The organism is Pseudomonas sp. PSB11 (assembly GCF_014596605.1).
Lineage (GTDB): Bacteria > Pseudomonadota > Gammaproteobacteria > Pseudomonadales > Pseudomonadaceae > Aquipseudomonas > Aquipseudomonas umsongensis.
This window is the reverse complement of the sequence record NZ_NOIO01000002.1, coordinates 56,225-170,049: the sequence shown is the minus strand read 5'-3', so window position 1 is coordinate 170,049 and position 113,825 is coordinate 56,225. Positions and strand designations below refer to the sequence as shown.

At 60.6% G+C, this 113,825-nt stretch carries 104 protein-coding genes and 1 pseudogene (1 of these 105 cut by a window edge); 61 read left to right on the top strand and 44 right to left on the bottom strand.

Annotated features, from left to right (window positions below; all coding sequences use genetic code 11):
• The 3 genes in view from CGA21_RS03780 to pchA are tightly spaced (at most 53 nt apart) and all read right to left on the bottom strand, a layout consistent with a single transcriptional unit that may run on beyond the window.
• Nucleotides 1-185, bottom strand: partial view of a hypothetical protein gene (locus CGA21_RS03780; RefSeq protein WP_188263565.1) — the 5' end (the start) only. Its footprint begins 508 nt before the window's first position; the window shows 185 of its 693 coding nt (coding positions 1-185); the start codon lies at nt 183-185; the stop codon falls past the left edge of the window.
• A gap of 10 nt (nt 186-195) precedes the next feature.
• On the bottom strand, nt 196-531 hold the full coding sequence (locus CGA21_RS03775) for a c-type cytochrome (protein WP_110753944.1): 336 nt from the start codon (nt 529-531) through the stop codon (nt 196-198).
• A gap of 53 nt (nt 532-584) precedes the next feature.
• Nucleotides 585-2,069, bottom strand: coding sequence for a 4-hydroxybenzaldehyde dehydrogenase (gene pchA, locus CGA21_RS03770; RefSeq protein ID WP_110753822.1), 1,485 nt, complete (start codon nt 2,067-2,069; stop codon nt 585-587).
• Nucleotides 2,070-2,414: 345 nt separating this feature from the next.
• On the opposite strand from pchA, the gene CGA21_RS03765 reads away from it, so the two are divergent.
• Nucleotides 2,415-4,262, top strand: coding sequence for a sigma-54-dependent Fis family transcriptional regulator (locus CGA21_RS03765; RefSeq protein WP_110753820.1), 1,848 nt, complete (start codon nt 2,415-2,417; stop codon nt 4,260-4,262).
• Nucleotides 4,263-4,325: 63 nt separating this feature from the next.
• On the opposite strand, the gene CGA21_RS03760 is transcribed toward CGA21_RS03765, so the two are convergent.
• Together CGA21_RS03760 and CGA21_RS03755 are read right to left on the bottom strand one after the other, a co-directional pair.
• A complete protein-coding gene (locus CGA21_RS03760) occupies nt 4,326-5,261 on the bottom strand; it encodes a transporter (protein WP_110753818.1) in 936 nt (311 codons plus the stop codon).
• 202 nt (nt 5,262-5,463) lie between these two features.
• On the bottom strand, nt 5,464-6,348 hold the full coding sequence (locus CGA21_RS03755) for a helix-turn-helix domain-containing protein (RefSeq protein WP_110753816.1): 885 nt from the start codon (nt 6,346-6,348) through the stop codon (nt 5,464-5,466).
• A gap of 202 nt (nt 6,349-6,550) precedes the next feature.
• Between CGA21_RS03755 and pobA the strand changes: the two genes are divergently transcribed.
• Together pobA and CGA21_RS03745 are read left to right on the top strand one after the other, a co-directional pair.
• Nucleotides 6,551-7,738, top strand: coding sequence for a 4-hydroxybenzoate 3-monooxygenase (gene pobA, locus CGA21_RS03750; protein ID WP_110753814.1), 1,188 nt, complete (start codon nt 6,551-6,553; stop codon nt 7,736-7,738).
• Nucleotides 7,739-7,863: 125 nt separating this feature from the next.
• Nucleotides 7,864-9,141 (top strand): OprD family porin, encoded by a 1,278-nt coding sequence (locus CGA21_RS03745; RefSeq protein ID WP_110753812.1) that lies wholly within the window; start codon nt 7,864-7,866, stop codon nt 9,139-9,141.
• A gap of 74 nt (nt 9,142-9,215) precedes the next feature.
• Here the strand turns inward: CGA21_RS03745 and CGA21_RS03740 are convergent, their stop codons facing one another.
• Nucleotides 9,216-10,226: a helix-turn-helix transcriptional regulator gene (locus CGA21_RS03740; protein WP_223193985.1), complete on the bottom strand. Its 1,011-nt coding sequence runs from the start codon at nt 10,224-10,226 to the stop codon at nt 9,216-9,218.
• Between the two features lie 281 nt (nt 10,227-10,507).
• On the opposite strand from CGA21_RS03740, the gene CGA21_RS03735 reads away from it, so the two are divergent.
• Nucleotides 10,508-12,187, top strand: coding sequence for an arylsulfatase (locus CGA21_RS03735; RefSeq protein ID WP_188263564.1), 1,680 nt, complete (start codon nt 10,508-10,510; stop codon nt 12,185-12,187).
• 326 nt (nt 12,188-12,513) lie between these two features.
• Here the strand turns inward: CGA21_RS03735 and CGA21_RS03730 are convergent, their stop codons facing one another.
• On the bottom strand, nt 12,514-12,717 hold the full coding sequence (locus CGA21_RS03730) for a hypothetical protein (protein ID WP_188263682.1): 204 nt from the start codon (nt 12,715-12,717) through the stop codon (nt 12,514-12,516).
• A gap of 150 nt (nt 12,718-12,867) precedes the next feature.
• Between CGA21_RS03730 and CGA21_RS03725 the strand changes: the two genes are divergently transcribed.
• A complete protein-coding gene (locus CGA21_RS03725) occupies nt 12,868-13,047 on the top strand; it encodes a hypothetical protein (protein WP_179053635.1) in 180 nt (59 codons plus the stop codon).
• A 69-nt stretch (nt 13,048-13,116) separates the two neighbouring features.
• Here the strand turns inward: CGA21_RS03725 and CGA21_RS03720 are convergent, their stop codons facing one another.
• The gene (locus CGA21_RS03720) at nt 13,117-13,386 is read right to left on the bottom strand and encodes a hypothetical protein (protein WP_188263563.1); all 270 of its coding nucleotides are present in this window, start codon (nt 13,384-13,386) and stop codon (nt 13,117-13,119) included.
• Nucleotides 13,387-13,478: 92 nt separating this feature from the next.
• Complete coding sequence (locus CGA21_RS03715; protein ID WP_188263562.1) at nt 13,479-14,213, bottom strand: metallophosphoesterase; 735 nt, start codon at nt 14,211-14,213, stop codon at nt 13,479-13,481.
• A gap of 165 nt (nt 14,214-14,378) precedes the next feature.
• On the opposite strand from CGA21_RS03715, the gene CGA21_RS03710 reads away from it, so the two are divergent.
• From CGA21_RS03710 to CGA21_RS29815, 5 genes are all read left to right on the top strand, one after another.
• Complete coding sequence (locus CGA21_RS03710) at nt 14,379-14,849, top strand: anti-virulence regulator CigR family protein (RefSeq protein ID WP_188263561.1); 471 nt, start codon at nt 14,379-14,381, stop codon at nt 14,847-14,849.
• Between the two features lie 93 nt (nt 14,850-14,942).
• Nucleotides 14,943-15,449, top strand: coding sequence for a hypothetical protein (locus CGA21_RS29820; protein ID WP_223193984.1), 507 nt, complete (start codon nt 14,943-14,945; stop codon nt 15,447-15,449).
• 218 nt (nt 15,450-15,667) lie between these two features.
• On the top strand, nt 15,668-16,342 hold the full coding sequence (locus CGA21_RS03700) for an NADPH-dependent F420 reductase (protein WP_110753796.1): 675 nt from the start codon (nt 15,668-15,670) through the stop codon (nt 16,340-16,342).
• Nucleotides 16,343-16,354: 12 nt separating this feature from the next.
• Complete coding sequence (locus tag CGA21_RS03695; RefSeq protein WP_110753794.1) at nt 16,355-16,837, top strand: DUF6130 family protein; 483 nt, start codon at nt 16,355-16,357, stop codon at nt 16,835-16,837.
• Nucleotides 16,838-17,140: 303 nt separating this feature from the next.
• The gene (locus CGA21_RS29815; protein ID WP_110753792.1) at nt 17,141-17,368 is read left to right on the top strand and encodes a hypothetical protein; all 228 of its coding nucleotides are present in this window, start codon (nt 17,141-17,143) and stop codon (nt 17,366-17,368) included.
• A gap of 37 nt (nt 17,369-17,405) precedes the next feature.
• On the opposite strand, the gene CGA21_RS03685 is transcribed toward CGA21_RS29815, so the two are convergent.
• Both CGA21_RS03685 and CGA21_RS03680 read right to left on the bottom strand, forming a co-directional pair.
• Nucleotides 17,406-17,678 carry a hypothetical protein gene (locus tag CGA21_RS03685; RefSeq protein ID WP_110753790.1) on the bottom strand — a complete coding sequence of 91 codons (273 nt, stop codon included), beginning with the start codon at nt 17,676-17,678 and terminating at the stop codon, nt 17,406-17,408.
• Between the two features lie 115 nt (nt 17,679-17,793).
• Nucleotides 17,794-18,702, bottom strand: coding sequence for a MurR/RpiR family transcriptional regulator (locus tag CGA21_RS03680; protein ID WP_110753788.1), 909 nt, complete (start codon nt 18,700-18,702; stop codon nt 17,794-17,796).
• A 453-nt stretch (nt 18,703-19,155) separates the two neighbouring features.
• On the opposite strand from CGA21_RS03680, the gene CGA21_RS03675 reads away from it, so the two are divergent.
• Nucleotides 19,156-19,881: a sulfite exporter TauE/SafE family protein gene (locus tag CGA21_RS03675; RefSeq protein WP_188263558.1), complete on the top strand. Its 726-nt coding sequence runs from the start codon at nt 19,156-19,158 to the stop codon at nt 19,879-19,881.
• A gap of 129 nt (nt 19,882-20,010) precedes the next feature.
• On the opposite strand, the gene CGA21_RS03670 is transcribed toward CGA21_RS03675, so the two are convergent.
• From CGA21_RS03670 to CGA21_RS03630, 9 genes are all read right to left on the bottom strand, one after another.
• Nucleotides 20,011-20,775, bottom strand: a complete 765-nt coding sequence (locus CGA21_RS03670) for an ABC transporter ATP-binding protein (protein WP_110753784.1) — start codon at nt 20,773-20,775, stop codon at nt 20,011-20,013.
• Nucleotides 20,776-20,793: 18 nt separating this feature from the next.
• Nucleotides 20,794-21,906: a succinylglutamate desuccinylase/aspartoacylase family protein gene (locus tag CGA21_RS03665; protein WP_188263557.1), complete on the bottom strand. Its 1,113-nt coding sequence runs from the start codon at nt 21,904-21,906 to the stop codon at nt 20,794-20,796.
• A gap of 8 nt (nt 21,907-21,914) precedes the next feature.
• Nucleotides 21,915-22,613, bottom strand: a complete 699-nt coding sequence (locus tag CGA21_RS03660) for an ABC transporter permease (protein ID WP_110753780.1) — start codon at nt 22,611-22,613, stop codon at nt 21,915-21,917.
• A gap of 14 nt (nt 22,614-22,627) precedes the next feature.
• On the bottom strand, nt 22,628-23,317 hold the full coding sequence (locus CGA21_RS03655; RefSeq protein ID WP_110753778.1) for an ABC transporter permease: 690 nt from the start codon (nt 23,315-23,317) through the stop codon (nt 22,628-22,630).
• A gap of 89 nt (nt 23,318-23,406) precedes the next feature.
• A complete protein-coding gene (locus tag CGA21_RS03650; protein WP_188263556.1) occupies nt 23,407-24,183 on the bottom strand; it encodes an ABC transporter substrate-binding protein in 777 nt (258 codons plus the stop codon).
• A 359-nt stretch (nt 24,184-24,542) separates the two neighbouring features.
• Nucleotides 24,543-24,971, bottom strand: a complete 429-nt coding sequence (locus tag CGA21_RS03645) for a hypothetical protein (RefSeq protein WP_188263555.1) — start codon at nt 24,969-24,971, stop codon at nt 24,543-24,545.
• 138 nt (nt 24,972-25,109) lie between these two features.
• On the bottom strand, nt 25,110-25,523 hold the full coding sequence (locus CGA21_RS03640) for a VOC family protein (protein WP_188263554.1): 414 nt from the start codon (nt 25,521-25,523) through the stop codon (nt 25,110-25,112).
• 91 nt (nt 25,524-25,614) lie between these two features.
• Complete coding sequence (locus CGA21_RS03635; protein WP_188263553.1) at nt 25,615-26,274, bottom strand: TetR/AcrR family transcriptional regulator; 660 nt, start codon at nt 26,272-26,274, stop codon at nt 25,615-25,617.
• On the bottom strand, nt 26,261-27,112 hold the full coding sequence (locus CGA21_RS03630; protein ID WP_188263552.1) for a 3-hydroxybutyryl-CoA dehydrogenase: 852 nt from the start codon (nt 27,110-27,112) through the stop codon (nt 26,261-26,263). Before CGA21_RS03630 ends, CGA21_RS03635 begins: the two co-directional genes overlap by 14 nt.
• A 165-nt stretch (nt 27,113-27,277) precedes the next feature.
• Here CGA21_RS03630 and CGA21_RS03625 point away from each other — a divergent pair, with 165 nt between their 5' ends.
• The 3 genes from CGA21_RS03625 (at nt 27,278) to CGA21_RS03615 (ending at nt 31,464) form a co-directional block, all read left to right on the top strand.
• Nucleotides 27,278-28,285: an AraC family transcriptional regulator gene (locus CGA21_RS03625; protein ID WP_188263551.1), complete on the top strand. Its 1,008-nt coding sequence runs from the start codon at nt 27,278-27,280 to the stop codon at nt 28,283-28,285.
• Nucleotides 28,286-28,394: 109 nt separating this feature from the next.
• Nucleotides 28,395-29,522 carry a hypothetical protein gene (locus CGA21_RS03620; RefSeq protein WP_188263550.1) on the top strand — a complete coding sequence of 376 codons (1,128 nt, stop codon included), beginning with the start codon at nt 28,395-28,397 and terminating at the stop codon, nt 29,520-29,522.
• Nucleotides 29,523-29,649: 127 nt separating this feature from the next.
• Nucleotides 29,650-31,464: an ABC transporter ATP-binding protein gene (locus CGA21_RS03615; RefSeq protein ID WP_188263549.1), complete on the top strand. Its 1,815-nt coding sequence runs from the start codon at nt 29,650-29,652 to the stop codon at nt 31,462-31,464.
• A gap of 3 nt (nt 31,465-31,467) precedes the next feature.
• On the opposite strand, the gene CGA21_RS03610 is transcribed toward CGA21_RS03615, so the two are convergent.
• The 3 genes from CGA21_RS03610 to CGA21_RS03600 all read right to left on the bottom strand — a co-directional run bounded on the left by CGA21_RS03610 (nt 31,468) and on the right by CGA21_RS03600 (nt 34,915).
• A complete protein-coding gene (locus tag CGA21_RS03610) occupies nt 31,468-32,421 on the bottom strand; it encodes an alpha/beta hydrolase (RefSeq protein WP_188263548.1) in 954 nt (317 codons plus the stop codon).
• Nucleotides 32,422-32,594: 173 nt separating this feature from the next.
• Nucleotides 32,595-33,596, bottom strand: a complete 1,002-nt coding sequence (locus tag CGA21_RS03605; protein ID WP_188263547.1) for an NAD(P)H-quinone oxidoreductase — start codon at nt 33,594-33,596, stop codon at nt 32,595-32,597.
• 104 nt (nt 33,597-33,700) lie between these two features.
• Nucleotides 33,701-34,915: a YbfB/YjiJ family MFS transporter gene (locus tag CGA21_RS03600; RefSeq protein ID WP_188263546.1), complete on the bottom strand. Its 1,215-nt coding sequence runs from the start codon at nt 34,913-34,915 to the stop codon at nt 33,701-33,703.
• Between the two features lie 113 nt (nt 34,916-35,028).
• On the opposite strand from CGA21_RS03600, the gene CGA21_RS03595 reads away from it, so the two are divergent.
• Nucleotides 35,029-35,901: a LysR family transcriptional regulator gene (locus CGA21_RS03595; RefSeq protein WP_188263545.1), complete on the top strand. Its 873-nt coding sequence runs from the start codon at nt 35,029-35,031 to the stop codon at nt 35,899-35,901.
• 115 nt (nt 35,902-36,016) lie between these two features.
• Here CGA21_RS03595 and CGA21_RS03590 read toward each other — a convergent pair whose 3' ends face one another.
• Nucleotides 36,017-36,739, bottom strand: coding sequence for a pirin family protein (locus CGA21_RS03590; protein ID WP_188263544.1), 723 nt, complete (start codon nt 36,737-36,739; stop codon nt 36,017-36,019).
• 182 nt (nt 36,740-36,921) lie between these two features.
• Here CGA21_RS03590 and CGA21_RS03585 point away from each other — a divergent pair, with 182 nt between their 5' ends.
• Nucleotides 36,922-37,872 carry a GlxA family transcriptional regulator gene (locus CGA21_RS03585; RefSeq protein ID WP_188263543.1) on the top strand — a complete coding sequence of 317 codons (951 nt, stop codon included), beginning with the start codon at nt 36,922-36,924 and terminating at the stop codon, nt 37,870-37,872.
• Nucleotides 37,873-38,032: 160 nt separating this feature from the next.
• Nucleotides 38,033-39,526: an ATP-binding protein gene (locus CGA21_RS03580; protein ID WP_188263542.1), complete on the top strand. Its 1,494-nt coding sequence runs from the start codon at nt 38,033-38,035 to the stop codon at nt 39,524-39,526.
• On the opposite strand, the gene CGA21_RS03575 is transcribed toward CGA21_RS03580, so the two are convergent.
• Complete coding sequence (locus tag CGA21_RS03575) at nt 39,491-42,295, bottom strand: ATP-binding protein (protein ID WP_188263541.1); 2,805 nt, start codon at nt 42,293-42,295, stop codon at nt 39,491-39,493. The two genes, CGA21_RS03580 and CGA21_RS03575, sit on opposite strands and share 36 nt — an antisense overlap.
• A gap of 289 nt (nt 42,296-42,584) precedes the next feature.
• Here CGA21_RS03575 and CGA21_RS03570 point away from each other — a divergent pair, with 289 nt between their 5' ends.
• Together CGA21_RS03570 and CGA21_RS03565 are read left to right on the top strand one after the other, a co-directional pair.
• Nucleotides 42,585-43,160 carry a flavodoxin family protein gene (locus CGA21_RS03570; RefSeq protein ID WP_110753740.1) on the top strand — a complete coding sequence of 192 codons (576 nt, stop codon included), beginning with the start codon at nt 42,585-42,587 and terminating at the stop codon, nt 43,158-43,160.
• A 32-nt stretch (nt 43,161-43,192) separates the two neighbouring features.
• Nucleotides 43,193-44,017 carry an alpha/beta fold hydrolase gene (locus CGA21_RS03565; RefSeq protein WP_110753738.1) on the top strand — a complete coding sequence of 275 codons (825 nt, stop codon included), beginning with the start codon at nt 43,193-43,195 and terminating at the stop codon, nt 44,015-44,017.
• On the opposite strand, the gene CGA21_RS03560 is transcribed toward CGA21_RS03565, so the two are convergent.
• A complete protein-coding gene (locus tag CGA21_RS03560; protein WP_110753736.1) occupies nt 44,007-44,489 on the bottom strand; it encodes a helix-turn-helix domain-containing protein in 483 nt (160 codons plus the stop codon). The two genes, CGA21_RS03565 and CGA21_RS03560, sit on opposite strands and share 11 nt — an antisense overlap.
• A gap of 157 nt (nt 44,490-44,646) precedes the next feature.
• On the opposite strand from CGA21_RS03560, the gene CGA21_RS03555 reads away from it, so the two are divergent.
• From CGA21_RS03555 to CGA21_RS03535, 5 genes are all read left to right on the top strand, one after another.
• Nucleotides 44,647-45,567, top strand: coding sequence for a LysR family transcriptional regulator (locus CGA21_RS03555; protein WP_020800188.1), 921 nt, complete (start codon nt 44,647-44,649; stop codon nt 45,565-45,567).
• Between the two features lie 796 nt (nt 45,568-46,363).
• A complete protein-coding gene (locus tag CGA21_RS03550) occupies nt 46,364-46,966 on the top strand; it encodes an antibiotic biosynthesis monooxygenase (protein WP_110753730.1) in 603 nt (200 codons plus the stop codon).
• A complete protein-coding gene (locus tag CGA21_RS03545; RefSeq protein ID WP_110753728.1) occupies nt 46,963-48,801 on the top strand; it encodes an amidohydrolase in 1,839 nt (612 codons plus the stop codon). The genes CGA21_RS03550 and CGA21_RS03545 overlap by 4 nt, the downstream gene beginning before the upstream one ends.
• A 70-nt stretch (nt 48,802-48,871) precedes the next feature.
• Complete coding sequence (ycaC, locus tag CGA21_RS03540; protein ID WP_020796367.1) at nt 48,872-49,498, top strand: isochorismate family cysteine hydrolase YcaC; 627 nt, start codon at nt 48,872-48,874, stop codon at nt 49,496-49,498.
• A gap of 186 nt (nt 49,499-49,684) precedes the next feature.
• Nucleotides 49,685-50,569, top strand: coding sequence for a LysR family transcriptional regulator (locus CGA21_RS03535; protein ID WP_110753724.1), 885 nt, complete (start codon nt 49,685-49,687; stop codon nt 50,567-50,569).
• 109 nt (nt 50,570-50,678) lie between these two features.
• Here the strand turns inward: CGA21_RS03535 and CGA21_RS03530 are convergent, their stop codons facing one another.
• The 3 genes from CGA21_RS03530 to gspG all read right to left on the bottom strand — a co-directional run bounded on the left by CGA21_RS03530 (nt 50,679) and on the right by gspG (nt 53,157).
• A complete protein-coding gene (locus CGA21_RS03530) occupies nt 50,679-51,347 on the bottom strand; it encodes a hypothetical protein (RefSeq protein ID WP_188263540.1) in 669 nt (222 codons plus the stop codon).
• Between the two features lie 172 nt (nt 51,348-51,519).
• Complete coding sequence (locus CGA21_RS03525; protein WP_188263539.1) at nt 51,520-52,707, bottom strand: type II secretion system F family protein; 1,188 nt, start codon at nt 52,705-52,707, stop codon at nt 51,520-51,522.
• Nucleotides 52,708-52,722: 15 nt separating this feature from the next.
• Nucleotides 52,723-53,157 (bottom strand): type II secretion system major pseudopilin GspG, encoded by a 435-nt coding sequence (gene gspG / locus CGA21_RS03520; RefSeq protein ID WP_110753143.1) that lies wholly within the window; start codon nt 53,155-53,157, stop codon nt 52,723-52,725.
• A 206-nt stretch (nt 53,158-53,363) separates the two neighbouring features.
• On the opposite strand from gspG, the gene CGA21_RS03515 reads away from it, so the two are divergent.
• From CGA21_RS03515 to CGA21_RS03410, 22 genes are all read left to right on the top strand, one after another.
• Nucleotides 53,364-53,972, top strand: a complete 609-nt coding sequence (locus CGA21_RS03515) for a lytic transglycosylase domain-containing protein (protein WP_188263538.1) — start codon at nt 53,364-53,366, stop codon at nt 53,970-53,972.
• Nucleotides 53,973-54,175: 203 nt separating this feature from the next.
• Nucleotides 54,176-59,998: a manganese-oxidizing multicopper oxidase MnxG gene (gene mnxG / locus CGA21_RS03510; protein ID WP_188263537.1), complete on the top strand. Its 5,823-nt coding sequence runs from the start codon at nt 54,176-54,178 to the stop codon at nt 59,996-59,998.
• Between the two features lie 155 nt (nt 59,999-60,153).
• Nucleotides 60,154-62,106, top strand: a complete 1,953-nt coding sequence (locus CGA21_RS03505; RefSeq protein ID WP_188263536.1) for a YncE family protein — start codon at nt 60,154-60,156, stop codon at nt 62,104-62,106.
• 13 nt (nt 62,107-62,119) lie between these two features.
• Nucleotides 62,120-62,776, top strand: a complete 657-nt coding sequence (locus tag CGA21_RS03500; RefSeq protein WP_110753137.1) for an SCO family protein — start codon at nt 62,120-62,122, stop codon at nt 62,774-62,776.
• Entirely contained in the window at nt 62,773-63,405 is a 633-nt protein-coding gene (locus CGA21_RS03495; RefSeq protein WP_110753135.1) for an SCO family protein, read from the top strand. The genes CGA21_RS03500 and CGA21_RS03495 overlap by 4 nt, the downstream gene beginning before the upstream one ends.
• Nucleotides 63,406-63,414: 9 nt before the next feature.
• The gene (locus CGA21_RS03490; protein ID WP_110753133.1) at nt 63,415-64,965 is read left to right on the top strand and encodes an ABC transporter substrate-binding protein; all 1,551 of its coding nucleotides are present in this window, start codon (nt 63,415-63,417) and stop codon (nt 64,963-64,965) included.
• Between the two features lie 14 nt (nt 64,966-64,979).
• On the top strand, nt 64,980-65,933 hold the full coding sequence (locus tag CGA21_RS03485; RefSeq protein ID WP_110753131.1) for a peptidylprolyl isomerase: 954 nt from the start codon (nt 64,980-64,982) through the stop codon (nt 65,931-65,933).
• 221 nt (nt 65,934-66,154) lie between these two features.
• Nucleotides 66,155-66,688, top strand: a complete 534-nt coding sequence (locus CGA21_RS03480; protein ID WP_083348791.1) for a response regulator — start codon at nt 66,155-66,157, stop codon at nt 66,686-66,688.
• Nucleotides 66,689-66,772: 84 nt separating this feature from the next.
• Nucleotides 66,773-68,479, top strand: a complete 1,707-nt coding sequence (locus tag CGA21_RS03475; protein WP_110753129.1) for a GspE/PulE family protein — start codon at nt 66,773-66,775, stop codon at nt 68,477-68,479.
• Nucleotides 68,460-69,263 (top strand): hypothetical protein, encoded by an 804-nt coding sequence (locus CGA21_RS03470; RefSeq protein ID WP_110753127.1) that lies wholly within the window; start codon nt 68,460-68,462, stop codon nt 69,261-69,263. Before CGA21_RS03475 ends, CGA21_RS03470 begins: the two co-directional genes overlap by 20 nt.
• A 1-nt stretch (nt 69,264) precedes the next feature.
• A complete protein-coding gene (locus CGA21_RS03465; protein ID WP_110753125.1) occupies nt 69,265-69,810 on the top strand; it encodes a pilus assembly protein in 546 nt (181 codons plus the stop codon).
• Nucleotides 69,797-70,345 carry a GspMb/PilO family protein gene (locus CGA21_RS03460; RefSeq protein WP_188263535.1) on the top strand — a complete coding sequence of 183 codons (549 nt, stop codon included), beginning with the start codon at nt 69,797-69,799 and terminating at the stop codon, nt 70,343-70,345. The genes CGA21_RS03465 and CGA21_RS03460 overlap by 14 nt, the downstream gene beginning before the upstream one ends.
• On the top strand, nt 70,345-70,863 hold the full coding sequence (locus CGA21_RS03455; RefSeq protein WP_110753123.1) for a hypothetical protein: 519 nt from the start codon (nt 70,345-70,347) through the stop codon (nt 70,861-70,863). The genes CGA21_RS03460 and CGA21_RS03455 overlap by 1 nt, the downstream gene beginning before the upstream one ends.
• Nucleotides 70,860-72,692 carry a type II secretion system protein GspD gene (locus CGA21_RS03450; protein WP_188263534.1) on the top strand — a complete coding sequence of 611 codons (1,833 nt, stop codon included), beginning with the start codon at nt 70,860-70,862 and terminating at the stop codon, nt 72,690-72,692. The genes CGA21_RS03455 and CGA21_RS03450 overlap by 4 nt, the downstream gene beginning before the upstream one ends.
• Before the next feature lie 2 nt (nt 72,693-72,694).
• Nucleotides 72,695-73,168, top strand: a complete 474-nt coding sequence (locus tag CGA21_RS03445; protein WP_188263533.1) for a type II secretion system protein — start codon at nt 72,695-72,697, stop codon at nt 73,166-73,168.
• Between the two features lie 4 nt (nt 73,169-73,172).
• Nucleotides 73,173-73,547 (top strand): type II secretion system protein, encoded by a 375-nt coding sequence (locus tag CGA21_RS03440; RefSeq protein WP_020796389.1) that lies wholly within the window; start codon nt 73,173-73,175, stop codon nt 73,545-73,547.
• On the top strand, nt 73,522-74,061 hold the full coding sequence (locus CGA21_RS03435; protein WP_188263532.1) for a type II secretion system protein: 540 nt from the start codon (nt 73,522-73,524) through the stop codon (nt 74,059-74,061). Before CGA21_RS03440 ends, CGA21_RS03435 begins: the two co-directional genes overlap by 26 nt.
• Nucleotides 74,058-74,447, top strand: coding sequence for a curli production assembly/transport protein CsgE (gene csgE, locus CGA21_RS03430; protein ID WP_083348793.1), 390 nt, complete (start codon nt 74,058-74,060; stop codon nt 74,445-74,447). Before CGA21_RS03435 ends, csgE begins: the two co-directional genes overlap by 4 nt.
• Entirely contained in the window at nt 74,444-74,863 is a 420-nt protein-coding gene (locus tag CGA21_RS03425; protein ID WP_083348794.1) for a curli assembly protein CsgF, read from the top strand. Before csgE ends, CGA21_RS03425 begins: the two co-directional genes overlap by 4 nt.
• Before the next feature lie 30 nt (nt 74,864-74,893).
• The gene (locus CGA21_RS03420; protein ID WP_110753118.1) at nt 74,894-75,766 is read left to right on the top strand and encodes a CsgG/HfaB family protein; all 873 of its coding nucleotides are present in this window, start codon (nt 74,894-74,896) and stop codon (nt 75,764-75,766) included.
• Nucleotides 75,767-76,178: 412 nt separating this feature from the next.
• The gene (locus tag CGA21_RS03415; protein ID WP_110753116.1) at nt 76,179-77,255 is read left to right on the top strand and encodes an RHS repeat-associated core domain-containing protein; all 1,077 of its coding nucleotides are present in this window, start codon (nt 76,179-76,181) and stop codon (nt 77,253-77,255) included.
• 192 nt (nt 77,256-77,447) lie between these two features.
• A complete protein-coding gene (locus CGA21_RS03410) occupies nt 77,448-78,503 on the top strand; it encodes an RHS repeat-associated core domain-containing protein (RefSeq protein WP_188263531.1) in 1,056 nt (351 codons plus the stop codon).
• Nucleotides 78,504-78,592: 89 nt separating this feature from the next.
• Here the strand turns inward: CGA21_RS03410 and CGA21_RS03405 are convergent, their stop codons facing one another.
• The 4 genes from CGA21_RS03405 to CGA21_RS03390 are packed head-to-tail and all read right to left on the bottom strand — an operon-like array spanning nt 78,593 to nt 84,225.
• The gene (locus CGA21_RS03405) at nt 78,593-80,047 is read right to left on the bottom strand and encodes a curlin (protein ID WP_188263530.1); all 1,455 of its coding nucleotides are present in this window, start codon (nt 80,045-80,047) and stop codon (nt 78,593-78,595) included.
• Nucleotides 80,048-80,074: 27 nt separating this feature from the next.
• Nucleotides 80,075-80,536, bottom strand: a complete 462-nt coding sequence (locus CGA21_RS03400) for a curlin (protein WP_110753110.1) — start codon at nt 80,534-80,536, stop codon at nt 80,075-80,077.
• A 60-nt stretch (nt 80,537-80,596) separates the two neighbouring features.
• On the bottom strand, nt 80,597-82,843 hold the full coding sequence (locus CGA21_RS03395; RefSeq protein WP_188263529.1) for an Ig-like domain-containing protein: 2,247 nt from the start codon (nt 82,841-82,843) through the stop codon (nt 80,597-80,599).
• 35 nt (nt 82,844-82,878) lie between these two features.
• Nucleotides 82,879-84,225: a hypothetical protein gene (locus CGA21_RS03390; protein ID WP_179055304.1), complete on the bottom strand. Its 1,347-nt coding sequence runs from the start codon at nt 84,223-84,225 to the stop codon at nt 82,879-82,881.
• A gap of 290 nt (nt 84,226-84,515) precedes the next feature.
• Here CGA21_RS03390 and CGA21_RS03385 point away from each other — a divergent pair, with 290 nt between their 5' ends.
• The 5 genes from CGA21_RS03385 to CGA21_RS03365 all read left to right on the top strand — a co-directional run bounded on the left by CGA21_RS03385 (nt 84,516) and on the right by CGA21_RS03365 (nt 93,070).
• On the top strand, nt 84,516-85,964 hold the full coding sequence (locus CGA21_RS03385) for a sensor histidine kinase (protein ID WP_188263528.1): 1,449 nt from the start codon (nt 84,516-84,518) through the stop codon (nt 85,962-85,964).
• A gap of 186 nt (nt 85,965-86,150) precedes the next feature.
• Nucleotides 86,151-88,958 (top strand): multicopper oxidase domain-containing protein, encoded by a 2,808-nt coding sequence (locus tag CGA21_RS03380; RefSeq protein WP_188263527.1) that lies wholly within the window; start codon nt 86,151-86,153, stop codon nt 88,956-88,958.
• A 17-nt stretch (nt 88,959-88,975) separates the two neighbouring features.
• Nucleotides 88,976-90,076 (top strand): SCO family protein, encoded by a 1,101-nt coding sequence (locus CGA21_RS03375; RefSeq protein WP_223193983.1) that lies wholly within the window; start codon nt 88,976-88,978, stop codon nt 90,074-90,076.
• 101 nt (nt 90,077-90,177) lie between these two features.
• Nucleotides 90,178-91,671: a sensor histidine kinase gene (locus CGA21_RS03370; protein WP_188263525.1), complete on the top strand. Its 1,494-nt coding sequence runs from the start codon at nt 90,178-90,180 to the stop codon at nt 91,669-91,671.
• Nucleotides 91,640-93,070, top strand: coding sequence for a sigma-54-dependent transcriptional regulator (locus CGA21_RS03365; protein WP_110753096.1), 1,431 nt, complete (start codon nt 91,640-91,642; stop codon nt 93,068-93,070). The genes CGA21_RS03370 and CGA21_RS03365 overlap by 32 nt, the downstream gene beginning before the upstream one ends.
• 27 nt (nt 93,071-93,097) lie before the next feature.
• Here the strand turns inward: CGA21_RS03365 and CGA21_RS03360 are convergent, their stop codons facing one another.
• Nucleotides 93,098-93,478: a hypothetical protein gene (locus CGA21_RS03360; protein WP_110753094.1), complete on the bottom strand. Its 381-nt coding sequence runs from the start codon at nt 93,476-93,478 to the stop codon at nt 93,098-93,100.
• A gap of 178 nt (nt 93,479-93,656) precedes the next feature.
• Between CGA21_RS03360 and CGA21_RS03355 the strand changes: the two genes are divergently transcribed.
• The gene (locus tag CGA21_RS03355) at nt 93,657-94,463 is read left to right on the top strand and encodes a class I SAM-dependent methyltransferase (protein ID WP_188263524.1); all 807 of its coding nucleotides are present in this window, start codon (nt 93,657-93,659) and stop codon (nt 94,461-94,463) included.
• Nucleotides 94,464-94,478: 15 nt separating this feature from the next.
• On the opposite strand, the pseudogene CGA21_RS29810 reads toward CGA21_RS03355, so the two are convergent.
• Nucleotides 94,479-94,670: pseudogene (locus CGA21_RS29810) on the bottom strand (RidA family protein); the annotation flags it as partial.
• Between the two features lie 181 nt (nt 94,671-94,851).
• Here CGA21_RS29810 and CGA21_RS03350 point away from each other — a divergent pair.
• The gene (locus tag CGA21_RS03350) at nt 94,852-95,538 is read left to right on the top strand and encodes a hydrolase (protein ID WP_223193982.1); all 687 of its coding nucleotides are present in this window, start codon (nt 94,852-94,854) and stop codon (nt 95,536-95,538) included.
• Between the two features lie 101 nt (nt 95,539-95,639).
• On the opposite strand, the gene CGA21_RS03345 is transcribed toward CGA21_RS03350, so the two are convergent.
• The gene (locus CGA21_RS03345; RefSeq protein ID WP_188263523.1) at nt 95,640-96,533 is read right to left on the bottom strand and encodes a LysR family transcriptional regulator; all 894 of its coding nucleotides are present in this window, start codon (nt 96,531-96,533) and stop codon (nt 95,640-95,642) included.
• 127 nt (nt 96,534-96,660) lie between these two features.
• On the opposite strand from CGA21_RS03345, the gene CGA21_RS03340 reads away from it, so the two are divergent.
• Nucleotides 96,661-97,857 carry an MFS transporter gene (locus CGA21_RS03340; RefSeq protein ID WP_188263522.1) on the top strand — a complete coding sequence of 399 codons (1,197 nt, stop codon included), beginning with the start codon at nt 96,661-96,663 and terminating at the stop codon, nt 97,855-97,857.
• 147 nt (nt 97,858-98,004) lie between these two features.
• Here CGA21_RS03340 and CGA21_RS03335 read toward each other — a convergent pair whose 3' ends face one another.
• From CGA21_RS03335 to CGA21_RS03315, 5 genes are all read right to left on the bottom strand, one after another.
• Nucleotides 98,005-98,736 carry an anti-sigma factor domain-containing protein gene (locus tag CGA21_RS03335; protein WP_188263521.1) on the bottom strand — a complete coding sequence of 244 codons (732 nt, stop codon included), beginning with the start codon at nt 98,734-98,736 and terminating at the stop codon, nt 98,005-98,007.
• Nucleotides 98,733-99,299 (bottom strand): sigma-70 family RNA polymerase sigma factor, encoded by a 567-nt coding sequence (locus CGA21_RS03330; RefSeq protein ID WP_411157055.1) that lies wholly within the window; start codon nt 99,297-99,299, stop codon nt 98,733-98,735. The genes CGA21_RS03335 and CGA21_RS03330 overlap by 4 nt, the downstream gene beginning before the upstream one ends.
• A gap of 106 nt (nt 99,300-99,405) precedes the next feature.
• Nucleotides 99,406-99,948: a DUF3455 domain-containing protein gene (locus CGA21_RS03325; protein ID WP_033043628.1), complete on the bottom strand. Its 543-nt coding sequence runs from the start codon at nt 99,946-99,948 to the stop codon at nt 99,406-99,408.
• Between the two features lie 194 nt (nt 99,949-100,142).
• A complete protein-coding gene (locus tag CGA21_RS03320; protein WP_188263520.1) occupies nt 100,143-100,544 on the bottom strand; it encodes a GFA family protein in 402 nt (133 codons plus the stop codon).
• Nucleotides 100,545-101,044: 500 nt separating this feature from the next.
• Nucleotides 101,045-101,443 carry a hypothetical protein gene (locus tag CGA21_RS03315; RefSeq protein WP_188263519.1) on the bottom strand — a complete coding sequence of 133 codons (399 nt, stop codon included), beginning with the start codon at nt 101,441-101,443 and terminating at the stop codon, nt 101,045-101,047.
• Nucleotides 101,444-101,655: 212 nt separating this feature from the next.
• On the opposite strand from CGA21_RS03315, the gene CGA21_RS03310 reads away from it, so the two are divergent.
• The 6 genes from CGA21_RS03310 to CGA21_RS03285 all read left to right on the top strand — a co-directional run bounded on the left by CGA21_RS03310 (nt 101,656) and on the right by CGA21_RS03285 (nt 107,965).
• Nucleotides 101,656-102,324, top strand: a complete 669-nt coding sequence (locus tag CGA21_RS03310) for an ABC transporter ATP-binding protein (RefSeq protein ID WP_188263518.1) — start codon at nt 101,656-101,658, stop codon at nt 102,322-102,324.
• 1 nt (nt 102,325) lies between these two features.
• Nucleotides 102,326-104,797 carry an ABC transporter permease gene (locus CGA21_RS03305; RefSeq protein WP_188263517.1) on the top strand — a complete coding sequence of 824 codons (2,472 nt, stop codon included), beginning with the start codon at nt 102,326-102,328 and terminating at the stop codon, nt 104,795-104,797.
• Entirely contained in the window at nt 104,787-105,866 is a 1,080-nt protein-coding gene (locus CGA21_RS03300; protein ID WP_188263516.1) for a lipocalin-like domain-containing protein, read from the top strand. The genes CGA21_RS03305 and CGA21_RS03300 overlap by 11 nt, the downstream gene beginning before the upstream one ends.
• Before the next feature lie 108 nt (nt 105,867-105,974).
• Nucleotides 105,975-106,217, top strand: a complete 243-nt coding sequence (locus CGA21_RS03295; RefSeq protein ID WP_110753071.1) for a hypothetical protein — start codon at nt 105,975-105,977, stop codon at nt 106,215-106,217.
• Nucleotides 106,218-106,350: 133 nt separating this feature from the next.
• On the top strand, nt 106,351-106,932 hold the full coding sequence (locus CGA21_RS03290; RefSeq protein WP_188263515.1) for a hypothetical protein: 582 nt from the start codon (nt 106,351-106,353) through the stop codon (nt 106,930-106,932).
• 355 nt (nt 106,933-107,287) lie between these two features.
• Nucleotides 107,288-107,965, top strand: coding sequence for a type 1 glutamine amidotransferase domain-containing protein (locus CGA21_RS03285; RefSeq protein WP_110753069.1), 678 nt, complete (start codon nt 107,288-107,290; stop codon nt 107,963-107,965).
• Nucleotides 107,966-108,073: 108 nt separating this feature from the next.
• Here CGA21_RS03285 and CGA21_RS03280 read toward each other — a convergent pair whose 3' ends face one another.
• From CGA21_RS03280 to CGA21_RS03270, 3 genes are all read right to left on the bottom strand, one after another.
• On the bottom strand, nt 108,074-109,453 hold the full coding sequence (locus CGA21_RS03280) for a VOC family protein (RefSeq protein ID WP_188263514.1): 1,380 nt from the start codon (nt 109,451-109,453) through the stop codon (nt 108,074-108,076).
• Nucleotides 109,454-109,564: 111 nt separating this feature from the next.
• Nucleotides 109,565-110,521 (bottom strand): alpha/beta fold hydrolase, encoded by a 957-nt coding sequence (locus tag CGA21_RS03275; RefSeq protein ID WP_188263513.1) that lies wholly within the window; start codon nt 110,519-110,521, stop codon nt 109,565-109,567.
• 21 nt (nt 110,522-110,542) lie between these two features.
• Entirely contained in the window at nt 110,543-111,994 is a 1,452-nt protein-coding gene (locus CGA21_RS03270; RefSeq protein ID WP_188263512.1) for a flavin-containing monooxygenase, read from the bottom strand.
• Between the two features lie 191 nt (nt 111,995-112,185).
• On the opposite strand from CGA21_RS03270, the gene CGA21_RS03265 reads away from it, so the two are divergent.
• Nucleotides 112,186-113,259 (top strand): diguanylate cyclase, encoded by a 1,074-nt coding sequence (locus CGA21_RS03265; RefSeq protein WP_188263511.1) that lies wholly within the window; start codon nt 112,186-112,188, stop codon nt 113,257-113,259.
• Nucleotides 113,260-113,825: the final 566 nt, after the last annotated feature.

Sequence of the window (113,825 nt, the reverse complement as noted above, 5' to 3'; positions counted from 1 at the left end):
TTGATGCCCTGGAGGAAGACCGACTCGGCCACCTCATTGTTGACAAGGACCAGGGTCGGCAAGACAGGCTGGGCTTGAGCGCCCAGAACACTGCCGGCCATGCTCAGGCCGGAGCTGGTCACGGCCATGCCGGCCAGGCTGCTCAATGCCAAGCCCTTCAGTACCGTGCGACGTTCGACGTTCATGGCAGGCTCCTCAAGGCTTGGCCGCCGGGGCAGGCGTTTTGGAAATGTACTCGGCGACCTGTTGCAGCGAGTTATCGTCGATGAACGAGGCAGGGAAGGCCGGCATGGCACGAAATCCATTGCGCACAATGGCGGTGATGTACTGCGCTGGCAGCTGGCGGCCGGTGATTTGCGGGCCGACCTGTTTTTCGTGGCAGTGGCCGCACACCTTGGCATAGACGTTTTCCCCGCCTTTCCAGACGCCGTCGCCATCGGCGGCGGCGTGACCAGCCAGCACGATCAAGGGCAGGGCAAGGCAGGCAGACAGGGTCCGTTTCACAGCTGAGCTGTTGAGGAGTGAAGACATTTCGTACTCCATTTTCTTATTGGCAGGTGGGTTCATGGGAGGCTTCATGCAGCTCAGAACGGATACGCCCTTGGCGCATGTTGCAAGGTGATCCAGTGGTCAGTGGTGAACTCGTCGATCGCCCAGTCGCCGTTGAAGCGACCGAGACCGGAGTTCTTCTCACCGCCGAACGGCGCATTGGGTTCGTCATTGACCGGGATGTCGTTGACGTGGGTCATACCGGCGTGGATGCGTCGGGCGAACTGCACGCCGCGCTCCAGGCTGGAGGTGAATACGGCGCTGGAGAGTCCGTATTCGCTGCTGTTGGCCAGTTCCAGGGCATGCTCGGCGTCCCGGGCAGACTGAATGCCGACCAGAGGGCCAAAGATTTCTTCATGGGCGATGTCCATGTCGGCGGTGACGTTGCCGAACACGTGCGGCGGCAGGACGTTGCCGTCGGCTTCACCGCCGACCAGCAGCGTGGCGCCTTCGGCTTGGGCCGTGGCGATCTTCTCTTGCAGGCCCGCCAGTTGCTTGCTGTTGATCACCGGGCCTATCACCGTTTCAGCTTTGTTCGGGTCGCCGTAGGGCAGCGCCTTGACTCGCTCGACGAATCGCCGGGTGAAGGTTTCCAGCAGCGGCTGTTCGACGATGATGCGGTTGATCGCCATGCAGATTTGCCCCTGGTGGAGGAATTTGCCCACCACGGCGGCACTGACGGCCTGTTCGACGTCGGCATCGGCCAGGACCACGAACGGACTGTTTCCACCCAGTTCCAGGGCAACGTGTTTCAGATGCTCACCGCCGCTGGCGATGCGGCCGATGTTGCGGCCGACCTGGGTCGAGCCGGTGAAGGAGATGAACGCCGGGACTGGGTGCTCGACAAAGGCGTCGCCGATTTCCGCGCCGGAGCCGACGACGACACTGAGCACGCCAGATGGCAAGCCGGCTTCCTCGAAGATGCGCGCCAGCAACAGGCCGCCGGTGACGGGGGTGTCGCTGGCCGGCTTGACCACTACGGCGTTGCCCAGCGCCAGGGCCGGTGCGAGGGAACGTGCGGTCAGGTGCAAGGGGAAATTCCACGGGCTGATCACACCGATCACACCCAGGGGAGTTCGGTAGACGCGGCTTTCCTTGCCGGGGATGTTGGAGGCAAGAATGCGCCCATGCACGCGGCTGGGCAGGCTGGCTGACTCCAGGGTGATGGCGCGCGCGGCGCCCCATTCGATCTGCGCCTTGATGCGCGTACTGCCGGACTCGCGGATGATCCAGTCGATGATTTCTTCACGACGCTCGTCGAAGATTTTCACCGCGTTGAGCAGCACCTGGCCCCGTTCGGCCGGCCCTTTGGTGGCCCAATCGAGCTGAGTGACGCGCGCCTTGCGGTAGGCGGCATCGAGGTCTTCGCGATTGGCCTGGGTGATCTGCAGCAAGCGTGTCTGAGTGAAAGGGTCGAACACGTCCAACGTTCGACCGGCGCTGCCGGCGCGCCATTGTCCGGCGAGTGGCTGCAATTCAAGGTTGTGGTAGGCAGGGCGAACGAAAGGGGTAGTGGTCATGACGAGGTCACCTCTTTTTTTATTTATGTGCAGAGGTGCCTGTTAACATTTATCGTGCCATGTCTGTTTGTTGGGTGATTTTCTTTAATAAACAATGGGTTAAGTTGTATTGTGGTCGCGCTGAATCCTGCCTCTGGCGCCGACTGGAAGGCCGTTGTGCGCAAATTTATGCAGAGAAAATCGCACGCTGTTGAAAGCTCGACGCCTAAGTGGGCGTCACCAGAAACTGTGCGGTTATCGAGCAGACGGACGACAAGGAGTCGTGGAGTCGATCGCTAGCGGATTGACCCCGCTGGAGGGCTGGGCATACTCACAGGTTACCTACCTGCCTCTTGTTGACTGCCCATGACTCGTACTACGCACACCAAGACTGGTCGCTCTGCCGGTGAGGATTTTCTCAAGCAGATGCTTGGCCGGCAGAAGCGCCTGATCGTCGACCGCGCCAGCCAGTTCGGCAGCAGCGGCTTTCCCACCGCTGAGCAGTTGGCGGAAACGGTGGCCTTCGCTCCTCAAGATGGCAGCGTGTGGTTGTGTGGCCAGCGCATGATGCTGCTGCAAGGTTCTGCGTTCGGGGCCATCCGCCGCGAGCTGATCGAGGCGCTGGGGTTCGACAAGGCACGTGGCCTGCTTACGCGTATCGGCTGGCAAGCCGGCGCGCGTGACGCTGCCCAGGTCAGCGAGCAATGGCCGGACGGTGATGACACCAGCCTGTACAGCGCCGGTCCACGGCTGCACATGCTCGAAGGCATGGTCAATGTCGAGGTGGTGCGCTTCGAAATCGACTCGGGCGTTGGTCACTTCTATTCCGAGTTCCTCTGGCACAACTCACTCGAAGACGACGAGCACATTGCAGCCTATGGCCTGGGCGGCGAACCGGCCTGTTGGATGGAGATCGGTTATGCCAGCGGTTACGCCTCGTCGTTGCTCGGCCGCCTGGTCGTCTTTCGCGAGCAGGAGTGCCGCTCGATGGGTCATCCGGCCTGCCGTATCGTTGGCAAACCGGCCGATCAGTGGGACGACATCGATGCCGACCTGGCCTATCTGGACCCGAGCGACTTCCTCAGTCGCAGCACATACGCCTCGGGCACCGAAACCACCGTTGCCGAACTGGAGGAGCCAGCCGATGGCAAACCGCTGGTGGGCATTTCGGCGGCGTTCGTGGTTGCCACTCAATTGCTGCAACGCGTCGCGCCGACCCAGGCGACGGTGTTGTTGACCGGAGAATCAGGGGTCGGCAAAGAGTTGTTCGCCCGCTCGCTGTACCAATCCAGTTCGAGGCAGCACAAGCCGCTGGTGGCGCTCAACTGCGCGACCTTGCCGGAAAACCTGGTGGAGGCCGAACTGTTCGGGGTCGAGCGTGGTGCCTTTACCGGTGCTGAGCGTTCGCGTCCCGGTCGTTTCGAACGGGCCCATGGCGGGACGCTGTTCCTCGACGAAATAGCGACGTTGAGCTTCAGTGCGCAGAGCAAGATTTTGCGTGCCTTGCAGGAAGGTGAAATCGAGCGCGTCGGTGGCACGGCGCCGATCCGGGTGGATGTACGGGTCATCGCCGCGACTAACCTGGACCTGCGTCGCGAGGTTGAGGCGGGACGTTTTCGTGAAGACTTGTTCTATCGACTGAATGTGTTCCCTATTCATCTGCCACCGTTGCGCGAGCGCCGCGAAGATATCCCGCTGCTGATGAGCTACTTCCTGCGTCATTTCAGCCAGCGCCACGGACGTCGGCTGGCGGGCTTCAGCACCAGACTGGTCAACGCACTGCTGACTTACCGGTTTCCCGGCAATATTCGTGAACTGCAGAACCTGATCGAGCGTGGCGTGATATCCGCCGGTGATGGCGAGGTCATTGACATCGTGCATCTGGCCGAGATTGGCGCGCCGTTGATGGCAATGGCCATCGGCCTGACGCCAGAGGGGCGCTTGTCGGCTGGCGAACGCCGTGATGAGGGGGCCGGCAAGGCAGGGTCACCCCTCGAAGAGGGCGGTACCACAGACGCACTACGCGAGCCGGTATTGGAAGGTCTGCAGGCCTTCGTTTCCGGAAGCCAACGGGTGCTCAATACACCCTTGGCGGAAATCGAACTGCACCTGGTACGCCTGGCCATGGAACGCTCCGGTGGCAACATCACCGCGGCGGCGCAGATGCTTGGCATGAGTCGCGCCCAGGTCAGCTATCGCCTCAAGGGAAGCTAGTACCGGGCTGAACCCAATGCCCCGGGGCTCGATGCTCACGGGGCATTTTTGTGGGCGACAGTCTCAGAGCGGGACAGTGAACTTCAGCCAATAGGCCTGGCCATCGGTACGGTTGCGTACGCCGGATTCATCCTGCCATTTGGCGCTGAGGAACCAGCCGTCCCGGCTGGCGTATTGCACGGCCGGGCCGATGGAGAAGGAGCTGCCGCGGTTGCCATCGGCGGCATCGACCTGGGCGGCGGCGGCGCAGTGGGAAGCGCTGCACTGGTCATCGCTCACCTGCTTGTAAGCGTGGCCACCGACGCCGAGGACCCAGCCATTGCCCAAACCCCAGCCAAGGGTGTAGTCGGCGTGCAGCTCGCGGCCGGACTGATAGTGGGTGTCCTGGTTTTCGAAGTTGTAATCGTACATCAGGCGCACATCGGCGTTGAGACCCTCGGGGTCCATGTAGGTCATGGCATACACCGCTTGTGCGGTGTAATAGTTGGTGCCGAGGTTGATCAGGTCGTTCTTGTCATATTCGCTGGCGGTGGGCAGAACGAAGTCGATACCCACCGCGGTGTGGAACTTGTCACTGTGGTGGAACCCGACCACCGGGCCGAGGTGAGCGTCGCCGATGCCGCGCTTGTGGTCGTGCGGGCCGTTCTTGATGTTCAGCCGCATGTCATTGAGCGGTAGCAAGGCGTGGAAACCCAGGCTGCCACCCAGGACCTGCTGTTCGGTGACCCAGATGAACCGAGGCACAATGGTGGTGACGCGCAGGTCGATGTCAGCCACCTTGTCGCCCGCGTTGTCGCGAAGGGTATCGGCCAGGTAGTCGCCGACGAAAACCTGACCGTAGGTGCCAGGCGGCGGCAGGATACCCATGCCGTAGATTTCAATGCCCAGCGGCCAGGACGACACACCGCCTTCGGTAGCCTGGGCCAGTGAGGCGCTGCCGGCCAACAACAGGGCTGCGCTGAGCGAAAGGGGCGTGCAACGGGGGAGTCTGTGATGCATGGGAGGACAACCTTATTGTTATGAGTGGTGAACCGCAGTTGTTGCCTGCGCAAGGTTGTCCCTACTCAACTATTGTGCCAGCTTGGATTTTATTATTATTCCTTTTAAATCAATAAGATGGATTGTCGTTGCTAATGGTTGCCGCGACCTGTGACGCTTCTTGTTAAGAAAATTCGACTGAGTGCGCAAAGTTCGTGACGGTTCACGCGCCGCTTTGCTCGATGCCGTGGCGGAAGGTATTCGGTGTCTGGCCAGCGAGACGGCGAAAGAAGCGTGAAAAATAGGTCGGGTCACTGAAGCCCAGGCTGTCGGACAACTGGTTGATGCTCATGTTGGTGTACGTCAGATTACGCTTGGCTTCCAGCAGCAGGCGCTGGTGAATGATCTGCAGCGCGGTTTGCCCGGCCAGTTCGCGGCACAGGGTGTTCAGGTGCACGCTGGAGACACCGATGCGCTGGGCGAACACCTCCACCGACAGATGCTCGCGGTAATGCTGCTCTACCAACTTGATAAAGCGGCTGAGCAAGTGCTGGTCGCGTTCGCCACGATTGCTCGGCGGCGTGCTGAGTTGACTGTGGCGGCTGGTCCAGACCATCAGCACACTGACCAATGAGTGCATCAGCACATCGCGCGCCGGTGCGCTGCTTTCGTATTCTTCAAGCAGGGCGGCAAACAGGGTGTTGATGTAACGACGATCTCGCCCAACCGGGTAGCACCCGCAAGACGCCAGGACGGTCAACGGCGCGCCCAGTTGCGACTCCAGTTTGGCCACCAGTGGCGCGCCGAGGGTGAGCACATAACCCTCGATTTTTTCCGAGAACTGAAAACCATGCACGGTCAGCGGGGGAATCACCTGGATGGCCGCTTCCAGTACGTCACTGCGCTTGCCCTCGATCTCGACCACGGCCTGGCCGCGTTGCACATAGAGCAACTGGAACAGGTCGGCATGGCGGTGCGGCTTGATCTCCCAATGGTGCAGGCTGCTGCGTTTGGGTATGGATTCACAGTGCAGCAAGTCCGGGGTGGACCACGCCTTGTTTTCACCATACAGCTTGAACACCGGGATGTTATTGACACTGTTTTTCATCGTGTTCGGCACCCTTGAGGACGGAAATGCACAGTGTGTGTGGTCGTTCGATAATCGAACCAAATTTGTAAAAGTGCAATTTTATCCCGAAAAATCACCTTTTATTGCATGTTTCATCAGTAAAAATGCAGGAGGTAAACAAAAAAAATAATCCGACCGCCCTTTGCAAGCGGTTGGTGATCGCCTATCAGAGATTAAAATAATGAAAACTCAGGTTGCTATTATCGGTGCTGGTCCTTCCGGACTCCTGCTCGGCCAATTACTGCATAACGCCGGTATCGACAACGTCATCGTCGAACGCCAGACACCGGACTATGTCCTCAGCCGAATTCGTGCCGGGGTGCTGGAGCAAGGCACCGTCGACCTGCTGCGCGAAGCGGGTGTATCCGAACGCATGGATGCCGAAGGCCTGGTCCACGAGGGCGTCGAGTTGCTGGTGGCCGGCAAGCGTATTCATGTCGACCTCAAGACATTGACCGGTGGCAAGACTGTCATGGTCTACGGGCAGACCGAAGTCACGCGCGATCTGATGGAGGCCCGTAGCGCCCTGGGTGCCCCGATCATCTATTCGGTCGAAAACGTGCAGCCCCACGACATGAAGGGCGACAGCCCCTACGTCACCTACGAGAAAGATGGCCAAACCCACCGAATCGACTGCGACTACATCGCCGGTTGCGACGGCTTCCACGGGGTCGCCCGCAAGAGCATTCCTGCCGAGGTGCTTACCCACTACGAGCGCGTATATCCCTTCGGCTGGCTGGGACTGCTGTCCGACACGCCACCGGTCAACCACGAGTTGATCTACGCCCACCACGACCGGGGTTTCGTGTTGTGCAGTCAACGCTCGCTGACCCGCAGCCGTTACTACCTGCAAGTGCCGTTAACCGACAAGGTCGAAGAATGGTCCGATGAGCGTTTCTGGGGTGAACTCAAGGCACGTCTGCCACACGAAGTGGCGGACAAGCTGGTGACCGGCCCTTCGCTGGAGAAAAGCATCGCGCCGCTGCGCAGCTACGTGGTCGAGCCGATGCAGTACGGCAAGTTGTTCCTGCTCGGCGACGCCGCCCACATCGTGCCGCCAACCGGTGCCAAGGGCTTGAATCTGGCCGCCTCGGACGTGTCCTACCTGTATCGCATCCTGGTCAAGGTGTACCGGGAGGGGCGTACCGACCTGCTGGAAAAATACTCCGAGCTGGCACTGCGTCGTGTCTGGAAGGGAGAGCGTTTCAGCTGGTTCATGACCAACCTGCTGCACGACTTCGGCGAGCACAAGGACGCGTGGGACCAGAAGATGCAGCAGGCCGACCGCGAGTATTTCTTCAACTCCCACGCAGGGTTGGTCAACATTGCCGAAAACTACGTGGGGCTGCCCTACGAAGCTATCGAGTAGAACACCTGCAATACCTGCGCTGCGCAGCTAGTCGTCACGCGCAGACGATAACGGCCTGTGGGCTGACTGCGGATACTGAACCTCTACAACAACAATAAAAATGTGTAGAGGTGTCCATGAATCCTATGCACGCGGCTGTGCCGCGGTCCGCTTACTCTGCTGCAAAAAACCTGAAGGCCATGGGGCTGATTGGCGTGATGATGCCGTTGGCTGCGCAAGCTGACTTTGTCGAAGACAGCCAGATGAACCTGGGATTGCGCAACTTTTACGTCGACCGCGACTTCAAGGGCGATAACCCGAGAACCTCGCGCGATGGCAGTTGGAGCCAGGGCTTTGACCTGCGCTTTACCTCCGGTTACACCCAGGGTCCGCTGGCGTTCGGTCTCGATGCGGCCGCGCAATACGCCTATCGCCTTGACGGTGGCGGCGGTCGTGGTCCGGACAGTGTCTTGCCCTATAGCCAAAGCAGCCGGGAGCAGGCCAAGGATTACGGCCGGGCGGCACTGACCGGCAAAGTTCGCTTTTCGAAGACCGAGCTGAAAGTCGGTGAACATCGGCCGACGTTGCCGGTGGCCTTCCAGGACGACTCACGGCAGTTGGTGACGACCTTCCATGGTGTACTGGTCAAGTCCAACGAGATAGATAACCTGACCCTGACTGGCGGGCGATTCACCGAGATCAGCAGCCGTGAATCCTCCAACAGGGAAAAGATGTACCTGTTCACCAAACCAGGCGGGCCGCGCTACACCAGCGACGGACTGGACTTTGCCGGTGCCACCTACGCCTTCGGTCCCAACCTTTCGGCCAGCTACTTTTACGGGCAGTTGGAGGACATTTACCGGCAACATTACCTGGGCCTGACGCTCAACTCGGACCTGGGTGGCGGCTATCGCCTGAAGACCGATTTGCGCTACTTCAACAACAAGGAAGCGGGTCAGGCCCTGTACGGCGAAATCGACAACCACTCCTATGGCGCCATGATTACCTTGAAGAAGGGAGGGCATGGTGTTGGCGTGGGTTATCAACGCATGTTGGGTGACAGCACGTTCCCGACCCTGAATGGCTTCGCTCCGCAGCCTTATCTGGTGAACTGGTCGGCCGTGGCCTTCATCAAACCCAACGAGAGTTCCTGGCAGGCGCGATACGACTATGATTTCGCGGCCATGGGCGTGCCCGGCTTGACCTTGACCACCCGTTACCTGCGCGGCACGGGCATCGATCGCGGTGGGGACCTCAGCGACAGCGCTGAAAGCGAGCGGGATCTGTTTCTGGCGTATGTGATCCAGAGTGGGCCCTTGAAGAATGTGGGCATGGAATGGCGGAACATCAACGCCCAGTTCAAGCATGGCAATGACTATGATGAAAACCGAGTGATGACCACCTATACCTGGAAATTCTGGTAGGTCATGGTGGCGGTCGCTCTGCCTGGAGCGACCTGGCCGACATGACTACGTATGGACGCAATCGACGAAAAACCTCAAGCCGGCCTGGCCAGTGTCTGCGATGGCAACTCACCAAAGGCCTGCTTGTAGGCCGCGGTGAAGTGGCTGGGTTGCGCAAAACCCCAGTGAAACGCCAGCGCTGATAACTGCAGGTCTCCCGGTTGGTGCCTCAGCAGTATTTTGCGAATCGCCTGTAGCCGGCAACTCTGGATATAGCGTTGCGGGCTGGTGCCCAGGCCATTGCGAAACGCCTGTTCCAGGCTGCGTCGGCTGGTACCGCTGATGGCTACCAGCTGCGTGATGTCCAGTGGCTGGTCGAGATGGGCATGAATAAAATCGACCACCCGTTTCACGGTGCCCGGCAAGAGGCGACGTTGTGGCTCCGTATGCAAGCTGGGGATCAGTTGCAGCAGGTTCTCGCAAAACAGGTGCTGCACATGAGACTGGCTGGTTGGGTTTGCCAGCAGCCCCGAGGCGTTGCCGGTTTCGCTGTCCACCAGGCGCAGCAAGCTGCCAAGGCTCTGCAGGGCGCGATGGTTGCTATCGAACAACAGTGTCCGGGTTGGGAGACGCAGCTCGTGGGTCTGATGGTGGCGCTCCAGGTGATCGAGCAGTAATGCAGCATCCAGGGCAATGACGATCGCCTTGGCCCCTTCATGCCAGATGACATCCACCTCATGCCCAGGACTGAATACCAGAAGCTCTCCGCCATTGGCTTGCAGGCCATCGGGTCGACTGCTGATCGTGCCTTGCAAGGGTAAAATCCCATGCCAGCTGTTCAAGGGGCTGGAGCTCACGCGCACCTCACCGCCCCATTGCGCCCCGAACAACTTCATCTGCGGCAAGGTCTGCAAGGTGAAAGCAATGTCCAGGGTTCCTTGTCTTCCGAGGCTGATCCGACGTTCTTCAAGATGGTTGTTGAGCAGCGCCTCGGCATCTTCGATATTGCGCGAGCGCAGTATCGGCTCCGCTGCAAACGGAATATTCCTGGCAGGGCAGGCCTCGCTCCTTGAAGGAGGCGGGCCGCTGATAGAGGGCGTATTCATCAGCGTAACCTTTATTCTTGTTTGTCCGGGTTGCCCCGTCTGGTTAATGAGTGCTGTATCAACGGTGCTGTTGTTGCGGTACATGGACAACAGGCTCGACAGCGGGTGTCCCGTGCCCCCGCCAATGCAGGGATGATGAACGACGGCTGACCGGTTCCCTAGCTGTCGGGGCAAATAACGGCGCGGCTGGATAAGCGCTTGCGCAACCGCGTTAGCGGCCCGCGTCAGGCCCTCTGCATACTGCTGGCTCAACCAATAATAACAACTGAGGAACCGCCCGTATGAGCTGGATGACCCATCTGATGCTTGTCCTGATGGTTGCCGTTTGCAGCCCCGCAGCCATGGCCGCAGACGAGCGCCCGAACTTCCTGATAATTGTCGCCGATGACCTGGGTTACAGCGACCTGGGCAGTTTCGGCGGTGAAATCAGCACCCCGAGCCTCGACTCGCTTGCCCGGGACGGTGTGCGCCTGGGCAACTTCCATACGGCCCCCACCTGTTCGCCGACTCGGTCGATGATGCTCTCCGGTGCCGACAGCCACGTGGCTGGCCTGGGCAACATGGGCGAGCTGATTCAGCCGTTCCAGCAAGGCAGGCCTGGCTACGAAGGTTACTTGAACGAACGCATGGTCACGGTCGGGCAAGTGCTTCAGGACGCGGGCTACAACACTTATACCACCGGTAAGTGGCACCTGGGTCGCACCGAAGAAACCAGCCCGAAGGCACGTGGTTTTGACCGCTCCTTCATTCTGGTACAAGGCGGCGCCAGTCATTTCGATGACCAGCACGCCATCATCGCGAAAGACCCGAAAGCGATTTATCGCGAAGACGGCAAACAGGTGGAAGTGCCCAAGGGGTTCTATTCCAGTGAGTTCTACACCAATCGGCTGATTGACTACATCGAAGCCGACAAAGCCAGCAACAAGCCGTTCATGGCCGTCTTGTCCTATACCGCCCCGCATTGGCCGCTGCATGCTCCGGATGACTGGCTGGATAAATACAAGGGCCGATACGACGCAGGCTATGAACCGATCCGCCAGGCACGCCTGGAGCGCCAGAAACAGCTGGGTATCGTCGCGGCGGATACGACGGCCAACACACCCATGGCCAAGGGGCTTCCAGACTGGAGCCAGTTGAGCGATGAGCAGCGAAAACGTGAGGCGCGCAACATGGAGATCTATGCGGCGATGGTGTCCAACATGGACTATCACATCGGTCGACTGCTCCAGTACCTGGAGAAAACCGGCAAGCTGGATAACACCTTCATTGTGTTTATCTCCGACAACGGTGCCGACGGCAACAGCCCGCTTGACCTGCCAGGCAACAAGGAGTGGTTCGCCAGCGAGTTCGATAACAGCCTGAAGAATCTCGGTCACAAAGGCTCGTATGCCGACTATGGCGCACAGTGGGCCCAAGTCAGTTCCACTCCGTACCCACTGTTCAAGGGCTTCACCAACGAGGGCGGAATTCGTGCGCCGGCGATCATCAGCGCGAAAATGCTGAAAAAGACCCACCTGCAAGGCACCGTCAATAAAGACATGGTCCATGTGATGGACCTGATGCCGACCTTGCTGGACCTCGCCGGCGTACCGCCACTGGGCAGAACATTCCACGGCCGCCCGGTGCAAACCATCAGTGGCAAGAGCATGCGCCCGTTGCTGGAAGGTCAAGCGATGGCCCAACGTCAGATTGGCTGGGAATTGTTCGGCCGCAAGGCGCTGCGCAAGGGCGATTGGAAAATCACCCTGGTCAACCCACCTTACGGCACCGCCAACTGGCAGCTGTACAACCTCAAGGCCGACCCTACCGAAAGCCGCGACCTGTCCCAGGCCGAGCCGGTAAAAATGAAGGAAATGTTGGTTGCGTGGGAGCAGTACGCGAAGGAAAACAACGTGCTCGATGGTAAGTTCGACCTCAAGTATGGGTTCGAGACGTGCCTCTATGAATATTGTTTCAAGTGAGAGGGTGCCCTGAAACCCGCTATGTGAGCGGCGACAACGTGAAACTGAACAATGGCAATACCGGCAAGTAGGGGGAGAAAATCAAAAGCCAGAGCGAGGCGGCTTGACAGTCGACCTGATTGCAGGTCTGTCCGGGATCTGATCGTTCCGACGCTCTGCGTGGGAATGCCGCCGGGAACGATCATCTCACCGCAAAAGAAAAAGCCCGACACTGGGTCGGGCTTTCCAATCATGTGGCCAAATCCCTTTGGCTGACTGCAGTGTGCTTGCCAAGTGTTACGAAGGCGTGACGGGAGTGTGGCCATCACGTGAAGCCCGGCGTTCTCTCAATGGAGCGTCTTGCGACTCTCTCCAATCCTGATTCGGTCGAGCGCCCGGTTTAAGGCGTCCAGGGCATCGAGAAGGGCTTTGGCCTCAGTTTCCCGGCCATCTCCCCATAGTCGTTCAGCCATTTTGTTCAGGGCCTGGATAGATCGTTCAATATCCGCAGCGGTGGCTGGAGGGGTGTTTGTCTGCTGCTTCTTTGACATGCTCAATATTTCTGAAGTGATGGAATGACAATGCGCAATCATCCTGACAAAAACAAGTGAGCAATGGTTGGCGATCATCGAACGCGCCGTTACAGGCGCTGCAGCAGTTACAGTACCCTATGCGCAGTTCAGCCAATGCAGGAAATGTAGATGAGCGATGAGATTGATATTCCAGAACCCGAGCACGACCATCTGCTCGATCATGAATTCCACGATGAAGAAGCATGGGTTGAACAAGATGCCCAAGGCATTCTTGACGATGAGGATGATGAAGACGAAGAGGATGATGACCTTGACTATCTGGATCAGATAGATCAAGAAGACGACTGATCATGGCGGGTAAATTCGAGAAAAAAGAAAGCCCGCACTGAGCGGGCAACTGGAATGAACCTGACTGATTCAGGCACCTGATTCAGGGTCGCTCGCGGGTAAGCCGCGAGCCTCCATGTCATTTTCGTCCTGAGCGCTTGTGCCTGCTTGCGGATGCTCGCTCGACACCGAGTTATTGACCGCCACATCTGTCACATCGTCATCGACAGGCGCTTCATCGTTCGGCGGCAGCGGCACCTGCGGCTGATCTTTGCGGGGATCGTGGCCGGTTTCGTTGTCCGTTGTTCGCGTTACGTCCTGCTGTGACATGTTGCCCAGTGCATTTTCGTCAATGTCCATGCTGGCTCTCCGTTCTGAGGCGCGGGATGTCCGTGCTTTTACATGAGAGACAGCGGCGCATCGCGAGTGCCGGGCTTTGGACGAACGGCGCGTCAGGCCCAGTCGAAACCGGGTTCCGGGTCGATTGGCGGGATGCACTGCAAGGTGGTGAGATCCAGCAGTGTGAAATAACCGTCCAGCCAGCCCGCGGTGTCGATGTGGTACACATTGCCCAGCACCACAGGCTGCCTGAGTGGCGTATGCCCGACCACCAGGGCGCGAAGTCCATGGACGGCGCGGGTATCGCCGGCCTGAATCCGGGTTCGTGACCACATGCAGCGCAGCAGTACGGCTCGCAGCTGCTTGTCACTTTCAGGCAATTGCAGTTCGGCGCGAAGTTGGTCCCATGACGACACTGGGCAATCGGCGTGAATAATCCCGACCAATCCGTCTGGCGTCTCGATCTCGATAGCAATCGGTAGTTCGGCGAATTGCAGCGCGAACGCTTGCTGCTCAGGTGGCGATAAACCGGTGAACCAGGACCCGCCGTTGCAGATCCAGCTGAAGACGTCGCAGGTGTCGAAGTGCACCACGAAATCGTCATGGTTGCCGCGCACGGGGTGAAACCATGGCTTGGCAAGCCAGTCCAGTGCGTCCCGGCATTCAGGTCCACGATCAATCAAATCTCCGACGCTGAACAGCCGGTCGACAACAGGATCGAAACCAGCCGCATCCAGCGTGGCTTGCAATCGGCTGAAGTGCCCGTGAATGTCACCTGCCGCGAAATCCCGACCCGCAGTGTTTGCAGCAAAGCGCTGGATGCGCGGCACCTCGATGGTTGTGGTCATGGGGTACTCCGGTACGGCAGAACGTGTTGCGTTGTTGCTGGTCGATCACCGCTTAAGCATGCGCCAGGGTTGTGGGCCGTGTCACAACCGTTTGCTTGAAATTTGGCATGGCTTCGCCGCGAAGCGTATACATTCCAGGGGTACTTCCTTTCTGAGAGAACGGATATGTTCAGATATCGCTCGTTTGTTGCCGCTATTGCCTGTGTTGCATTGGTTTGTGCCTCGACGCTGGCATTGGCCGATCCTGGTAATGGCAAGGGGCAAGGAAACACAAAGGGCAATTCGCAAAACAGCCAGGAGCATGGCAACCAGGGCAACCAGGGCAACAAGGGAAAGCATTCAGGGGGCGGTGATTGGGATAATGGCCCAAGCATCAACCGGGCAAACATTCTTGGCATTGTGGACGGGTATCGGGACTACTGGGCCCCTGGACCTGCGTTACCACCCGGCATTCAAAAGAACCTCGCCCGCGGTAAACCGCTTCCGCCGGGGATTGCCAAAAAGCTCGATGGCCGGCTGACCGGCAGGCTGCCACATTATGACGGGTATGAATGGCAGCAGGCGGGCACTGACTTGATACTGGTGGCGATCGCTACCGGTCTGATCTATGAAGTGCTTAACGGCGCTTTTGATTGATTCCTGCTGGCGCCTCCGTCCGTCGCGGGACTTGAACTGTCAGGGGGATTACGCGTCGTAAGGTACGCGTAATCAACCCTCACGGAAGCAATCATGCTTTTAAAAAACAAGAGTCTCGTTGCTGTAATGTCATGCGCCCTGATGCTTGCAGCCGCCCCGTTACTCCCCGTTGATCTGTCCATCATGAACGCCGCCTATGCGAAAGAAGGTGGTGGTGGTGGTGGTGGTGGTGGTGGTGGTGGTGGTGGTGGTGGCCACGGCGGCGGAAATGGCGGCGGAAACGGCGGTGGCCATGGCGGTGGTAATGGCGGCGGTAACGGTGCCGGCCACAGTGGTTCGGGTCACGCTGGCAGTAACGGGCACGGCGAGGGTTTGAGCAGTGATCATGCTGGCAAGGCCGTTCGCGACCATGGCGTCAGTGGCAATCACTACGGCAGTGATCGTAATAGTGACAATGGCCACGGCACCACGACTTCAGGCATCGCACACTCCAAAGATACGCGCGGCTTGGACAAGGCCAGGGCCATTTCGGAATCGACGCCGGGTGATCACAACTCGAAAGGTTTGAGTAAAGCCGGCGCACCAAAAAAATCCCACTGAGCAGAAATTGCCAGGCAAGCGACTTTCTAGCGGCCAGGCTTCTAAAAAAATCCCGGAGACGTCTGTTTCCGGGATTTTTTTTGCGATGCAGATCGTTAAGGGTTTTACCGAGCGCTCTCGAGGATCAGCAATAACAATAAGCAGCTAGTCTTCACCTTGGTGTTGCAGGCTCTTTCCGTGTGGAGAGGAGACTGCTTTCCAACGCAGGAGCACAGCGTATGTCCAGAATTCTCTTTTTGATGTTCGCCGGCATGGTCATGTGCGTCAGCCCGGCTATGGCGGATCCCCTGAAGATCGGCGTCATCGGCTCCGGTAACGTTGGCGGTACGCTGGGTACGCTCTGGGTAAAGGCCGGGCACTCGGTCATGTTTTCCTCGCGCCACCCCGAGGAGCTGACGGATCTGGTCAATAGCGCTGGCCCCAACGCTCAGGCGGGCTCGGTGAGCGATGCCGCCACATGGGGCGATGTGATCGTGTTGAGTGTTCCCTATGGCGCGATGCCAGAGCTGTCCGAACAGGTCCAGGGCAAGTTGGACGGCAAGGTAGTGTTGAGCACCAGCAACCCGTTCGGCGGCCGTGACGCAGAGGTCGGGCGCAAGGCGCTGGAGATGGGAGTCGCCTCCGCGGACCAGCAATATCTGCCCGGAATACGCCTGGTGCGGGCGTTCAATGCCATAGGCTACGCTTCAATGAAAGACCAGTCGGGCAAAGACAAGGCGATTCCCGTGTTCGCCGACGACGCCGAGGCACGGGACATGGGTGCCCGGTTGGTGCGCGACGCTGGTTTTTTACCGGTTATTTTCCCGCTGGCGCGAGCCAATGAAGGGTTGCCGGGCGGCCCGCTCAGCGGCCTTTGGAACGAAGCCGAACTCAAGCGCAAAGTCGGTCTTTAGGAGAAATCCACCATGGCTTCCGCAAATCTGTTGGCCATCGCCTGGAGTGTGTTGTCTTGCACGGCAGCGCTCGGTCAAGGGGCGGCCGACACCGATCACCCACCGGCAATCCTGCCATTGGAATCCGAGACGACGCCAAGGCTCATTGCTTATCCGCCGCTTCCTGAGCCGCTCGCCCGCGGCGTCGTCATTATCCAGTATCGAACAGAGCACGCCAGGATCATGCCGGTATTCGGTAAGGCGGCTGCCGATGTATCTCCACGACTGGGCCACCTTCACGTGACTGTCGACGACTGGAAAGGTACGTGGGCGCACACCAGTGAAGACCCGATCATCCTGGTCGGACTGACCCCCGGCGCCCACAAGGTTCTGCTTGAAGTGGCCGACCCGACGCACAAGATCCTCACCCGTACGACAGTGAGCTTTACAGTGCCGCAGAAGGAGCCAATGGCTGGCTCTCACGCAGACGATGGTCACGCAGTAAAACAGCAGTGAAGCTCGAGCCCGGTCATGGCCGCCTCACGCCCTGAGCCTGTCCGTCATTGCATTCAAATAGCCATCGTCATCGTTGACGACCATCGTCGGAACGCCGCCCGGAGCATGCTCGCTCCTGCAGGGGGCACCGCGCTTTAGCCTTGCCGCCAGGGACGCTCCGCGCTCCGCTGTCGACGCCTTCCCGCCAGTTGTATTTGCCAACGGAATCATTGAGTTACTGAATGGTCATAGTTTGGGGTTCAACGCCGTGCGGAATTTTCCCTGGCCAGAACCCTCTCACCCTCCGACCTTCAGGATGCTCAAATGAATCGCGCAGTAATGATGACCCTGGCCCTTTCCAGCCTGCTCTTGCTGGGAGGCTGCGGACCTCACTGGGAAGATGGAGAAAGGTATGGTCGCTACCACGATCATGATCATCGCCGTGGATATGACCGCGATGACGATGACCGAGGGTATGACCATCGATACGATCGTCGCGACGATGATCGCGACAACCGTCGTTATCGCGATCGTGACGACCGGGACGACTGATACATCCAGCGTCTTTTGAAAAAAGGGGCAGGGGTTGTCAGCTTCCCGACTCACTGCCCCTCTCAGTGCCCCCGTCATCCTGCGACTCCGCGTCTTTTTTCATGGAGTGCGCGTCGGAGCCGGCATTTGATCCCGCTGCCTCCTCGCCCTTTTTATCGGCTTTTTCTTCGTTGGATTCAGGCTGGTTCAGTCCGGGAAGCGCTGAAGGTGGGATCGTTGCATCCTCAGTTGTTTTCTCGGCGGCTTGGACCCATAGCGGCGAGGCCGACAGAAAGCCCGACAGCATGAGGGCGGCAATGGTGGTGTTCATCGTTTGAGTCTTCCGTGCAAGGGGATGTACGGCATTTGAAGCACGGCTCACAGGAAGGTGCGCAGTGGCGGACGGGCGGCAGATCCGAAGTGTTGCAACGGGCGCCCGGGAACCCTCACTTTTTCGGCGATTTGTTGCTTGTGGGGATGTGCAGGTAAGACATCACGCTTTCGGTCAGTTCGGTCGCCAGCTTGACGGCTTCCTTGTTGCGAGCCATTACGCCAGCCACCAGTCCTTCGATCAGGGCGAGCACGGCAATGTTGGAACTGGTCAACACCGGATGGTCAGCCGGGGCAAACAGCACGTGTTCGGCAATGGCGGTGAGGGGGGAGGCGGGTGAGTCGGTGATCGCCAATACCGAGGCGCCGCGCGCGTTGGCAAAACGTGCAAGTTGCAGCGTATCGAGGGAGTAGCGCGGCAGGGAGATCGCGAGCAGTACGTCCTCATCAGTGATGGCAGCCAGCCGGTAAGCGGCGTTTTCGTTGCCGCCCTCCATGCTGATGGCGGTTGCGTCCGCGCAGAAGGGCATCAGGGTCGAGGCGGCGAGACCGGCGAAGTAGACGCTGTTGCCAAACCCGAGGATGTAGATTTTCCGCGCCTCGATCAGACGAGTGACAAACGCCTCGAAGGTCTCGGCATGGTTGTTGGTCGCCGCCGTGGCGAGATTGCTGCTGGCGCTGTGGATTTGCTCATGCAGGCCAAATGCACCACCCGGTCGATGCGCCAGTTCGTTGCGCAACTTATCGACCGGCGACACCATCTGCTGCAACGTCGCGACCAGCTCGGCTTTCATGCCGGTGTAACCACCCAGGTTCAGCGCCTTGGCCAGTCGATTGACCGCTGCTGGCGAGGTGGATGTCTCTTGAGCCATTTCTTCGATGGTCAACGTCGCGGCCCTGAGCGGGTGACGCAGGACAAAGTCCGCCACTTTGCGCAGTGACGGCGGCAGGTCGGAAACGATTTCCGCCAGTTTGCGCATCACTGGCGCGGCATAGACCGTGGTGTCTTTCGAAGGGCTTGGCATATCCGGTTCAACATGTCCTGAGGGTTAGGGCGCATACAAGACTGTAGGAGCGAGGCTTGCCCGCGAAGAACGATGACGCGAAGTTTCTGAAACACCGCGGCGTTCGCTTCGCGGGCAGCCTCGCTCCTACAGGGTTCTGCCAGCGAGTGTATCCGAAGCCGACCCTCGGTGTGCGCGGAAGGCTTATTTCAAGCTCTCGCGCCTGAAGTTGCTGCAGTACTCAGGCTTCACTACGACCATGCAACAAAGTAGGCGAAAACTCCTACAAAATATAAAGAAAGATCTCTCAAGTCATCCACATACAAAAATTAATCGAAGCCTGGCACGGTGGCTTGGTTTATCGAATCCGCAATCACCCTGAGAAAAAAATTAACTTACTAAGTTAGTGAAGTTCTCGGTGTGTTAGAGCGGCGTTGAAACAGCACGAAAACCAACACCCGCAGTGAAAGACAAATGACAGAATACTTACTCGTTTTGTTTGTCGGGGTCATTTCAGGCGTCGTCAGTGGTGTAATCGGGACGGGGGCATCGATCATGCTTCTGCCTGCGCTCGCCTTTTGTTTCGGCCCCAAGCAGGCAGTGCCGATCATGGCGGTGGCAGCAATCGTCGGTAATATTTCAAGAGTTATTCTTTGGCGAAAGGATATTCACTGGAACGCGTTTTTAGCCTATTCGATGACAGGGGTACCTGCAGCGGCTCTTGGTGCACACACACTCTGGAGCCTGAAAGCAACCTGGATTGATATAGCCCTCGGGACATTCTTTCTGCTCATGATTCCCTATCGCCACTGGGCAAAATCAAGAAATTTCACTCTTTCGCTTTGGCAGCTCTCAATCACAGGGGCTTTTATCGGCTACCTCACGGGTATTGTTCTTTCTACCGGCCCGCTGACCATTCCAATTTTTTCTGCATACGGGTTATTGAAAGGCCCATTGCTCTCAACCGAAGCAGCCGCCTCGTTTGTTATTTACTTGAGCAAGACAATCACTTTCAAAGCGATTGGAGGCCTTCCCCTGACCGTCGTATTGAAAGGCCTGCTGATCGGGCTCTCGCTCGCCGCAGGTATGTCGATTGGCAAATTCATCACGCTGAAAATCTCCATGACGACATTTCAAAGGCTCCTGGATATTTTAATGCTGCTTTCGGGGTTTTCTTTATTAGCAGGAGGATTGACCTGAGGGAGATGAGCTCGTTGTTTCAGGCGGTTCCGTGAAGAACTTTTTGGGTGGGCAACATCCCGGCCGGAGCGTTCCGAAGCCGACCCTCGGTGTGCAGCGACGGGCCAAGAGTCGGTGTGCGCCGAAGGCTTATTTCAAGCTGCCAGCCAGGAACTGCTGGAGGCGTTCGGACTGCGGGTTGACCAGCACCTCGCGCGGGTCGCCACGTTCCTCGACCTGGCCCTTGTGCAGGAATACCAACTGGTTCGACACCTCGCGGGCAAAGCCCATTTCGTGGGTCACGACCACCATGGTCCGGCCTTCCAGCGCCAGGTCCTGCATGACCTTCAACACTTCGCCGACCAGTTCGGGGTCGAGTGCCGACGTGGGCTCGTCGAACAGCATGACCTCCGGTTCCATCGCCAATGCCCGGGCAATCGCCACGCGCTGTTGCTCACCTCCGGACATATGCGCCGGCCAGGCGTCCATGCGGTGTGCCACGCCGACCTTGTCCAGGTAGTGCTCGGCCTTTTCCCGCGCCTGTTTCTTGTCGATGCCCAGTACATGCACCGGTGCTTCCATGACGTTTTCGAGGGCACTCATGTGCGACCAGAGATTGAAGTGCTGAAACACCATCGATAACCGCGAACGCATGCGTTGCAGCTGCCTGGGTTCGGCAGCCTTGAGCCCGCCGAGCTTGTTGCTCACCAGCTTGAGCTGTTCGCCATTGAGCACGATGTCGCCGGCGTTGGGTTGTTCCAGCAGGTTGATGCAACGCAGGAAGGTGCTTTTGCCCGAGCCGCTCGAGCCGATGATGCTGATGACGTCACCGGCTTTCGCCTCCAGGGACACGCCCTTGAGTACTTCATGGGTGCCGTAGCTTTTGTGCAGGTCCTTTATTTCCAGCTTGTACATGGTTCTGACTCTCTGTTATCAGTCGCTGAGCAAGCGGCCTTGGCGAATGGGGGTACTGCCGGCAATTTTCGCCAGCCACAGGCCGGGCTGGGCAAAGCGCAGGCGTTCGCGGGCGTAAAGAATGCCGTCGGTGCTGGCACGCACCACGCTGTGCTGGTCGGTGAGTGGATCAATCACTTCGAACAGCGGATCGCCGACCTTGACCCGGGCCCCCAGCGGTTGCAGATAACTCACCACCCCCGGGTGTGGCGCGTAGGCGTACTGCGCACCGGCGAACGGTGTCGCTTCACACCTGCCCGGGGGCGACGCAGGCCAGTCACCGCTGATCAGGCCTTGCTCGGCGAGATAGCCGAGAATGGCTTGCGCGCTGTCGGCACACGTTTCGCGTTCGGTGTCAGCCATGCCGCGCAACTCGATAGTGGTGGCTACACATGCCAGGGCAATATTGGCTTCAGGGAAGCGCTTGGCCAGTTGCAGCCAGGGAAGTGCGCAGGCTTCATCGAAGGCGCTGCCGCCCGCAGCCTCGGCCAGCAGGGCAACGCCGGCGTCCAGGCGGGCGGCCAACGAGCGCAGGCGTGGCCAGTTTTGCGGCATGGCATACAACAGCATGATCGACTCGAAGTCGCAGTGCAGGTCCAGCACCACATCGGCGTCGCAGGCATGCTGCAGCAACAGGCGACGCAAACCGTCGAGCTCCGAGGTCGCTGCCGGCAGGTTGGCGAGGGCATCGCCCATGGCGCGGCGGATCAGGGCGACATTGGCATCGGCATCGTCGCCCAATTGACCTTCCAGTCGCTGCGCCACGTCCTCGCCGAGTTCCGGGAAGTCGCGATTGAAATTCTTCCCGCTGGAGAACTCGAAGCGACCTTGGTGCGTGGCCTGGAACATCTGGGCGATACCGATCGGATTGGCCATTGGCACCAATTCGATCACCCCGTTCAGGTGACCTTCCTCTTCCAGCGCCTGAAGGCGGCGCTTGAGTTCGATGGCGACGCGCATCCCCGGCAACTCATCGGCGTGCAGGGAAGCCTGGATGTAGGCCTTGCGCGCGCCGCTGCCAAAACGGAACAGCGAGAGCTTTCGTTCTGTGCCCGAGGCACTCCACGGCAACAGGTATTGAATGTGTTGCATGAGACTCCTTAGTGCTTGCGCGGTGCCAGGTAGGCCAGCCAGTGGCGCTCGGCCAGCTTGAACAGACGAACCAGGATGAAGGTCAGGGCCAGATAGATCAGGCCCGCGGTAATGAACGCCTCGAACGGCAGATAGAACCGTGAACTGACCGTTCGCGCGGCTCCCGTGATATCGACCAGCGTGACGATCGACGCGAGGCTGGTGGTTTGCAGCATCATCAGCACTTCGTTGCTGTACTGCGGCAGCGCCCGGCGCAGGGCCGACGGCAGGAGAATCCGCCGGTACAGGGTCAGGCGCGACATGCCCATGGCTTTGGCGGCTTCGATCTCGCCGTAGGCGGTGGCCTTCAGGCTGCCGGCCAACAGTTCGGCGCTATAGGCACTGGTATTGATCGCAAAGGCCAGGCAGGCGCAAAAAGTTGCACTGGACAGGTACGGCCAGAGCGCGCTTTGGCGTACCGCTTCGAACTGCGCCAACCCGTAATAGATCAGGAACAGTTGCACCAGCATCGGCGTGCCGCGAATCGCGTAGGTGTAGAGCCAGGCCGGGAAGTTGAGCAGCGGCGAACGGGATACCCGCAGCAACGCAATGGGAATCGCCAGCACCAGGCCAATGGCCAGGGAAATCAGCAGGACTTTGAGGGTCACCAGCGCGCCATTGAAATACAGCGGCAGGTTTTCCCAGATCAGGTTGTAGTCGAGAATCATGGCGGTGCTCCCCGTTACAGTTCGGCGGCTTTGACGCCGACCGAGTAGTGTTTTTCCAGATAGCGCAGCCCCAGCAACGACACGCTGGTCAGCATCAGGTAGAGCGCGGCGACGGTGAGGAAAAACGTGAACGGCTCATGGGTGGCGTCCGCTGCGTTCTTGGCCTTGAACATCATGTCCTGCAAGCCGATCACCGAGATCAGCGCGGTGGATTTGGTCAGCACCAGCCAGTTGTTGGTGAAGCCGGGAATGGCGAAGCGAATCATCTGCGGCACCAGGATCCGCCAGAACACCTGCAGGCCGCTCATGCCATAGGCCGCGCCGGCCTCGCCCTGGCCCTTGGGGATTGCCATGAAGGCGCCACGAAAGGTTTCCGAGAGATAGGCACCAAAGATGAAACCCATGGTGCAGACGCCCGCGATAAACGGATTGATGTCGATGTAGCGGGTGTAGCCCAGCGCGAGGGCAAGGCGGTTCACCAGATCCTGGCCGCCATAGAAGATCAGCAGGATCAACACCAGGTCGGGAATCCCGCGGATCAGGGTGGTATAGCCTTCGCCCAGTACCGCCAGCCATTTGAACGGCGACAACCGGAAGGCGGCGCCGATCAGGCCCAGGGCAATGGCCAGGGTCATGGAGGTCAGGGCCAGGTTGATGGTCAGCCAGGCGCCATCGAGAATGCTCGATCCGTAGCCGTGGAGCATGATGAAGTTCCTCAAGCGCGCGCCGCGAGGCGCGCGAGACAAGCCAAGTGGCGCCCGCACAGGCCAGCGCCAGGGTCTGGGGTAAAGGCTTATTCGCCGTAGATATCGAACGCGAAGTACTTGGCCATCACTTGCTGGTACTTGCCATTGCTGCGGATGGCGTCAATTGCCGCACTCAGGCGTGCAACGTTCGTGCTGTCGCCTTTACGCACTGCAATCCCGGCGCCTTTGCCGAAGTATTTGGGGTCGTTGATGTCGGGTCCGACCAGGGCAAAACCTTTACCCAACGGCGTCTTGATAAAGCTCTCATCGGTGTTGACGATATCGGCGAGGGTGGCGTCCAGGCGACCCGCCGCCAGGTCGAGGAAGGCTTCATTCTGCGAGGAGTAGCGAACAATCGAGGCGCCGGCTTTCTCAAGCTGTTCGGTGGCGAAACGGTCATAGGTCGAGGAACGCTGGACGCCGACTTTCTTGCCTTTGAGATCGACCAGCGGGTCGTTGATCACGTTGCCGGCCTTCATCGCGAACTTGCCTGGCGTGTGGTAGTACTTTTTGCTGAAGTCGACGGATTTCATGCGGTCCTCAGTGATCGACATCGACGACAACACCGCATCGATCTTGCGCACTTTCAGTGAGGGGATCATGCCGTCGAATTCCTGGATGACCCATTCGCACCTGACCTTCATTTCTTCGCACAGTGCGTTGCCGATGTCGTAATCGAAACCACTGACATTGCCCTCCGGCGTCTTGAAGGAGAAGGGCGGGTAGGCGGCTTCGATACCGATGCGCAGGCTGTCTTCGTCCGCCTGTGCCAGCAAGCTTGCGGCGCACAGTGCCAGAGTACCTAGAAGTTCTGTCTTGTTCATATTGTTGACTCCCTGGATGAGGTGTTTGGGTGTTGCGCGCAGCGATCGTCCGATCTGTCGAAGGGGACTGCTGCGGGGATTTGCGAGGTTATAAATGGCACATAAAATTTCATAAATCAAACAAATGAAAAAAATCATATCAGTGTCGGGCGAAAAATGCCGGAGCGTCACTGTCACTATTGGCAAGTCAGGCCCGGGCAAGTCTCACGTGCAACCACGCAGGCGGGCCTGATTGTCGATAGCCGTTTTTTCTAGATCCGGGGGAGGGGACACGGGGTAGTAAGCGGACACGAATGCGGCCGCTGGCTCGCGGGGAAACTGCGCCCCGCGTTGTCAATTTCAGCGAAAAAACCTGCTGTTTACTTGTACTTGATCACGATCCCTTTGAGTTTGCGGCCGTTGACGGTCTCCACATCGCGAGCCCATAGCGGCCCGTTGAGATAGGCACCTACCGGCTGGATATGGTCATAGACCACCACCACGGCATCGCCACCGAGCTTGGCGGCTTCTTCGCGCAGTTTCTGCTCGACCTCGGTAATGGGCGGGGCAGGGTCAACACTGGCGTCGATCAATATTTCGCCTAGCCGAACATGCGGGCGCAAAGGCTCGGAGCGCAATACGACGACTTCACTGGGCAGTGTCGGTGCGGGATGTTCCACGCCAACGTAGGCGGTGGTCTGGGCATCGACGGTCGCGCAACCGCTGAGTGCCAGCAGGGTGGCGGCGAGCCCTCCTGCCAGCAGCGACAGTTTGAGACGGGTGGACCATGACGGGTCATGGGTGTGCATGGTGGTTTCCTCCGAAGGGCCGCTGCCACACGGGTAGCTTGTTGACGGTAGCAGACGGCCCGGGAGTTGCCAGAGTGCCCGACCGTTCCAGGCCGGAGTTGCTTGAAGACTTGAACAGCGTTGCTGCGCACGATGCTGTTACTGGTCCTTTTCGCAGTTGATCATCCACGACACGCCAAAGCGATCGACCAACATGCCAAAACGCGCGGCCCAGAAGGTGGCCTCGAGCGGCATTTGCACCTGGCCACCTTCGGACAGGGCTGAAAACACCTGTTCCGCCTCCTGGATGCTGTCGACATTCAGCGAAATCGAACAACCGCTCATCTCATCGGTGGGGCGATCGGGGGTGGTGTCCGAGCCCATGATCGCCTGGTCTCCCACGGCCAGCCGGGTGTGGATGATCAGGTTGTGCAGATCCTTGGGGACGTGCTCGGCGGCAGGTGTTTCGCCGAAGGTCAGCATGGCTTCGAGCTGGCCCTTGAGGCTTTCGGCATAGAAGGTGAATGCGGCTTTGCAGTCGCCGTTGAAGATCAGGTAGGGATTGATTTTCATGATTGCGCTCCCGGTCAGTGGAAGGTACACATCGAATTGGACGCTGGGTGCAAGCGCGAATTCCGATGGCATCGACTGGGCAAGCAAAGCGCTAAAACGCGGAGGCAGCCTGGGTATTTTTAGATATTTTCTCGATAGGGCGCGCCAGGCTTATAGCCTCGCTCGTGCGCCGCGGCGCGAGCACGCGCTCGATGGCACCGCCGACCAGGTTCTCCAGCAGTTCATCGTGCTCGCTTTCGTCCAGCGAATGGGCGGTCAGCCAGCTGGGTGCGCTGTTAAGCAGGGCGGCGATGGCATGGCCGGCCGCCAGGAGACCTGATTCACTGAACCTCGAACGAGCGCCGAGCAGGACCATCAACTGGCGCTCGTATTGCTCGCGCAATTTTTGCACCCGAGCCTGCTGCTCTTCGTTCAGGCAACTGCTGTCGCGCTCCACCAGGCGATAATGCCAGGGCAAGTCGCGATGTAAATTCACGTGCGCGCGAATCAGGCTGTTGAGTCGGTCGCGCTTGGCCGGCGCCTGTTGCTTGATGCGCCCCAGCGTGGCCAGCAGCTCTTCGTAGAACTCTTCGATCAAATCCAGCAGCAGGTGCTGTTTGCTCGGGTAATGGTGATACAGCGAGCCCGGGGAAAGCCCCAGGCACGTCGCGAGCTCGCGCATGCCCACCTGACCGAAACCCTTGCTGGCGAACAGCTCCAGTACCTTGTCCCGGTATTCGGCGAAACGCGAGCAACGCTCAGGCATAGGCATGGAAGCCGCGCCCCGTCTTGCGTCCCAGGTAACCGGCGGCGACCATTTCCTTGAGCAATGGCGCCGGGCGGTATTTGCTGTCGTTGAAGCCCTCGTAGAAGGCTTGCATGATCGCCAGCAGCGTATCCAGGCCGATCAGGTCCGCCAGGGCCAGCGGGCCGATAGGCTGGTTGCAACCCAGGCGCATGCCGGCGTCGATGTCCTCGGCGCTGGCCAGGCCTTCCTGCAGTACCAGGATCGCTTCGTTGATCATCGGCACCAGGATCCGGTTGACCACGAACCCCGGGCGGTTGCCGGCGGTGATTGCGGTTTTGCCCAGGCGGGTCGCCATGTCCAGCGCCAGGGCATGGGTGGCATCGCTGGTTTGCAGGCCGCGAATGACTTCGATCAGGCCCATCACCGGCACCGGGTTGAAGAAGTGCAGGCCGATGAAGCGTTCAGGCTGGATGACACTGGCCGCCAGCTGGGTGATCGACAGCGACGACGTATTGGAGGCGATCACGCACTCGGCGCTGACCTGCGCGGCAATCTGTTGCAGCACCCGCAGTTTCAGGTCGAGGTTCTCGGTGGCAGCTTCGATCACCAGTTGCGCATCGTGCAGGCTGCTGTAGTCGGTGCTGGTGCGGATCTTGTCGAGGACGGCGTTTTTTTGCTCGACGCTCAGGGTTTGCTTGGCGACTTGCCGGTCAAGGTTCTTGCCGACGGTGGCGAGGGCTTTTTGCAAGGCAACCTCGCTGATGTCCAGCAGGGTCACGTTGAAACCGGCCAGGGCGCAGACTTGAGCGATACCATTGCCCATGGTGCCGGCGCCGATCACGCCAATGTTTTGCAGATTCATGTTGCCGTCCTTTCGATAAACCTTGCGATACCTTGGCCGTCGTGATGGCCGAAAGCGTACTATTGCCGCGAGTCTAGAGCCGGCGCAGTGGTTGGCCTATGCCGAAACTGTTCAACGGCACTGATGTTTTTTGCCATTTCGGGTGATGGGGAGCGAAGCGTTCGCATGCGGGAAAAGGACTCGGTAGCCGCCTACTTCGTGCAGGCGATGATCCACGGGCTGGGGGACGATCCACAGCGAGTTCGGGCTGTGCTGGAACAGGCCGGTATCGATCCGGCGCTGATGCAGGACCCCACCTCGCGGGTGTCAGCCAATGCCTTTGCGGCGTTGTGGCTGATTCAGATCCGCGGGCTGAATGACGAGTTCTTCGGGCTCGACTCCCATGGCATGCCGCCGGGCGCATTCGCCCTGATTTGCCGCGCCTTGATCCAGGAGCCCGATCTGCACAAGGCCATGCGCCAGTGCCTGGCCAACTTCGCCCTGTTCCTGCGGGATTTTCGCGGCACGCTGACCGTGCGCGGCAAGCGGGCGGTCATCAGTCTGGACAGCCAGGCGGCCAACGAACACGTCAGCCGATTCGGCGAAGAGACGTTCCTGGTGTTGATGATCAGCCTGCTCTGCTGGCTGGGTGGGAGGCGCATCCCGATCGACCGCGCGGACTTTCGCCATGCGCGCCTGTCACTCAGCGATGACCGTTTGCTCTGGGGGCCGAACCTGACCTTTGGCGCCGAGCGCACCGAAATCGAGTTCGCCAGTCATTACCTGCGCCTGCCGGTGGTCCAGGACCTGGCGTCGCTCAAAGTGTTCCTGCGCACCGCGCCACAATGGCTGGTGATCCGCTTTCGCAACCAGCACGGCCTGGCGTCGCAGGTACACCAGCGCTTGCGCAACAGCCATTACAGCCAATGGCCGACCCTGCAGGCCTTTGCCCTCGAACAGCACCTGAGCCCCAGCACCTTTCGCCGAAAACTCGAACGCGAAGGCTGCTCCTATCAGGAGATCAAGGACGAGGTGCGACGCGCGGTGGCGTTCGAACAGTTGCGCGGGAGCCAGGCCAGTATCGGCGATATCGCCGAACAACTGGGTTTCCAGGAGCCAAGTGCATTTCACCGGGCGTTCAAGAAGTGGACAGGAGAGAGCCCGGGGCGGTATCGGGCGCGGTTTCAGGAGTAGAGTCGAAACGTCTGTCAGACATGCCTGATTTTACCCCGGGGGCGGGGCCGAGTCCGTTGCAGGTTGTAAAGTGTGGCTCCATGGAATTAAAAAAATGGAGTCAGACGAAGTGAGCCAGATCGAAAATATCGAAACCGAATCGTCACGCTCGGCACCCAACCGCTATGCCCAGTTGAGCGGGAGTCTTAAATGGCTCAACGATCGTGCCTGGCCATTGAGCGTCGGTATTCTGCTCACGGCCGGGCTTTACCTGTATCAGTACATTCTGGAAGAACAAATACCGTTGAGCATTACATCTTCGGCGGTCCTGGCTGCGCTACCGGCGATGTCGGCGATTCTTGTATTTATCATCTCTGTATTGGTTGCCTTTATCCTCTCGCCGATCTTCGTACTGTTTCATCGATTGAACGCTTCGGATAAGCGCCTCAGCGACGATTTCAGTTTCGAGCAGAGGAGCGCGGAGCAACGCGCGCGCCATTTGCGGCTCTTGGGACGCTGGGGCGGTGGCCTGTTGATCCTCGGGGTATTTTGCGGGCTGCTCACGGGTGTTGGCTTTCAGGTCACGGGTAATGTGTTTTGGACATGCGCGGCGATATCGGGCGCCGGCCTGACAATTTTTGTTTACTACCGATTCATCACGCTCGGTGTGGAAGGCTCGGTATCCACTGACTTTCGTATGGCCTGCGTGATGTCTGCATTTGTGCAGATTGGCGTGATTCTGAACGTCACCATTGTGGTAATGGAAATTGCGGGTCGTTACGTCAGTAGCCTGTGGTGGCTATTGCTTCTGGTGCCAGGCGAGTTGCTGTTCTTAGGGTTGATCCAGCTACTCGGCGCGCTGTTCGTGGTGAAAATGCGCGGCCATGAGCATCCTGTGGCCTTTGTAGCGATAGGGGTGATGGTAATGGTCGTTGTATTGGGGCTGTATCCAGCATCGAGTGCCAAACTGGGCGGGTTTGCGTTGCAGGTATCGTCCTCCGGGGCACGCAATTGCGCCGTACTGGGCCTCGGCCCGGAGAGCAAAGGCCTTGAGGCAATCATGGACCCGGACAGGCCTGGATTCAGTCGCCCGTTTCGCATACTCGCCGAGGCGGATGGCATCTACTTTGTACGGCCCTGGAAGACAGACTCCAAATTCATTCAGTTTGTGCCTCGTGCCAGCCTGACCAGCATTGATGCATGCCCGCTAGACCGCAAATCCGCCAGGCAAGCTGCCCGAGAAAGTTTGCCGAACTGAAGCCGGGTCCCTCATATCCTCTCCAGATCGAGATATTGGATGAAGCGGTGCGCGGTTGTGAACAGGGCTGTAGCGCGGTTAAGAACCATGGCGCATCATCGTCCTTTTTTCTGCGAACTTAACCTTTATGCATGCGGCCTTGAACCGCCTTACCTCGCTTCTCGACCAGGCACGCCGTGCCTTGCTCCTTGTCTGGGGCACATCCCGGGGGCTGTTTCTGGGGCTGGTGCTGGCAACGCTGGTTGCCGGTGTACTTCCGGCGCTGGCGGCATGGCTGGGCCAGCGGATTGTCGACGCCGTGGTCTTCGCCATGCAATTGCACGCGCAGCAGGGCAGTGCGCCGTTGTGGCCGGTGCTGCGCTACGTGTTGTTGGAAGCGGGTGTGCTGGCCTTGCTGTCCGCCACCCAGCGGGCGCTGTCGGTACAGCAGTCGCTGTTGCGGGTGCAGCTGGGGCAGAAGGTCAACACCATGATTCTGGAAAAGGCCCAGACGTTATCGCTGGTGCAATTCGAGAATTCGGAGTTCTACGACAAGCTGGTGCGGGTTCGGCGCGAAGCCTCGACCCGGCCGTTGGCGTTGGTGATGAAGTCGCTGGGGCTGATCCAGAACCTGATCGTGCTGATCAGCTTCGGTGTGTTGCTGGTGCATTTTTCGCCTTGGGCCCTGGTGTTGCTGGTGGTCGGTGCGTTGCCGGTATTTTTTGCCGAGGCGCACTTTTCCGGCGATGCCTTTCGCCTGTTTACCCGCCGCGCACCGGAGAGCCGGCAGCAGAACTACATCGAGACGTTGCTTTCCCATGAGGGCTACATCAAGGAGGTCAAGCTGTTCGGGTTCGCGCCGCTGCTGTTGCAGCGTTACCGCGACACCTTTGCCAGGCTCTACGCCGAGGACCGGCGGCTGACCCTGCGTCGCGATGGCTGGGGATTTGCCCTCGGCCTGCTGGGCACCGCGGCGTTCTACCTGGCCTATGCCTGGGTGGTAGTCGATGCGGTCCACGGCAGTATCAGCCTCGGCCAGATGACCATGTACCTGGTGTTGTTCAAACAGGGACAGGCGGCGGTGAGCAGCAGCCTGAGCGCCATCAGTGGTTTGTACGAGGATGGCCTCTACCTGTCGAGCCTCTACGAATACCTGGCCGAACCCGTGGTTGCCGACACCGGTCATCTGACCGTGGGCGCGGTGCCTGGCGATGGCCTGCGCTTCGAGAACGTCGGTTTCCGTTACCCGGGGGCCAGTCGCGCCGCGCTGACCGGCATCGACCTGCACCTGGTGCCGGGGCACAGTGTGGCGCTGGTGGGGGAGAACGGTTCGGGCAAGACCACGCTGATCAAGCTGTTGACCCGGCTGTATCGGCCCGATCAAGGCCGCATCCTGCTGGACGGCAGCGATCTGCAGGCCTGGGAGGAAGACGCGCTCCGCCGGCGGATTGGGGTGATCTTCCAGGACTACATCCGCTACCAGTTTTCCGTCGGCGAGAACATCGGCGTGGGCGATACGCTGGCGTTCAAGGATGAGCAGCGCTGGCAGCAAGCCGCCGCCGAAGGCATGGCCGCGCCGTTCATCGAGCGCCTCGATCGCGGCTACGCCACGCAGTTGGGGCGCTGGTTTGCCGGAGGGCTGGAGCTGTCTGGCGGGCAGTGGCAGAAAATCGCCCTGTCGCGCGCCTACATGCGCCGCGATGCCGATATCCTGATCCTCGACGAGCCGACCTCGGCACTCGACCCGGCGGCGGAAGCGGCGGTGTTCGAGCATTTCAGCCAGCACACCCAAGGTCGCATGACCCTGCTGATCTCCCACCGTTTTTCCAGCGTGCGCAACGCCGATCACATCATCGTGCTGGATCAGGGCAGCATCCTCGAACGGGGTGATCATGCCACGCTGGTCACGGCCGGAGGGCGTTACGCGCAGCTGTTCGATCTGCAGGCCCGGGGTTATCGATAACACTCAGGAATCCTCGGCACCCCGTGAACCCTTAGCCCCGGCTATCTGCGGTTTTGCCCGCATCAGGCCTTCGAGTGCCTGGCGATACTGGCTGCCGCCCAGGCTCATGCTGTTGTTGTGCGTGCCGCCGGGTATCAGCAACAAGCGCTTGGGTTCATTGGCCGCATTGAACAACTGCTGACTGAAGCGTGACGGCATGAACTGATCGGCCAGACCATGGACCACCAGCAACGGCATGTCGATGTCGACGATCTTGTCGATGGAGTCGAACTTCTGCGACAGCAACCAGCGCACCGGCAACCAGCTCACCGGCAGGTTGTTGCCCGCGACTTCAGTGACGGCATCGCCCAGTGAGGTGAAGGTGGATTCGATCACCAGGCCGCGCACCGGGACCGGGCGTTTTGCCTTTTTCGCCTGGGCGGTCAGGTCCGCCGCCAGGTCGATGGCCACCGCGCCACCCAGGGAGTGTCCGTAGATCAAGCGCTTGCTGGCATCCGGTTGCATCGCGGTGAAACGATCCCAGGCGGCCCGGGCATCTTCGTAAACGCTGGCTTCCGACGGCAGGTCACCCTGGCTCTGTCCGAATCCGCGATAGTCGATCGCCAGCACCGAGTAGCCCATGGCTCGCAACTGCTCGATGCGAAAGGCCTGGCCGGTCAGGTTCCAGCGTACGCCGTGCAGGTAGAGAATCGATGGCGCGTCACGGCGTGCGGCCGGCCACCACCAGGCATGCAGGTTTTGCCCGGCCTTGAACCCGACGGGCTTGATGTCGAACTCCTGTACGTCCCCAGGCAAACCGCGATACCAGCCGGCCGTGCCCGGTTCAATGCGAAACAGCAGCTCGCGCTCTTTGTACTTGAGTGCGCCGCAACCCACGGGCAGGCCGACGACCAGCGCAGCCATGCACAGCAGCGGCAGCCAGCGCAGGCGCAGACGAGTGAGAAGGGCAGTGGCCATCGGGTGGTTCACCGGTATGGACATGAAGTGCGCGTTTTAACAGATGCGCGCGCGGGGTGGGGAAAAATGCGACTTGTGGGAGCGGGCTTGCTCCAGGCGGCGCTGCGACGAAGGCGATGGCACAGTTGACATTGATGCTGTCTGACACACCGCCATCGCCAGCAAGCCGACTCCTACAGGTCCACGCGCAGCACGATTTTGCCGATGTGGTCGCCGGCTTCCATCCGCGTATGGGCCTGCGCCGCCTCGGTGAGCGGATAAACCTGGTCGATCATCGGCAGGCAGCGCCCGGCCGCCAGCACCGGCCAAACGTATTCGCGCAACTGTTCGGCGATCGAGGCTTTTTCTTCCCGGGTGCGCGAACGCAACAGCGAACCGGTGACCACGGCGCGCTTGGCCATGATCGCCAGCAAATCGACGTCCTTGCCGAAGGCACCGCCGAGGAAGCCCAGCATCACCAGTCGACCTTCCATGCCCAATGCCGCGATATTCTGGTTCAGGTACGAGCCGCCCATGATGTCGAGGATGACATTGACGCCTTTGCCGGCGGTTTTTTGCGCAATGACCTGGACGAAGTCCTGATCGCGATAGTTGATCGCCTCGGCGCCCAATTGGCGGATTACCGCACACTTTTCCTCACTGCCCGCCGTGGCGAATGCCTTGATGCCGAATTCGCGGCACAACATCAGCGCGGTGGTGCCGATGCCGCTGGTGCCGCCGTGGATCAACGCGCGCTGGCCCTTGCTGGCGCCGCCCATGTCGAACAGATTGGCCCACACCGTAAAGAAGGTCTCCGGGACCGCCGCCGCTTGCACCCAGTCCATGCCTTCGGGTATCGGCAGGGCCTGGCTGGCCGGGACCACGCAGTACTGCGCATAGCCGCCGCCATTGGTCAGTGCACAGACCTTGTCGCCGACGATAAAATCACTGACTTGCGCGCCAACGGCGACCACTTCACCGGCCACTTCCAGTCCCGGGATCGGGTTCATGCCGGGTTTCATCGGGTACTTGCCGGCGCGCTGGATCACGTCGGGGCGATTGACCCCGGCGGCGTGCACGCGGATCAGCACTTCACCGACGCCCGCCGTGGGCAAGGGTACCTGGCGCGGTTGCAGGACTTCGGGGCCACCCGGTTGGGTGATTTCAATCAAGGTCATGTCTTTAGGCAAATTCATTGCATATACCTGTGTGGAAAATCAAAAGATCGCAGCCTGCGGCAGCTCCTACATGGGAATGCAGACATCTGTAGGAGCTGCCGCAGGCTGCGATCTTTTGACCTTCATGGGCAACTGGCCTGAACAACAGGGTCAGGTCGATTCATCAAGCGCACCGCCAACTCCAGCAACAACGCCATCACAATGGCTCCGGCCGCAATCTCGAACATCAGCCCATGATGGCCGCCGCTGGCATTGAACAGGGCCGAATACGCGAAACCGGAAATGGCCTGGAAGGTGGCGAAGGACACAGTGGCGCGACTCCAGACCACCTGTTGCTGATGATGCCCAGGGACCAGTTCGTGAACCCGTGCCAGTGCCAGCGGCACGATGCCCGGTGGGAACGATCCGAGGATCAGCGCCAGCACGGCCAACGAGGCGAAGGCGCCGGATACCGACAGCGCAGCCACGGCAATCGCCTGCACCAGCAACACCAGGCGGATACTGCGCTTGGCGCCCAACTGATCCGCAAGAAAACCATAGCTCACCGGCCCGACAATCGCGCCGAGGCCGTACATCACCCAGATCAGTGCGCCGACATGTTGCCCGGCGCCGAGGCCGCGAGCCACGTAATCCACCAGGAACACCATGGCCGGCACCAGCCCCGCCGCCATGAGTGCGTATTGGGCAAACAGCAGGTAGACACCCGGGTGGGTGCGGGTCGGCGCGCCATGGTGCGTCTCTGTCGTCATTGCCTGGTGTGCGACCGCCGGCCAGCCAAACCAGCTGATGGCGGTCAGGATCAGTGCCAGCAAACCGAGGCCGAGCCAGGTTTGCTGCAGGCCCAGGCTCAGCAACGGCGGAACGATCGTTCCCGAACCGGCAATGCCCAGCCCTATGCCGAGAAAGATCGCGCCACTGGCCAAGCCTCGGCGCGAGGCGGGCACATGGGGCAACACCGTGGCCGCCACCAGCACCATGATCGCGCCGCCGGCGACACCCGAGAGTAAACGCCAGCCGAAAAACCAGCTCACCGACAAGGGGAACGCACAGGCGAAGAACGACAGGGTGACCGCCAGCATCATCAGCCGCAGTGCGCTTTTGTTGGACGTGCGACGTGCCAGCGGCTGGCCGACCAGTGCACCGACCAGGTAGCCCACCAGGTTGGCGGCGCCGAGGTACACCACGTCGCTGGCGGAAAACCAATGGGCCTGGATCAGCGAGGGAATCAACGGCGTATAGGCAAACCGCGCCAGGCCAATGCTGACCAGGCTGGCGCACAGGCCGGCAACGATCGGTAGCCAGAATGCGTTACGTGGGGTGTTCGTGGGAGTGAGCATGAGCGCTCTCCTGCAGATTTTTTACTGGTGATCAGCTTAACCAACTTCTGTGATGCACTAATGCAGCGATTTCGCGCTATGGTGATGCGTAAATGCATCTGATGGAGGACCTGATGAATTGGGATGACGCACGGGTGTTTCTCGCGGTCTGCCGCGAATCAACACTGCGCGGTGCCGCGCGGGTATTGGGTGTCGATCAGGCCACGGTGGGACGGCGCATCACTGCGCTGGAAAAATCATTGAGCGCCACGTTGTTCCTGCGCACCAGCGACGGGTACGCGCTGACAGCCGTGGGCGAAGCGGCGATGCGCGCGGTTGAGAAAATGGAGCATTCGGCTCTGGAACTGCAGCGGCGCATCCAGGGCCTCGACGACCGGTTGACGGGCATCGTGCGGGTGACTACGACCGACTCTCTGGCCATCGACTTCCTGATCCCGGCCGTCGCTCGCTTGCATCAACGTCACCCCGACGTGCGGGTGCAACTGGACGCCTCGACACAAATCCTCAGCCTGGCCAAGCGCGAAGCCGACATTGCCGTGCGCAATACCCGGCCGGACAACCCGGACCTCATAGCCCGGCGAATCGCCCGTTGGCCGGTGGGCCTGTTCGCCTCGCAAGCCTACGTGGACGCCCACGGCATACCCGAGCCGGGCTCGGCGTTCGATGGGCATGATCTGGTGGTGTATCAACCGTACCTGCAGGCCGGCAAGGACATGACACTGGTCAACGAACCCGTGGTGCGCGGGCGGATCGCCGCGAGCTTGAATTCCAGCCTGATGGTGCGGCATTCGATTGCCGCGGGGATCGGGATCGGGGAAATTTCGGTGTACCTGGGAGAGAAGGATGGATTGGTCCGGCTGTGGCCGGAGCGCACGCGCACGTTACCGTATGACGTGTGGCTGGTGACCCACGCGGACCTTCGGCATACCGCGAGGGTCCGTGCGGTGATTGATGAGATTGTCGAAGGTTTTTCCGGGACCTTGTAGGAGCGAGCATGCTCGCGATGGACGTTAACGATGACGCTATAAACCTGACACCCCGTGGCGTGCTCAGGTTTTTCGTCGGAACGCCACCCGGAGCATGGTCGCTCCTACAGGTTTATTACGGCATTTCTGGCAGTTCTTGCGGCCGCAGATCGAACACCAGCACCTCGGCATCCACCCCATTGCTCAGGGTCAGCAACTGTTCTTCGCGAACCCGCACACCGTCGCCTGCCTGCATCGGCACGCCGTTGAGTTCGACGTGACCGCGCGCCACATGCACGTAGGCGTAGCGATTGGCGGCCAGTTCCAGGGTCGCAGTTTCCTTGCCATCGATCAGGCCGGCATACACTCGCGCATCCTGACGCACTTTCAGTGAGCCCTTGGCGCCATCGGGGGAGATGATCAATTGCAGGCGACCGCGCTTCTTCTGCGTGCTGAAGTGTTCTTGCTGATAGCGCGGTTTGGCTCCGCTGACGTCCGGGACGATCCAGATTTGCAGGAAGTGCACGGGGCGCGAGTCCGAGTGGTTGTACTCACTGTGCGCCACGCCGCTGCCGGCACTCATCAACTGTACGTCGCCGGGACGGATCACCGAGCCAGTGCCCAAGGTATCCTTGTGTTCCAGCGCACCCTCGAGCACATAGGAGAAAATCTCCATGTCGCGGTGCGGATGCTGGCCGAAACCCTTGCCGGCTGCCACGCGGTCATCGTTGATTACCAGCAGGTCGGAAAAACCCTGTTCCTTCGGGTTGCGATAACTGGCGAAGGAAAAGGTATGGAACGACTTCAGCCAACCGTGATTGGCCAGGCCACGATCCGATGCTTTGCGAAGGGTCAGCATGATGAAATCTCCTGTGGGGACGTCAATTCGTCCGAGTGAGGAGAAGGTTAATATTTATCGATTGATGCAATAAGTAGCTGAAAATTGAAATACTGTCTCTTTCAAGTTGACAATAATGCGTCTGAGGGCCCGCTCCCACAAGTGCGCAGTACATATCCTTTTTTTCCAGTGATGTTGAACCCATGAAAACTGTCGCAATGGTGCTGTTTCCCGACTTTCTCCTGCTCGATATGGCCGGGCCCATGGAGGTGTTTTCCATTGCCAATCGTTACTTGAAACCCGATGACCACTATGTACTGACGACCCTTGGCACCGAGCCCGGCGCCTTGAGGGCGTCAAATGGCGTGAAGGTGCAGGCAGACCTGCCTGTCGACCAGGCCTGTGATGGCTTTGATTTGCTGCTGGTGCCCGGTGGGCCTGGTGCCTACAACGAAAAACATCCGCCCTTGCTCGAGTGGCTCAAGCACAACGTCAGTCGATCGAAAACCTATGGTTCGATCTGTACCGGGGCGTTTGTGCTGGGTCACGCCTGTTTGCTCGACGGCTATCGCGTGACCACCCACTGGCATTACACCGACCGGTTGATCAAGGCGTTTCCCCAGGCCACGGTCGAGACCGACCAGATTTATGTCCAGGACCGCAACCTCATCACTTCCGGCGGCGTCACCGCCGGCATTGACCTGGCGCTGGCGGTGGTCGCCCAAGACCATGGCAAGAAGGTTGCCCAGGACGTGGCCAAGGTGTTGTTGGTGGTCATGAAGCGCCAGGGTGGCCAGGCGCAGTTCAGCCCGTTGATGGCGGCAGTGGCTGCGCACGAAACGGCGATTACCCGGGTGCAGAACCATGTGCTCGAACATCTGGACGAAACCTTCAGCATTGAACGCATGGCCGGCCTGGCGAATATGAGCCCGCGGCATTTCGCCAGGGTCTTCGCCCGGGAAGTGAGCATGACACCCATGGAGTTTCTGCAAAGCGCACGTATCGACTGCGCCAGGAGCCTGCTGGAATCCGGTGACTTGCCGCTCAAGACCGTAGCGTTCAAAAGTGGATTCGGCAGCGTGCGGCACATGCGTTTCCTGTTCAGTGAAAAGCTTGGCCTGACCCCGACCCAGTATCGTGAGCAATTCAGCTAGCCCTTGTCCGTCGTGCGCACCCTAATGGCCGTGACGCTCCCCCCGTGGCTGTTGTACCGTCACCCGGGCCTGCCAAGATACCGCTGAGCTCATTGCAATGAAGGCACGCAGCGCCTGGAAGGTTCTGCGTGCCGAGCAGTTTTCCAGCGGGTGACAATGTATGAACAGCCTTACAAATGTAACCAGCGACGCGGTGCTGCACTTCGGTCCCTACGCATTCCACCTCCAGCAGCGACTGGTCCTGGAAGGTGATCAGCCGTTGCGCCTGGGCGGGCGCGCGTTGGATATCCTGCAGGTGCTGGTCGAGCGTGCAGGTTCGGTGGTCAGCAAAGACGAGCTGATTGCCCGGGTCTGGCCAAGGTCGGTGGTCGAGGAAATCAACTTGCGCGTGCACATTGCGGCGCTGCGTCGGGTCTTTCGTGACGGACAGGGCGGGCACGACGGGCAATGCTACATCGCCACTATTCCTGAGCGTGGCTACAGCTTTGTCGCGCCAGTGCGACAGGCGCTGGAGGTGACTCCATGGCCCTGCGACGCCTTTGCGAGCCCGGCGCACAATTTGCCGGCACGGCTTACGCCCATTACTGGTCGCGACGCAGTTGTCGGCAGTCTGGTGCGCCAGTTGCCGGTGCGCCGTTGCATGACACTGGTCGGGCCCTGTGGCATCGGCAAGACCACCGTTGCGCTGCGTGTCGCTGAATTGCTGTTGCAGCACTATCGCGATGGCGTGTGGCGGGTGGATCTGGCGCTGATCGATGACCCGGCGCAACTGGTCGAGCATCTGACGCGCACTTTGCCGCTGGGCATCGGAGCGGACGTGGACGCGCTGGGGCGCTGGCATGCATTGCTGGTCCTGGACAATTGCGAACACCTGCTGGAAGGCTGCCGGACGCTGGTCGAGGCGTTGCTGACGTCGGCACCTCGCCTGTCGATCCTGGTCACCAGTCGTGAACCGCTGCGGGTCACCGAGGAAGTGCTCCTGCCTTTACCGCCACTGTTGGTACCCCCCGCGTCGGCATTGTGCAGTCTCGATGAGGTCATGAGTTATTCGGCGGTGCAGCTGTTCGTCAGCCGCGCCCGAGCTCGCCAGCAAGGATTTGCCCTGCGCGAGCAGGACCTCAAGGCCGTGCGCGAAATCTGTCGGCGACTCGATGGTTTGCCCTTGGCCATCGAGCTTGCCGCCGCGCAGATCGATGCACTGGCGCTGGTGGGACTGCAGGCGCAACTGGATAACTGTTTTCAGATGCTGACCCAGGGGCGACGCACGGCAGTCCCGCGGCACCAGACCCTGAAAGCGGCCCTGGACTGGAGCTATGAGCGGCTGGCACCGATGGAGCAAACCGTGTTGCAGCGTCTGGCAGTGTTCAAGTCGGCGTTTACTAATGACGCGGCGCTGGAGGTGATCAGTTGCGCAATGCTGCCGCCGTCGAGTCTGGCCAGCACCATGGAGAGCCTGGCGCTCAAATCGCTGGTGTCGGTGGAGCAAGTCCGCGGTGTGACCCGTTATCGCTTGCTCAATACGACCCGCTGCTATGCCCTGGAAAAACTCGAACAGAGCGGGGCCTTGCGCACCTACGAAATGCGCTACGCCGGCTACGTCAGTCACAGCCGCCGACCTTCAGCCAGGCCCATGGCCCTGCAACTCTGCGAGTAACCGTTGTACAGCGACCAGGTCCGGGGTGGCATGGCCTTCGGTAAACCGCTGGTAGACCGGCGACAGCAACTCCCGGGCTTGTCGGTAGCGGCCCTGGCGTTGCCAAAGCCGCGCCAGCGAGGTGGCGCTACGCAGCTCCCAGGCCAGGGCACCCTGGGCTTTTGCTATGTTGAGTGCCTTGATCAACAGGGTCTCGGCGGTACAGTTTTTCACCGGGCAATCGGCCGCCAGCAGCGCATTGGCCCTGGCCCGCAGAATCTCCGCGGTGCTCCAGCCTGCCGCGCCGGTTTCGGCGCGTTGCAGTAAATCGTCATCGACCAGGCCGCTGTCGAGGGTGACCATGATTTCCTTGATCAAACCCGCACCCGGACGAGGTGACGCCTGGGCGTCGGCACTGTCGATGACCTGCGCATAGTGTCGAGCCCAGGTATGGAACAGCAGCACCGAGTGCTTCTGCGCTTGCTCCAGCAGCAGGCGCAAGAGTTCGCGAGCGGTTTGCCTGTCGCCGTTGTAATGGGCGATCAGGCAGCCCGACAGGGCCAGGGTGTAGCAGATCGATGTGCCATGGTTGATCTGCAGCGCAACGTCCAGCGCCTGCCGGGCCGTACGCCAGGCTTGCTCGGGGTGGCCTTGAATCCAGAGGATGCGAGCCAGGATGGTCAGGGCGGCGACGCTCTGGTCGTATTGCACGCCAAACCCATGGGTGAAGCGATTGAGATGACCGCTGTGGGCCATGCGCTGGATCACCTCTTCGGCGTTCATCCGCGCCCGTTGCTGGTCGCCGGCAAAGTGCAGGGTCAGCACGCGCAGGCGATGGGTGCTCAAGGACAGTGCGGCGTCATTGTGCAGCCCCAGTCGGTCGAATTGCTCGCTCTGTTCCAGGGCCATTTGATAGTGGCCGCAACTGAGGTTGACGGCCAGGTGCCCGGAAATGGCGCGCAACTGACCGGCCACATCGTTGCAGTGAATGGCCAGGGCCCGTGCGCTGACGAAGGCTTCGACGGTTTGCGCAGTGCCGCCCTGGGTGTGATAACTGGTACTGCCCAAAGCCAGTTTCAGCAGCATTTTCAAGCGCGGACAGGGCTCGGGTGCTGCGTCGAGGAGCATCAGGGCCTTGCGCACATAACCGCCGTACTCGTTCAGTAGCGACAGTTCCTGCCACAGTGGCGTGGATATCGCGGTCAGGCGGATCGCCAACGCATGCGGGCCTGGCGCAGACAGCCCCCAGTCGAGCGCCGCGCGCAGGTCTTCGAGGCTGCGGGCATACCGTTCGATCCATTGCCCGGTGGGAATATGCTCCCAGTCCTTTTGCGCCTGCTGCATCAGTACCAGGCATCTCTGGGCGTGACGGTCGCGGGTAGCGGGCAATTCAGCGCACTGTTCGAGTTTTTCCAGGGCATAACTGCGGGTGGTGTCGAGCAGGCGGTAGAAAACCGCTTCGTCACCGACGTCCACGTTCAACAGCGACTTGGCCACCAATTGCGTGATCGAGCCAAACACCTCGCTCGGTTCAATGTGTTCACCCACGATCACCGCCGCCGCCGATTCCAGGGTAAAGCCACCGCGGAAGATGCCGAGTCGACGCAGGCAGGTTTGTTCGCAGGCATTGAGCAGGTTGAAGCTCCAGTCCAGCGTCGTGCGCAGGGTCTGGTGCCGGCCCAGGGTCGTCGGGTTGCTGTGGGTCAGTCGGCCAAAGCTTTGCTGCAACTGCGTCAGCAAACCCTGCAGGCCAAGGTTCGCGACCTGCGCGGCCGCCAGTTCCAGGGCCAGCGGAATGCCGTCCAGGCGCCGGCAGATATCGATCACCAGCGGCAATTGGGTGTCGGTCAGTTCAAAGCTGTCGTGGTTGGCCATGGCCCGCTCGACAAACAGCTGCACTGCGGAAAAACCCAGCGCTTGGGTGTGGTCCAGCACGGCAATGGGCGGAGGGCAGTCCAGTGATTCCAGGCGCTGCACGTATTCGCCTTCGGCTCGCAGGCTCTCGCGGCTGGTGGCCAGGATATGCACCTGCGGCGCGCCACGCAGCAGGCTTTCACACAGCAATGCCAGGCTGTCGACCAAGTGTTCGCAGTTGTCGATGACCAGTAACATATGCCGTTCGCGCAGGAACGTGGCGAGGCTGTTCATCGGTTCACTGTCGTGCAGGGACAGTTCCAGCACTGCCGCCAGGTGACCGCAGACCATCGCTGGATCGTTGATCGGTGCCAGGTCCAGCAGGCGGATGCCGTCTCGGTAATGGCCGATCAGTTGCTCGGCAACGCGCAGCGCGACCGTGGTCTTGCCGATACCGCCGGGGCCGACGAGGGTGATGAAACGCTGGCGTGGCAGCTGCGCCACCAGGTTGTCGACCAGCACCTGACGACCGATCAGACGGGTGCTGCGCAAGGGCAGGTTGTGGCCACCCAATTTCCCGGCGTCGCTGTGTAGGCCTTGCCCGCTGTGCTCAAGCGCGCACGGCGCCACAAAGCTGTAGCCACGCTGGGCCACGGTGACAATGTAGCGCTGGCCGGCCTGACCGTCGCCAAGGGCTTTGCGCAAGGCTGCCATGTGCACCCGCAGGTTGATCTCTTCCACCACGCTGTCGGGCCAGACTTGCGCCATCAAGTCCTGCTTGCTGACAACCTTCCCGGCGTGCTCCAGCAGGATCAACAGGATGTCCATGGCACGTCGGCCCAGGCGCAGGGGCCGTTCGGATTCCATCGCCAGACGTTGTCCGGGGTAGATCCTGTAGGGGCCGAAATGCACAGCCTGTTCGGGGGCGAGGGTCAACGGTTCACTCCTGTATGCATGCGTCTGGGACGCGCTTTTCGAGCATATTCCTCAGGTTTTTGCCGCCTTGCAATGCGCTGCGCGAGTGACTGTTGCTCAAACGCATTGAATGTCGTGTATCAGGTAATGGCGGGCGGTCCCGTGAACATTGGTCGAAGATGCATTAAACCGGGTCGCCGGGGCTTTTGGCGTGCCTGGGAAAATTAACAACGTTTAACTCGTCGTGCGTCCGGTCTACGCCAAGACTGCGAACCCTAAATGGATTCTACATGTCTGGAGGACGCCAGAGATGAGCAGCGTGGTGGTGGTCTATCACAGCGGTTACGGGCACACCCGGGTCATGGCCGAAGCCGTGGCCCAGGGTGTGCAACGGCACGTGGGTAGCACCTGCCGACTCATTGCCGTCGAAGACGTGGGCGAACACTGGGCGTGTTTGCACCACGCCGACGCGATCATTTTCGGTGCCCCGACCTACATGGGCAGCGCTTCGGCAGCCTTCAAGGCCTTCATGGAGGCTACGGCGGCGTTTTACCTGGCGCAACCCTGGCGCGACAAGCTGGCTGCCGGCTTCACCAATTCCGGCTGCCTGTGCGGCGACAAACTCAACACCCTGCTGCAGATGGCGGTTTTCGCGGCCCAGCATTCGATGATCTGGGTCGGCCTCGACCTGCTGCCCGCGCGCTCCGCCACGGGCGAATTCGACGGCCAGATGAACCGGCTGGGCAGTTCGTTGGGCGCCATGGCCCAGTCGAATGTCGAACAGTCCCCCGACCTCGCACCGCCCGCCGAGGACCGCTGCACCGCGGCACACCTGGGCGAGCGCGTGGCGCGGCTGGCCGAGCGAATGCGCCGCACATCCGATTGATTGACCTCAACCCCACGTAAGGAGCACACCCCATGAGTACGTTCACCACCCGCGACGGCACCGAGATCTATTTCAAGGATTGGGGGAGCGGTCAGCCGATCGTCTTCAGCCACGGTTGGCCACTCAATGCCGACAGTTGGGAATCGCAGATGTTGTTCCTGGCCACCCAGGGCTACCGCGTCATTGCCCACGACCGCCGTGGACATGGCCGTTCCAGCCAGCCATGGTTCGGCAACGACATGGACACCTACGCCGATGACCTGGCGCAATTGATCGAACACCTGGACTTGCACAACGTCGTGCTGTTCGGCTTCTCCACCGGTGGCGGTGAAGTGGCGCGCTACATCGGTCGTCACGGTACCGGGCGGGTGGCCAAGGCCGGGCTGATTTCCTCCGTGCCACCGCTGATGCTCAAGACCGACGCCAATCCCGGCGGCCTGCCGATCGAAGTGTTCGACGGCATTCGCCAGGCTTCGCTGGTGAACCGCTCGCAGCTGTACAAGGACCTCGCCAGCGGCCCGTTCTTCGGTTTTAACCAGCCCGGCGCCACACCGTCCCAGGGCATGATCGACTGGTTCTGGATGCAGGGCATGACCGCCGGCCACAAGAACGCCTACGACTGCATCAAGGCATTCTCGGAAACCGATTTTACCGAAGACCTGAAGAAATTCGACGTGCCGACGCTGGTGGTGCACGGCGACGCCGACCAGGTGGTGCCGATCGAGGCCGCGGGTATCGCGTCGGCAGGATTGGTGAAAGATTCGCAGCTGTTGGTCTACCCTGGCGCGCCCCATGGCCTGACAGACACCCACAAGGATCAGCTCAACGCCGATCTGCTGGCATTCCTCAAGGGTTGATGTATGCCGGCGATGGCGTTCGCGAAGTCGCCATCGCCGGCTCTTGCAGGGATGTGTGCGCGGGTGAGGCGGGAAGGGCGCGTACTGTGCGGCAACGCCAGGCAAACGGATTGATGCCTTCACTGCGGGTGAACATGTGGCAGAAATGCGCCTGGTCGCAGAAGCCGCATTCGAGGCTGATTTGCGTCAGGCTCAGGTCAGTGTGCTGGATCAGCAGCTTGGCCCGGGCGATGCGTTGTTGGCGGATCCATTCCTGGGGTGAGCAACCGGTGCTGCACTTGAACGCCCGGGAAAAATGACTGCGCGACAGCGAACAGGCCTGGGCCAGCTCGGTCACTTGCAGGGTTTCTCCGAGGCGCTCGAGGATCAGTCGTTTGACCAACCGCTCGCGCTGCGGACTGAGGCCGCTGGTGCTTTTGCCTTGTGTGTGTGCGACTGCCGCGCGGGCGGCGCTTTGCTGCAACTGAGCCATGGCGAATGTCCGTGTCGGTAGGCTTCATTCTTGAACTCCAGGGCTCTGGCTTGCGAGTTAAACGTTGTTAATTCCTCGTCCATGGCGGGCACTCTTGCGTAAAGTCAGACACAATCGCTGCCTCGCGCCTGGCTCAACACAAAAAGGAACCGTGCCTATGAACCGTAACGATCTGCGCCGCGTCGACATGAACCTGTTGGTGATTTTCGAAGCCTTGATGTTCGAGAAGAACCTGACCCGCGTCGCGGAAAAACTGTTCATGGGCCAGCCTGCCGTGAGCGCGGCGCTGGGACGCTTGCGCGATCTGTTCGATGACCCTTTGCTGTTGCGCAACGGTAGAAGCATGGAGCCGACGGCGCGGGCATTGGCGATTCTCAAGGAACTGCAACCGGCGATGGATACCATTTCCGGCGCGGTCAGTCGTGCCAAGGAGTTCGATCCGGCGACCAGTTGCGATGTGTTTCGCATTGGCCTGTCGGACGATGCCGAGTTCGGGTTGTTCCCGCCACTGCTGAGCAAGCTGCAGGAAGAAGCACCGGGCATTGTCGTGGTGGTACGCCGGGCCAATTACCTGCTGATGCCGGCCTTGCTGGCGTCGGGGGAAATTTCCGTGGGCGTCAGCTACACCACCGAGTTGCCGGCCAATGCCAAGCGCAAGAAACTGCGCGATATTCCCTGCAAAGTGCTGCGCGGTGACAAGCGACCAGGAACGCTGACCCTGGATGAGTATTGTGCGCGTCCCCATGCGATGGTCTCGTTTTCCGGAGACCTGAGCGGCAATATCGATCTGGATCTGGCGAAGGTGGGTCGCACCCGCCGTGTGGTGCTGGGGGTTCCGCAGTTCAGTGGTTTGCGCGCGTTGCTCGCCGGGACCGAGATGATTGCCACGGTGCCCGATTATGCAGCGTGTGCGTTGGTGGAGGGGTGTGGCTTGCGCGCTGAAGATCCGCCGTTCGAGATTGCCGCGGCGCAGTTGTCTATGGCGTGGAGTGGGGTGCATGACAATGATCCGGCGGAGCGCTGGTTGCGGTCGCGCATCAGTCAGTTCATGTCTGAGCCTTTGGCTGTTCTGGCTTGACCTTGGCGGCCTGGTAGCCGACCAGGTTGCTGGTTGTTTGAGTACATATCCGTTGCTGCGGTAACGGCGGCTTATGGTTTCGCCCTTACGGCGAGACCCTAGATCAAGATCAAGATCAAAAGCTGAAGGCGAGCTAACGCTCGGCCTGATGAGTGGTGAAGAGCGGGGTGGTGTACGCCGCTTTGCTTTTGCTTTTCTGTAGGCGCTGGCTTGCCAGCGAAGGCGGCCTCCCAGCCGACTGACCTTCCTGATGTGCCCAATCTCCTGTGGGAGCGGGCTTGCTCGCGAATGCGGCCTTACAGCCGACCAACATCTGGCAGATGTACCCATCCCCTGTGGGAGCGGGCTTGCTCGCGAATGCGGCCTTACAGCCGACCAACATCTGGCAGATGTACCCATCCCCTGTGGGAGCTGGCTTGCCAGCGAAGGCGGCCTCCAAGCCGACCTGTTTCCTGCAGATGTACACAGACCCACTGTAGGAGTGAGCCTGCTCGCGATGGCGACCTGACAGCCGACCTGTTTCCTGCAGATGTACACGGACCCACTGTGGGAGCGAGCCTGCTCGCGAATGCGGTTCGTCATTCAACAGCTATATTAACTGACACGCTGCGCCATCGCGAGCAAGCGCGCGACCACAACGACCCCTGTTGTCCCGTGGCTGCGCGTCCCCTCGCAAAGACAGCACGTACATTCAATTTTTTTCTTCTCCGCAACGGCACTATCCAACTCAATAGCGGCGATCAACTCCCGTGGTTGTCTGTTCGCCCCCCCTATCGTTTCGCCGGAGCCCTGCGTCATGCCTGATTCCAACGTGCCCGACTCGCCTTTCGAGGAGGTCGTGACCCTGGTTATCAAACACCGGGTCAAAGCCGGTTTTGAAGTGCCTTACGAGGCTTGGCTGCGCAATATTGTCAGTGTCGCCGGACAGCAGGAAGGGCACCTGGGTGTGGATGTGATGCGCGGCAAGAACGCCGGCCTCGACATGTACACTTGCGTCTTGCGTTTTTGTTCCCCCGGCGCGATGCAGCGCTGGCTCGATTCGCCGCAACGCCAGGCGTTGGTCAAAGAAGCCACGCCGATGCTGGCCGACGGCGACCAGACCGAGGTCAATCCGGTCAACGAATTCTGGTTCGCCCCGCAGGCCGAGACGGGCTCGCCGCCGCCGCGCTGGAAGCAGGCCGTGGTCACGCTGTTGGTGATTCTGCCGCATACCTTGCTGGTGCCGTTGCTCTGGGGACCGCTGTTGCAACTCAACGCCTTTCTCTCCCAATACGTGGTCGCGACATTCCTGATCACCCTGACCATCGTGCTGTCGGTGGTGTACCTGTTCATGCCGATGGCGACGCGCTTGTTCGCGCCCTGGCTGTCCTCATCCACTTCGCCCAAGGAAACGCGATGAACGCCGACCTGATTCTGTTCAATGGCCAATTTCATACCGTAGACCGTGAGAACCCACACGCCAGTGCGGTAGCCATCCGTGATGGCCGCTTTGTCGCAGTGGGGAGCGATGCCGAGGCCATGGCGTTGCGTGGCTCGGGCACGCAAGTGATCGACCTCAAGGGCCGTTGCGTGATTCCCGGGCTCAACGACTCGCACTTGCACCTGATTCGTGGCGGCTTGAACTACAACCTCGAACTGCGCTGGGAAGGTGTGCCGTCGCTGGCCGATGCGCTGCGTATGCTCAAGGAGCAGGCCGACCGGACGCCAACGCCGCAATGGGTGCGGGTGGTCGGGGGCTGGAATGAATTCCAGTTCGCCGAAAAGCGCATGCCGACGCTCGAAGAGCTTAACCAGGCCGCGCCCGATACCCCGGTGTTCGTCCTGCATTTGTACGACCGCGCCTTGCTCAACCGTGCGGCGCTGCGCGTTGCCGGCTACACCCGCGATACGCCGAACCCGCCGGGTGGCGAGATCGTGCGCGACGCCAATGGCAACCCCACCGGAATGCTGGTGGCGCGCCCCAACGCGATGATTCTGTACTCGACGCTGGCCAAGGGGCCGAAGTTGCCGCTGGAGTATCAGGTCAACTCGACGCGCCAGTTCATGCGCGAACTCAATCGTCTGGGACTGACCAGCGCCATCGATGCCGGCGGTGGTTTCCAGAATTATCCGGACGACTATCAGGTGATCGAGCAGTTGGCCAAGGACCAGCAGCTGACCATTCGCATTGCCTACAACCTGTTTACCCAGAAGCCCAAGGAAGAGCTGGCGGATTTCCAGAACTGGACCGGCAGCGTCAAGTTGCATCAGGGCGACGACTACCTGCGGCACAACGGCGCCGGGGAGATGCTGGTGTTTTCGGCGGCGGATTTCGAGGACTTCCTCGAACCGCGCCCAGACCTGCCGCAAAGCATGGAAGACGAGCTTGAGCCGGTGGTGCGCCATCTGGTCGAACAGCGCTGGCCGTTCCGTTTGCACGCCACCTACGACGAGTCCATCAGCCGCATGCTCGACGTGTTCGAGAAGGTCAACCGTGACATACCGTTCAACGGTTTGCCGTGGTTCTTCGACCACGCCGAAACCATCACCCCACACAACATCGAGCGGGTGAGGGCGTTGGGTGGCGGCATCGCGATTCAGGATCGCATGGCGTTCCAGGGTGAATATTTCGTTGAGCGCTACGGCGCCAAGGCGGCCGAAGCCACGCCGCCGATCCAGCGCATGCTGGCCGAAGGTGTGCCGGTCGGTGCCGGCACCGACGCGACGCGGGTGTCGAGTTATAACCCCTGGACCTCGCTGTACTGGATGGTCAGCGGTCGCACCGTCGGTGGCCTGGCGTTGCACGCCGAGGGCTTGTCGCGGCAGACCGCGCTGGAACTGTTCACCCATGGCAGCGCCTGGTTTTCTTCCGAGCAGGGCAAGAAAGGCCAGATCAAGGTTGGGCAACTGGCGGACGTGGCCGCATTGAGCGCGGACTTTTTCAGCGTCGAGGAAGAAGCGATCAAATGGATCGAGTCGGTACTGACCGTGGTCGGCGGCAAGGTGGTGTATGCCGCCGGGGATTTCGAGAAGCTGGGACCTGCCAGCGTGCCGGTGCTGCCGGACTGGTCGCCGGTGGTGAAAGTACCGGGGCACTGGCGGCCGAACTCGCCGCTGCAGGCGCAGGTTCACCAGTGCAGCGGTCCCTGCGCGGTGCACTCGCACAGCCATGAACGGGCGCGTCTGTCGAATGCACCCGTCAGTGATTTTGCCGGTTTCTGGGGCGCCTTCGGCTGCTCGTGCTTTGCTTTTTGACGAATACCCATAAGCGCCGGCCTCCTGCTCGCGCGCAGCAAGCGACAACCATCCACCAAGGAGTTTATTCATGAGCAACGTACCGTACTCTCGCTTGAACAAAGACGACGCTGTTGTGCTGCTGGTCGATCACCAGACCGGCCTGATCTCGCTGGTGCAGGATTTCTCGCCTAACGAGTTCAAGAACAATGTGCTGGCCCTGGGCGACATCGCCAAGTTCTTCAAGCTGCCGACCATCCTCACCACCAGTTTCGATAAAGGGCCTAACGGTCCGATCGTGCCGGAGCTCAAGGCGCAGTTCCCGGATGCGCCGTTCATTGCCCGTCCGGGCCAGATCAACGCCTGGGACAACGAAGACTTCGTCAAGGCCGTGAAGGCCACCGGTCGCAAGCAACTGATCATCGCCGGCGTGGTAACGGACGTGTGCGTTGCGTTCCCGACCCTGTCGGCCATTGCCGAAGGTTTTGAAGTGTTCGTGGTGACGGACGCTTCCGGCACCTTCAACACCACCGTGCAACAGGCTGCCTGGGCCCGCATGTCGGCCGCCGGTGCTCATCTGCTGAACTGGTTCTCCGTGGCCTGCGAGCTGCAAGGCGACTGGCGCAACGACATGGAAGGCCTGGCCAACCTGCTGTCCGAACGTCTGCCGAACTACCGCAACTTGATCAACAGCTACACCACGTTCACCGCCAAGTAAGAACGTCGGCCAAAACGCGAACCTTGTGGGAGCGAGCCTGCTCGCGAAAACGGTTTGACAGACACTGCAACAGTGTCTGGCCTGTCGTCTTCGCGAGCAGGCTCGCTCCCACATTGTTATGCGATAGGGTGATAAAAAGGGGAGAAGTCGCTATAAAGTGCCTGACTGTCAACCAAAGGCATGACAATGAACCCGTTCGAAGATATGCGAATTTTTTGCCAGGTGATGGACTCCGGCAGCTTCACCGCCGCGGCCGATCAACTGGGGTTGTCCAAGCAGTTTGTCAGCCGCCGCTTGATGCAACTCGAGGAGCGACTGGGCGTGCGACTGCTCAATCGCTCGACCCGGCGGCTGGATGTCACGCCCCTGGGCCAGCGTTACTACGAGTCGGCCTTGCGCTTGCTCGGTGAAGTGGAGCAGGTGGAGCAAGGTATCGCCGGGCAGACTACCGAACCGCGTGGCACCCTGCGAGTGAGTGCGCCGCTGTCGTTTGCGCTCGCGCACCTGGGATGCCTGCTGCCGCAATTTTTGCAGCGCTATCGGGATGTCACGGTGGAGGTGGACTTGAGCGATCGCCCGGTGGATCTGCTCGGCGAAGGTTATGACCTGGCCTTGCGCATCGGAGTACTGGAAGACTCGACGCTGATCGCGCGGCGCATCGCCTCTGTCCAGCGTGTCTATTGCGCAAGCCCGACTTACCTGGCGGAGCGTGGCACGCCGCTCAAACCCGATGATTTGCACCATCATGACTGCCTGCCTTATGGCCACGGGCGTCAAGTGCAATGGCGCTTTGAGGGGCAGGGCAAGCCGTTGCTGGTCAACGTCACCGGGCGCATGCGGGTCAACAATGGCGAGTTGCTCAAGGACGCGGCGATTGCCGGGATGGGGATTACCTATTTGCCGACGTTTATTGTCGGTTCGGCTCTGAAGGACGGGCGACTGATGGCGGTGCTGGAGGAGTTTCAACCGCAGCCGCTGACGTTGTCGGCGGTGTATCCGCAGCATCGTCAGACGTCGCGACCGGTGCAGGCGTTGATCGAGTTTTTGCGTGACCGCCTGGACCCCTTGTAGGAGCGAGCATGCTCGCGATGGACGTCAACGATGACGCGGGCAGTCTGAATGCATCCGTTGTCTGGACGTTTCTCGCGAGCAGGCTCGCTCCTGCAAGGGGTAAAGCAGGTCAGTTGACGCGTTTGTCGTCGCCCGGTTCGCCACCGACGTGAACGCCACGATCGTCACCTGGCTCGCCGGCGGCATGCAGGCCGCGATCGTCACCGACTTCACCGGCACGGTGCACGCCGCGATCGTCGCCGACTTCGCCGGCACGGTGCACGCCATGGTCATCACCGGCGCGATGAACCCCATGGTCATCACCGACTTCGCCGGCGCGATGTACGCCGTGATCGTCACCCGGTTCGGCGTGGTTGCTGCTACGCCCGGAATTCGAGGCTGTATTGCCGGCGTGCCCCGAAGCGTGGTCGCTGCCGCTATGACCGCTGGCGCCGCTGTTGCCGCCGTGACCGCCGCCATTACCACCGCCGCCGCCACCACTGCCGCCACCGTGACCGCCGCCGCCGCCACCACCACTGCCACCGCCGTGACCGCCGCCGCCACCACCGCTGCCGCCACCGTGACCGCCGCCGCCGCCACCACCACTGCCGCCGCCGTGACCGCCGCCGCCACCACCACTGCCGCCGCCGTGACCGCCACCACCGCCACCACCGCCACCACTACCGCCTTCTTTAGCTTGAGCGCTCGAAACCCCCGACAAGTTGTCCGGAATCAGTACGGTAGACGCTGACAGAACTGCGCCAATAGCCACAGCCAACAAAAGCTTGTTCATGTGCATATCGATCTCCGTCTTCTTTTTTCATTTGCAACGTTGATAAACCATGCCGCGTGCTGCTTCGTTCGGTAGGGAAAATCCAGTAGGTACGTCGGTTAACACCTCAACTTGAAATTTTATTCGGTGCAACGTTGATAAATCCTGCAACAAACCGCCAGGCCCCGTCCCAGAGGGCTCAGTGAATGCTGGAAGCCAGCTCGAATATCGGGATGTACATCAAAATCACGATCACACCGATCAATAGGCCGATGAAGGTCATGAGCAAGGGTTCGAACAGGCGCACGAACCATTCGATCCAGCGGCTGATTTCTTCGTCGTAGAAGTCGGCGCTGCGTTCCATCATCTGTCCGAGGTTGCCGGACTGCTCGCCGGCGCGTAGCAGGCGCAGGGACACAGGGGTCACCAGGTGATTGAGTTCCAGCGCCGTCGACAACGACTGCCCCTCGCGTACCCGTTCGCAGGCCTGGTCCAGGCGCAATCGGGAGGCCGGGGTGAGCAGGTTGCGGACCATGCCCATGGCGGTGACGAGTGGAATGCCGCCTTGCAGCAAAATCCCCAGGGAACGGTAGAAACGCGCCAATTCGTACATGAAGATGCGCTGGTGCACCGCCGGGAGTTTTTCGATCAGGCGGTCCAGGCCTCGACGAAAGGCCGGTTGTCGTTGCAGAAAGGCGAGGGCGATGACGATCGCCGCCAGTGCGCCAAAGAATTCGCCCTGGTGGGCGTGCAGGAACATCCCGCTGCTCATCAGGATCTGCGACAGCCACGGCAGGTTCGACCCCAGCCCTTCGAACACCAGGCTGAAGCGCGGCACGACATAACCCATCAAGAACAGCACCACGCCACCGCCCACCACCAGCAACAGCATGGGGTAGATCGACGCGCTGACGATCTTCTGTCGAACCTCGTCCATGCGCTGGCGATAGCTGACATATCGACCCAGCGCATCGCCTACGGCACCGGTTTTCTCACTGGACTGAACCAACGCCACGTACAGCGGCGGAAACACTGCCGACAGTTGGGCCAATGCCTGGGAAAACGATTTGCCTTCATAAAGCAGGCGCACCAGTTCGCTCAAAGTCTTGCGGGCTTGCGGCGCATTCTCTTTTTCCGCCAGGCTTTCCAGCGCATCGATCAACGGCAGGCCGGCATTGAGCAGTGTGGTCAGTTCCTGGCTGAACAACACCAGGTTGAAGGTTTCACGCTGCTTGACGCGCAGTGCCCGCCAGTGTCGTTCGGCGTGCAGGCTGACCACCCGCAGCCCCTGGTCTTCGGCGATGCGCCGGGCTTCACTGTCGCCCGGCGCTTCGACCGTCATCGAAACCACACCGGCCTTGCCTACCGCCTTGAGGTGAAAACGCATGGTCGCCATTCCCCATCATTGCCAACTGGTGACTTCGGCGTTCTCGCCTTCACCGCCGGGTTGCCCGTCCTTGCCCATGGACAGCAGGTCGTACTCGCCGTTTTCCCCAGGGTAGCGGTAGGTGTAGTTACGCCCCCATGGGTCCTGCGGGAGTTTTTTCTGCAAGTACGGGCCGGTCCAGTGGGCTTCATCGCTGGGGGCGGTGACCAGTGCCTGCAAACCCTGCTCGGTCGACGGGTAATGGCCGACCTCCAGGCGGTACAGGTCCAGGGCCTTGCCCAGGCCTTCTATTTGCGCCTTGGCCACCTTCACTTCGGAGCGGCCCAATTGCGCGAAATACTTCGGCGCGACGATGCCGGCCAACAGCCCAAGCACCACCAGCACCACCAACAGTTCTAGCAATGTGAACCCGCGCTGCGTGCGCAGGGCGAAAGCGTGTCGCTGTTTCATGATGACCTCACACAGTCGGCAGAAGGGTCGCGATAGAGGCTCATGCAATTGCCATGCACATGGCGGGCAAAGGCTTGGACATCCTTCTGTACTCCCCGTGCCACGGGCCCTGGCGCTTTCGGCACAGTGCTTGCGTATGGCTGCTACACGACCGGCCATTGGGGCATTACCCCCATTTTTCGGGGCCGGTCAGGGGAGGTAGAACAATGAAAACTCTCACCACAGGATTGCTTGGCATGATGCTGCTGGCCGGCGTTGCGCAGGCCGATGTCTTCGTTTCCAGGGACGCCAAGGGCGACTACGTCTTGTCCAACGTCCATCGCCCCGGCCGCCACTATGAACGAGTAGTCCGTGAGGTCGAGGCGGCGGTGGCCAGCCTTGATCAGCAGCCGCAAATGATCGCCACCAGGCCCTATGCCGAGCTGGTATCGAAGGCGGCCACCGACAACCAGCTGCCGGCGGCCTTGCTGCACGCAGTGATCCAGACCGAATCCCACTACAACCCCAGTGCCGTATCCCCCAAGGGTGCGGGCGGCTTGATGCAGCTGATGCCCGACACCGCCCGGGAGTTGGGCGTGAAAAACGTCTACGACCCCAAGGCCAACATCCAGGGCGGGGCCAAATATCTCAAGCGCTTGATGAACCTGTTCGACAACGACATCGCCCTCGCCGTGGCCGCCTACAACGCAGGGCCTCAGGCGGTCATCAGCCGTGGCGGGGTGATCCCGCCATTCGCCGAAACCCAGCGTTATGTGCCCAACGTCTTGAACCAATACCGGCGTCTGCAGGGACTGGCCGCCGATGCGCCGTTGTGATCGCAGACGGGGGAGGGTTTCCCCAACATTGGGGGATGGTGGCCCCGGCAAAAAAGTGGGGAATTAATGGGGAATATCCCCCGGTGAATTAAATGGCTGTTCTAAACGATTGATAGTTATAAAGAATTTTTATGGCATACAGATTGCTCAAAGGATTTTGTCGAGAATTATTCCTGTGAGCACCCACAGTGAGGCCCGTGATCATGACCGGCATTTTTCACGCTCCATCCGTCCTTCCATGGCTGCTGTTGGCCGCGTCGATGTTCGGCATCGAGCTGGCCGAAGCGGCAGCACGATGTGAACGCAACCTGGTGGCCAACGTCGTGGCGCTGGACCAGCCGCTGATGTTCAACCGCCTGGGTGCGCAGAACGTCAACGGCATGATGTTCGCCCTGCGCCGCGATGTGGTCGATGACCATGACATCTCACTGGCACAGGGCGGTGCGGCGGTGCCGGGCAAGGTGTCGCTGCGTCCCGACAAGCGTCCGCGTCCGCTGGTGTTGCGGGTGGCCGCCGGTGACTGCCTGACCATCAACCTGCAGAACCTGCTGGCCTATCAGGCCAACCCCGGTTCCCACGAGGGGGGGGAGGGCGAGGAAGAAGGCATCCAGGTTGGCAACAACGAAATCTTCAAGGTCGACGAACAGGTCGCCGACCGGCATGTCGGTTTCCAGGTCAACGGCATGCAAGCGGTCAACAGCATCGATGACATCGCTTCGTTCACCGGCCGCAATGCCAATAGCTTGATCGCTCCGGGTGCCAGCCGCTCCTACACCTTGTATGCCGAGCGCGAAGGGGTGTACGCCGCCAGCAGCCGTGGCGCAACCTTCGGTGGCGAAGGAGCGGCCGGCAACGTGGCCAACGGCTTGTTCGGCCAGGTCGTGGTGCTGCCCAAGGGCGGGCGCACTTACCGCAACACCGTGACCGAAGAAGAAATGCGCCTGGCGACCACCGGCCGCACCCCGGCCGGTCAGCCGATCGTCGATTACCAGGCGCGTTACCCGCAGCGCGAACCGTGGATCCGTGAAGGCAAGGCCGGTACGCCGATCATCAATATGGTCGACGGCAATGAAATCATTTCCAGCGAGAGTGACGCGATCGTCATGGGCAGCAACGCCGATGGCAGCTTCCCGCCCTCGACGTATCCGCTGGAAGCCTTGGGCAAACGCAACCCGGCCATTCCCAATCGACTGGAGCCGTTTCGCGATTTCGCCTCGCAATTCCAGGATGAAACCGCCGCGACCCAAGCCTTCCCAGCCTACTGGGCCGACCCGGTGATGGCCCATGTGCTGGAGCCGACCCGCGATTCGTTCATGATCAACTACGGCTCTGGTGGCATGGGTGCCGAAGTCGTGGCCAACCGTCTCGGTGTAGGCCCGATGCACGATTGCCTGTCCTGCGCCTACGAAGAATTCTTCCTCAGTTCCCACACCGTCGGTGACGTGGCGATGCTGGTGGACGTACCGGCCAACGCCGGCCTGGAAGGCATTACCCCCGGCCAGACACCGAGCGCCGATCAGGTGGGCGTCAAGGCGACCATGGCGCTGTATCCGTCAGAGCCGTCCAACGTCAACCACAGCTACATCGGAGACTTCGTCAAATTCCGCAACACCCACAACGGCCATGAACAGCACATCTTCCACCTGCACGGGCATCAGTGGCTGTTCAACCCCAACGATGACAACTCCGACTATGTGGACGCCCAGGGCATCGGTCCGGGTGCCGGCTACACCTATGAAATCGCCAACGGCGGTTCGGGCAACCGCAACCGGGTAGCGGGCGATGCGATCTATCACTGCCACTTCTACCCGCACTTCGCCCAGGGCATGTGGTCCATGTGGCGGGTGCACGACGTGTTTGAAGAAGGCACCAAGCTGGAAGTGTCGCAACAAGGCCCCGACGGATTCCACAGCGAGCCTTATGCCCTGCGCAGCGGTAAACCCGCGGCTGGCGCGCGCGCCTTGCCCGATGGCGAGATCGTTGCCGGCACGCCGATCCCGGCGGTGGTGCCGCTGCCCGGCAAAGCCATGGCACCGATGCCCGGCAAAGTCGCGGTCGTACCGAAAATCGGCCAGGCCCTGGTGGCCGCCAACGACGATGACGACGATGAAGAAGACGACGATGACGGCGAGCACCATGGCGGCAACGGTGGCGCACAGGCCATCGGTTCCCTGGCGCTGGTGGATCGCAGCGAAGCCAACCGCAACGCCGATGGCACGCTGAAAAACCCTGGCTATCCATTCTGGATTGGCGGCATGGAAAGCTCGGTCGGCCAACGCCCACCGACTCCGCCACTGGACATGCTTGATGCCGCCACGGCGCAGGCCCTGAAAGCGACGGGCAAAGCCTTGTGGGCCAACCTTGATCCGGCGCAGTCCGGTGGCTGGGACGGTGGTTTGGGCCGCCATGCGCTGGACGGCGTGTCTTCCGGTGGCGAGGCCGAGACCATAACCACGTCGCTGGATTTCTCCAAGACGGTGACCCGAGCCAAGCCGATTTACCTGCCGGAAGAGGGCACCGAAGTCGAGCAGGCGGCCATGGCATTCCACGCCAAGAAGGACCACCCAAGCTTCGCCCTGTTGCCGGGTAATCAAATCGTGGCACGGGCCTTCCGCACCAACGGTGCCTTGCCCATGGCCGGTGCGCCGTACTACGAACCGTGCATGGACGACCGCCAGAAACGCCTGAGCAGCAGCGCCGGCACCGGTGAATTCAACAGTGGCGAGCGGCTCGATGGCATGTCTTACGTCGGCTCCTCGAGTTTCACCGCCGACCGTCCGCGCATCTACAAAGCGGCCAACATCCAGTTCGATGCGGTGTACAACAAGGTCGGCTACCACTTCCCGCAAGCGCGCATCCTGGCGCTCTGGGAAGACGCCTGGCCGGTGATCACCAAGCAGCGTCCGCCAGAGCCCCTGGTGATGCGCATGAACACCTTCGACTGCGTGCAGTACCAGCAAACCAACCTGGTGCCGGCCACCTATGAGATGGACGACTATCAGGTGCGCACGCCAACCGACGTGATCGGCCAGCACATTCACCTGCCGAAGTGGGACCTGGTGGCTGCCGATGGTTCGTCCAACGGCTGGAACTACGAAGACGGCGTACTCTCCCCGGGCGCTGTGCAAGAACGCATCCACGCCATCCGCGAGTTCAACCAGTGCCAGGGCAGCGATCCGCGTGACGGCACGCCGGCTTGCCCGAAAGCCAAGAACCACCCGTACTTCGGCCAGTTTGGACGGGCCGATTGGGTGGGTGCACGTACGGCGATGCAGCGCTGGTTCGTCGACCCTGTGGTCAACGCCAAAGGCGTCGATCGTGGCCTGGGCACCATCTTCACCCACGACCACCTCGGCCCATCGACTCACCAACAGATCGGCCTGTACGCCACCGTGCTGGCCGAACCTGCCGGTTCCACCTGGTTCCACGCCGAAACCGGCGAGCCGTTGTACAGCGGCGCGCGCCAGGACGGCGGGCCGACTTCGTGGCAAGCGGTGATTTCCACCGGTGACCTGGACGGCGACGGCAAGAACGACAGCTTCCGTGAGTTCTTCCTCGAGTACAGCGACTTCCAGCACGCCTATGAAGCCGGCGTGTACGTGGGCGCCGGACCTGACGGTAAACCCGATGCGCAAAGCTTCCCGGCCACCGCCGACAGCTTCCGCTACGCGATCAACCCGCCAGTGCGCAAGGAAGCCGAGACCCTGCTGGAGCAGGTGGTTGAAGCCCGCGGCGGGCTGATGCCCGGCTGCCCAAGCCGGCCTTGCCCACAAGCCATTTCGGTGGATGACCCGGGCATGTTCGTCGTCAACTATCGCAACGAACCGCTGGCCTTGCGGGTGTATGACCCGAACAAGGTCGGCCCGGACGGCAAGCGCGGCATGCAGGCCGACGGCCTGGGCGGCGACCTGGCGTACGCCATGCAAAGCCGTACCGACCGTGCAATCCCGGCGATGAACCTGGCGCCGAACCTGATTACCTCGGCCACCGGCCCCACCGGCGGCACCACGCTGTTCCCGCCGCACATCAACAAGGGCGGCGCCGAACCTGGCGATCCGTTCACCCCGATGCTGCGTACCTACACCGGCGACAACGTGCGGCTGCGGGTGCATGCCGGCGGTCATGAAGAGGAGCACAACGTCACCCTGCACGGCGTGAAGTGGCTGCAAAGTGGGTCCGGTTTCGGCAACAGCTCCAACTCCGGCTGGCGCGCGTCGCAGATGATCGGCATCTCCGAGCAGATGGGCTTCGTTGCGCCGGTCTCGATGCTGTCCAGTTCGGCGGCCACCACCGGTGACTACCTGTACTCGATGGACGCATCCATTGAAGGCTACTGGAGCGGAATCTGGGGCGTGATGCGCAACTACACCACCCAGCGCAACGATCTGTTTGCCTTGCCGACCAATCCGAAACCGATGGGTATGCGCAACACCGTGGCCTTCGACGGCGTCTGCCCAAGGTATGGCGCCAACCCCAATGGCATCGGCACCCGGCCGACGCCGCAACGCAACTATGAAGTGGTGGCGGCGCTGGCCAACGACATCCTCACCAATCCGTTGGGCCTGACCATCGGTGATCCCGCGGGCCTCGGCCAACACGTGGGCGGGCCCTTGAATCCGGCCGGCGGCACCCTGGTGTTCAACTCGCGGGCGGTGAGCATTCCACAGGTCACCGTAACCGACCCTGCAGACGGTGTGACCTTCACCATCGGCGGGCAAAGCGGGCCTTTGCATGACCCGACCGCGATCCTCTATGTGCGCAAGGCCGACCTCGACCCGGCCACCGGCAAGCTCAAAGCCGGTGTACCTGTCGAGCCGCTGGTACTGCGTGCAGCGGCCGGTGACTGCATCAACATCACCCTGGAGAACCGTCTGCCGAGCGTGATGCCAGACTTGACCCAGACGGCATCGGTGATGGGTATGGTCAAGCGTGATCGCAACAACGGCGAGGGCTCGACCACCTTCAGTAATAACCTGATACGGCCATCGAGCACCGTAGGCTTGCACGCACAACTGTTGGCTTACGACATCACCAAATCCGACGGGACCAACGTCGGCACCAACCCGATCCAGACGGTGCCACCGCGGGTAGGCAGCACCGGGGCGTATCCGAGCCGTACGTATCAGTACTACGCCGGGCACCTGGAACGTGAAGGTAAACCGATTACGCAACTGGGGCGTAGTGTCGACAACATCAACGCCACTGCGGTGGAGTTCGGTGGGTTGAATATCACGCCGGCGGACGTCATCAAGCAGTCGCAAAAAGGCCTGGGTGGGGCGATGAGCATCCTGCCTGTCGGCGCTACCTGGGTTGAAGATGCGCGCAAGGTGAATGCGACCGTCACCGCACCGGCGCAAACCACCTACCGCGACTTCGCAATGGTCTGGCAGAAGGCGTTGAACATGCGCTGGGCCAATGGTCGCCCGGTGGAAGGTATTGCCTCGGAGGCCGGTGTACCGACCGATCCGCAGGACAACTCCAGCATGGCCATCAACTACAAGACAGAACCGATGTGGTATCGCTTCGGTCTCGCCCCCGATGCGCCGTTCGGACACGCCGACGGGCATGGCTATGGCGATGTGCCTAACGCACACATGGCTTTCAGCAACGCGCTGGTGGGCGGCGATCCACAGACTCCGGTGCTTTATGCCAAGCCGGGACAACCGTTCCGTACGCACATCCTGATGCCTACCGGCGGCAGTCGCGGCACGACCTTCCAGCTTGACGGTCATGTCTGGTCGACCAATCCGTTCCAGCCAGAGAAGAGCGATACCGGTGGTTATCCGATGGGTACGCCAGGGGTGGGTTCGGTGCGGTTCGGCTACAACCCGATGTCGATGTACATCGGCGCCCGCGAGAGCGTCCTGCCGGCAGCGCACTTCAGCTTCATGCTGCCGAGCGCCGGGGGTGTCAACGCGATACCGGGTGACTACCTGTTCCGCGACTACGGCGCCTACGGCAATACCTCCGGGTTGTGGGGACTGTTGCGGGTAACCAACGAACCGGAACCGGCGCCAGCGCCGTAGGGCGGGAAACAACGCAATACCTGTGGGAGCGAGCCTGCTCGCGAAGGCGGAGTGTCAGACACATCAATGCTGGATGTGCTGGCCTCTTCGCGAGCAGGCTCGCTCGCACAGGGGGACGCGGTGAAGCAGGCATGGATCTGAAGGGGAGATGTGACATGAACAGGACCATCAAAATCGCCAGTGTTGCCCTGGTCGTCGGGGTTGCGCTGATCTGGCTCGGGGTGTGGCGCACGTCGCCACCGACCCTGCTAAGCGACATCGCGCTGCCCGACACCTGGACCGGCCAAACGCTTGAACGTGACGGCGTGTCGGTGGCCCTCGAAGTGCGGCCGCTGGCTGCAGACGGCGTGTTGCGCGAGGGTGAATTTGCCGATGTGCGTTTCAACGTCACCGACAAGGCGTCGGGCCAACCGCTGGCGGGCGTTGCCCCCGGTGCCTGGATCGACCCCGAAACCGTCGCCGCTGACCAGGCCCAGGGCCGCGAGCAGAGCTGCAAGGCGCGGGTCGGGGTGTTCCTTAAATCAAGTATCGGCGCACGGCCGCTGCTCGACCTCAACAGCTACTTCCTGATGGTGATGAACCGCGATGCCAGCGTCTCGGTGGTCGACCCCTCGGTCTCGGTGGGCGGCATCACCAGCACCATGACCCGCATCGATATCAAGCAACCACCGATGGATTGGGTCACCCCCAGGGACAACAAGCGGGTGTTCGTGTCGATGCCCACGGCGGGCGAAGTCGCGGTGATCGACAGTGAGCAATTCAAGCTGCTCGACTCGGTGGCCGCAGGCAGCCAGCCCGTGCGCGTGGCCTTGCAACCGGACGAGCGCCTGCTGTGGGTCGGCAACAACGCGCCGTCGGCCGAGCTTTCCGGGGTCACGGTGATCGACACCGCCAGCCTCAAGACCCTCAAGCACCTGGCAACTGGCAGCGGCCACCACGAAATCGCCTTCAGCAGGGACAGCCGCTTCGCCTTTGTCACCAACCGCGACGACGGCACCCTGAGCATCATCGATGTCGCCACCTTGACCATCGCCAAGCAGCTCAAGACCGGCTCGCACCCGCTGTCGGTGGTGTACTCGCCACTGTCCGGCGCGGCCTATGTTGCCGATGGCAAGGACGGCACGGTGACCGTGGTCGACGCCGCGAATCAGTCGGTGCGGCGGGTGATCAAGATCAAGCAGGGCCTCGGCCCGATGGGTTTCAGCGCCGACGGCCGTTTCGGCATCGTGCTCAATACCCTGGAGAATCAGGCCGCGGTGATCGACGCCGCCACCGATTCGCTGATCCATGAGCTGGACGTGGCCGCCGAACCTTATCAAGTGGTGTTCACCAAGGCCTATGCCTACGTGCGCGGACTGGCCTCGCCCAAGGTCACGATGATCAACCTGGCGTCCCTCGGTGAAGGCCGCAAGCCGATCAGCCAGGGCTTTGAAGCCGGGCCGCAACCGCCGCGCCTGGCCGGTGACTTGCCGCTGGCGTCGAGCCTGGCGGTGTCGCGGGACGACAACGCGGTATTTGTGGTCAACCCGGTGGACAACACCACCTACTTCTACGCCGAAGGCATGAACGCGCCGATGTCCGGCTACCCCAATCGCGGACAAGTAGCCCGTGCGGCACTGGTCATCGACCGCAGCCTGCGCGAAGTCGAACCGGGGCTATACAGCGCGCGGATCAAGCTGCCGGCGGCGGGGCGCTTCGACGTGGCGTTCCTGCTCAACCAGCCCAACATCATCCATTGCTTCAGCGCCGTGGTTGAGCCGAACGCAAGCCTGGGCCCCGTCGCCGGCATCCCGAAAGTCGAGTTCATGCTCGACAAGACCACGGCCGCCCTGGGCAACCCGTTTGTCGTGCGCTTTCGCATCGTCCAGGGCAAACAGAAGGTCCAGCGCAGTGGGGTCAAGGACGTGCAGGTGCGCTACTTCCTGGCGCCCAGTTCACGGCCCCACTACGTCGCGGCACTGGACGTCGGCAATGGAATCTATGAAGCCCCGGTCACCCTTGACCAGCAAGGCGCCTGGTACCTGCACGTGCGTGCGGCGTCCCTGGGCGCGAATTTCGACGACCAGACGTTTGCCAGCGTTCGGGTGACCCCCGGCATTGCTCATTGAAGAGGACATCGACATGAACCGATTCGCATATCACGGACTGCTGACGCTCTGCCTGTTGACTGCCGGGATCGGCCAGGCCCTGGCCCATTCGGCCGATGAACATGCCGGCCACACCATGGCGGCCAAAAGCGCCAGTTCCGAGACCGCCCAGGTCAAGTTCGCCGACGTCGCGCTGGTGGACCAGAACGGCAAGACCGTGCGCCTGGAAAAAGACCTGGTGGCCGACAAGATCGTGGTCATGAGCTTTATCTACACCAGTTGCACCACGGTCTGCCCGGTGGTGTCGTCGATCATGGGCAAGGTGCAGAAACAGCTGGGGGCACGGGTCGGCACCGAGGTGCAACTGGTGTCGATCAGCATCGATCCGCAGCGCGATGATGCCAAGCGCCTGAACGACTACGCACGCACCTTCCAGAACGGTCCGGGCTGGAGCTGGCTGACCGGCTCCACTCAGTCGGTCAACGAAACACTCAAGGGCCTGGGCAGTTTCAGTGGCGACTTCAAGAATCACGCACCGCTGATCCTCGTGGGGGACGGCAACAGTCGTCACTGGACCCGCTACTACGGCTTCACCGACCCGGCCGTATTGACCCGGCAAGTGGAGAAGCTCAGCGGTGAACGCAACGCCCACGCCAAACACACCGCCATCGCCATGGAGCATCAGCCATGAGACTTCTCGACTGGATCGCCCTGAGCCTCTGCGCCTGCCTCGCCAGCTCCTTGGCCTTGGCCCATGAAGGGCATGAGCAAACCGCAACCGACTCCGCCACGGTGGCGGCTGCCGCGCAGCCGGCTGGTGGCACTCGCGATGCCAAGACCTGGTTCACCGACACGCCGTTGCAGGACCAGAACGGCAATACCCTGCGTTTCTACAGCGACGCGCTGCACAACCGCGTGGTGCTGCTCAATGTGATTTTCACCAGTTGCACCGATGCCTGCCCGTTGATCACCCAGAAGCTCAAGCAAGTGCGCGAAGTGCTGGGCGACAAGGCGGACGGCATCACCTTTATCTCCCTTACCAGTGATCCGCTGCGGGACACCCCGGCGGTACTCAAGGCTTACACCTTGAAGCAGGGCGTCGATGAGCCCCACTGGCTTTTTCTTACCGGCGACAAAGCGCAAATGGACCTGGTCCTTGGGCGAATTGGCCAGGTCATACCGTCCCCAGAGCAGCACTCCACCCAGTTGATCGTCGGTGACGTGGCCAACAAGCGCTGGAGCAAGATCCGTCCCGATGCCCCGGCCGCGGCCATTGCCCAGCGCTTGCAGTTGCTGGCAATGCCCGTGGCTGGTCGTTGAGTCCGGGCCATGAAAAATGCCTTGATCCTCAGCCTGCTTCTTCTCGGTGGCATCAGCCTGGGCGCCCAGGCGTTAACGCTGACGCCCAGCGAAAGCGCCGGAAAACGGCTGTACCGCGAGGGGGTTTCGGCCAGCGGTGAACCGATCATGGCCAGGATCGGGGCGGCGGGCATGCTACTGCCGGCCACCAGCCTGCCGTGCGCCAACTGCCACGGCAGCGATGGCCTGGGGCGCCCGGAAGGCGGGGTGCGCCCGCCAGACCTGAGCTGGTCGCGGCTGACCAGTACCTATGGTCAACAGCAGATCAACGGGCGTGCCTACCCGGCCTACACCGAGGGTACTTTGGCCCGTGCGATCCAGGAGGGACGTGACCCGGGCAACAACCGGCTGGATGCAGCGATGCCGCGGTTCGTGCTGTCGATGAACGATCAACGCAACCTGACGGCCTACCTCAAGCGCCTGGCCGATGAGCGCGATCCGGGCCTGAGCCCCGACAGCCTGCACCTGGGCACCTTGCTGCCGAGTACCGGCATGCTGGGCGAGGAGGGGGCCACTGTGGCGGCGGTACTCAGGGGCAGCGTGGCACGGATCAACGAAGCGGGGGGGATTCATGGCCGGCAGGTGCGCCTGACCATCCTTGACCCCGGTCCCGACCGTGCCAGTGCCGAGCAGGCGCTCGACCAGTTGATCGAACAGGAACAGGTTTTCGCGTTGGTCGCACCGCTGGTGCCGGCGCTGGATGCCGAGCTGGCGCCGCGTCTGGAACAGGCCGGCGTGCCGCTGATCGGGCCGCTGTCATTGCAAGGCACGGCCCAGGCCAGTCGACAGATTTTCGAACCGCTGCCGGGGCTGCGCGAACAGATGATCGCGCTGGCCAATTATGCCGCCACCAGTCTGCGCGTGCTGCAAGGCCCGACGTTGATTGCCTACCCGAACGAACCGGGCCAACGCCTGGCGGCCGAGAAACTTGCCCAGTACCTGCAGGACAACGACTGGCAGAAAGTGCGCCTGCAACCCTACGAGTCGGCGCAGGACGAGTTGCCCCTGGGCTCGCGCTCGGTGTTCTACATGGGCAGCAGTGGCGGTTTCAGTCGCCTGGCCGAGCGGCTGCAGACCGCGGGCCAGGTGCCGTACCTGTTCGCCGCCTCGAATCAGGTGGCAGGGGATCTGCTGCAAGTGCCCAGCGGTTTTTCCCGACGGGTGTTCCTGGCGTATCCGTTCGTGCCCAGCGACTGGACGATGACCGGGCGCACCGCCCTGACGCAACTGCGCGAGCGCCAGAGACTCGGCGGCGAACACGCGGTTCTGCAGGTCGGTGCCTACAGTTCGATGCTGTTGCTCAGCGAGGGCATGAAACAGGCGGGACGCGATGCCAGCCGGGAAAAACTGATCAATGCCCTGGAAGGCCTGCATGACTTCGATACCGGCCTGACCCCGCTGATCAGTTTCGGGCCGGGTCGACGCCTGGGCCTGAACGGCGCCCATGTGGTCACCGTGGACCTGCCAGACCAGCGCTTCTATCTGGTCGCCCCCTACAAACCCATTGCCGCCATGCCCTGATCCGGAGGCCGAACATGAAACTCATGACTGTGCTGGTGCTATTGACCCTATGGGTGCCCGCCGCGTTTTCCAGTAATGGCCCGGCGGTAGCAAGGGTCAATGGCGAGGAAATTTCCCAGCTGCGCCTGGAGCGCTATTTCGCCGAATACCTGGAGGATCAGGGCCGGGCAGTCGCCAGCATCCGCAGTCCCAGCGCCTACAAACAACTGCGCAAGGCCGCGCTGGACGCTTTGATCGACAAGGAGCTGCTCTGGCAGGAAGCGGTCAAGCGCGGGGTGGTGGTCAGCGATACCGCGGTGCACGACCAGGTGGAACAGACCCGTCAGGCCATGGGTGGCGCACAGGTGTTCGCCCGGCGCCTGGAAGACGCTGGGTTCGATGAGGCCGCCTACATCGAATACACCCGCCGTGACCTGGCGGCGCAGCAGATGTTTGCCGAACTCACCAAGGCGGATGCGCCGGACGAAAAACAGGTGAGGGCGTTTTATCAGGAACACCGCGCCGAGATGAATCGGCCCGAGGAAATCCAGGTCAGGCATATCCTGATCAAAGTCCCTCAGGGTGCGGATGCTTCCACAGTCGAAGCCGCGAGACTACGCTTGCAGGCAATGCGCACCTCGATTGATCAGGGCGCCGATTTTGCCAGTGTGGCCCGTAGCGGTTCCGAAGACGCTTCGGCCAGCGCCGGCGGCGATCTGGGTTACTTTACCCGTGGGCGCATGCTGCCGGAGTTCGAAGCGGCGGCTTTTGCCCTCAAGCCCGGGGCCGTCAGCGAGCCGGTGCGCACGGCGGTTGGCTGGCATTTGATCTTGCTGCAGAACCGATTGGAGGCTGCCGATGTCTCAGAAGAGCAGGGACTTGAAATGGTTCGGGCTTACCTTGCCCGACAGAAACAGGTCCAGGCTCGTCTGCAGGCGCTGGCTCAGCTGCGCGCAAGCAATCGGATCGAACGCATTGACGATGAATGAGCTTTCCCCAACTGTGGGGGAAAGCGTCGATGCGCATCCGATCGCTTTCCCCCGCTTTTGGGGGGTGGGGAATGTGGACGTTAAGGCATTGCTTTTAAATTCAAGGACATGAATACATAAAATTACCGGCACTCAGCCTGGCATGAAGTGTGCGTTAGACCTATCAAGGCGCGCACTCCGCCAGGTTCGGAACCCGGACCTGCGGTTTCAAGGAGTCCACCTTGTTAAACAAAGTACTGGTTGTTGATGACGAACAGCTGCTGGCGGAAAACCTCCAGGGTTACCTGCAGGCGCAAGCGCTGGAAGTCCGGATTGCTCACGACGGTGCGCAAGGAATCGTGGAAGCTGACGATTTCGCACCCGATGTGATGGTGTTCGATTACCGCTTGCCCGATATGGAAGGCTTTGAGGTGCTCGATGCCGTCCGCCAGAACAGGAAGTGTCATTTTGTGCTGATCACGGGGCACCCCACCGCAGAGGTTTGCGAAAGGGCCCGGCAACTGGGAGTCAGCCATATCCTGTTCAAACCGTTTCCGTTGGCGGAACTGGCACGTGCAGTACTTGACCTTCTGGGGCGCCAGCGCGAACCCAAAGCGGGAGTGAGCAGTAGCGAAGGCTTTGTCGAACGACGCCAGAGCAGGACCGAGAGTTTCCCGCTGCAGTTGTACGACGGTAGTTGGGTGCTTGCAGATCGCCGACGAAGTAACACGGCCTCCACAGCGCCAGACGACGAACAATTGCTCACCGGGGAGTAATGGCGCGACAAGAGGTTCCGGCATCCGCCGCAATTGCTCGCCGCGCCGACAGGGCTCTAAGCCCCGGGTGTTGGAGAGCAAGCCATGGACCGTCTATCCCTTGTCGTCGATGTGCCAGCGCGCGATTGCGTACCGACTCGATTCACCAGTGAGCAATTGGCCCAGGCCCGTTCCCGGGCCGGCAGTTCCGGCGAGCGCATGCTCGAAGCCCTCGGGGCGCTCTGCGAACTGGCTCCCATGCCCTTTATCCAGTGCCTGGGCGCGACCCTGCACTACCCGGTGCTCGACACCGACAGCCTGTTTCAAGCCACCCCGGTGTTCGACCGGGTCACCCTGGCCCAATGCCTCAAGCGCGAATTCATCCTGCTGCGTCACGACGATGCGGTCATCGGCGTGTTTGCCGATCCCTTCGACAGCGCTCGACTGGCCTGGATCGACGACTGCCTGCACGGCGCGCCACTGTACCTGGTGCACGCCGACGACCTGAAAGCCTACCTGGCGCGCCACGAAGAGAGCTTCCACGCGGTGGAATCGCTCAACGCCCAGGCTGATGGCAACACCGAAATCGACACCCTGCAGAGCCTGTCCCTGACCAGCATCAGCGAAGACTCGAGCGTGGTGGTCAAGCTGGTCAACTCGACCCTCTACGACGCGCTGAAAATGCACGCCAGCGATATTCACCTGGGCACCACCGGCAGCGGCCTGGTGATCAAGTACCGCATCGATGGCGTGCTCAACAACATCAGCAAGATCCAGGGCAACGAATTCGCCGAGCAGGTGATTTCCCGGGTCAAGGTCATGGCCGAACTGGACATCGGCGAAAAACGCGTGCCCCAGGACGGTCGCTTCAAGATCGGCATCAGCGGCCGGCAGATCGACTTCCGGGTGTCGATCATGCCGAGCATTTTCGGTGAGGACGCGGTGCTGCGGGTGCTTGACAAGCAGGACCTGGCCGACAAGGTCTGCGGCGTGCAGTTGCAGGCCCTGGGTTTTGAAGAGGAAACCCTGCGCCAACTGCGCCGCCTGGCCGCCGAACCCTACGGCATGGTGCTGGTCACCGGCCCCACCGGCAGCGGCAAGACCACCACGCTGTACGCGATGATTACCGAGATCAACCACGGCGTGGACAAGATCATCACCATCGAAGACCCGGTGGAGTACCAGTTGCCCGGCGTACTGCAGATACCGGTCAACGAAAAGAAAGGCCTGACCTTCGCCCGCGGCTTGCGCTCGATCCTGCGCCACGACCCGGACAAGATCATGGTCGGCGAGATCCGCGACCCCGACACTGCCCAGATCGCCGTGCAATCGGCACTGACCGGGCACCTGGTGTTCACCACCATCCACGCCAACAACGTGTTCGACGTGATCGGCCGCTTCACCCAGATGGAAATCGACCCCTACAGCCTGGTCTCCGCACTCAATGCGGTGCTGGCCCAGCGCCTGATCCGCCTGGTGTGCAGCGCTTGCAGCACGCCCTACGCGCCGACCGAAGAGGAGCTGCAAAGCTCGGGCCTCGACCCGCAACAGGTCGCGCACTACCACTTCGTCCATGGCAAGGGTTGCGGTCATTGCCGTGGCACCGGCTACCGCGGACGCAGTGCGATTGCCGAGCTGCTGCACCTGGACGACGAGCTGCGGCAAATGATCGTCGAGCGCCAACCCATTTCGAAAATCAAGGCCCACGCCTGCAAACGCGGTTTGCGCCTGCTGCGCGAATCGGCGCTTGAACTGGTGCAACAAGGCCGGACCACTCTCGAGGAGATCAATCGTGTCACTTTTATCTCGTGAGCGTTATGTCGCCGTGCTCGGCGCCAGTGGTGTCGGCCTCGGTCAGCGCCAGGGTGGCGACACCCTGTGGCTGGGCAGCGTCGGCTTCATCGATGAAGGGTTCATGGCCTGGACGGTCGCCCTGGAAACCCTCGACCGCCTGCTGGGTGAACATGCCCGTGCCGGTGCCGAGTTGACCGTGGTGGTCTCCGGCCACTTCAGCCGGTTTTGCCTGGTGCCCTGGAGCGAGCAGATCAGCAGCCCCGATGAACTGCGCGGGTTTGCCCAGCTGTGCTTCGAAGACCTCTACGGGGCGCCCAACCAACCCTGGAGCCTGGTGCTGTCGGCCGAACCCGCCGGCTACGACCGGATCGCCAGCGCGCTGCCGCAAGACCTGATCGAGCGCCTGCGTGCCCTGGTCAGTGGCCGTGGCTTGCGCCTGCGTTCGGTGCAACCGTACCTGATGGCTGCGTTCAACCACTTCGACAAAAGCTTCGACGCCGGCGACTTCCTGTTCGTGGTCGCAGAACCGGTGCGCAGCGTGATGCTGCTGGCGCGCGAAGGTCGCTGGACGGCGGTGCGCTCGGTGGGCAGCAGCGATAGCGATGCCGCACTGAGCGCGCTGGTCGGTCGCGAATGCCAATTGCAGGCGTCCACCAGTGAGCGGCCACTGAACGTCTACCTGCATGCGCCTGCACGCATCGATTCGCACCCCGAGGTGCCAGGCGTACACCTGCGCACTTTCGAAGAAGGCCGGACCAGCGTACGCGACAGCCTGTACGTCATGTCCCGGACGGTGGCCTGACATGCGCCCCCTGATGCTCGACTTTCAGCCGCGCCGCCGCTCCAGTCCCCTGGGCTGGAGCCTGCTGGCCGGTGGCGTGGTGCTGGCGCTGACCTGCATCGTCATCCAACAACAGGTAAGTGGGGAGGCCGAACAACAGCAAGGTCATCTGCAAACCACGCAACGCGTACTCACCGGCGACACCGGCGCCAAGGTCAATCTGACCCCGGCCGAAACCCGCGAACAGGCGCAAAACCTGGCCGAAATGCGCAAGGTCTCGCAGCAGTTGCGCCGCCCTTGGGAGCGCCTGTTCGCCACCCTGGAAGCCATGCCCCGGGACAACATTGCCTTGCTGACCCTGACCCCGGATGCCCGCAAGGGCCAGGTGCGGATCAGCGCCGAGGCACGCGACCTGGACGCCATGCTCGACTTCCACCGCCGCCTCGAAGCCTGCGACGAGCTCTCCGACGTGTCGTTGCTCAGCCACGAAATCGTCGCCAACGTGCCGGAACACCCGGTGCAATTCAACTTGTCGGCTACCTGGGAGATTGGCGATGCAAATCCCTAGATTGATCGTCCACGAATACCTGCAAAGCCTCGGCGTGCCGGGCCTGGCGGGGCTGGCCCTGCTGGTGCTGGCGCTGGCCTACGGCCTGTTCGGCTTGTTGCCGGACTGGCAGGCGCTGCAGCACCTGAGCCAGCAGACCCAGGCCGCCCGCGAATACCTGGCCAAGGTCGAGGAGGGCTCGATCGCAGCTCCGGTCGTGCCGCAACGCCAGCTCGATGATTTCCGCAGCAAATTGCCGACCCAGCCCCAGGCCACCGTCGCCATCGACAAGATCTATGCGCTGGCCGCCCAGGAACGCATCACCCTGTCCAGGGGCGAATACTCGCTGGGCATCGATCCCAAGACCCACCTGGCGCGCTATCAGATCCTGTTGCCGGTGCGGGGCAGCTACCCGCAACTGCGGCGCTTCATGCACGCCTTGCTCGGCCAGTTGCCGGCGGTGGTGGTGGAGGACCTGGAGCTTTCGCGCAAGAAGATCGCCGACACCGACCTGAACGGGCGGATCCGCATGACCCTTTACCTGTCGAGGTCATGATGAACAACAAACGTGCAGTGGGTTGGGTGGCGTTCCTCGGCGTGGCCGCGGCGCTGACCTGGTTGCCCGAATACTTTAAACAGGCTGACGACAGTGACGTTGAAGTGGCCGCGGTGGCCACGCCCGTCAAAGGCAAGCAACGCGGCGCCTTGCCAGCCGCGCAGGCCTCTGCTGCGCCCGTGGCGATCAAGGACCTGAGCCCGGCGGGCGACCTGTTCGCCGCGCGCAGCTGGAAGGCCGCACCGACGCTGGCCAGCGTCACCGAACAACCGGTCAATGTCGCACCGGTGGTGCAGGTCCCCACTGCACCGCCCATGCCGTTCCAGTTCATCGGCCGGATGGACGATCGCACCGACCTGCAAGTGTTTTTGCAAAACGGCGAAAAGATCTACGTCGTGCGTAAAGGGGATGTGATTGACGAAACATGGAAGATCGAGGGCATTTCCGATCTGGAACTGAGCCTGGTCTATTTGCCTCTGCATTTGTCCCAGACCTTGTCTGTGGGGAGCGCGCAATGAACAAGTCCCGTTTGCTGATGAGCCTCTGCCTCTGTGCAGGGCTGGCCGCCTGCAGCTCGGCGCAGGTGGCCAAGGAAGAAGCCTCTGAGCTGATCGAACAGGGCCAGTACGAAGCCGGCCTGGCCCGGATCGAGGAGGGCCTGCGGGAAAACCCTCGCGACACCGAGCTGCACATTGCCCTCAACAGCGCTCGTGCCCGTGCGATCACGGCGCTGCTGACCCAGGCCGACATGGATCGCACCCAGCGTGATTTCGCGTCCGCTCGCATGGGGTACAGCCGGGTGTTGACCATCGAACCGAACAACCGCCGCGCCCAGGACGCCATGCGTCAGCTCGAACACATGCGCAACCTCGATGAAAAACTCGAACTGGCCCGTGGCGACCTGCGCCGTGGCGACATCTACGGCGCGGAGCGTCAGGTCAGGCAGATTCTCGAACTGGACCCCAACAACGAAGGCGCCCTGGAACTGCAAGGCAATATTCGCCTGGTGCAGAGCCGCAACGTGGTGGCCTATCCGCAACTGCGCACCAAGCTGGACAAGCCGGTAACCCTGGAGTTTCGCGACGCCAATCTCAAGACCATCTTCGAAGTGCTGTCCCAGGTCGCCGGCCTGAACTTCATCTTCGACAAGGACCTGCGCCCGGACATGAAAGCCACCATCTTCGTGCGCGACGTGCGCATCGAAGACGCCGTGGAACTGCTGCTGCAACAGAACCAGCTGCACCAGAAAGTGGTGAACGAAAACACCCTGCTGATCTACCCGGACTCGCCGCAGAAGCTCAAGGATTACCAGGAGCTGGTGATGCGCACCTTCTACCTGACCAGTATCGATGCCAATACCGCGCTGAACATGGTCAAGACCATGCTCAAGACCCGCGACGTGTTCGTCGACGAACGCCTCAACACCCTGACCATGCGCGACACCGGCGATGCCGTGCGCATGGCCGAGAAGCTCCTGCAATCGCAGGATCAGTCCAACCCCGAAGTGGTGCTGGAAGTGGAAGTGATGGAGGTCGCCACCCAGCGGATTCTCGACCTGGGCCTGCAATGGCCGAACACCTTCGGCGTGGTCAACAGCGACGGTTCGGCGGTGACCCTGCTCGATCAGCTCAAGGGCATCAATTCCAGCCGGATCACCATCCAGCCCTCGCCACAGGCCAAGATCAATGCCCAGGACAAGGACATCAATACCCTCGCCAGCCCGGTGATCCGCGTCAGCAACCGCGAACAGGCGCGCATTCACATCGGCCAGCGTGTGCCGATCATCAGCGCCACGTCGGTGCCGTCGACCCAGGGACCGGTGATCACCGAAAGCGTGACTTACCTGGACGTCGGTCTGAAACTGGAAGTGCAGCCCACTGTGCACTTGAACAACGAAGTGGCGATCAAGGTGGCCCTGGAAGTCAGCAACGCCACGCCACTGGAACCGACCCGCCAGGGCACGATTCCGGTCCAGGTCGATACCCGCAACGCGCAGACCACACTGCGCCTGCATGACGGCGAAACGCAGATTCTCGCCGGCCTGATGCGCAACGACCATGGCAGCACCGGCAACAAGATTCCCGGTCTTGGCGATATTCCTGGCCTGGGGCGCCTGTTTGGCAGCAACAAGGACGACGTGAGCAAATCCGAGCTGGTGTTGTCGATCACCCCGCGGATCGTGCGCAACCTGCCGTACCAGAGTCCGTCGGACATGGAATTCACCACGGGCACCGAAACCAGGATGCACATCCAGGCGCCGGATCGCTCGAAGGTCGAGGTTGAAGAGGTCAAGGCCAACGGCATGAGCGCACCGATCGCTACCACCGTTACTGTTGGGAAGCCTTGATCATGAACGCCTCGCAACGCGGTTTTACCTTGATTGAAGTCGTGGTGACGCTGTCGTTGATCGGCCTGCTGGCCGGCATGGCCGCGCCGCTGACCGAGACCGTGGTGCGCCGGGGCAAAGAGCAGGAACTGCGTACCGCGCTGTACCAGATCCGCGATGCCATCGACGCCTACAAGCGTGCTTTCGACGCCGGGTACATCGAGAAGTCGCTCAACAGCAGCGGCTACCCGCCGAACCTGCAGGTGTTGGTGGAAGGGGTGCGCGATGTGCGCAGCGCCAAGGGTGCCAAGTTCTATTTCCTGCGCCGCGTACCCCATGACCCGCTGGCACCGGTCAAGCGCGACGACGAAGGTGGCTGGGGCCTGCGATCCTACGACAGTACGGCTCAAAACCCGCGGGAGGGCGAGGACGTCTTTGACGTTTACTCCAAGGCCCGCGGCAAGGGTCTCAACGGCATCGCCTACCGGGAGTGGTGAGCATATGCGTCGGGAAAAGGGTTTTACCCTGCTGGAACTGATGGTGGTCATGGCAATCATCGCCACCCTGATGACCATCGCCTTGCCGCGCTATTTCAACAGCCTGGAGGCCTCCAAGGAGACCACCCTGCGCCAGAGCCTGTCGGCGATGCGCGAAGCACTGGATCACTACTACGGTGACACCGGGCGCTATCCCGACTCCATCGAGCAACTGGTTGAACAGCGCTACCTGCGCAACCCGCCGATGGACCCGATTGTCGAACGCAAGGACGCCTGGGTCTTGGTTGCACCGCCTGACGGCGTGGCTGGCGGTGTCGCCGATATCAAGAGTGGAGCCACAGGGAGGGCGCGTGATGGCAGCCTTTATTCCGAGTGGTAAGCCTGCGGCACAAGGCGGCTTCACCTACCTGGGTGTGCTGTTTTTGATCATGGTGATGGGCATGGGCCTGGCCAGTGCCGGCGAGTTGTGGTCCACCGCTTCGCGGCGCGACCGCGAACGCCAATTGCTTTGGGTCGGCACCCAGTACGCCCAGGCACTGCGCAGCTATTACCGCAGTTCGCCAGGCCTGGCCCAGTACCCCAAGGAACTCGCCGACCTGTTGCAGGACGAACGTTTTCCCAACGCCAAACACCATATTCGCCAGCTGTACCCGGACCCGATCGGCGGCGGTGAATGGTTCCTGATGCGCGGCTTCGACGGACGCATCACCGGCATCAGCAGCCCGTCCACCGACAAGCCGCTCAAGCAGGCGGACTTCCCCAGCCAGTGGTCGGACTTCGCCGGCATGGCCAGCTACAAGGACTGGCAGTTCGTGGCCGAAAAAGCCTTCCTCGATGGCACCTCGGGCCCTGCCAAAGGCCAGTCCGCAGTGCCGGAGGGATTGCAGCCATGAAGCGCTTCTGCCTGGCAATGATCCTGCTGTTGAGCACCTGTGTGACCTGGGCCGCTGAAGAGGACGAGATGCTCGGTTTCATCGTCGACGACACGATCTCGCACATCGGCCACGAATTTTACTACTCGTTCAGTGAACGCCTGCGCGCCACCAGCCCGATGGATTTCAACCTGGTGGTACGCGAACGACCTTCGGCTCGCTGGGGCAGCCTGGTGACCGTGGAATTTCAACAACGCCTGGTTTACCGGCGCTTCCTGCCGCCGAACACCGTGGAGCTCAAGGACGAGGCCTATGCCGCCGCCGACTGGGTACGCGGGCAGATTGTCCAGCGCAAGCTGGAAACCTTGTTGCAGGACACCACGGACCTTGAGAGGGACGAACTATGAAAGCGAAAACGTTTTTGCAGCGCGCCGGTGGATGCATGCTCGGCCTGGGTGCTTGCGCCATGGTCCAGGGCACGGAACTGGTGTACACGCCCGTCAACCCTTCGTTTGGCGGCAACCCGTTGAACGGAACCTGGCTGCTCAACAACGCCCAGGCGCAGAACGACTACGACGATCCCGACTTGAAGGATCGTACCTCGGCGGCCGGAACCTCGGCCCTGGAGCGCTTCAGCGCCCAGTTGCAATCGCGCTTGCTGGGGCAACTGCTGGACAACATCTCTACCGGCAACACGGGGAGCCTGTCCACGGACGCTTTCATCGTCGACGTGGTCGATGACTCCGGTGCGCTGACGATCAACGTGACCGACCGGGCCACGGGCGAAGTTTCGGAAATCCAGGTGAATGGCCTGGCCCCTTGAGGGGAATCGGGACAATGGGGAGTTAAGGACATGAAAAAAATAATAGCGCTAGGGCTGATGTTGGCGGCATTACAAGGGTGCAGTTTGCGCGAGCCGATGCCGGCCGAGCAAGACTCCAAAACCCCGACCCTGACCCCAAGGGCCTCGACCTACTATGACTTGATCAACATGCCACGACCCAAGGGCCGGTTGATGGCGGTGGTCTACGGCTTCCGCGACCAGACCGGGCAATACAAGCCGACCCCGGCCAGCTCGTTTTCCACCAGCGTCACCCAGGGCGCGGCGAGCATGCTGATGGACGCCTTGCAGGCCAGCGGCTGGTTCGTGGTGCTCGAGCGTGAAGGGCTGCAGAACCTGTTGACCGAACGCAAGATCATCCGCGCCTCGCAAAAGAAGCCTAATACCCCGGTGAACATCCAGGGTGAGCTGCCACCGCTGCAAGCGGCGAACATGATGCTCGAAGGCGGGATCATCGCCTACGACACCAACGTTCGCAGCGGCGGCGAAGGCGCGCGCTACCTGGGCATCGACATTTCCCGGGAGTATCGCGTCGACCAAGTCACGGTGAACCTGCGGGCGGTGGACGTGCGCAGCGGGCAGGTGCTGTCCAACGTCATGACCAGCAAGACCATCTACTCCGTGGCCCGCAGCGCCGGGGTGTTCAAGTTCATCGAGTTCAAGAAATTGCTCGAAGCCGAGGTGGGCTACACCACCAACGAACCGGCGCAGTTGTGCGTGTTGTCGGCGATCGAGGCGGCGGTGGGGCATATGCTGGCGCAGGGGATCGAGCGACATTTGTGGCAGGTGGCGGGGGACAATTCCCAGCCTGCGCAGAATGAGACCCTGGATCGCTACCTGACGCAGAACAGGGTGGTGCCGGAGGGTGAGGGGGAGGATGAGTGAACCGATCCACTGTAACGGCTGTACCCGATCCCCTGTAGGAGCGAGCATGCTCGCGATGAACCACAGAGCACCGCGGGCTGCCAGGTGCCCCGCGTCATCGTTGGCGACCATCGCGAGCATGCTCGCTCCTACAAGGACAAGCCGATGCAACAGCAATGGCGGCCTTGTAGCCGACCAGTCATTAACGGCATGTTGCTGGGCATCCAACACGGGACCATGCTGGCTGACCTGGCGGTAAATCGCGCGCTGGATAACATCGTTCCGCAGGGCTGACCGCGTTATCGTTCTTCGCGAACAGGCTCACTCCCGTATAGGTTCACCGGGGCTTTGCAACTATCAGTTCTGCCAGGTCACAACCTTGGCGTCATCACAGATACTCAAGCGTCCGGATCTTAATAGCTCGGAGCACCCAATGACCTTCCCCCAGCAAAATCTGCTTGGCCTCTATCGCTACGACTCTCTTGATCGCCTGATCAGATACACCCAATCCCAAGCGTCCCCGCTTCAACGCTTTTACTGCAAAAGTCGCCTGGTCACCGAAATTCAAGGGGCACTGCAGCACTCTATTGTCCAGCACAACGACCTGCTGTTGGCACAACATCAGCGTCAGGATGAGGCGTTCGACACTACGTTGCTGGCCACCGATGTTCAGCGCTCGGTACTCCATTCGCTCAAGGCCAATCACCCACGACAACCCACCGTCTATTCACCCTATGGTCACCGCAAGCCGGTCAATGGACCGCTCAGCTTGCTGGGCTTCAACGGCGAGCGACCAGAACAGATGACGGGACATTACTTATTGGGTAATGGTTATCGAGCGTTTAACCCGGTTTTAATGCGATTTAATAGCCCCGACAATTTGAGTCCATTTGGGAAGGGTGGGCTGAATTCGTATGCATATTGTTTGGGAGAGCCTGTGAATTTTTCCGACCCCACGGGGCACGTTCGATTGGGTCTTGTAGAAAGCGTTAAAAATTTTTTCGGGTTCGTAACGACACCTGTAGTGAGAAATGTTCCCGAGAAAAATTCGCTTGAGGGCATTGCTTTTGATACATTTCAAGAAATATCACAATATTTAAGTCGGTCTGACATGGATAATCTTGCTCAGACTTCACGGCAGCTACAGGAACATTCAACAGCGGCCGGAATGAGCAACTTGAAAATTTACCTGGCGTCACATGAAGCAAGCGGAAAACCGCTTCACAGCGCGCTGAGTTCGTCTCGAAATGAAATGAGGCAGGTCACTTTAGAATCTGGCCGAATATCGACAGATTCGGTGGCACCTTTACGGGGTGTCGGTAGTGCTGCATTTAAAAAACTTCATCCAGAGATCGGAGGGTCGGCAACCCTAAAGCAGCTTAGTAGCCGGGCCAGGCAGAGCGCTGCCGACAAGGTCAACAAGGCAGGTCTTCCAGATGGCTTGGCAAAAGTGCAGAAACTCAATTCTCTTCATGCGCATCACCTTTCAATGCTACTGAGATCTCGATAATTTCCAGAAGGAGGATGGATTTATATTCGGATAAATTTTTTGCCCGGTTTTTTCGGTCTGACTTTTTCAGCGAAAATAAATCTGTCTGCGTTTCAGTCCCCGTTCTCAAAGTACAGCTATCAATTCTGCTAGGTCACAACCCTGGCGTCATCATGGATACTCAAGCTTGGACCATGAAAGCTCGGAGCTCCCATGCTTTTGCCTCAGCAAATTCCGCTCTGCCACTATCGATACGATTCTCTGGATCTTCTGATCAGCCATACCGAACCACAAGTGACCCCGCGGCAACGCTTTTACTGCAAAAGTCGCTTGGCCACCGAGATTCAAGGGACATTGCACCACTCCTTTATTCAGCACGACGACCTGGTGTTGGCCCAACAACAGCGCCAGGACGATGTGCTCGACACCACGTTGCTCGCCACCGATCTACAACGCTCGATACTCCACACGCTCAAGGCTAATCAGCAACGAGATTACATCACCTACTTACCCTACGGTCACCGCCACGCTGTGAACAGACGCCTCAGCTTGCTGGGTTTCAATGGCGAACGACCAGAGTCGGTGACTGGACATTATTTATTAGGCAATGGCTATAGGGCATTTAATCCCGTGTTAATGCGATTCAATAGGCCTGATAGCTGGAGTCCATTTGGGAAGGGTGGGCTGAATTCTTATGCGTATTGTTTTGGAGATCCTGTGAATTTTGTGGATCCGACCGGGCATGTTTTAGACGGGGTTCTAAAAGGAATTAGAAAATTAGTCAGGTGGGTGGCGAAACCTGTGCCAAGAAATGATCCAGCGTTAAATTCGCTTGAAGGTATCAATTCTGACGTGTTTAACGAGATTGCGAAGTTTCTTGGTCAGAAGGATATGGATAATTTGGCTTTGGTTTCAAAGCGCCTCAATGAGTACTCTGTAGAAGCTTCAAAAAGCAATTTACAAGTATTCATCAGGGCTGAGCAGAAAGCTAACAGAAAGATTTACCCCAGTTTGAATGACTATAATTGCTTGCCTGTTTCAGGTGGATTTCGATTTCGCCCGCCCGTCAAGGGGGTTGGTAGTGCTGCATTCAAAATGTTGGACCCGTCAATCATGGGAAATGAGTCTCTAAGTAGGCATGTTAAGAGGGTTAGAGAAAGTGTAATAGATGATCTCGATCTGCGCACGACTCGGATTGAAGGGGGTTACCTCTATGATGTTAATTTTCATCATTCCGAGCGAATTCTGTCCTCGTTGAGACGTTATTGATACCCCACGATGGCCTGAACGGTCATGGAGTTGTCCCATAACAAACCGCGACCCTCCCTCAAGGGCCGCGGTTCCTCACCCCCGTGCGCTTACTTTTGCAACACAGTCGCACTGTTAGCCGAACCAAACTGCTGCACATTGGCCGTCTGGGTCATGCCACTCTGATCAACACTGGCAATGTTGCCAGTCCCGCCCTGGGTTACATAGGCCACGTTCATGGTGTCCGCCTGCTTGATGGTGATCATGTTGTCTTCGCCATACAGCTGCGTGGTGAACGCCTGGTTGCCGCTGCCTTCCTGATTGACGTCGGTGGTGTTGTGGGTGCCGGTGCTGCTGCCCTGGGCCAGGTTGTTGGTGCCGCGCTGGTCGGCGATGAGGATGTTGTCGGTACCGTTCTGGTCGAAGTACAGCTCGTTGTAGGAATCGGCCTGGGTGACCGTGGTTTTGTTGCCGTAGCCGGTCTGGTTGGTGGTCATGATGTGGCCGGCGTTTTTCTGGGTGAAGTTGGCGACGTTGCCGTTGCCGTTCTGGTTGACGGTGGCGCGTTGGTTGGTGCCGAACTGACCGCCCATTTGCGTGGCCGGGCCTTTCCAGTTGCTGGCGTAGACCTTGTTGTCGTTACCCGTGGACGTGGCGTTGAGCACATGGTCGGTGCCGGTCTGGTAGGTGAAGTGGATGTTGCCGATACCCTGTTGATTGAGGGTCACGGTCGAGCCCATGGACTCGAACTGGTCGGCATAGATCGCGTTGAGATCACCGACCTGAATCACCTGGGCAACGTTGTGGTCGCCGAAGCTCTGGTCGACGATGGCTTCGTTGGTTTGGCCGTTCTGGTCGATGGTGGTTTTACTGGCGACCTGGGTGTCCTGCCAGACTTCGCTGCCGTTGCCGTCGCCATACTGGTTGATGGTCAGGTTGCCGCCTTCGCCGTTGCGCTGGTCACCGTAGGCATAGTTGGTGCCTCCGGACTGGTTGATGTCGATCTGGCCGTTCATGTGGTTGATCTGTTCGGCGGTGGCGTAGTTGGCGGTGCCGTACTGGATGATCACCGCGTTGTTGGCCGTGCCCACCTGGATCTGTTCGATGTTGGCCTCGTTGCTGTCGCCGTACTGGTAGGTTTTGCCGGTGCTGTTTTCCTGGCTGTCCTGGTAGATGAACGAGAAGTTACCGGTGCCTTCCTGTTGTTGCAGGATCTGCCCACCGCCGGCCCCGATCGACTGGCTGGCATGGCTGATGTTGGTATCACCGCTCTGGTTCTGGATGATGCTGCTGTTGTTTTCGAACAGTTGCTCGGCGTAGCCGGCGTTGTAGTTGCCGCTCTGGTTCTGCTCGATGGTGCTGGTGGCGTTGTCCTGTACGGAGGCTACGTCGTTGCCGGCGCCGTACTGGTTCTGGGTGGCGGTGCTTAGCGGTGCCGCCGTCTGTTTCACGTTGGCGATGTTGGTGTCACCGAACTGGTTCTGGTTCGACACGCTGTCGTCGGCCAATGCTTGAGCACTGACGATGACCAGGATGGCGGCGGTGAGGGGCGTCAATTTGAACATGATGAAACCTCCAAGTGGTGCAGTGCTTTAGCGATATTGAGTGACCGATACGCTCATTCCATTTCCTGCTTGGGTCACAGCGCTTTGCTGCCCCGTGCCGGCCTGGACAATGCTGGCGTCGTTGTTATTGCCGTTCTGGGATATCTGCGCGCGGTTGTGGCTGCCGGTTTGGGTGATGGACGCGGCATTGCCGGAACCTTGCTGGTTGATCAAGGCCATCAGGTCGCTGCCTTGTTGCAGGATGTAGGCTTCCTGATTGCTGCCCGACTGCACGATCTGGCCGAGCAGCGACTGGCCGTTCTGTTGCAACAGCGCGACGTTGGCCTGGCCGTTCTGGTCGATCAGGGCTTGCTGGCCCACCGGGGGTGGCAGCTCGCCGAGGTCGACGCCGGGTGCAATGTCGTCGTTTTCCATCAAGTCGTCGGCGCGCGCGCCCGCGCTGCTGCAGAGCAGAAGCAGGCAGAGCAGGGCGGCGGTCGACGTTTTCATGGCATGCTCCTTTGGCTGGAGGCCTGCCCCATCAACTCAGCGAGTCGATGGGGCGCGGACTCAGTTCGAGATCACCTGCACCGTGCGCACGGTGCCTTGGGACGAGGTGATGGTGGCGGTCGGGTTGGCCGACGGAATCACCGTGGTCGAGTTGCTGACGGTCAGCCTCCAGCGTCCGGTCAACGGCACTGTCGTGCTACCCAGGGTTACCAGGCCGGTTGGCGTGGTCACCTGGACGGTGATGGTGTTGCCGGTGGTCACCGAGGAGGTCCCCGCGAAGTCCCAGTTGAAGCGGTTGTTGGAACGGGCCGTCACCGTGGCTGTCGTGACCGCGAAGGTTTCCGCAGCAGGCCGTGGCGAGACTTGCACCGTGACCGTGGCCGGCGTCGCCGATACAGCACCGAAGCTGTCCCGGGCGAAGTAGTTGAAGGTCGTGGTGAAGGCCGTGGGCACCGAGGCCGGTGGGTTGTAGGTCAGGACCGTACCGTTACTGGTGACGCTGCCGCGACCGGTCGGAGGTTGAGTGAAGCTGGCGACTGCGAGCGGAACGTTGCCTTCCGGATCGGTGTCGTTGGCCAGCACGTTGATCGGTATCGACACACCCAGGGTCGCGGCAGCGTCAGCGACAGCCGTTGGCGGCTGGTTAGGCGCCACGGTGATGGTCACGGTCGCCGCAGCGGTCGAGGCCAGGCCTTTAGCGTCTTGCGCCTTGTAGGTGAAGGTCGTGGTCAGCGGTACGTTCACCACGGCCGGTGGGGTGTAGACCACGGCGGTGGTGCCGTTCAGCGCCACGGTGCCTTGACCGGTGGGTGGTTGGGTGAGCGCGGTGATGGTCAGCGGTGTGTTGCCGTCCGGATCGGTGTCGTTGGCCAGCGGGTTGAGGGTGATCGGCACGCCGAAGCTGGTACTGCCGGTGTCAGCGTTGGAGATGGGAGCCTGATTCTCTCCGGTGTCTGGTGCCGTTCCCACGACCACCACGGGTTCGGTGTCACTGCCGCCAGCGGCGGATTTGATCGTGACAGTGGCCGGCGGCTGCATCAGGTCAGAGACGGTCAAGTGTTGCAGGGTGCCGGATTTGGTTAACCGTCCGTAGCCCTGGGCGACCATGTCCGGTACCACCACTTCGTCAGACGAGGTGGCTTCGATCAACAGGCTGTGATTGCTCCAGCTGTAGCGCGCGGTCTGGACTTTCACCACATCAGTGAGCTTGCTTGATACGGCAGTAGGGCGGGTGGTGCCGGTCGGGTCGGTGGCGGTAAGCACCACCACCGGTGGCACGGGGCCGTTGAACAGACGGTGGCCAAAGAACAGGCCGGTCCCGTCACCCGTCAGGTTGGTCAGGCAGGGCGTCGGAGGTGGGCCGGGTACCAGTGCGACGGTTTCCCGGAAGCACAACGTAGAGCTGTTGGCCGCTTTGCCGAAGATTTCGACCCGAGTGCTGTTGCCGGTACCCGAGGAGGTGCGGCGATAGGTGGCGCGGTCGAGCTCCACCGCTGTTTGCGCACGGTTGTCGAGGACTTTGCCGGCCACGGTAAAGAGATTGGTCTCGATGGTCCCGGCCGGGCCCTGGATGCGCACGAAGTTGGTGTTGTTGGGGCTGCCGGTGACCGGCTCGGTGAGGTTCGGGTCGCCGACGAAGGTTTCAATGGCCCCGGTGTCCGGGTTCACTTCGGTGTAGGGACCGTTGACGCTACGCAGGAATGGCCCGACGGCACCACTCAATGCGCCGCTGAAAACCCCCGGCGCACCGACGCCGATGTCCCGGGTGATGTTGATGGCGCGACGACCGGGCGTGGTGACGTTGACCGTTTCAACACCGTATGGATGGGTGATGGTGTAGGTGCCGGCGACAGGTACGTTGATCCGCATGCGGATCCGCGCAAAACTGATTTGATCGCCATCCAGTGGATTGCCGCCGGCGAATGCCGCTTCTATGCCTGCGACGTAGGCGTCCATCCCGTAGCCTGCGGCGTTGTTAGGGATGGTGGTCTCGGCGAGGAACCAGAACGCTTCGTCTGGCCAGTTATCCGGGAACACCATGGGCAGGGCGTCGTCGAACACGCCCGGCGTCGGCAGCAGGGTGCACATGTAGGCCGGTGGCACGCTGACCGGTACCCGGGAGCTTGCGGCGCGGGACTGGCACAGTTCCATCGACAGCTGATTATTGTCCTGGTACCACATGGGGAATTTCCCCGTGGCAAAGGTGTAGGGGCCGGGGTCGACGGCAGCGAGTTGCGCGAACGCACTGCCGGACAGCGAAAGAGTCAGCCCGAGCGCGTTGAGCGCGAAGCGTGGCCACTTGTTCATGATGCCTCCTGATGCGGATCTGGGCATGAGAGCGTTCATTGCACGATGACCACTTCTTCGGTGTCGGTGCCGCCATTGGATGACGTCACGCGGACCTTGGCCGGTGGAATCGGCGAGATGCCGGTCGCCAGGGATTTCACGGCGCCATCGCCACTGAGGGTGCCGATGGCGACCCCGGTGCCGGAGGTGACGGTGAGTACCGGTGGCGATGTTTCATCGCTGGTCGACGCCACCACCGTGATTTGCCCGCTATTGAGGCTGTACTCGGCGCGGGAGATCGTGACCAGGTCGGTCAGTGGCATGGACAAGGTGGTCGGTGTGCTGCTGGGGATGGCCAGGTGGTTGTCGGCGGTCACCTGCAAGTTGCTTGGCAACGTCGGGTTGGTGGCGGATTGTGCGTACCAGTGACCGGTCGTGTCGGCTTCGGTCAGGTTCAACACGGGAGTGTTGCTGTCCAGGGTCACGGTGGCCGGCGGTGGCGGGGCCATGACGAACACGTCCTGTTGGGCCACCGGTGCACTTTCACCCGCTTTACGCGAATAAGTGCTGCGCTCGGTGATCAGCGGGGTCGGCCGCACGACCGTCGACAACTTGCCGGAAATGGCCATCACCGTCGTGCGCAAGTCCAGTCCGTTAGGCCCTTCGATGCGAATGTAGTTGGTGTTGAACGGGCTACCGGTGAAGGCTTCCGACAGGTTCGGATCACCCACGAATTGCTCGGCTTGACCGGTGACCGGATTGGTCTCGGTGTAGGGACCGTTGACGCTGCGCAGGAATGGCCCGATGTCGCCTTTGAGCGCGCCATCGTAGGTTTTCGCGGCGCCAATACCGATGTCCCGGGTCATGTTGATCGCACGGCGACCGGGGGTGTCGACGTTGAACACATCCACCCCGTAGGGGTGAGTGATGACGTAGGTGCCAGCGGTCGGCACGTCGACGCGAATACGGATGCGCGCGAAGCTGATCTGGTCGCCTTCGACGGGATCGCCACCGCTGAAGGCGGCTTCGACGGCACTCACGTACGTCAGGTCGACGCCGCGTGCAGCATCGACGATTGAGCCGTCGCCGGTGAACCAGAACGCCTCATCGGGGAAGTTGGTTGGGAAAACGACCGGTTGGTTATCGTCGAAAATCCCCGGAGCCGGCAGCAAGTTGCACATGTAGGTGGGAGCCCCTGGCGCGCTGGGGACCCGCGAACTGACAGCCTTGGACAGGCACAAATCGAGCGTACGACCATGGCTGTCCTGATACCAGGAGGCGAAGGAGCCATTGGCTGGCAAATAGGGACCGGGATCTACAGCAAACAAGGCGGCCTGGGCAGCGCCTTGGGCCAGAGCACTCACGATCAGGGCGATCGCGGTTTTGGACAGTAAAGGGTGCATGAGTATTCCCTCTATCAGAGTACCTGCCCCTTGGGATATGGGTCAGTTGTGAGCTGTTCGGCAACTCCCATGCCAACCCATGAAAATGTCGGCCAGGGCCCCGGTACACAGGCGTTTGCGCTGCGCTCGTCGATCGAACGGTGAATGATCGTGCGGGCCTCTTTCCCCAGCATTGGGGGTAGATCGGGGTAGCGGGGGGAGTGGGGAATTGGGGAAGGAATGGCCCCAAGGTCGGGCAAACTGCTAGCGGTGCGCTATAAACCTATAGGGGTTTCGCGGGAACACTATCCATGACCACGCTTGCAAAGACACTGGCGTCCGACCAGGGTGAAGTTCGCTTGAGCTCGCGCAAACAGCCGTTCAATCTGCTGCGCTGGTTTTCGCTCATCAGCATGGCGGTGATCGGCACGGTGGCGGTGGCGTTGGGTTCGGTGTCGACCAAGTTCGTGATTACCGAAAGCGTGCAGCGCGATGCCCTGTTGACGTCGCAATTCATCCAGGCGATTGCCTCGGCCGAGGTGCGCCATGTGTCGATCCCCAATGTGCGGACCATGGGCGAGCTGCTCGACCCGCGCAAGGACCGCGACTTTCCAGACGTCGACCCGATGGCCCGCGCCAACGCCCGGGGCGAATTCCTCGACCACATCGAACATTTGCCGGATGTGATCCTGGCCAATATCTATGCCCCTGACCGCATGATCATCTGGTCGACCAACCCGGCCCTGATGGGCACTACGATTCACGCCGACGAAGACCTCGACCAGGCCTTTGCCTTGAAGACGCCCGTGTCGGCCAGTTATCACGATGTCGACAAGGCCCGCATGGAACAGAAATTCGTCACGCCGCCGGAATACATCTTCATTGAAAACTACATTCCGCTGTTCGATGCCGACGGCAAGAACGTCACGGCGATGGTCGAGATCTACAAGGAACCCAAGGACCTGATTAGCCGGATGGAGCGTGGACTGGTGCTGATATGGATGGCCACGGCCCTGGGCGGCGGCCTGATTTACCTGGGGTTGTACTGGATCGTGCGGCGGGCGGCGATCCTGCTGGCCACGCAACAGAAGCAACTGATCGTCAACGAAACCTTCGTGGCCCTGGGCGAGATGTCGTCGGCCGTTGCCCACAGCTTGCGTAACCCCCTGGCCACCATTCGCTCAAGCGCCGAACTGGCACTGGAGTTCGACAGTGGCCCGGCGCACAAGAACATCAACGACATCATCGGCCAGGTCGATCGCATGTCGAAATGGGTACGGGAGTTGTTGTTATCGCTGCGTCCGCTCAATGACGACGTCGAGCCGGTCAACCTGGTGGCGGCGTTGCACGACAGCCTGATGGCTTTCGAGCAGCAGATTATCAAGGGCCGGGTCAATGTGCTGTTCGAACCCATAGGCACGCCCATGGTGCTGAGCCAGCAGGTGCAGCTGACGCAAATCCTCAACAGTTTGCTGGCCAATGCGCTGGAAGCCATGGACGAAGGCGGTACCTTGGCCATCACCCTGGCGCCCCTCGATGCCCAGCGTGTTCGCGTGGTGGTCAGCGATACGGGCAAAGGCATGACCGAGGAGCAACGCCTGATGGCGTTCCGGCCCTTTTTCACCACCAAGCGCGGCGGGCTCGGTGTCGGGCTGGTGTTGGTCAAGCGCATCATGGAGCGCTTTGGCGGGGCGGTGGCCCTTGAAAGCCGTGAGGGCGAGGGCACCCACGTCAGCCTGACTTTTAAACGGGTTCCCTGAAATTGGGTGGGAACTTTCCCCGGTAGCGGGTGCCATTCCCCAGTCGTTTATTTTGGTCATGGCATATTGATGTTGATAAGCCATTGTTTTGCTGAGTGTTAATACCTTTGTATAAAACAGTTACAAATTTGGCCGACTCTTTGCAAAACCGCCATCACCCCCTTTTCATATACGAGGCGGCTGGTGATGGACACAAAAGCGCGGTACCCCTTCAAATGGTTTGGTCTGTTGACGCCATTGAGCGTCGCCTTGACGATGACACTCAGCACAGGGACCTTGCGTGCCAGCCCCATAGACGATGAGCGACAGCCGGAACCGACGGATCCCTCTGCCTATTACGATGAGCCGGAAGACCGGGCAGGGGCGCTGAACGCCATCCTGACCATGCCGGAAGCCAACCAGGACTCTTTTGATCTGCCCGACGGGGTCAAGGGCACACGCGATACCGAGCGGGTGGAAAACGTCCTGCCGCCAACGCTGCAGACCAGTTTCAACTACCCCACCAACGGTAAGCCGAGCCCGCTGTTCAACGCCCAGCCGTTCACCCAGCAACTGTTGCTGTTCGAAGAATTCGGCCCGGAAAAACTCGACCCCACCACACCGGCGGCCCCCTTGCCGTTTCCCGCGGCGGCCATCGGCCCGTTACCGGCGCAAGATCCCAACAGCGCGGCCCGCAGCGCACCACCGGGACCGGCGCTCGATGCCTTCCTGCGCCAACCGGGGCTGACCCCGTTCCCGAGCCAGTACGCCAACGTGGTGGATCGCAACCCGTGGCAAGCGCAGATCGAATACTTCCTCAACCGTCGTATTGGCTCATCCGCTGAAGGTCGTCCGCCAGGAAAAGGCTGGTCCCATCAGCGCTGGAACGAGTTCTATCCGCAAAACGCCTACAAGACCGTGCAGACCGGCGCTCGGATCAACGGTGGCTTGCGTGACGCCCGGCAGATGCACGGCTACGCGGTGGGCGAGTTCGGCCCAGGTGGCCTGTACCACAACGTCGCCGGCGTACCGGCCACGGACGGTACGGCCAAGGGCGTCGATCCGCGCTTTCACCCCAACATGCCGGTGCAGAACCACAACTCGGTCTGGACCTTCGACGGCACGCTGCCGCCCAAACTGCTGATGGTGCGCTATGGCCAACCGCTACTGATGCGCCACTACAACGGCTTGCCGATCGATCCGTCGGCCAACATGGGCTTTGGCCTGCACACCATCAGTACCCACGAACACAACGGCCACGCGCCAGCGGAAAGCGACGGTTATGCCAACGCGTTTTTCTTCCCCGGGCAGTACTACGACTATCGCTGGCCGATCCAGTTGGCCGGTTACGACAGCATCAACACCGACGCCCATGACCCGCGCGCGGCGTTCCCTTGCTCGCCGGGCGAAACCCTGTGGACCAATGACATGAGCCCGGGCCGCAAGACGTGCGAGAACGGCACGATCAAGATCCGCGGCGACTGGCGCGAAACCATGAGCACCCACTGGTTCCACGACCACATGCTCGATTTCACCGCGCAGAACGTCTACAAGGGCAACGCGGCGATGATGAACTACTACAGCGCCCTGGACCGTGGCAATGAATCGGTGAACGACGGTGTCAATCTGCGTTTTCCCAGCGGCAGCGCCTTGCCCTGGGGCAACCGCGACTATGACGTGAACCTGGTGTTCGCCGACAAGGCCTGGGACGCCAATGGCCAGCTGTGGTTCAACCCCTTCAACACCGACGGCTTCCTCGGTGACCAGGTGCTGGTCAACTGGCAGTGGAAACCGACCCTGGACGTGCGCGCCCGCAGCTATCGCTTCCGTATGCTCAACGGCTCGGTATCGCGCTACTTCAAACTGGCGCTGGTGCGTGAAATCAAAGGCACCAGCGGCGAGTTCCAGGGGCCCAAGGGTTCGGGTGTGTCCTATGCCCGCGTGCCGTTCCACATGATTGCCAACGACGGCAATATCATGGAACACAGCGTGCCATTCGACGGCAGCATGGACCTGGATGCCGACGGCGACAAACAGAACCACAACGCGATCCTGCCAACCCAGGGCATCGCCGAGCGCTTCGACATCATCGTCAACTTCGCGAAGAACGGCATCAAGCCCGGGGACAAGCTGTTCTTCGTCAACCTGCTGGTGCATGACGATGGCAAGGGTCCGAAAGAACCGGTGTCGCTGGCGGACGTGCTCTCGGAAAACTACAAGGCGGTGATCAAGCAAACCAGCAAAGGGCCGATGTGGGACAAGGGTGACCCGGCGGTGGGCAAGGTGTTGCAACTCAACGTCAAGCCGTACACCGGCCAGGACCTGGCCATGGACCCGGCAGCCTACGAACCGGCCAAACCGGGCAAGGCTGAAGGCCTGGTGATGATCCCGTTGAAGATCCATCGTGACAACGCCGCCGACAAGGCGCTGCTGGCCAAGGCCCGCCATCGCACCTTCACCTTCGGTCGCTCCGACGGCACCGATGAAGCACCCTGGACGGTCAAGACCGATGGCGGCTTCGGTTACCACATGGACCCTCGGCGCCTGAACGCCTCGACCCAGTTGGCCAGCGGTCCGACCGACGCCGGGGTCGCGGGCTACGGCACCCTGGAAGTGTGGAACATCAAGGCCGGCGGTACGGGCTGGAGCCACCCGGTGCATGTGCACTTCGAGGAGGGGATCATCCTCAGCCGCGGCGGCAAGGCGCCACCGGAATGGGAAAAATGGGCGCGCAAGGACGTGTATCGCATCGGCTCGGAAAAGGATGGGCTGGACAACGTCGAGATGGCGATCAACTTCCGTGAGTTCGCCGGGACCTACATGGAGCACTGTCACAACACCCAGCACGAGGACAACTCCATGCTGCTGCGTTGGGACCTTGAGAAGCCGGGGCAATTTCAGTTGATGCCGACGCCGCTGCCCAGTTGGGACGGAGTGCGCTACGTGAACTCCGCCGCGCTGCCAACCTTCCGCACTGGCGACGGCTTCGGTCCAAAAGTGACGGTCAAACCATGAACCGCGAGGGTGTCGACATGAAATTGCCTACCGCACGTGCGCAAGCACTGGGCATGCACCTGGTGCTGATATTGGTCACCGGCCTGCTGGCCAGCCGGCTGCTGGTCGCCAATCCGGTACCGTCGACACCCGCTCCGGTTTCCCCTGCCTCTGCTGCTGTTGCCGAATCAGCCACCCCCTGGGGTGGCGACTATTTCCCCAATACCCTGCTGACCGACCAGGACGGTCGGCAGGTGCATTTTTTCGATGACCTGATCAAGGGCAAGGTGGTGGTGATCAATTTCATCTTCACCTCGTGCAGCGACTCTTGCCCGCTGGAAACCGCGCGCCTGCGCCAGGTGCAGAAACTGCTCGGCGACCGGGTCGGCAAGGACATCTTCTTCTACTCCATCAGCATCGACCCCTTGAGCGATACACCCGCCGTGCTCAAGGCCTACGCGCAACGTTTTCAGGTGGGGCCAGGCTGGCAGTTTCTCACCGGGGAATTCGCCGACGTCACCGAGTTGCGGCAAAAGCTCGGGTTGTTCATCGAAGGCGTCGACAACGGCCGCAGCAAGGACCACAACCTGAGCCTGATCGTCGGCAACCAGCAAACCGGTCGCTGGATGAAAGCTTCACCCTTCGAGAACCCCTGGATCCTGGCCGACCAATTGGCCAACACCTTGCATAACTGGAAACAGCCGAGCATTGGCGAAAGCTACGCCAATGCCCCCGAAATCCGCCCGCCGAGTAACGGCGAAGAATTGTTTCGCACCCGTTGCGCGTCGTGCCACAGCCTCGGTCCGATGGACGGGCAGGGCATCGGCATGCGCAGCATCGGTCCGGATCTGGTTGGCGTGACCCGCCAGCGCGATCCGGCCTGGCTGAGCCGCTGGATTCGCGAGCCTGACCGCATGCTGGCCGAGAAAGACCCGATAGCCACGGCGTTGTTCGAGCGTTTCGACAAGATCCCGATGCCCAACCTGCGCCTGGACGAGCGCTCGGCACAGTCGATCATCGAGTTCCTGCAGGCAGAAACCGACCGCCAGCAGCCGTTGCTCACACCGCTGACTGTCGACGCCGAGGAACCGCAACATCAACACGCAATCGCGGCACCCGACAACACGCGGGTGCAGTAGTGGCGAAATAGTTTTATTGGGCAGCCAGTGACGGTCAATGCCACCTACACTGATCGGGAATGCGGCTGAAAAACGCTTGATTCAAGGAACCAGGACCTCCCATGCAGATACTGGAATCACCACAAGGACCTGCGCCGGTTACGCCGGCGACAGAGGGCAGGGATTGGCGACCGCCATTCAACCTGGTGCGCTGGTTTTCCCTGGCGAGCTTTTTCATCATTGCCGGCGTGGCATTGGGGCTGGGCTACATTTCCACGCGCTTTGTGGTCGAGGAGAGCATCGAGCGTGACTCCATGCTGACCGCACAATTCGTGCAAGCCATTGGCGCGGCCGAAATTCGCCACGCCTCGATTTCGCCAAACCGAACCATGGGTGAAATGCTTGACCCACGCGCCGACGCGGCCTATCCCGACGTCGATCCGGGCGCTCGCGCGGCTGCCCGTGTCGAATTCCTCGATCATGTCGAACACCTGCCGGACATCCTCCTGGCCACGGTTTACGCCCTGGACCGCACCGTGGTCTGGTCGACCAACCCCGAGCTGATCGGGGTACGTATCGACAACGACGAGGAACTGGACGAGTCCTTTGAAATGAAGGCCGCGGTGTCCACCAGCTACCACGAGATCGACGAGGAGCGCCCCGAGCAACGGTTGCTGCGTGAGCCGCAATACCTGTTCGTCGAGAACTACATCCCGATGTTCAACGCCGATAAAAGCAAAGTGGTCGCCATGGTCGAGATCTACAAGGAGCCGGTGGACCTGGTAGAGCGTATCCAGCGCGGGTTCAAGGCGATCTGGGTGACCACCCTGCTCGGCGGAGCGGTCATCTACCTGGGATTGTTCTGGATCGTGCGGCGTGCGGCCCTGCTGTTGCACAGCCAGCAGAAACAACTGGTGGCCAACGAAACCTTCGTCGCCCTGGGGGAAATGTCCTCGGCGGTCGCCCACAGCCTGCGCAATCCATTGGCGAACATTCGCTCCAGCGCCGAGCTGGCCCAGGAAATCGCCAGCCAGACCGCGCAGAAGAACATCGGCGACATCATCAGCCAGGTCGATCGCATGTCGCGCTGGGTCCGTGAGTTACTGGTGTCCTTGCGCCCGGTCAACGACGACCATGAAACCGTCGACCTGGTGCTCGCCATTGACGACACCTTGAGCGCCTACGCCCCGCAGATCCAGCGTTCGAACGTCGAGGTGCGCTTCACGCCCCTGACGGTTCCACCGGTCGTCAGCCAGCAGGTGTTGCTCACGCAGATTCTCAATAGTCTGTTCGCCAACGCCCTGGAAGCCATGCCCAAGGGCGGCGTATTGAGTATCGACGTTGAAACACCGGCACCCGGTGAGGTGCGCATGATGCTCAACGACACCGGCAAGGGCATGACAAAACAGCAACAGCAAATGGTCTTCAAACCGTTCTTCACCACCAAACAGGGGGGGTTGGGCGTGGGCCTGGCGCTGGTCAAAAGAATAATGGAGCGATTCGAAGGCTCGGTCGAACTGACCAGCCAAGAGCAGGAAGGAACCCGCGTGTGTCTCAATTTCAAAGTGGCAACGGGAGGGGAATATGGAGCACAGCATACTGCTGGTCGAGGATGATGAGCTGCTCGCCGAGAATATCCAGACCTACCTGGAGCGTAAGGACTTCGAAGTGACCGTCTGCCACTCGGCCGAAGACGCACTGTCGCAGTTGAGTACCTTCGTTCCGGATGTCGTGCTGACCGACAACTCGTTACCGGGCATGAGTGGTCACGACCTGATCCAGAAGCTGCGCATCAGCGCGCCGGATCTGAAAGTGATCATGATGACCGGCTACGGTAACGTCGAAGACGCCGTGGTGGCGATGAAAGAGGGCGCGTTCCACTACGTCACCAAACCGGTGGCCTTGCCGGAGCTCAAGCTGCTGCTGGACAAGGCCCTGGCCACGGACCGGATGGAGCGCACCCTGTCGTTCTATCAGGAGCGTGAAGCGCAGAAATCCGGCGTGCAGGCCTTGATCGGCGAATCGGCACCGATGGTCTACCTCAAGGGCACCATCGCCCAGTTGCTCGACGCTGAACGGCGCATGGCCAATACCGACTTGCCGCCGGTGCTGGTGGAAGGCGAGACCGGCACCGGCAAGGAGCTCGTGGCGCGGGCGCTGCATTTCGACGGGCCGCGCAGCAAGGGGCCGTTCATTGAGTTCAACTGCGCCTCGATTCCTTCAAACCTGGTGGAGTCGGAGCTGTTCGGGCACGAAAAGGGCGCCTTCACCGATGCCAAGGACCGTCGCCTGGGGCTGGTGGAAGCGGCCGATGGCGGCACACTGTTTCTTGATGAAATAGGCGAAATGGACCTGATACTGCAGGCCAAATTGCTGAAACTGCTGGAGGACCGGACCATCCGCCGGGTGGGTTCGGTGAAGGAGCGCAAGGTCGACCTGCGGGTGATCAGCGCGACCAATTGCAACCTTGAACAAATGGTCCAACAGGGCAAGTTCCGCCGCGACCTGTTCTTCCGCCTGCGCATCATTTCGATCAAGGTGCCGCGCCTGTATGCCCGTGGCGAGGACATCCTTCTGCTGGCCCGGCACTTCCTGGCAACCCATGGCAAACGCTACGGCAAGCCGCACCTGCGTTTCAGCGACCAGGCCGAAGAGCTGCTGCTCAACTACACCTGGCCGGGCAATGTGCGTGAACTGCGCAACATGCTCGAACAGACGGTGCTGCTGGCGCAACACGACACCATTGCTGCGCACCAGTTGAACGTGTGCCTGAGCCTGGTGGACGAGCCGGCGATGTTCACTCACGAGTTGCCGCCGATCGAACCGCGTGCGTCCCATAACGGCACTGAGTCGATGAACCTGCCGGAAGTAGAGCGCGACATGGTGCGCAAGATGCTCGACAAGACCGACTGGAACGTCACCAAGTCCGCACGGCTGTTGGGCCTGAGCCGCGACATGCTGCGTTACCGGATCGAGAAACTCGGCCTGGCGCGCCCGGACAAGCGCCAGTGGTAAACCAGCAGCAGGGCAGGCACGGCCTTGCTACAAGGCCGGGTTCTGACCGCTGCGGCAAGCCAGCATGCACGTCGGATCGAGGACCTCCTGATTCACATAGACGCCGTGTTCGGCGTCATAGGTGCGAATGAATACGCGAACGGTGGTATCGGCCACCGTTGGCAATCGGGAGTCGGAAAACACGTGCTGGCTCGACACCGGGGTAAATGTCTGGGGCGATGTCGGGATGTAGGAACCCGGCGGTACCGTGCTCATGGTGGGAGGAACCGGATGGGCAAAGGGCTGATCCGCGCCGTAGTAGTTGAACTCACTGCTCGATTCTTCGGTTTGCATCGCACTGTCATCCGCCTGTGCACAGCTGGCAGCCAGGCACAGGGCAAGCAATAGCGTGGGTACGGTTGTGTTCATGGCAGCACCTGCGGTGTCGGTTTTCGCGAATTTCCCCAAGGGTATTAACTATAGCGTTCCCGTGGGCGAACGTCGGCGCTGCGCGGTTTACAAAAACGCTACACAGCGGCGATGGGGGCGTTTGCAGGCGTGATCTAGACTCGGCCACTCGATTGAACAACGAACGCCGGAGCCTGCAATGGAAATGCCGACAAAACAACAAGCCATCGCCAGCAACCGAGATGCCTGGAATGATTCCGCCCGTCACCACAAGGACAGCCCTGAATGGCAGGCGCACTGGCGCGCTGTGGAACACGCGGATTTTTCCTGCCTGGATGAAACCCTGACCGGGCTGCTGAACCAGGTCGGCATCGACGGCAAGGACGTGGTGCAATTGGGCTGTAACAATGGCCGCGAAAGCCTGTCGCTGTTCGCCTTGGGGGCTCGACATGTGGTGGGGGTCGACCAGTCCGCGGCGTTTCTCGAACAGGCGCGGGAGCTGGCTTCACGCTCGCCCCATGGGCCTGAGTTCATCGAGGCCGACATTCACCACCTGCCACAAACACTGCAGGGGCGTTTCGACGTGGCCCTGGTCACCATCGGCGTGTTGAACTGGATGCCGGACATCGGCGAGTTCTTTCGCCATGCGTCACAAACACTCAAGCCCGGTGGCGCCCTGGTGATCTACGAAACCCACCCGTTCCTTGAAATGTTCGACCCCGAGGCAGCCGATCCCTACGCCCTGGCCAGCTCGTACTTTCGCAGCGAGCCTTTTGTCCAGAACCAACCGATCGTCTACGAAGGCAAGGTCGAGCAGCAGGCCGCCCCGTCCTACTGGTTCGTCCACACCCTGGGTGCGATCTTCAGCGGCGCCATCGAAGCGGGGCTGCAGATCAGCCATTTCAGGGAGCATGCGCATTCCAATCGCGAAGAACTCTATGATCGCTACCAGGGGCAGGAGGCGCAGTTGCCGATGTGTTTTACCTGGGTGGCGGTGAAACGTTGAACCCGGGGGGGGGGCGCGCTGGGCCAACCTCGACACGCCGATGATGTTGCTTGCGCACGGCGGACGCTCAGTACCAAAGGCAGCCTTGCGAACGTTGCCAATGACGGCGAATGCCGTGTCCATATCCAATACATAAAGCGTTTCTTCAACGACGTCTTCAAGCGTTGCGCCATAGAGCGCGAGCAGCTTGAATATGTTGCTGTGAGCATTCTTGCGTCTTTGAGAGCGCAATAATGCACCAGCAAATCGGCGGTTTTTCGGTTAACTTTTTACTCGAACTCGGGCTGCAGCGGCTTTGAACACCACTGCATCCTTCCCGGCAGCACGCACGTCAATACCCATGCCGGGAATCGTGAAAAGACCATCACTCCACTGTAAGGAAACCACGATGATCAATCCTAAGACTGAAGTGCTGACCCCTCAGAATAGCCAGCTGATCTTCATCGACCAGCAGCCCCAGATGGCTTTTGGTGTGCAGAGCATCGACCGCCAGACGTTGAAGAACAACACAGTGGCTCTTGCAAAGGCAGCCAAGATTTTCAACGTACCCACCACCATCACAACAGTGGAGACCGAAAGCTTCTCCGGCCACACGTACCCCGAACTGCTTGCTGTGTTCCCTGATGCGCCGCTGCTAGAGCGCACCTCGATGAATTCCTGGGATGACCAGAAGGTACGCGACGCGTTGAAGAGCAACGGTCGCAAAAAAATCATCGTCTCCGGGCTGTGGACTGAGGTGTGCAACACGACCTTCGCGCTTTCTGCGATGCACGATGCCGACTATGAGATTTACATGGTCGCCGATGCTTCTGGCGGAACTACGAAGGAAGCACACGACTATGCCATGCAGCGCATGGTCCAGGCCGGTGTTGTGCCGGTGACCTGGCAGCAGGTACTGCTGGAGTGGCAGCGTGACTGGAAGAACCGCGAGACCTACGACGCCGTCATGAACCTGGTCAAGGAACACTCCGGTGCCTACGGCATGGGTGTCGACTACGCCTACACCATGGTGCACAAGGCGCCTGAGCGCGTTGAACACGGCCCGACCCTGGCACCCATTGCCGCACCTATTTGAGCTTACGCCAGCCCCCACAGGGTGGGGGCTGTCTCTTAACTCACAATAGACGATGCAAGAATTCAGCTTGACCCAAGCATTGAATCTGCGATGTTGCGCCTCTAGCCCCCTACACGCAGTGCACTGGAAACAAGCGTAAATGCCGGGGAGGGTTGTCGCCGGCTGGGGTAATACAAATAGTATCCAGCGAACGGAGGGCACCAGTCTTCCAGTACTCGCATCAGCTTGCCTTCCTGAAGGTGTGGTTCAAATTCCTCTTCGGGCAGGTATGCAATTCCCAATCCCGACAATGCTGCATCCACTATGTGGACAGACGTATTGAAAGTGAGCTGCCCGGTTACGCGTACGTTCATTTGCTTACCGCGCCGCTCAAAGTCCCACACGTAAAGCCCGCCTGATGTCTGCATGCGCTGGTTGATACAATTATGGTCCATCAAGTCGCGCGGATTCCTGGGAATAGTACGACTGGCAAAGTAAGCCGGCGCGGCAACGGCCGCCATCCGTAAAGGTGGTCCTATGGGTACTGCAATCATGTCCTTGTCGATGGTGTCGCCCAAACGCACACCCGCATCAAAACGATCAGCCACGATATCTCTGAATCCGTAATTGACGTCGAACTCGATCTCGATATCCGGATATTCCTCTAACAACGGGGTGAGCTTGGGAAGCAGGGTCTTGCGCAAGACGTGATCGCCGCAGGTGATTCGCACAGTCCCGGCCGGCTTGTCGCGCAGTTCTGTCAGCACATCCAGTTCCGCTTCGATTTCATCAAAACGATGGCCGATGGCCTGCAACAGCCGCTCGCCAGCTACCGTAGGTGAGACGCTGCGCGTGGTACGCGTCAGCAACCTGATCTGAAGACGTGCTTCCAGGCCGCTGATGGCTTGACTTAGCGCAGACTGCGTGACACCCAGGATTGCGGCGGCGCGTGTGAAGCTACCCTCGCGCGCCACGGTGACGAACGACGCCAGATCGTTGAGGTTTCTTCTGACCATATTGCCAACGCCTTGGTGCTCTATTGATTAGTAGTGCTTATAGCCCTATTAAGTATTGATTAGCTAGTAGCTGGAATTTCCTTGCCTCACCCTGTCATTCATGAACTTGAATAAGGGCGAGGTCCCGATGGCCACTGTTTTCCCAATTGCTGAAGCAAATGAGCAACCCGCTTGCTGGAGCGGGATCTTTGCCATGACGCTTTGCGTATTCGTGCTGATCGCATCGGAGTTCATGCCTGTCAGCCTGCTGACTCCGATAGCCGTTGATCTCCATGTCACCGAGGGGCTCGCAGGGCAGGGCATCGCGATCTCCGGGGCATTCGCGGTACTCACCAGTTTGTCGATTTCGGGGCTGGCTGGATCTCTCAACCGCAAAACGCTGTTGTTGGCGCTTACCGGGTTGATGGCTTTATCCGGTGTGGTGGTCGGGATGGCACCCAACTATCTGACGTACATGGTCGGTCGCGCGCTCATCGGCGTGGTCATTGGTGGTTTCTGGTCCATGTCCGCAGCGACTGCCATGCGCCTGGTACCTGCCAATCAGGTGACCAAGGCCTTGGCCTTCTTCAACGGCGGTAACGCGTTGGCAACCGTGATTGCCGCGCCACTGGGCAGCTATCTAGGTTCGATCATTGGCTGGCGCGGCGCCTTCTTCTGTCTGGCACCGGTAGCGGCGATAGCGCTGATTTGGCTATCGACCAGTCTGCCGAATATGAAGGCGGATGAGCGCGCGCCGGGTTCCGGCAATGTCTTCGCGCTACTGAAGCACCGGTCAGTGGCGCTGGGTATGGCCGGATGCGCCGCCTTCTTCATGGGGCAGTTCGCGCTGTTCACTTATCTGCGGCCGTTTCTCGAAACAGTAACGCAGGTGGGTGTTTCCACGCTGTCGCTGATTTTGCTCGTAATTGGCGTAGCAGGCTTCATCGGCACCCTGATGATCGGCACATTCGTGAGGCGTGGGTTGTTCCGGACACTTGTCATCATTCCCTTGCTGATGGCCGGGATCGCCTTGACGCTGATTCCCTTTGGCACCTCGGTCATTGTCGTTGCTGCGCTGCTCGGTCTATGGGGGCTAGTCGCTACGGCGGCGCCTGTGGGCTGGTGGAGTTGGATTGCACGAGTGCTACCCAGGCATATTGAGGCCGGCGGCGGCCTGATGGTGGCCGTGATTCAGTTGGCCATCGGCTTGGGATCGACCGTTGGCGGCCTGCTGTTCGATAGCAGCGGTTACAAGAGCACTTTCGTTGCGAGCTCAGCCATATTGCTACTGGGCGCTTTTCTGACTGCTTTGGCTTCGCGCTCGAAAACGCCCCAGGCTACTTGAGCCACGCACAGAGCAGGGGGCCGTATTGCCCATGAGCAGCCTCGGAGAAATCACGCCTGGGGATGAATGTCGGCGAGCATCGGTTCGCCATCACTTTGCTCTTCTTGTCTTTTCTCGTTCAGCGGCCTTTTCATCCAAAGCGCTCGCTCAGATCACTTTAACGGCCCGTCCAATGAACTGAATCGGTCCTGTTGGTTTGCCAGTCGGCGATCCATTGGGGTTTTCCAGAGTCAACTCAAAGAGTTGGTTGGGTTCCAGCGGCGGCAATCTATCCAAGGGGACAGAAAGCGTTTGCCCAGGTTTGACCAGTCCAAGGGATACAGGACCTTGCCAGCCGTCCCCCTTGGTCCAGAACTCAAGTGCTTTGTCGATTGGGACTTGCGCGACCCCCAATGGTATCAGTTGGATTTCTCTTGGGCTGCTGGCCTGTATCACCCAGCCGGGCGTCTGGTTCTGGGGAGCCACCAGAACGACCAGGTAGGTGGTCGGATTCACCGGAGCTGTTTGTGTCAGTAGCATTGTTGCGAGCAACAACGCTGCGGCCAGACCTGTTACCGCCAGCCCACGCCATAGCGGCAGAAGGTTCCACCATGAGATTGGCTGCGCGGTGGCCGCCACTCGGGGCGCTCGCCGATCAATGCCGTTCAAGCTGCGCTCGATACGCCCCCAGAGTAATGCCGTAGGTGTTTGCGGTTCAGCCAGTTCGGTCAACGCAAGCAAACGTTGTTCCCAGGCATCCACAACCGCTCGCAAATCGGCGTCATGAGCAAGACGCTTTCGTACTTCGCTACGACGCTCTGCCGACAACGTGCCTAACACATACTCACTCGCCAGCTCTTCAATGTTGTCGGGGCTGTCATCCTGTGTGTTTATGGTCATCCCATGCACTCGCGCAATGCCACCAGGCTGCGTTTGATCCAGGCTTTGACGGTCCCCAGCGGGGCGCCCAGTTTCTGTGAAATTTCTGAATGCGAATAGCCGTCGACATACGCATGAAGGATGCAGTTGCGACGCGCCGGCTCCAGTTGTTCGAGGCACCTATAGATACGCCCTGAACGGGCTTGATAATCGAACGTGTCCACACTCTGTTGTGATGCTTCCAGTGACGCTGAAGCGTGCAGTGCCGTTTCCTGTTGCTCACTGACCTGTACTTCCCTGGCGCTATCTCGCATGAAGTTCAGCGCCAAGTGCCGCGTTACGCTGAAAATCCAACCACGCGCAGAGCCTCTCGCCGGATCGAAACTGGCGGCACGGATCCAAATCTTGATAAAGACATCGTGCACGATGTCTTCGGCCAGGGCGTTATCACGAGCGATGCGCTTGGCAACACCCAAAAGACGAGCACTTTCCTGCTCATACAAGTCTCGCAGTGCCTGCTGCTCGCCTCGGGCGCAAGCAATCAGGCAGGCTTCATAGTCAAAACAGGGCTCAGGCAAGGACAAGGTTTTCAGCCATCAGCAGGTGGTAAATACCCCAACCCTAGGGCTGGGGTTCCATCGAAGCAGAGTAGACGAGTTGTGCGCCGACTACCTGGTCTGGATCGTTGGCTTAATTGGCTGCCCAAAAAATATAGTCAGCCTGATATTTCACTACCTCCCGTTTACCTTTGTTTGCGGCGGAGCATTCGGTCATAGGCGCTACGCCCCCCTTAACGGCCACCCGCTGGATGTAACTGACACCGTTCATCGCGCCTTTACCTTCAGCAGGGTTGGCCTTGACCAACTGATAGGGGAGGTCGCCGGTGCCTGAGGGGGCAACTGCCAGTTGTGTCCCGGTGATTTTAGAGCCGTCTTTAGCTTGCCAGGTAGCAGGCGGGCCGAAGTAAGTGCCGACCTGTATGCCGTTGCGATCATTGAGTACCGCTTTGGGGCCGACGAAAGTCCACTCAGTCTGGCCAGCGGAGTTAGCCTTGTCGCGACACTCATACGTGATTTCGCCGGTCCCCACAGTCTCCAGCGCGATCTTATGACCGTCCGGGACCTTGATGGTGTCGGGCAGGTCTGTTTGCGCATGGGCAGCTGGCACGGTGACCAACAAGCAGGTAGCTGCAAGCGTAGTACCAACAATGCACAGGAATCGTTTAGCGTTCATGCAAATCTCTCCAGATAGTGGTCAGTTCAGCAGCTATGGCTACTACCTGTACTACCCGCGGGAGGATTATCTGGATGCACCTGACTGAAAAAATATCTGTGGAGAAAGGGTTGTAGCGTTACTGCTTGACTGTGTGAGTGACTGCTTTTGCCGACTGTTGCAGGCCGCGAAGGGCTTGATACGAGCCATTGCGGTCAATCGATCTGAGGCGATGAGTTGGATGGCGTATACCAGTGAACTCTGGAGGCGACATAAACGTGTTTTTGCTTGTGAGGCGTGAAGGGGGTGTCGAGTGTGCCCAGTGCTATCGAAACCCAATCGGAAAATTCACCTTGAAAACGTGACCAGAACAAAGTCGATCCACACTGCGCGCAGAACTCGCGTTGCACAGAATCTGAAGAAGAATACTTAGTGATGTGCCCGGCGCCGTTGAGTATCCGTAATGCGCTACGGGGCACGCTACCATAAGAAGCGAATGCTGCACCGTGACCTTTACGGCATTGACTACAGTGACAATGACTCACTGCTTTTGGCGTAGTCAGTAGCTCATAACTGATTGCTGAGCAAAGGCAGCTTCCCTGGTAGATCTCCGTCATGCGTTTGTCCCTTTCGCTGGAAAAGGCGCCAGCTTAACCACCTGAATCTAATCAGTCGAACGTCCGCTTCTGGCACTGACGGTCTCTAATGCCAACGAAACACGTGTCAACTCAACCTGCGAACACGTTTGCCAGCAGATTCCCGTCGGGACTGTCCTCGCCTTTACTTGGCGCTGACCAGCAGGAGGGCAGGTCCAGCTTATTGAGTGAATTTGCCTGGTTGGCCTGAGGTGCTATGCCAAGGCGTTGGTTGGCCGGTTCGATTGGGTTGCTCCTAAGTATGTGACCGATGGTTAGGGTGGTTATACGGCCAAGTGGATACCGCAGGATCTGCCGATGTACTGGGTGATGGAGCAGCCAGGTGGTGCCATGGGACTGGCCTGATTGCTTTGTTCTGCCCCCTTACCCGGAGGTGCATCCCGCCTGGGGATGAATGTCGGCGAGCATCGGTTCTAAGTTCGCATGGGCGGATGAATCCCTATACCTCTTGCCTAGGGTCCTTAAAACAGCCGGGTGATTTCATTCAATATCCGATCCTGGGTTTGAGTGTTTGGCCTTTTGCGATAAGCCACTGCAAAAAATGCAACGCCTTCATAGTCGCAGCGAATCGAAAAAGTCATGCCTTCACGCAACCCATAGACCGATCTTTCTCCTGCTTCAACAAAATATCTCGCTTTTGTCAGGGCCGCTCTGGCGTGCTGCAGACAGCCAGTTTGGCTAAGTGAGTGTTGTAGCCAACTCGTCGTGATGCGCACAGACGACGTTTCGCTGTCATCGATGGGGGGCCGAGTTATTTCATTGGCGGCGTTCTTATCGCTGGTGCAAGCAGTCAGCCCCATTGAGATAACACCCAGAAGAAAAACAGATCGAGCTCTCGAATGCTTGAGTGGATTTCGCATCGTGGGGCGTACCTGCGACGATTTGCAATGAATGAAGGGCAATCACTAACGTAATAGCGGGTTTATGATCTTTTGCTACCTGGGTTCAGTAATTGCGACGAGAAGCCTCGTTCGGTTTCATTTGAAACGGCCGCGCAGGGCTGCAATCGGCAACGGACAAAAACGATTGCGGACCGCTATCCTTGGGCCACGCTCATCGAACGGGTTCTCCCATGTTGGAAGTCCAGGATGTCTTCAAAAGCTACGCCACCCCACAAGGCCCGTTGCCGGTGCTGCAAGGTATCAACCTGACCCTCAAGCCCGGCAGCAGCCTGGCATTGATGGGTGAGTCGGGCAGCGGCAAGAGCACCTTGTTGCATTTGATCGCCGGGCTGGACAAGGTCGATCGCGGCAGCATCCGCAGCGGTAAACATCGCCTGGAGCAGATGAATGAGGGGCAACTGGCGAGCTGGCGTCGCACCGAAATCGGCCTGGTATTCCAGCAGTTCAACCTGATCGGCAGTTTGCGGGTGGAGGATAACCTGGCTTTTCAAGCGCGCCTGGCCGGGCGCCATGATCCACGCTGGCAGGCGCATCTGGTGCAGCGGTTGGGCTTGAATGATTTGCTGCGGCGTTATCCTGAACAGCTTTCCGGCGGCCAGCAACAACGGGTCGCATTGGGCCGCGCACTGGCGTCGCAACCGAAACTGCTGCTGGCCGACGAGCCTACCGGCAGTCTCGATGAAGCTACCAGCGACGAAGTGCTGAAGTTATTGCTGGAGCTGCTCTATGACAGCCCCACGACCCTGCTGATGGTCACTCACAGTCCCAGTGTTGCAGCACGAATGGCCGAAAAGGTGGTGCTGCACGGCGGCCGGCTGGCGCCCGTGGACGAACGCTGAGATGCGCATTTTTCTTGAAACCCTGCGTGCACTGCTCAGCCATTGGCGGCAGCACCCGGTGCAGTTTTTCAGTGTGCTGACCGGGTTGTGGCTGGCCACCAGCCTGCTCACCGGGGTGCAAGCACTGAACAGTCAGGCGCGGGACAGCTATGCCAAGGCCAGTCAGCTGATAGGCGGCGAACCTCAGGCCAGCCTGAGTGCACCCGGTGGCGGGACCTTTTCCCAGCAGTTGTTTGTCGATCTGCGCCGAGCCGGTTGGCCGGTGTCGCCAGTGTTGCAAGGACGGCTGACGCTCAAGGGCCATGAGGACCAGCGCCTGCAACTGATGGGCATCGAGCCCGTGTCGCTGCCGGCTGGGTCCGAGGTGGCGGGGCAGGCATTGGCCATCGAGCAGGTCGTGGAGTTTTTCACTCCGCCAGGCAGGACCTGGATCGCGCCGCAGACCCTGCAGGCGTTGGGATTGGCGCCGGGCGAGCGGCCGCAGGCGTTGAACGGCCAGGCATTGCCGCCCCTGCGCGCCGAGGCTGACATGGCGCCGGGTGTGCTGCTGGTGGACATCGGTTTTGCCCAGCAGATTCTCGGTTTGCCCGATCAGCTATCGCGCTTGCTGCTGCCCAGTGATTTCACCGCGACACTGCCCGATTCGTTCAAGGGACAACTTCAACTCAAGACCGGCGGCGAAGAAAACAATCTGGCGCGCCTGACCGATAGCTTTCACCTGAATCTGGACGCCTTGGGGTTTCTGTCGTTCGTGGTCGGCCTGTTCATCGTGCACGCCGCGATCGGTCTGGCGCTGGAACAGCGACGAGGTTTGCTGCGGACCCTGCGCGCCTGTGGCGTCAGCGCGCGGATGCTGATCGCCTGCCTGGCCGTCGAGCTGGGCGCTCTGGCCTTGATCGGCGGCGTGGCGGGTGTCGTCAGCGGTTACCTGCTGGCCAGCGTGTTGCTGCCGGATGTCGCCGCCAGCCTGCGCGGGTTGTACGGTGCCGAAGTGGCGGGACAGTTGAGCCTGAGCCCGCTGTGGTGGCTCAGCGGTATCGGCCTGGGCCTGCTCGGTGCCGCGCTCGCGGGAGCCAACAGTTTGTGGCGTGCAGCGCGTTTACCGTTGCTGGCCCTGGCCGACCCCCAGGCCTGGCATCAGGCCCATGCGCGCTGGCTGCGCCGCCAGGGCTGGGTCGCGGCGATTGCCTTGGGCATTGCGTTGCTGGCGTTGTTGCGCGGTGACAGCCTGGCCAGCGGATTCCTGTTGATGGCCACGCTGTTGCTGGGCGCCGCGTTAGCGTTGCCGGTGGTACTCAATGCCGTGCTCAATGGGCTGACGCACCACAGTTCGACGGTACTCGGTCAGTGGTTTGTCGCCGATTGTCGCCAGCAACTGCCGGCCTTGAGCCTGGCGCTGATGGCGTTGCTACTGGCCCTGGCGGCCAACATCGGTGCCGGCAGCATGACCGCCGGTTTCCGCCAGACTTTCAGCAACTGGCTGGAACAACGGCTGACCGCCGAGCTTTACCTCAATCCACAAAACCCGGCCCAGGCCCGGGAGATGTACGACTGGCTCAGGCAACAACCGCAACTGATGGCTGTGTTGCCCAACTGGCAGGTCTCGATTCAATTGCAGGGCTGGCCGGCGGATGTGTTTGGCGTGATCGATCATCCGACCTATCGCCAGCACTGGCCATTGCTTGAGGCCGTGGGCGAAAAGCCCTGGGACAGCCTGGCTGCGGAGGATACAGTGATGCTCAGCGAGCAACTGGCGCGGCGCTTGAAGGTCAGGCTCGGCGATCAGGTGGCGATTGCCACGCCCAACGGTCCCTGGTCGCCACGCATCGTCGGGATCTACGCTGACTACGGCAATCCCAAGGGCCATCTGCTGGTCAACGTCAATCACTTGTTGCGCGGCTGGCCGCAACTCACACCGAATCGCTTCAACCTGCGTATCGAACCGGCATCGATCACGCCGTTCGTGACCGCGCTGCAAGCGCGTTTTGCCCTGGAGGACAGTCGCATCGTCGATCAGGCCCGGCTCAAGGGCTGGTCGACGCAAGTGTTCGAGCGCACCTTCGCTGCCACTGCCGCGCTCAACAGCCTGACCCTTGGTGTGGCGGGGGTGGCATTGTTCATCAGCTTGTTGACGCAAAGCCAGAGCCGTCTCGGGCAGTTGGCGCCGTTGTGGGCGCTGGGCGTGACGCGCCGCCAACTGATGCTGCTCAACCTCGGGCAAACCTGGCTGTTGGCGGTGCTGACGTTGGTATTGGCATTGCCGTTGGGCATTGCGTTGGCCTGGTGCCTGGACACCGTGATCAACGTCCAGGCGTTTGGCTGGCGTCTGCCGCTGCGGGTGTTTCCCTTGCAATTGCTGCAGCTGATGGGGCTGGCGTTATTGGCAACCTTGCTGGCATCGGCGTGGCCGCTGTACTCGCTGTATCGCACACAACCGGCGGACCTGCTGAGGACCTTTGCCCATGAGGATTAAGCGTTGGGCGTGGATGGTCGTTGCGTTGCTCGCCGGTTGCGATCAGCCGCCGGTCGAGAAGGGTTTTGCCGGTCTTGGCAATCAAGCGAGCGCCTTTACGCCGGTGGTGCCCGGTCGGGTGTTCAGCTTCCCGGCGGATCACGGCCCCCATGACGGCTTTCGCATCGAATGGTGGTACGTCACCGCCAACCTCAAGGATGAGCAGGGCCGTGAATTCGGCGTGCAGTGGACGCTGTTTCGCAGTGCCTTGAAAGCAACACCCGAGGCGACTGGCTGGGCCAACCAGACGCTATGGCTGGGTCACGCGGCGGTGACCTCGGCCTCGGTGCATCACGCCGCCGAGCGTTATGCCCGCGGCGGCGTAGGGCAGGCCGGCGTGAGCCTTGCGCCCTTCAATGCGTGGATCGACGACTGGCATTTCAGCAGTCAGGCAACGGGGACCGACCCGTTGGCCGATCTGCAACTCAGTGCCCGCGACAAGGCGTTCAGCTATCAACTGCGACTGACCTCGAATGGACCGCTGGTGCTGCAAGGGGACAAGGGATTCAGCCAGAAATCCGAACAGGGCCAGGCGTCCTATTACTACAGCCAGCCGTTTTTCCAGGCCAGCGGCCTGCTTGAGATCGACGGCGAGCGTTATCAGGTCCGTGGCCCCGCGTGGCTCGACCGGGAATGGAGCAGCCAGCCCCTGACCGCCAACCAGAGTGGCTGGGACTGGTTTTCCCTGCACCTGGACAGCGGCGACCAGGTGATGCTCTATCGCATGCGGCAAAAAGACGGCGAACCTTACCTGACCGGAACCTGGATCGACGCCCAGGGCCAGGCGCAAATGCTCAGCGCCGATGACATCCTTCTCACTCCACAGGACACCGCCAAGGTAGCGGGGCATACGATGCCGGTGCGCTGGTCGATCCGGATCCCCGGCAAACACCTTGATATCGTCATCAGCGCCCTGAATCCCAAAGCCTGGATGGATCTGCGCATTCCCTATTGGGAGGGGCCAGTGCGGTTGAGCGGCAGCCATGGGGGGCAGGGGTATCTGGAAATGACCGGTTATCAGGGGCAATAGATCGCAGCCTGCGCCAGCTCCCATGGGAAACCGCATTGCGTGCAATCATCCGGAACTCCGCCCGGCGTCCACCTCTCTATCGTACGAATACCCCCGAAGGAGCCCGACATGCGCGAAGACCTCACACCGCCCGACCTTGACACGTGGCAGCGCCTGTTTGAAGACGAGGCCTATTGGCAGCAGTCTCCTGACTCCTATTACATGGACTTGCAGCGCCTGGCTGACGATCTGCTGGGGCAGGGCGCCATAGATCTGGAACAATGGCAGGCGCTCAAGGCCCGGGCGGAGCAATCCCACAAGGACTCACCGGCGATCAACGTAACCCGGGAACTGGATGATCCTGAAGCATGACCGCCCGCGGCGAATCGCCCGTACAAGAAACAGCGAACACTCCCGAATCAGCGTCTATGCTCATCCCACACACGGCGTTTGATAGTGGTTTCAGCGCCGTTTGTCGTCATTCATCACAGGGAATGTTCTGCCTATGAAACTTCATGCACTGACCAAAGCTGTCACCCTAGCTACCTTGTTGTCCGCTGCCAGCCTCAGCGCCGTTGCCGCAGATATCCCGTTGTCTGCTGTCGTGGAGGCTGATCAAGTCAGCACCAAAGTCGTGTCGGTCGATGCCGCCAAACATCAAGTGGTGCTTGAAGGGCCGGAAGGTCGTCAGGTCCACGTGCAACTGACCGAGAAGGCAAAAAACCTCGGCCAGCTGAAACCCGGCGATCAGGTCGATATCAAGGTCACCCGTTCCGTCGCGGCCTACCTCGACACCGATGTCGACAAGGGGTTGCCAGGCAGCTCGGAGCGTGCCGGCGAAGACCGCAATGCACCCGGTAGCGTGCCTGGCGGCGAAGCCTATCGTCAGGTACAAGTCCAGCTGCAAATCACCGACATCGACCTGAAGAAAAACCAGGTGTCCTTTAAAAACCCGGCGGGGCAGACCAAAACCATCACTGTCGAAAAACCGGAAGTTCAAGCCAAGTTGAAGGACCTGAAAGTCGGGCAAAGCGTTTACGTGACTTACACCGACATTCTGCAGGTAACCAGCAAGTCCGGAAGTTGAGTGATTTTTCACTGATTGTTCCTGTACAAATTTTTGTATGGGAACAATCAATTTTGGCCGAACTGGTGGGTTTAAATTGTTGGTTTTAATGGAATTTAAATCGACATCCAATCAAATATGTATCGGCAAATTTCATGTTTAAAGCGCGGACATATCCATAAACATCTATTAAAATACACCCCGTTCGCCCAGTGTCAGGGTTCTTTACCAGCGCACGGATTGCCGAGGCCATAGCGCTGGGCGAACACTTTTTCAAAGTACGACTGCACTTTCAATCGAATCAGGGGCGCGGGCTTAAACTTGTAACTAACTGTTATATGTTGTGCTTGCAGTTCCGAGATGGAGTGACGACGACATGAAAATCCTGATGGTTCTAACGTCCCACGATCAGTTGGGTAACACCGGCAAGAAAACCGGCTTCTGGCTGGAAGAATTCGCTGCACCCTATTACGTTTTCAAGGACGCCGGCGCGCAACTGACCCTGGCCTCGCCCAAGGGCGGCCAGCCCCCGCTGGACCCCAAAAGCGACGAGCCGGATGCGCAAACCGATGCCACCCGACGCTTTCGCCAGGACCCGGCGGCTCAATCCGCATTGGCCTCGACCGTCATGCTGGGCACGGTGAAGGCCGGGGACTACGACGCAATTTTCTATCCAGGCGGCCATGGACCGCTCTGGGATCTGGCGCAAGACCGTGATTCGATCGCCCTCATCGAAGCGTTCTACAACGCCGGCAAGCCGGTCGCGGCCGTCTGTCATGCGCCCGGTGTATTGCGCCATGCCAAGGACGCCGACGGCCAGCCACTGGTCAAGGGCAAGAAGGTGACAGGGTTTACCAATAGCGAAGAAGAAGCCGTGCAACTGACCAAGGTCGTGCCGTTCCTGGTGGAGGACGAACTGAAGGCCAAGGGCGGGATTTTTTCGAAGGGGCCTGATTGGGCGAGCTACGTGCTGACCGATGGCCTGCTGCTGACGGGGCAAAATCCAGCGTCTTCACAGGCCGCGGCCGAGGCTTTGCTATCAAAATTGAAATGAACATCCTGTAGGAGCCCGGCTTGCCGGCGAAGGCGCCCGATAGGCCAACGCCATGCTTGAGGACGCCTTCGCCGGCAAGCCGGCTCCTACAAGGGTCGTCAGGTTAGTTTAGTGACCCAGGGCGGCCAGACACTGCTCGATCGAGCGCTGCTGCGTTTGTGCATACAACTGCAGTTCATCAATCGTCGAACGCCCCAGGGCTTTTTCGAACGCCTGCTGGTTGGAGTGCACGCCGTAATGGGTTTGCGCCGCATCGCCCAGGTTTGACTGAAAGATCCCGGCCGCGCTTACCGGCAGGAAATCCTCGTAGACCAGCGGTTCAACGCGCAGATACCCGCCGCTGACCAGATCTTCGAGCGTCAAGGTTTTCAGTTCAGCCGCAGCCAGGCCTTTTTCCGTCACAAAGTAGCGAAAGAACGCCAGTTCCTGTTGGCGCATGCCCTCAAAGGTATCGGGAAACTCGCTGAAGTGTTGCGCCATCAAATCGTTGTAGCGGGCGGCGTTGGCTTCGTTGGGGAAGTCCTTGAGTTCGTCCCGGGCGGCATTGAGCAAACGGTCGTACAGCGCCCGGCCCTTGGGCGTCAGTGCGGCACCGCGTTGTTCGATTTCACCGAACCGGGCGCTGTGGCTGCCGCGAGTGTCGGTTTGATCGATGAAGGCAATGGGCTCGTCAAGCGCCTTGAAACTGGTCTGGCGCAGCAGGATAGGGCAATGCCGGCGGGGCGGGCCTTCGATCACCGCTTTGGGGGTGATGCCGTGCACTGGCATCTGCGCCTGCACGATGTCGATGTCCAGGGTGCGTGGCGTCAGGTGATTGATGTGCGGTCCCTTGAACGCCACTACATCGGCAATCAGGCGATGCTGGGCACTGAGTTTCTGATACTGCTCGGCGGTGACCGTGGCGCTGTGGTGCCAGCGGAAAGTTTCCAGGGCCTGGTCGACGAACTCATCGGCCTCTTTTTCGCTGAGACCGCCTTGGGATTCGGCGCGATCGATCAGCGTAAGCGCGGCGGGGGTGAAGATCGAACGCTGATCCAGCACCGACTGGGCAAAGGCCCGCAGCTCCAGGTCTTCGATCAATTCCAGGCGTAGCAGCGAGGTGAACACCCGGAACGGGCTGACCTGCAAGGACGCTTCATGCACCGCGCGAAACGCCGTGGAATGCACTGGCACCCCGGCTGGGGTCAAGTCGTAATAACCTACCGGCTGCATGCCCATGACTGCGAACAGGCGGGCCAGTGTGGCCAGTTCAGCCGCGGTGCCAACGCGGATCGCGCCGTGGCGCTCGAGGTCCAGACGCTCGATTTCGCCGGTGCTGTTCAACTGCTGGGCCACTTGCGGGTCGTTGTCCAGCACGTGACGGTTGGTCTGTTCCACCAGTTCCATCAGCGCGCCATACAGCGGCACTTCTTCGCGGTACATGTCGGACATCGCTTTGGAGAAGCGTTGGCGGATCAGGTCGGGGCTGATGAAGCTTGGCTGGCTCATGAACAAAATTCCTGGCGCGTTGACGAGAAGGATGGGCGAAAAGATCGCAGCCTTCGTCGACGCCGGCAAACGAAGTTTCTGACGGACTTCATTCTGCAAAGGACTGCCAGCTCAGTGCAGTCGTTGATCCTGAGGGCTTTCCGAGCGCAGCGATGCCAAAAACTCCCGATACAGGCGTGCCGAACCGGCGGGTGCTTCGACCATTGGCATGTGCCCGATGCCTTCCCATATTTCCACCCGAAGGTCCGCCAGGCCCTTGCTCCAGATGGCCACGCTGCTGACATCGATCAAGCGATCCTTGCGCCCCCAGAGCAACAGTGCCGGCGCCTTGATCGCCGGCAGCCTGGGTTCCATTGGCGGGCTGGCGCGAAAGTCGCGGAAGATTTCTTCCAGTTCGTCACGCGACTGTTGGTAGCGATGGGCAACGGCATCCATTACCACGCGCGGCACCCAAGGTGGTTCGGCCATGGTCATGCCATAGAAGTATTTGAATTCTTCCCGTGAGTGGATCAGGAACGGGTTGTGGCCCCTGGCCAAATGCCGCTCCAGGTCACTGGGTTCTGGCGCGGTCACCCCGGCAGGGTCGAACAGGGCGAGCGAAGCAATGCGCTCCGGATAGTGGGCCGCCAGCCAGGCCGCGATGTAGCCGCCCATCGAGTTGCCGATGACATGGACCTTATCGACCCCGCAGACATCGAGCAGCTGGATCATGCGTTTGGCCTGCAAGGGAATGTCATAGCCGCCACCCGCCTTGAAGCCGGTTTCGCCATGGCCGGCGATGTCGGGGATGATCACCCGGTAGTTGCCGACAAAGTGCCGGGCGAAACGCAGCCAGAGGTTCTTGTCGGCACTGAAGCCGTGGAGCATCAACACGTTGCTGGACGCCTCATACGGCCCGCCTTGCCAGGTCGAGACGGTCATTTCGGCGATGGGCACGACGATCTTGTGCAATTTGTACAACTTGGCCTCCAGGGCCACGCTCAAGTCATACAGCCAGTACCCGATGGCCGGGTAGCTCAACCAGCTCCAGGCGGCAAACACCGCGATAGCGACAACCAGTAAAAGCATCAGCGTCTTCCTTCTATCTGATCAGGACACGATGTGGTCCGCCGGTTTCAGGGTTCGGGTCAAGCGGTGGAAGCTGAAACTGAACCCGGGAAACATGGCAATCACATGACCGCTCTTGCTTTGATACCAACTGTGGCAGCCTCCTGACTTCCACACTGTGCGTTCCATCTCTCTATGGATCATTTCAGTGTAGGTACGTTCTGCCTCGGGGCGTACTTCGATGCTGCGCAAACCGCGTGCTTTTATCGTGCGGATGCAATCGAGGATGTAGTTCATTTGCGATTCGATGATGAACAGTGCCGATGTGTGGCCGATCCCGGTGTTCGGCCCGGTGACGATAAACAGGTTGGGGAAGGCCGGCAGGCTGGTGCCGAGATAGGCGCGCGGGTATTGCGTCCAGACCTCCTTGAGGCGGATGCCGTTTTTTCCCGTGACGGGGTAGGAAATCACCCCGTCGGTAGCGTCGTAACCGGTGGACCAGACGATCAGGTCCAGGTCGATGTGCTGGCCGTCCTGCATGAGGATGCCGGTTTCATCGATGGCCTTGATGCCCTGTTCACGGCTGTGCAATGTCACGTTGGCACGGCCCAGCGCGGGGTAGAGCGTACTCGACAGAATTACCCGTTTGCAGCCGATCGTATAGTCGGGGGTCAGTTTTCGCCGCAGTTCGGCGTCGGGCACCTGGCGTTTGAGAAAGCGCAGTGCCTGATGCTGCACCATGCCGATTGCCGGCTTCGAGTATTTGAAGGCAATCACCCTGGTTTCAAATTGCCAGTAGATCATCCAGCGCAGCAGCTTGTAGGCCGGTTTGAGACCGAGCAACCAGCGCTGGAAGCGGCCGAAGGTGCGGTCAGCCCTTGGCAGTACCCAATGCGGCGTGCGCTGGAACACATGCAAGTGCTCGACGTCCGGGGCTATCGCCGGAATCACTTGGGCTGCACTGGCGCCACTGCCGACGATGGCCACACGCTTTTGCCGGTAGTCGTAGGAATGATCCCACTGGTTGGTGTGAAAAGATTTTCCGCGAAAGCGTTCCTGACCTTCGAAGTGTGGGATCACCGGTTGGCTCAAGGGACCGGTGGCATTGATCAGGAACTGGGCATAAAAAACGCCCTTGGTGGTGTGAACCGCCCAGCGTTTATGTACTTCCTCCCATTCGACACCCTCGACATTGGCCTGCAGTTCCACCTTGTCCCTCAGGCCGAAGTGCTCCACCACGTGGCGGGTGTAGCGATGCAGTTCAGCCTGTTCGGCGAACATCTGGGTCCAGCGGTAGGGCGCGAACGACAGCGAATAGAGTGGCGAGGGCACGTCGACTGCGGCGCCCGGGTAAGTGTTCTGGCACCAGGTGCCGCCGAAGAAATCCCGTCGTTCCAGCAGGCGAAAATCGTCGATGCCGGCCTTGAGCAAATTGACCGCCGCGCACTGGCCGCCAAAACCGCTGCCGATGATCAGCACTTCGAAGGTGTGCATGGGCCTCCTGTTCAACGTTGTGATTCAGTCCTTCACTTCATGTATAGCCGTTTCTGCAGATACAACGATTTGCAGGCGACGGGAGTTCGTCCCGCCAGCCGGTGATGGCTATTTGCCGTTGCCCTGTTAGACTTCGGGCACACCCTGCAATCGCGGTGTGAACAGGTTCGTTCTGTGGTGCAGAGGTCCCAATGGGAAAGATGGGAGGAAAAGGACTTTCACTGGCCAAGAGGCTCTACACATCGCGCATCCTTGGCCTGGTGTTAGGTTTGATCTGCGTGAGTGTGGCGATGTATCCCCTGGACCCGGCACCCTGGGTATGGGGGGTGATGCTGTTCAACGGCTTGCTTTGGCCTCACCTGGCCTATCTGTGGGCGCGACGCGCCAAGGCCGCTTATCACGCCGAACACCGCAACTTGTTGATCGATGCCTTTATGGGCGGCTTCTGGGTCGCCGCCATGCAATTTAACCCGCTGCCCAGTGCCACCACCTTGTCAATGATGGCCATGAACAACGTCGCCATCGGCGGTTTGCGTTTTCTCCTGGTGGGCAGTGTGGCGCAGCTACTCGGCGTGTGCGTCGGCTGGCTGATCTTCCACCCGATCCTGATCCCTGAAACCAGCCAGCTGCAGCTTTACGCCTGTTTGCCCTTGATGTGTTTGTATCCCATGGCGCTGGGCTGGATCTGCTATCGCCAAGCCTATACCTTGGGCAGGCAAAAGCGCGAGCTGCTGGCCCTGAGCCGTACCGACAGCCTGACCGGCCTGCTTAACCACGGCGCCTGGAAGGATCAGTTGGAGATTGAATTCCAGCGCTGCCAACGCCAGCATCAGGGCGGGGCCATCGCCCTGATCGACATCGACCACTTCAAAAGCATCAATGACACCTACGGCCACGTTGCCGGTGACATCGTGCTGCGGCAACTGAGCAAAATGCTCAAGCAGAACCTGCGGGTGAGCGATGTGGCCGGGCGCTATGGCGGCGACGAGTTCTGCGTGATTCTTCCCGACCTGCCCCTGGGCAGCGCCGCTGCGGCCATGGACGCCTTGCGCGACCGCTTCGCGATCCTGGGCTACGAGCAAAACCCGTCACTGAAAGTCAGCTTGAGCATCGGCCTGGCAGCCTTCGACGTACGCCACGCTGACGCGACCCTGTGGCTCAACGACGCCGACCAGGCGCTGTACGAGGCCAAGACCACGGGGCGTAATCGTGTTATCTGTAGCAGCAATGACCGGCCTCATCACGAATTGCTTGACTCGGCCTGACCTTCTGCGCCGCCCCCTGTAGGAGCTGGCTTGCCAGCGATGACGACCCCACAGCCAACCCCTCTCGCGCGCCTGCACTCGACCTACTGTAGGAGCTGGCTTGCCAGCGAAGGCGGCCTGACAGCCAACCCCTCTCGCGCGGCTGCACTCGATCTACTGTGGGAGCTGGCTTGCCAGCGAAGGCGGCCTGACAGCCAACCCCTCTCGCGCGGCTGCACTCGATCCACTGTGGGAGCTGGCTTGCCCGCGAAGGCGGCCTAACAGTCGACCTGTGTTTTGTTGACTGTGTACATATCCATTGCTGCGGTAACGGCGGCTTATGGTTTCGCCCTTACGGCGAGTCCCTTTTGTCAAACGCCCGGAGTGCCGGCCCAGCCAAAAGGAACCAAAAAGTCTTGCCCCGGCGTCCGGCCCCTCGCTGAGGCTCGGCGTTCCTTCGCTCCGGTATCCATCCGGGGACACTGCCCTCCGGTTGGCTTCGCTGCACCTACATGCAGCGTGTTCGACTGCGTCGAACGGCGCTGCGCGCCACTCCCCGGATGAACACCGGAACGAGGCCTCCCGAA

Bases quoted from the DNA above. Each gene is read 5' to 3' on its own strand.
- CGA21_RS03775 (WP_110753944.1), bottom strand. From the start codon at position 531: ATGTCTTCACTCCTCAACAGCTCAGCTGTGAAACGGACCCTGTCTGCC.
- pchA (WP_110753822.1), bottom strand. From the start codon at position 2,069: ATGACCACTACCCCTTTCGTTCGCCCTGCCTACCACAACCTTGAATTG.
- CGA21_RS03765 (WP_110753820.1), top strand. From the start codon at position 2,415: ATGACTCGTACTACGCACACCAAGACTGGTCGCTCTGCCGGTGAGGAT.
- CGA21_RS03760 (WP_110753818.1), bottom strand. From the start codon at position 5,261: ATGCATCACAGACTCCCCCGTTGCACGCCCCTTTCGCTCAGCGCAGCC.
- CGA21_RS03755 (WP_110753816.1), bottom strand. From the start codon at position 6,348: ATGAAAAACAGTGTCAATAACATCCCGGTGTTCAAGCTGTATGGTGAA.
- pobA (WP_110753814.1), top strand. From the start codon at position 6,551: ATGAAAACTCAGGTTGCTATTATCGGTGCTGGTCCTTCCGGACTCCTG.
- CGA21_RS03745 (WP_110753812.1), top strand. From the start codon at position 7,864: ATGCACGCGGCTGTGCCGCGGTCCGCTTACTCTGCTGCAAAAAACCTG.
- CGA21_RS03740 (WP_223193985.1), bottom strand. From the start codon at position 10,226: ATGAATACGCCCTCTATCAGCGGCCCGCCTCCTTCAAGGAGCGAGGCC.
- CGA21_RS03735 (WP_188263564.1), top strand. From the start codon at position 10,508: ATGAGCTGGATGACCCATCTGATGCTTGTCCTGATGGTTGCCGTTTGC.
- CGA21_RS03730 (WP_188263682.1), bottom strand. From the start codon at position 12,717: ATGTCAAAGAAGCAGCAGACAAACACCCCTCCAGCCACCGCTGCGGAT.
- CGA21_RS03725 (WP_179053635.1), top strand. From the start codon at position 12,868: ATGAGCGATGAGATTGATATTCCAGAACCCGAGCACGACCATCTGCTC.
- CGA21_RS03720 (WP_188263563.1), bottom strand. From the start codon at position 13,386: ATGGACATTGACGAAAATGCACTGGGCAACATGTCACAGCAGGACGTA.
- CGA21_RS03715 (WP_188263562.1), bottom strand. From the start codon at position 14,213: ATGACCACAACCATCGAGGTGCCGCGCATCCAGCGCTTTGCTGCAAAC.
- CGA21_RS03710 (WP_188263561.1), top strand. From the start codon at position 14,379: ATGTTCAGATATCGCTCGTTTGTTGCCGCTATTGCCTGTGTTGCATTG.
- CGA21_RS29820 (WP_223193984.1), top strand. From the start codon at position 14,943: ATGCTTTTAAAAAACAAGAGTCTCGTTGCTGTAATGTCATGCGCCCTG.
- CGA21_RS03700 (WP_110753796.1), top strand. From the start codon at position 15,668: ATGTCCAGAATTCTCTTTTTGATGTTCGCCGGCATGGTCATGTGCGTC.
- CGA21_RS03695 (WP_110753794.1), top strand. From the start codon at position 16,355: ATGGCTTCCGCAAATCTGTTGGCCATCGCCTGGAGTGTGTTGTCTTGC.
- CGA21_RS29815 (WP_110753792.1), top strand. From the start codon at position 17,141: ATGAATCGCGCAGTAATGATGACCCTGGCCCTTTCCAGCCTGCTCTTG.
- CGA21_RS03685 (WP_110753790.1), bottom strand. From the start codon at position 17,678: ATGAACACCACCATTGCCGCCCTCATGCTGTCGGGCTTTCTGTCGGCC.
- CGA21_RS03680 (WP_110753788.1), bottom strand. From the start codon at position 18,702: ATGCCAAGCCCTTCGAAAGACACCACGGTCTATGCCGCGCCAGTGATG.
- CGA21_RS03675 (WP_188263558.1), top strand. From the start codon at position 19,156: ATGACAGAATACTTACTCGTTTTGTTTGTCGGGGTCATTTCAGGCGTC.
- CGA21_RS03670 (WP_110753784.1), bottom strand. From the start codon at position 20,775: ATGTACAAGCTGGAAATAAAGGACCTGCACAAAAGCTACGGCACCCAT.
- CGA21_RS03665 (WP_188263557.1), bottom strand. From the start codon at position 21,906: ATGCAACACATTCAATACCTGTTGCCGTGGAGTGCCTCGGGCACAGAA.
- CGA21_RS03660 (WP_110753780.1), bottom strand. From the start codon at position 22,613: ATGATTCTCGACTACAACCTGATCTGGGAAAACCTGCCGCTGTATTTC.
- CGA21_RS03655 (WP_110753778.1), bottom strand. From the start codon at position 23,317: ATGCTCCACGGCTACGGATCGAGCATTCTCGATGGCGCCTGGCTGACC.
- CGA21_RS03650 (WP_188263556.1), bottom strand. From the start codon at position 24,183: ATGAACAAGACAGAACTTCTAGGTACTCTGGCACTGTGCGCCGCAAGC.
- CGA21_RS03645 (WP_188263555.1), bottom strand. From the start codon at position 24,971: ATGCACACCCATGACCCGTCATGGTCCACCCGTCTCAAACTGTCGCTG.
- CGA21_RS03640 (WP_188263554.1), bottom strand. From the start codon at position 25,523: ATGAAAATCAATCCCTACCTGATCTTCAACGGCGACTGCAAAGCCGCA.
- CGA21_RS03635 (WP_188263553.1), bottom strand. From the start codon at position 26,274: ATGCCTATGCCTGAGCGTTGCTCGCGTTTCGCCGAATACCGGGACAAG.
- CGA21_RS03630 (WP_188263552.1), bottom strand. From the start codon at position 27,112: ATGAATCTGCAAAACATTGGCGTGATCGGCGCCGGCACCATGGGCAAT.
- CGA21_RS03625 (WP_188263551.1), top strand. From the start codon at position 27,278: ATGCGGGAAAAGGACTCGGTAGCCGCCTACTTCGTGCAGGCGATGATC.
- CGA21_RS03615 (WP_188263549.1), top strand. From the start codon at position 29,650: ATGCATGCGGCCTTGAACCGCCTTACCTCGCTTCTCGACCAGGCACGC.
- CGA21_RS03610 (WP_188263548.1), bottom strand. From the start codon at position 32,421: ATGGCCACTGCCCTTCTCACTCGTCTGCGCCTGCGCTGGCTGCCGCTG.
- CGA21_RS03605 (WP_188263547.1), bottom strand. From the start codon at position 33,596: ATGAATTTGCCTAAAGACATGACCTTGATTGAAATCACCCAACCGGGT.
- CGA21_RS03600 (WP_188263546.1), bottom strand. From the start codon at position 34,915: ATGCTCACTCCCACGAACACCCCACGTAACGCATTCTGGCTACCGATC.
- CGA21_RS03595 (WP_188263545.1), top strand. From the start codon at position 35,029: ATGAATTGGGATGACGCACGGGTGTTTCTCGCGGTCTGCCGCGAATCA.
- CGA21_RS03590 (WP_188263544.1), bottom strand. From the start codon at position 36,739: ATGCTGACCCTTCGCAAAGCATCGGATCGTGGCCTGGCCAATCACGGT.
- CGA21_RS03585 (WP_188263543.1), top strand. From the start codon at position 36,922: ATGAAAACTGTCGCAATGGTGCTGTTTCCCGACTTTCTCCTGCTCGAT.
- CGA21_RS03580 (WP_188263542.1), top strand. From the start codon at position 38,033: ATGAACAGCCTTACAAATGTAACCAGCGACGCGGTGCTGCACTTCGGT.
- CGA21_RS03570 (WP_110753740.1), top strand. From the start codon at position 42,585: ATGAGCAGCGTGGTGGTGGTCTATCACAGCGGTTACGGGCACACCCGG.
- CGA21_RS03565 (WP_110753738.1), top strand. From the start codon at position 43,193: ATGAGTACGTTCACCACCCGCGACGGCACCGAGATCTATTTCAAGGAT.
- CGA21_RS03560 (WP_110753736.1), bottom strand. From the start codon at position 44,489: ATGGCTCAGTTGCAGCAAAGCGCCGCCCGCGCGGCAGTCGCACACACA.
- CGA21_RS03555 (WP_020800188.1), top strand. From the start codon at position 44,647: ATGAACCGTAACGATCTGCGCCGCGTCGACATGAACCTGTTGGTGATT.
- CGA21_RS03550 (WP_110753730.1), top strand. From the start codon at position 46,364: ATGCCTGATTCCAACGTGCCCGACTCGCCTTTCGAGGAGGTCGTGACC.
- CGA21_RS03545 (WP_110753728.1), top strand. From the start codon at position 46,963: ATGAACGCCGACCTGATTCTGTTCAATGGCCAATTTCATACCGTAGAC.
- ycaC (WP_020796367.1), top strand. From the start codon at position 48,872: ATGAGCAACGTACCGTACTCTCGCTTGAACAAAGACGACGCTGTTGTG.
- CGA21_RS03535 (WP_110753724.1), top strand. From the start codon at position 49,685: ATGAACCCGTTCGAAGATATGCGAATTTTTTGCCAGGTGATGGACTCC.
- CGA21_RS03530 (WP_188263540.1), bottom strand. From the start codon at position 51,347: ATGCACATGAACAAGCTTTTGTTGGCTGTGGCTATTGGCGCAGTTCTG.
- CGA21_RS03525 (WP_188263539.1), bottom strand. From the start codon at position 52,707: ATGCGTTTTCACCTCAAGGCGGTAGGCAAGGCCGGTGTGGTTTCGATG.
- gspG (WP_110753143.1), bottom strand. From the start codon at position 53,157: ATGAAACAGCGACACGCTTTCGCCCTGCGCACGCAGCGCGGGTTCACA.
- CGA21_RS03515 (WP_188263538.1), top strand. From the start codon at position 53,364: ATGAAAACTCTCACCACAGGATTGCTTGGCATGATGCTGCTGGCCGGC.
- mnxG (WP_188263537.1), top strand. From the start codon at position 54,176: ATGACCGGCATTTTTCACGCTCCATCCGTCCTTCCATGGCTGCTGTTG.
- CGA21_RS03505 (WP_188263536.1), top strand. From the start codon at position 60,154: ATGAACAGGACCATCAAAATCGCCAGTGTTGCCCTGGTCGTCGGGGTT.
- CGA21_RS03500 (WP_110753137.1), top strand. From the start codon at position 62,120: ATGAACCGATTCGCATATCACGGACTGCTGACGCTCTGCCTGTTGACT.
- CGA21_RS03495 (WP_110753135.1), top strand. From the start codon at position 62,773: ATGAGACTTCTCGACTGGATCGCCCTGAGCCTCTGCGCCTGCCTCGCC.
- CGA21_RS03490 (WP_110753133.1), top strand. From the start codon at position 63,415: ATGAAAAATGCCTTGATCCTCAGCCTGCTTCTTCTCGGTGGCATCAGC.
- CGA21_RS03485 (WP_110753131.1), top strand. From the start codon at position 64,980: ATGAAACTCATGACTGTGCTGGTGCTATTGACCCTATGGGTGCCCGCC.
- CGA21_RS03475 (WP_110753129.1), top strand. From the start codon at position 66,773: ATGGACCGTCTATCCCTTGTCGTCGATGTGCCAGCGCGCGATTGCGTA.
- CGA21_RS03465 (WP_110753125.1), top strand. From the start codon at position 69,265: ATGCGCCCCCTGATGCTCGACTTTCAGCCGCGCCGCCGCTCCAGTCCC.
- CGA21_RS03460 (WP_188263535.1), top strand. From the start codon at position 69,797: ATGCAAATCCCTAGATTGATCGTCCACGAATACCTGCAAAGCCTCGGC.
- CGA21_RS03455 (WP_110753123.1), top strand. From the start codon at position 70,345: ATGAACAACAAACGTGCAGTGGGTTGGGTGGCGTTCCTCGGCGTGGCC.
- CGA21_RS03450 (WP_188263534.1), top strand. From the start codon at position 70,860: ATGAACAAGTCCCGTTTGCTGATGAGCCTCTGCCTCTGTGCAGGGCTG.
- CGA21_RS03445 (WP_188263533.1), top strand. From the start codon at position 72,695: ATGAACGCCTCGCAACGCGGTTTTACCTTGATTGAAGTCGTGGTGACG.
- CGA21_RS03440 (WP_020796389.1), top strand. From the start codon at position 73,173: ATGCGTCGGGAAAAGGGTTTTACCCTGCTGGAACTGATGGTGGTCATG.
- CGA21_RS03435 (WP_188263532.1), top strand. From the start codon at position 73,522: ATGGCAGCCTTTATTCCGAGTGGTAAGCCTGCGGCACAAGGCGGCTTC.
- csgE (WP_083348793.1), top strand. From the start codon at position 74,058: ATGAAGCGCTTCTGCCTGGCAATGATCCTGCTGTTGAGCACCTGTGTG.
- CGA21_RS03425 (WP_083348794.1), top strand. From the start codon at position 74,444: ATGAAAGCGAAAACGTTTTTGCAGCGCGCCGGTGGATGCATGCTCGGC.
- CGA21_RS03420 (WP_110753118.1), top strand. From the start codon at position 74,894: ATGAAAAAAATAATAGCGCTAGGGCTGATGTTGGCGGCATTACAAGGG.
- CGA21_RS03415 (WP_110753116.1), top strand. From the start codon at position 76,179: ATGACCTTCCCCCAGCAAAATCTGCTTGGCCTCTATCGCTACGACTCT.
- CGA21_RS03410 (WP_188263531.1), top strand. From the start codon at position 77,448: ATGCTTTTGCCTCAGCAAATTCCGCTCTGCCACTATCGATACGATTCT.
- CGA21_RS03405 (WP_188263530.1), bottom strand. From the start codon at position 80,047: ATGTTCAAATTGACGCCCCTCACCGCCGCCATCCTGGTCATCGTCAGT.
- CGA21_RS03400 (WP_110753110.1), bottom strand. From the start codon at position 80,536: ATGAAAACGTCGACCGCCGCCCTGCTCTGCCTGCTTCTGCTCTGCAGC.
- CGA21_RS03395 (WP_188263529.1), bottom strand. From the start codon at position 82,843: ATGAACAAGTGGCCACGCTTCGCGCTCAACGCGCTCGGGCTGACTCTT.
- CGA21_RS03390 (WP_179055304.1), bottom strand. From the start codon at position 84,225: ATGCACCCTTTACTGTCCAAAACCGCGATCGCCCTGATCGTGAGTGCT.
- CGA21_RS03385 (WP_188263528.1), top strand. From the start codon at position 84,516: ATGACCACGCTTGCAAAGACACTGGCGTCCGACCAGGGTGAAGTTCGC.
- CGA21_RS03380 (WP_188263527.1), top strand. From the start codon at position 86,151: ATGGACACAAAAGCGCGGTACCCCTTCAAATGGTTTGGTCTGTTGACG.
- CGA21_RS03375 (WP_223193983.1), top strand. From the start codon at position 88,976: ATGAAATTGCCTACCGCACGTGCGCAAGCACTGGGCATGCACCTGGTG.
- CGA21_RS03370 (WP_188263525.1), top strand. From the start codon at position 90,178: ATGCAGATACTGGAATCACCACAAGGACCTGCGCCGGTTACGCCGGCG.
- CGA21_RS03365 (WP_110753096.1), top strand. From the start codon at position 91,640: ATGGAGCACAGCATACTGCTGGTCGAGGATGATGAGCTGCTCGCCGAG.
- CGA21_RS03360 (WP_110753094.1), bottom strand. From the start codon at position 93,478: ATGAACACAACCGTACCCACGCTATTGCTTGCCCTGTGCCTGGCTGCC.
- CGA21_RS03355 (WP_188263524.1), top strand. From the start codon at position 93,657: ATGGAAATGCCGACAAAACAACAAGCCATCGCCAGCAACCGAGATGCC.
- CGA21_RS03350 (WP_223193982.1), top strand. From the start codon at position 94,852: ATGATCAATCCTAAGACTGAAGTGCTGACCCCTCAGAATAGCCAGCTG.
- CGA21_RS03345 (WP_188263523.1), bottom strand. From the start codon at position 96,533: ATGGTCAGAAGAAACCTCAACGATCTGGCGTCGTTCGTCACCGTGGCG.
- CGA21_RS03340 (WP_188263522.1), top strand. From the start codon at position 96,661: ATGGCCACTGTTTTCCCAATTGCTGAAGCAAATGAGCAACCCGCTTGC.
- CGA21_RS03335 (WP_188263521.1), bottom strand. From the start codon at position 98,736: ATGACCATAAACACACAGGATGACAGCCCCGACAACATTGAAGAGCTG.
- CGA21_RS03325 (WP_033043628.1), bottom strand. From the start codon at position 99,948: ATGAACGCTAAACGATTCCTGTGCATTGTTGGTACTACGCTTGCAGCT.
- CGA21_RS03320 (WP_188263520.1), bottom strand. From the start codon at position 100,544: ATGACGGAGATCTACCAGGGAAGCTGCCTTTGCTCAGCAATCAGTTAT.
- CGA21_RS03315 (WP_188263519.1), bottom strand. From the start codon at position 101,443: ATGCGAAATCCACTCAAGCATTCGAGAGCTCGATCTGTTTTTCTTCTG.
- CGA21_RS03310 (WP_188263518.1), top strand. From the start codon at position 101,656: ATGTTGGAAGTCCAGGATGTCTTCAAAAGCTACGCCACCCCACAAGGC.
- CGA21_RS03305 (WP_188263517.1), top strand. From the start codon at position 102,326: ATGCGCATTTTTCTTGAAACCCTGCGTGCACTGCTCAGCCATTGGCGG.
- CGA21_RS03300 (WP_188263516.1), top strand. From the start codon at position 104,787: ATGAGGATTAAGCGTTGGGCGTGGATGGTCGTTGCGTTGCTCGCCGGT.
- CGA21_RS03295 (WP_110753071.1), top strand. From the start codon at position 105,975: ATGCGCGAAGACCTCACACCGCCCGACCTTGACACGTGGCAGCGCCTG.
- CGA21_RS03290 (WP_188263515.1), top strand. From the start codon at position 106,351: ATGAAACTTCATGCACTGACCAAAGCTGTCACCCTAGCTACCTTGTTG.
- CGA21_RS03285 (WP_110753069.1), top strand. From the start codon at position 107,288: ATGAAAATCCTGATGGTTCTAACGTCCCACGATCAGTTGGGTAACACC.
- CGA21_RS03280 (WP_188263514.1), bottom strand. From the start codon at position 109,453: ATGAGCCAGCCAAGCTTCATCAGCCCCGACCTGATCCGCCAACGCTTC.
- CGA21_RS03275 (WP_188263513.1), bottom strand. From the start codon at position 110,521: ATGCTTTTACTGGTTGTCGCTATCGCGGTGTTTGCCGCCTGGAGCTGG.
- CGA21_RS03270 (WP_188263512.1), bottom strand. From the start codon at position 111,994: ATGCACACCTTCGAAGTGCTGATCATCGGCAGCGGTTTTGGCGGCCAG.
- CGA21_RS03265 (WP_188263511.1), top strand. From the start codon at position 112,186: ATGGGAAAGATGGGAGGAAAAGGACTTTCACTGGCCAAGAGGCTCTAC.